General features: G+C 74.7%; 88 protein-coding genes, 1 pseudogene and 2 riboswitches (1 of these 91 cut by a window edge). Of the genes and pseudogenes, 37 read left to right on the top strand and 52 right to left on the bottom strand.

Annotation, left to right across the window (positions count from 1 at the left end):
* Positions 1-206: 206 nt before the first annotated feature.
* On the bottom strand, positions 207-1,322 hold the full coding sequence (locus OP18_RS15510) for a cellulose binding domain-containing protein (protein WP_033359556.1): 1,116 nt from the start codon (positions 1,320-1,322) through the stop codon (positions 207-209).
* Between the two features lie 295 nt (positions 1,323-1,617).
* On the opposite strand from OP18_RS15510, the gene OP18_RS15505 reads away from it, so the two are divergent.
* The 5 genes from OP18_RS15505 (at position 1,618) to OP18_RS15485 (ending at position 8,348) form a co-directional block, all read left to right on the top strand.
* Positions 1,618-3,900 (top strand): glycosyl hydrolase family 18 protein, encoded by a 2,283-nt coding sequence (locus OP18_RS15505; RefSeq protein ID WP_033359555.1) that lies wholly within the window; start codon positions 1,618-1,620, stop codon positions 3,898-3,900.
* Between the two features lie 136 nt (positions 3,901-4,036).
* Positions 4,037-4,564: a hypothetical protein gene (locus OP18_RS15500; RefSeq protein ID WP_033359554.1), complete on the top strand. Its 528-nt coding sequence runs from the start codon at positions 4,037-4,039 to the stop codon at positions 4,562-4,564.
* Positions 4,554-5,879, top strand: coding sequence for an MAB_1171c family putative transporter (locus OP18_RS15495; RefSeq protein ID WP_033359553.1), 1,326 nt, complete (start codon positions 4,554-4,556; stop codon positions 5,877-5,879). Before OP18_RS15500 ends, OP18_RS15495 begins: the two co-directional genes overlap by 11 nt.
* Positions 5,880-5,987: 108 nt before the next feature.
* Complete coding sequence (locus tag OP18_RS15490) at positions 5,988-6,410, top strand: helix-turn-helix domain-containing protein (RefSeq protein ID WP_033359552.1); 423 nt, start codon at positions 5,988-5,990, stop codon at positions 6,408-6,410.
* Between the two features lie 84 nt (positions 6,411-6,494).
* Positions 6,495-8,348 carry a DivIVA domain-containing protein gene (locus tag OP18_RS15485; RefSeq protein WP_156089542.1) on the top strand — a complete coding sequence of 618 codons (1,854 nt, stop codon included), beginning with the start codon at positions 6,495-6,497 and terminating at the stop codon, positions 8,346-8,348.
* Between the two features lie 544 nt (positions 8,349-8,892).
* Here OP18_RS15485 and OP18_RS15480 read toward each other — a convergent pair.
* From OP18_RS15480 to OP18_RS52545, 3 genes are all read right to left on the bottom strand, one after another.
* Positions 8,893-9,846, bottom strand: coding sequence for an ARPP-1 family domain-containing protein (locus OP18_RS15480; RefSeq protein WP_033359551.1), 954 nt, complete (start codon positions 9,844-9,846; stop codon positions 8,893-8,895).
* Positions 9,843-11,174: a hypothetical protein gene (locus OP18_RS57180; RefSeq protein ID WP_052386769.1), complete on the bottom strand. Its 1,332-nt coding sequence runs from the start codon at positions 11,172-11,174 to the stop codon at positions 9,843-9,845. The genes OP18_RS15480 and OP18_RS57180 overlap by 4 nt, the downstream gene beginning before the upstream one ends.
* A gap of 89 nt (positions 11,175-11,263) precedes the next feature.
* A complete protein-coding gene (locus OP18_RS52545; protein ID WP_052386768.1) occupies positions 11,264-12,769 on the bottom strand; it encodes a GGDEF domain-containing protein in 1,506 nt (501 codons plus the stop codon).
* Positions 12,770-12,912: 143 nt separating this feature from the next.
* On the opposite strand from OP18_RS52545, the gene OP18_RS15465 reads away from it, so the two are divergent.
* Complete coding sequence (locus OP18_RS15465) at positions 12,913-14,250, top strand: condensation domain-containing protein (protein WP_033359550.1); 1,338 nt, start codon at positions 12,913-12,915, stop codon at positions 14,248-14,250.
* A 7-nt stretch (positions 14,251-14,257) separates the two neighbouring features.
* On the opposite strand, the gene OP18_RS51205 is transcribed toward OP18_RS15465, so the two are convergent.
* A complete protein-coding gene (locus OP18_RS51205; RefSeq protein WP_156089541.1) occupies positions 14,258-16,111 on the bottom strand; it encodes a DUF6311 domain-containing protein in 1,854 nt (617 codons plus the stop codon).
* 215 nt (positions 16,112-16,326) lie between these two features.
* Between OP18_RS51205 and OP18_RS15455 the strand changes: the two genes are divergently transcribed.
* Positions 16,327-16,980, top strand: a complete 654-nt coding sequence (locus OP18_RS15455) for a methyltransferase domain-containing protein (protein ID WP_052386766.1) — start codon at positions 16,327-16,329, stop codon at positions 16,978-16,980.
* Between the two features lie 144 nt (positions 16,981-17,124).
* Here OP18_RS15455 and OP18_RS15450 read toward each other — a convergent pair whose 3' ends face one another.
* From OP18_RS15450 to OP18_RS52540, 3 genes are read right to left on the bottom strand one after another with little or no spacing between them, the layout of a single operon-like run.
* Positions 17,125-18,465 carry an L-serine ammonia-lyase gene (locus OP18_RS15450; RefSeq protein ID WP_033359655.1) on the bottom strand — a complete coding sequence of 447 codons (1,341 nt, stop codon included), beginning with the start codon at positions 18,463-18,465 and terminating at the stop codon, positions 17,125-17,127.
* 5 nt (positions 18,466-18,470) lie between these two features.
* Entirely contained in the window at positions 18,471-18,626 is a 156-nt protein-coding gene (locus tag OP18_RS57175) for a biotin/lipoyl attachment domain-containing protein (protein WP_245635388.1), read from the bottom strand.
* A 5-nt stretch (positions 18,627-18,631) separates the two neighbouring features.
* A complete protein-coding gene (locus OP18_RS52540; protein WP_052386765.1) occupies positions 18,632-18,946 on the bottom strand; it encodes a glycine cleavage T C-terminal barrel domain-containing protein in 315 nt (104 codons plus the stop codon).
* A gap of 52 nt (positions 18,947-18,998) precedes the next feature.
* Positions 18,999-19,104, bottom strand: a riboswitch (glycine riboswitch).
* Positions 19,105-19,198: riboswitch (glycine riboswitch) on the bottom strand.
* A gap of 211 nt (positions 19,199-19,409) precedes the next feature.
* On the opposite strand from OP18_RS52540, the gene OP18_RS15440 reads away from it, so the two are divergent.
* Together OP18_RS15440 and OP18_RS15435 are read left to right on the top strand one after the other, a co-directional pair.
* Positions 19,410-20,474, top strand: a complete 1,065-nt coding sequence (locus OP18_RS15440; protein ID WP_033359547.1) for a lytic polysaccharide monooxygenase auxiliary activity family 9 protein — start codon at positions 19,410-19,412, stop codon at positions 20,472-20,474.
* Positions 20,475-20,568: 94 nt separating this feature from the next.
* Positions 20,569-21,696 (top strand): amidohydrolase family protein, encoded by a 1,128-nt coding sequence (locus OP18_RS15435; protein ID WP_052386764.1) that lies wholly within the window; start codon positions 20,569-20,571, stop codon positions 21,694-21,696.
* A gap of 104 nt (positions 21,697-21,800) precedes the next feature.
* Here the strand turns inward: OP18_RS15435 and OP18_RS15430 are convergent, their stop codons facing one another.
* Positions 21,801-23,228 (bottom strand): cellulase family glycosylhydrolase, encoded by a 1,428-nt coding sequence (locus OP18_RS15430; protein ID WP_033359546.1) that lies wholly within the window; start codon positions 23,226-23,228, stop codon positions 21,801-21,803.
* A gap of 129 nt (positions 23,229-23,357) precedes the next feature.
* On the opposite strand from OP18_RS15430, the gene OP18_RS15425 reads away from it, so the two are divergent.
* On the top strand, positions 23,358-24,074 hold the full coding sequence (locus tag OP18_RS15425) for an FHA domain-containing protein (protein WP_033359545.1): 717 nt from the start codon (positions 23,358-23,360) through the stop codon (positions 24,072-24,074).
* 189 nt (positions 24,075-24,263) lie between these two features.
* Here OP18_RS15425 and OP18_RS15420 read toward each other — a convergent pair whose 3' ends face one another.
* The gene (locus OP18_RS15420; RefSeq protein ID WP_033359544.1) at positions 24,264-27,875 is read right to left on the bottom strand and encodes a CARDB domain-containing protein; all 3,612 of its coding nucleotides are present in this window, start codon (positions 27,873-27,875) and stop codon (positions 24,264-24,266) included.
* 355 nt (positions 27,876-28,230) lie between these two features.
* Here OP18_RS15420 and OP18_RS60570 point away from each other — a divergent pair, with 355 nt between their 5' ends.
* Entirely contained in the window at positions 28,231-29,445 is a 1,215-nt protein-coding gene (locus OP18_RS60570; protein WP_081970775.1) for a polysaccharide lyase family 7 protein, read from the top strand.
* Positions 29,446-29,508: 63 nt separating this feature from the next.
* On the opposite strand, the gene OP18_RS15410 is transcribed toward OP18_RS60570, so the two are convergent.
* Together OP18_RS15410 and OP18_RS15405 are read right to left on the bottom strand one after the other, a co-directional pair.
* Positions 29,509-32,163, bottom strand: coding sequence for a discoidin domain-containing protein (locus tag OP18_RS15410; RefSeq protein ID WP_033359543.1), 2,655 nt, complete (start codon positions 32,161-32,163; stop codon positions 29,509-29,511).
* 367 nt (positions 32,164-32,530) lie between these two features.
* Positions 32,531-34,780, bottom strand: coding sequence for a GGDEF domain-containing protein (locus OP18_RS15405; RefSeq protein WP_033359542.1), 2,250 nt, complete (start codon positions 34,778-34,780; stop codon positions 32,531-32,533).
* 312 nt (positions 34,781-35,092) lie between these two features.
* Here OP18_RS15405 and OP18_RS60565 point away from each other — a divergent pair, with 312 nt between their 5' ends.
* Positions 35,093-36,508, top strand: coding sequence for an RICIN domain-containing protein (locus OP18_RS60565; protein ID WP_052386763.1), 1,416 nt, complete (start codon positions 35,093-35,095; stop codon positions 36,506-36,508).
* Positions 36,509-36,638: 130 nt separating this feature from the next.
* On the opposite strand, the gene OP18_RS15395 is transcribed toward OP18_RS60565, so the two are convergent.
* Positions 36,639-37,505, bottom strand: a complete 867-nt coding sequence (locus OP18_RS15395; protein WP_033359541.1) for a poly(ethylene terephthalate) hydrolase family protein — start codon at positions 37,503-37,505, stop codon at positions 36,639-36,641.
* Between the two features lie 184 nt (positions 37,506-37,689).
* Between OP18_RS15395 and OP18_RS15390 the strand changes: the two genes are divergently transcribed.
* Positions 37,690-38,736 carry a pectinesterase family protein gene (locus OP18_RS15390; RefSeq protein ID WP_033359540.1) on the top strand — a complete coding sequence of 349 codons (1,047 nt, stop codon included), beginning with the start codon at positions 37,690-37,692 and terminating at the stop codon, positions 38,734-38,736.
* 380 nt (positions 38,737-39,116) lie between these two features.
* On the opposite strand, the gene OP18_RS15385 is transcribed toward OP18_RS15390, so the two are convergent.
* Entirely contained in the window at positions 39,117-40,301 is a 1,185-nt protein-coding gene (locus tag OP18_RS15385; protein ID WP_033359539.1) for a helix-turn-helix domain-containing protein, read from the bottom strand.
* A 66-nt stretch (positions 40,302-40,367) separates the two neighbouring features.
* On the opposite strand from OP18_RS15385, the gene OP18_RS15380 reads away from it, so the two are divergent.
* Together OP18_RS15380 and OP18_RS15375 are read left to right on the top strand one after the other, a co-directional pair.
* Positions 40,368-41,432 (top strand): ferredoxin reductase, encoded by a 1,065-nt coding sequence (locus tag OP18_RS15380; RefSeq protein ID WP_033359538.1) that lies wholly within the window; start codon positions 40,368-40,370, stop codon positions 41,430-41,432.
* Positions 41,433-41,494: 62 nt separating this feature from the next.
* Complete coding sequence (locus OP18_RS15375) at positions 41,495-42,643, top strand: fatty acid desaturase family protein (protein ID WP_081970774.1); 1,149 nt, start codon at positions 41,495-41,497, stop codon at positions 42,641-42,643.
* Positions 42,644-42,646: 3 nt separating this feature from the next.
* On the opposite strand, the gene OP18_RS15370 is transcribed toward OP18_RS15375, so the two are convergent.
* Positions 42,647-42,877 carry a DivIVA domain-containing protein gene (locus tag OP18_RS15370; RefSeq protein ID WP_033359537.1) on the bottom strand — a complete coding sequence of 77 codons (231 nt, stop codon included), beginning with the start codon at positions 42,875-42,877 and terminating at the stop codon, positions 42,647-42,649.
* 50 nt (positions 42,878-42,927) lie between these two features.
* Between OP18_RS15370 and OP18_RS15365 the strand changes: the two genes are divergently transcribed.
* Positions 42,928-43,644, top strand: coding sequence for a polyamine aminopropyltransferase (locus OP18_RS15365; RefSeq protein WP_033359536.1), 717 nt, complete (start codon positions 42,928-42,930; stop codon positions 43,642-43,644).
* A gap of 24 nt (positions 43,645-43,668) precedes the next feature.
* Here OP18_RS15365 and OP18_RS52535 read toward each other — a convergent pair whose 3' ends face one another.
* Positions 43,669-45,648, bottom strand: a complete 1,980-nt coding sequence (locus tag OP18_RS52535; protein WP_052386762.1) for an endo-1,4-beta-xylanase — start codon at positions 45,646-45,648, stop codon at positions 43,669-43,671.
* Between the two features lie 147 nt (positions 45,649-45,795).
* Here OP18_RS52535 and OP18_RS15355 point away from each other — a divergent pair, with 147 nt between their 5' ends.
* Positions 45,796-46,473: a hypothetical protein gene (locus OP18_RS15355; protein ID WP_033359535.1), complete on the top strand. Its 678-nt coding sequence runs from the start codon at positions 45,796-45,798 to the stop codon at positions 46,471-46,473.
* Positions 46,474-46,583: 110 nt separating this feature from the next.
* Here the strand turns inward: OP18_RS15355 and OP18_RS15350 are convergent, their stop codons facing one another.
* The 11 genes from OP18_RS15350 to OP18_RS15300 all read right to left on the bottom strand — a co-directional run bounded on the left by OP18_RS15350 (position 46,584) and on the right by OP18_RS15300 (position 59,189).
* A complete protein-coding gene (locus tag OP18_RS15350) occupies positions 46,584-47,354 on the bottom strand; it encodes an AIM24 family protein (RefSeq protein ID WP_052386784.1) in 771 nt (256 codons plus the stop codon).
* A gap of 10 nt (positions 47,355-47,364) precedes the next feature.
* Entirely contained in the window at positions 47,365-47,991 is a 627-nt protein-coding gene (locus tag OP18_RS15345; RefSeq protein WP_211273554.1) for an AIM24 family protein, read from the bottom strand.
* 62 nt (positions 47,992-48,053) lie between these two features.
* Positions 48,054-49,631, bottom strand: coding sequence for a TerD family protein (locus tag OP18_RS15340; protein WP_033359533.1), 1,578 nt, complete (start codon positions 49,629-49,631; stop codon positions 48,054-48,056).
* An 81-nt stretch (positions 49,632-49,712) separates the two neighbouring features.
* Complete coding sequence (locus OP18_RS15335) at positions 49,713-51,431, bottom strand: TerD family protein (protein WP_033359532.1); 1,719 nt, start codon at positions 51,429-51,431, stop codon at positions 49,713-49,715.
* A gap of 46 nt (positions 51,432-51,477) precedes the next feature.
* Entirely contained in the window at positions 51,478-52,980 is a 1,503-nt protein-coding gene (locus tag OP18_RS60560) for a TerD family protein (RefSeq protein ID WP_033359531.1), read from the bottom strand.
* 29 nt (positions 52,981-53,009) lie between these two features.
* Positions 53,010-53,828, bottom strand: a complete 819-nt coding sequence (locus OP18_RS15325) for an HAD family hydrolase (protein ID WP_033359530.1) — start codon at positions 53,826-53,828, stop codon at positions 53,010-53,012.
* Between the two features lie 118 nt (positions 53,829-53,946).
* Positions 53,947-55,101: a cysteine protease StiP family protein gene (locus OP18_RS59630; RefSeq protein ID WP_052386761.1), complete on the bottom strand. Its 1,155-nt coding sequence runs from the start codon at positions 55,099-55,101 to the stop codon at positions 53,947-53,949.
* Positions 55,098-56,531: a phosphoribosyltransferase family protein gene (locus tag OP18_RS59625; protein ID WP_052386760.1), complete on the bottom strand. Its 1,434-nt coding sequence runs from the start codon at positions 56,529-56,531 to the stop codon at positions 55,098-55,100. The genes OP18_RS59630 and OP18_RS59625 overlap by 4 nt, the downstream gene beginning before the upstream one ends.
* Positions 56,528-57,709, bottom strand: a complete 1,182-nt coding sequence (locus OP18_RS15310) for an HpcH/HpaI aldolase/citrate lyase family protein (protein WP_033359529.1) — start codon at positions 57,707-57,709, stop codon at positions 56,528-56,530. Before OP18_RS15310 ends, OP18_RS59625 begins: the two co-directional genes overlap by 4 nt.
* 305 nt (positions 57,710-58,014) lie before the next feature.
* Complete coding sequence (locus OP18_RS15305; protein WP_033359646.1) at positions 58,015-58,590, bottom strand: TerD family protein; 576 nt, start codon at positions 58,588-58,590, stop codon at positions 58,015-58,017.
* Positions 58,591-58,949: 359 nt separating this feature from the next.
* Entirely contained in the window at positions 58,950-59,189 is a 240-nt protein-coding gene (locus OP18_RS15300; protein ID WP_033359528.1) for a hypothetical protein, read from the bottom strand.
* A gap of 516 nt (positions 59,190-59,705) precedes the next feature.
* On the opposite strand from OP18_RS15300, the gene OP18_RS15295 reads away from it, so the two are divergent.
* Complete coding sequence (locus tag OP18_RS15295) at positions 59,706-60,713, top strand: hypothetical protein (RefSeq protein ID WP_033359527.1); 1,008 nt, start codon at positions 59,706-59,708, stop codon at positions 60,711-60,713.
* 180 nt (positions 60,714-60,893) lie between these two features.
* On the top strand, positions 60,894-63,242 hold the full coding sequence (locus OP18_RS15290; RefSeq protein WP_033359526.1) for a GTPase-associated protein 1-related protein: 2,349 nt from the start codon (positions 60,894-60,896) through the stop codon (positions 63,240-63,242).
* Here OP18_RS15290 and OP18_RS52530 read toward each other — a convergent pair.
* The 4 genes and pseudogenes from OP18_RS52530 to OP18_RS15275 form a co-directional block, all read right to left on the bottom strand.
* Positions 63,133-65,046 carry an Hsp70 family protein gene (locus OP18_RS52530; protein ID WP_052386759.1) on the bottom strand — a complete coding sequence of 638 codons (1,914 nt, stop codon included), beginning with the start codon at positions 65,044-65,046 and terminating at the stop codon, positions 63,133-63,135. The two genes, OP18_RS15290 and OP18_RS52530, sit on opposite strands and share 110 nt — an antisense overlap.
* Positions 65,047-65,162: 116 nt before the next feature.
* Positions 65,163-65,495 (bottom strand): glycosyltransferase, encoded by a 333-nt coding sequence (locus tag OP18_RS59620; protein WP_245635387.1) that lies wholly within the window; start codon positions 65,493-65,495, stop codon positions 65,163-65,165.
* Between the two features lie 410 nt (positions 65,496-65,905).
* Positions 65,906-66,262: pseudogene (locus OP18_RS62545) on the bottom strand (glycosyltransferase); the annotation flags it as partial.
* A 10-nt stretch (positions 66,263-66,272) separates the two neighbouring features.
* The gene (locus tag OP18_RS15275) at positions 66,273-66,530 is read right to left on the bottom strand and encodes a helix-turn-helix domain-containing protein (protein ID WP_389250496.1); all 258 of its coding nucleotides are present in this window, start codon (positions 66,528-66,530) and stop codon (positions 66,273-66,275) included.
* A gap of 529 nt (positions 66,531-67,059) precedes the next feature.
* Between OP18_RS15275 and OP18_RS52525 the strand changes: the two genes are divergently transcribed.
* Positions 67,060-67,920, top strand: coding sequence for a S41 family peptidase (locus OP18_RS52525; protein WP_052386758.1), 861 nt, complete (start codon positions 67,060-67,062; stop codon positions 67,918-67,920).
* Here the strand turns inward: OP18_RS52525 and OP18_RS15265 are convergent.
* The 5 genes from OP18_RS15265 to OP18_RS15245 all read right to left on the bottom strand — a co-directional run bounded on the left by OP18_RS15265 (position 67,917) and on the right by OP18_RS15245 (position 75,337).
* The gene (locus OP18_RS15265; RefSeq protein ID WP_033359524.1) at positions 67,917-69,218 is read right to left on the bottom strand and encodes a glycosyl hydrolase; all 1,302 of its coding nucleotides are present in this window, start codon (positions 69,216-69,218) and stop codon (positions 67,917-67,919) included. The two genes, OP18_RS52525 and OP18_RS15265, sit on opposite strands and share 4 nt — an antisense overlap.
* Positions 69,219-69,379: 161 nt before the next feature.
* Positions 69,380-70,618, bottom strand: coding sequence for an endo-1,4-beta-xylanase (locus tag OP18_RS15260; RefSeq protein WP_033359523.1), 1,239 nt, complete (start codon positions 70,616-70,618; stop codon positions 69,380-69,382).
* 23 nt (positions 70,619-70,641) lie between these two features.
* A complete protein-coding gene (locus OP18_RS15255) occupies positions 70,642-71,613 on the bottom strand; it encodes a polysaccharide deacetylase family protein (protein WP_052386757.1) in 972 nt (323 codons plus the stop codon).
* Between the two features lie 199 nt (positions 71,614-71,812).
* A complete protein-coding gene (locus OP18_RS52520) occupies positions 71,813-73,942 on the bottom strand; it encodes an Hsp70 family protein (protein ID WP_052386756.1) in 2,130 nt (709 codons plus the stop codon).
* 144 nt (positions 73,943-74,086) lie between these two features.
* Positions 74,087-75,337, bottom strand: a complete 1,251-nt coding sequence (locus OP18_RS15245; RefSeq protein WP_033359522.1) for a YncE family protein — start codon at positions 75,335-75,337, stop codon at positions 74,087-74,089.
* A gap of 139 nt (positions 75,338-75,476) precedes the next feature.
* On the opposite strand from OP18_RS15245, the gene OP18_RS59610 reads away from it, so the two are divergent.
* The 3 genes from OP18_RS59610 to OP18_RS15230 are packed head-to-tail and all read left to right on the top strand — an operon-like array spanning position 75,477 to position 78,613.
* Positions 75,477-76,895 (top strand): helix-turn-helix domain-containing protein, encoded by a 1,419-nt coding sequence (locus OP18_RS59610; RefSeq protein WP_043787551.1) that lies wholly within the window; start codon positions 75,477-75,479, stop codon positions 76,893-76,895.
* A 54-nt stretch (positions 76,896-76,949) separates the two neighbouring features.
* Positions 76,950-77,702: a MerR family transcriptional regulator gene (locus OP18_RS15235; protein WP_033359521.1), complete on the top strand. Its 753-nt coding sequence runs from the start codon at positions 76,950-76,952 to the stop codon at positions 77,700-77,702.
* 50 nt (positions 77,703-77,752) lie between these two features.
* The gene (locus OP18_RS15230; protein WP_033359520.1) at positions 77,753-78,613 is read left to right on the top strand and encodes a hypothetical protein; all 861 of its coding nucleotides are present in this window, start codon (positions 77,753-77,755) and stop codon (positions 78,611-78,613) included.
* A gap of 829 nt (positions 78,614-79,442) precedes the next feature.
* Here the strand turns inward: OP18_RS15230 and OP18_RS15225 are convergent.
* Positions 79,443-79,694, bottom strand: coding sequence for a helix-turn-helix domain-containing protein (locus tag OP18_RS15225; protein ID WP_052386755.1), 252 nt, complete (start codon positions 79,692-79,694; stop codon positions 79,443-79,445).
* A complete protein-coding gene (locus tag OP18_RS15220; protein WP_033359519.1) occupies positions 79,694-80,299 on the bottom strand; it encodes a DUF2975 domain-containing protein in 606 nt (201 codons plus the stop codon). The genes OP18_RS15225 and OP18_RS15220 overlap by 1 nt, the downstream gene beginning before the upstream one ends.
* A 152-nt stretch (positions 80,300-80,451) precedes the next feature.
* Between OP18_RS15220 and OP18_RS15215 the strand changes: the two genes are divergently transcribed.
* Positions 80,452-81,273: an SAM-dependent methyltransferase gene (locus OP18_RS15215; protein WP_033359518.1), complete on the top strand. Its 822-nt coding sequence runs from the start codon at positions 80,452-80,454 to the stop codon at positions 81,271-81,273.
* Positions 81,274-81,328: 55 nt separating this feature from the next.
* Here OP18_RS15215 and OP18_RS15210 read toward each other — a convergent pair whose 3' ends face one another.
* The 4 genes from OP18_RS15210 to OP18_RS15195 form a co-directional block, all read right to left on the bottom strand.
* A complete protein-coding gene (locus tag OP18_RS15210) occupies positions 81,329-81,592 on the bottom strand; it encodes a hypothetical protein (RefSeq protein WP_033359517.1) in 264 nt (87 codons plus the stop codon).
* Positions 81,589-82,395: a class I SAM-dependent methyltransferase gene (locus OP18_RS15205; RefSeq protein ID WP_033359516.1), complete on the bottom strand. Its 807-nt coding sequence runs from the start codon at positions 82,393-82,395 to the stop codon at positions 81,589-81,591. Before OP18_RS15205 ends, OP18_RS15210 begins: the two co-directional genes overlap by 4 nt.
* An 80-nt stretch (positions 82,396-82,475) precedes the next feature.
* Positions 82,476-85,577 (bottom strand): ATP-binding protein, encoded by a 3,102-nt coding sequence (locus tag OP18_RS51190; protein ID WP_052386754.1) that lies wholly within the window; start codon positions 85,575-85,577, stop codon positions 82,476-82,478.
* Between the two features lie 314 nt (positions 85,578-85,891).
* On the bottom strand, positions 85,892-87,520 hold the full coding sequence (locus tag OP18_RS15195) for a hypothetical protein (protein WP_033359515.1): 1,629 nt from the start codon (positions 87,518-87,520) through the stop codon (positions 85,892-85,894).
* 144 nt (positions 87,521-87,664) lie between these two features.
* Between OP18_RS15195 and OP18_RS15190 the strand changes: the two genes are divergently transcribed.
* The 5 genes from OP18_RS15190 (at position 87,665) to OP18_RS15165 (ending at position 94,271) form a co-directional block, all read left to right on the top strand.
* Entirely contained in the window at positions 87,665-88,327 is a 663-nt protein-coding gene (locus OP18_RS15190) for a response regulator transcription factor (RefSeq protein WP_033359514.1), read from the top strand.
* Positions 88,324-89,403, top strand: coding sequence for a sensor histidine kinase (locus OP18_RS15185; protein WP_052386753.1), 1,080 nt, complete (start codon positions 88,324-88,326; stop codon positions 89,401-89,403). The genes OP18_RS15190 and OP18_RS15185 overlap by 4 nt, the downstream gene beginning before the upstream one ends.
* 175 nt (positions 89,404-89,578) lie before the next feature.
* A complete protein-coding gene (locus OP18_RS51185) occupies positions 89,579-90,265 on the top strand; it encodes a superoxide dismutase family protein (RefSeq protein WP_081970769.1) in 687 nt (228 codons plus the stop codon).
* Positions 90,262-93,435, top strand: coding sequence for a phosphatidylglycerol lysyltransferase domain-containing protein (locus OP18_RS15170; protein WP_033359513.1), 3,174 nt, complete (start codon positions 90,262-90,264; stop codon positions 93,433-93,435). The genes OP18_RS51185 and OP18_RS15170 overlap by 4 nt, the downstream gene beginning before the upstream one ends.
* Positions 93,432-94,271, top strand: a complete 840-nt coding sequence (locus OP18_RS15165) for a hypothetical protein (protein ID WP_033359512.1) — start codon at positions 93,432-93,434, stop codon at positions 94,269-94,271. Before OP18_RS15170 ends, OP18_RS15165 begins: the two co-directional genes overlap by 4 nt.
* 4 nt (positions 94,272-94,275) lie before the next feature.
* Here the strand turns inward: OP18_RS15165 and OP18_RS15160 are convergent, their stop codons facing one another.
* A complete protein-coding gene (locus tag OP18_RS15160) occupies positions 94,276-95,175 on the bottom strand; it encodes an NAD(P)H-binding protein (RefSeq protein ID WP_033359511.1) in 900 nt (299 codons plus the stop codon).
* A 70-nt stretch (positions 95,176-95,245) separates the two neighbouring features.
* On the opposite strand from OP18_RS15160, the gene OP18_RS15155 reads away from it, so the two are divergent.
* The 3 genes from OP18_RS15155 (at position 95,246) to OP18_RS15145 (ending at position 97,566) form a co-directional block, all read left to right on the top strand.
* Positions 95,246-96,232, top strand: coding sequence for a LysR family transcriptional regulator (locus OP18_RS15155; RefSeq protein WP_081970768.1), 987 nt, complete (start codon positions 95,246-95,248; stop codon positions 96,230-96,232).
* A gap of 97 nt (positions 96,233-96,329) precedes the next feature.
* Positions 96,330-96,941: a DUF4232 domain-containing protein gene (locus OP18_RS15150; RefSeq protein WP_033359510.1), complete on the top strand. Its 612-nt coding sequence runs from the start codon at positions 96,330-96,332 to the stop codon at positions 96,939-96,941.
* Between the two features lie 163 nt (positions 96,942-97,104).
* Complete coding sequence (locus OP18_RS15145; protein WP_033359509.1) at positions 97,105-97,566, top strand: PaaI family thioesterase; 462 nt, start codon at positions 97,105-97,107, stop codon at positions 97,564-97,566.
* 74 nt (positions 97,567-97,640) lie between these two features.
* Here OP18_RS15145 and OP18_RS51180 read toward each other — a convergent pair whose 3' ends face one another.
* Positions 97,641-98,642, bottom strand: coding sequence for a DUF4253 domain-containing protein (locus OP18_RS51180; RefSeq protein WP_043787548.1), 1,002 nt, complete (start codon positions 98,640-98,642; stop codon positions 97,641-97,643).
* 135 nt (positions 98,643-98,777) lie between these two features.
* Here OP18_RS51180 and OP18_RS52515 point away from each other — a divergent pair, with 135 nt between their 5' ends.
* The gene (locus OP18_RS52515) at positions 98,778-99,308 is read left to right on the top strand and encodes a DUF6636 domain-containing protein (RefSeq protein ID WP_052386750.1); all 531 of its coding nucleotides are present in this window, start codon (positions 98,778-98,780) and stop codon (positions 99,306-99,308) included.
* 528 nt (positions 99,309-99,836) lie between these two features.
* On the opposite strand, the gene OP18_RS15130 is transcribed toward OP18_RS52515, so the two are convergent.
* Positions 99,837-101,426 (bottom strand): ADP-ribosyltransferase domain-containing protein, encoded by a 1,590-nt coding sequence (locus OP18_RS15130; protein ID WP_033359508.1) that lies wholly within the window; start codon positions 101,424-101,426, stop codon positions 99,837-99,839.
* Between the two features lie 162 nt (positions 101,427-101,588).
* Between OP18_RS15130 and OP18_RS15125 the strand changes: the two genes are divergently transcribed.
* Positions 101,589-102,263, top strand: coding sequence for a macro domain-containing protein (locus OP18_RS15125; RefSeq protein WP_033359507.1), 675 nt, complete (start codon positions 101,589-101,591; stop codon positions 102,261-102,263).
* Between the two features lie 94 nt (positions 102,264-102,357).
* Here the strand turns inward: OP18_RS15125 and OP18_RS15120 are convergent, their stop codons facing one another.
* A complete protein-coding gene (locus OP18_RS15120; protein ID WP_033359506.1) occupies positions 102,358-104,637 on the bottom strand; it encodes a hypothetical protein in 2,280 nt (759 codons plus the stop codon).
* 298 nt (positions 104,638-104,935) lie between these two features.
* Here OP18_RS15120 and OP18_RS15115 point away from each other — a divergent pair, with 298 nt between their 5' ends.
* Both OP18_RS15115 and OP18_RS15110 read left to right on the top strand, forming a co-directional pair.
* Positions 104,936-105,709 (top strand): phosphatase PAP2 family protein, encoded by a 774-nt coding sequence (locus OP18_RS15115; RefSeq protein WP_052386749.1) that lies wholly within the window; start codon positions 104,936-104,938, stop codon positions 105,707-105,709.
* 29 nt (positions 105,710-105,738) lie between these two features.
* Positions 105,739-106,488, top strand: coding sequence for a phosphatase PAP2 family protein (locus OP18_RS15110; RefSeq protein ID WP_033359505.1), 750 nt, complete (start codon positions 105,739-105,741; stop codon positions 106,486-106,488).
* Between the two features lie 132 nt (positions 106,489-106,620).
* On the opposite strand, the gene OP18_RS15105 is transcribed toward OP18_RS15110, so the two are convergent.
* From OP18_RS15105 to OP18_RS61835, 3 genes are all read right to left on the bottom strand, one after another.
* Complete coding sequence (locus OP18_RS15105) at positions 106,621-107,202, bottom strand: hypothetical protein (RefSeq protein WP_156089537.1); 582 nt, start codon at positions 107,200-107,202, stop codon at positions 106,621-106,623.
* Between the two features lie 436 nt (positions 107,203-107,638).
* Positions 107,639-108,697: a Gfo/Idh/MocA family oxidoreductase gene (locus OP18_RS15100; RefSeq protein ID WP_033359503.1), complete on the bottom strand. Its 1,059-nt coding sequence runs from the start codon at positions 108,695-108,697 to the stop codon at positions 107,639-107,641.
* A gap of 100 nt (positions 108,698-108,797) precedes the next feature.
* Positions 108,798-111,941 carry a DUF4132 domain-containing protein gene (locus OP18_RS61835; protein WP_081970766.1) on the bottom strand — a complete coding sequence of 1,048 codons (3,144 nt, stop codon included), beginning with the start codon at positions 111,939-111,941 and terminating at the stop codon, positions 108,798-108,800.
* 83 nt (positions 111,942-112,024) lie between these two features.
* Here OP18_RS61835 and OP18_RS15090 point away from each other — a divergent pair, with 83 nt between their 5' ends.
* Positions 112,025-112,576 carry a GNAT family N-acetyltransferase gene (locus OP18_RS15090; protein WP_033359630.1) on the top strand — a complete coding sequence of 184 codons (552 nt, stop codon included), beginning with the start codon at positions 112,025-112,027 and terminating at the stop codon, positions 112,574-112,576.
* Between the two features lie 48 nt (positions 112,577-112,624).
* Here OP18_RS15090 and OP18_RS15085 read toward each other — a convergent pair whose 3' ends face one another.
* From OP18_RS15085 to OP18_RS15075, 3 genes are all read right to left on the bottom strand, one after another.
* Positions 112,625-113,662 (bottom strand): TerC family protein, encoded by a 1,038-nt coding sequence (locus OP18_RS15085; RefSeq protein WP_052386747.1) that lies wholly within the window; start codon positions 113,660-113,662, stop codon positions 112,625-112,627.
* 119 nt (positions 113,663-113,781) lie between these two features.
* Positions 113,782-114,981, bottom strand: coding sequence for a PucR family transcriptional regulator (locus tag OP18_RS15080; protein ID WP_052386746.1), 1,200 nt, complete (start codon positions 114,979-114,981; stop codon positions 113,782-113,784).
* Between the two features lie 48 nt (positions 114,982-115,029).
* On the bottom strand, positions 115,030-115,343 hold the 3' end of the coding sequence (locus OP18_RS15075; RefSeq protein ID WP_033359502.1) for a hypothetical protein. Its footprint extends 1,153 nt past the window's final position; 314 of the gene's 1,467 nt are visible here — the last part of the coding sequence; its start codon lies off the right edge, out of view — the gene reads right to left on this strand; it ends in the stop codon at positions 115,030-115,032.

The following is a 115,343-nucleotide window of genomic DNA, read 5'->3' as shown; positions in this document are numbered from 1 at the left end:
AACACGCTACCAGCGCCGCCGCGACCGTCCGTCACCGCCATGCGACTGTCCCGACCGCGGGACGCCCCCGCCCCGCCGCCGGCGCCGGCCCTTCCCGTGAGCCTCACCCCGGCGGGTGACTCCCACCGCGATCGGCCGACGCCGGTGCTCGCGTTCCCGGGCCGGCCGGCGGCGCCGGGGAAGGTGGCGGCGCCGGCCGGGGTGGGTCAGCGGGTGGTGCAGGTGACCGGTGGGGTGCCGGGGGTGCCGGTGCCGATGAAGCCGTACGCGGCGGTGGCGCCGGGGGCGAGGGCGCCGTTCCAGGTGGCGTTGCCGGCGGTCGCGGTGGTGCCGGACTGGGTGACGGTGGCGCCCCAGGACTGGGTGATCTGTTCGCCGGCGGTGTACGTCCAGCGGGCCGTCCAGCCGGTGGTCGGGGCGGAGCCGGTGTTGCGGACGGTGATCTCGCCCTGGAAGCCGCCGGGCCACTGGCCGATGACCGTGTACGTGGCGGCGCAGCCGGGGACGGGGGGCACGCTGTCGGACGGCAGCGCCGACCGGGACGGGGACACCGACGCCGACGGCGACATTGACCGGGACGGGGACGGGGACGCCGACCGGGACGGGGACGCCGACGGGGAGACGCCGTCGAGGGCGCGGACGACGGCCGGCAGCCAGCGGTCGGCGATCTTGCGGTCGCCGGTCGCGTTGGGGTGTACGCCGTCGCCGGTGTCGGTGGCGGTGCTGAAGCCGGTCCACTGGTCGACGACGGTGACCGGGGAGGCGGCGGTGGTGCGGGAGGCGGCCCAGCCGGGGATGGCGGCGTTGAGGGCGACGACCCGCTGGGCGCATTCGGCGCAGCTGGACGGGTTCATGGGGATGATCTGGGCGACCAGGATCCGCATCGCGGGGTTGCTGGCCCGCATCTGGTCGACGAGCTTGCCGTACGCGGCGAGGATCGTGTCGACGGACCGGTTGCTCCACACGTCGTTGGTGCCGAAGTGCATGAGCACGACGTCGGGGTGGGTCGCGGACAGCCAGGCCGGCAACTGGTTCTGGTCGGCGACGGCGGTGACGAGCGCGCCTCCGTGGCCTTCGCCGTCGCCGTCGTAGGGCACGGCGCAGCCCTGCGGCGGCTGGGTGCCGACGAAGTCGATGTTGGTGTGGCCGCCGCTCTGCAGGTCGTTCCACAGCAGCGCCCGCCAGCAGCCCGGGTTGCCGGTGATGGAGTCGCCGAGGGGCATGATGCGCACCGCTGCCGCGGCGGCGGGGCCGGCCGGCAGCGTGAGGAGCAGCGCCGCGCCGACGACGGCGGCGGTGAGGAGCGCGAGGAGGGTCCGCATCCGGGCAGTAGAGCAACGCTGTTCGACGCCGTTCAATGCCCGGGACATTTGCCGCTGGTCCCGGGCGGTCCCGGCGTGAAGCTTTCACACCGGGACCGCCCGGTGAACCGTCAGGACGGGCACGCCTCGACCTCGTGGAGCCGGGCGGGAGTTCGACCCGCGGGTGCCGGGCGCCGACCGGGCCGAACGTGCCGGTGGTGACGTTGCCGCGGGGTGCGGAGGAGCGACATAGATGTCCTTGACTTTCTCGCATGGCGGCGCGGACTATTAGGAAACTTTCCTAAAGGAGGCACGAGTGCACCCCACCAGGCTCTTCGCCGCCGTCCTGCTCGCCGCCACCGCCGCGGTCGCGCTGCCCGGCCCGGCCCACGCCGCCGCGCCGGGGCTCACCGCCGCGTACTCCGCCACGAACTACGGCACCTACTGGGTCGACAAGTACGTGGTCAGCAATCCGACCGCCGCCCCGGTCACCGGCTGGACCCTCGAGTTCGACGTGCCCGCCGGGCTCACCGTCGGCACCGGCTACAACGGCACCGTCACCCGTGCCGGCAACCACGTCACCGTCGTCAACGCGCACTACAACGGCACCGTCGCCGCCGGCGGCACCACCGAGCCGTACAGCTTCTGGTTCATCGCCACCGGCACCGACGCCGAGCCGCTGAACTGCCGGATCAACGGCAACAGGTGCGACGGCGGCGCCGACCGCGCCCCGGGCGCCCCGACCGGCCTCGCCGTCGCCGGCCGCACCACCCGCACGGTCTCCCTCGCCTGGACGGCGGCCGCGCCGGCCGACTTCCCCGTCGCCGGCTACGACGTGTACCGCGGCGGCACCCTCGTCGCCTCGTCCACCACGACCGCGGCGACCGTCGCCGGGCTCAGCCCGCGCACCGCGTACACGTTCACGGTGCGGGCCCGCGACACCCGCGGCAACGTCTCCGCCGACAGCGCCCCGGTCACCGCCACCACGCTCGACCCGGCCGACGACACCACCGCGCCGCCGGCGCCGGGCAACCTGCGCGGCACCGCGAGGACGTCGGTCAGCGTCACCCTCGCCTGGAACGCGGTCACCGACCCCGGCGGGATCGCCGGCTACGACGTGTACCGCGACGGCACCCTCGTCGCCTCGTCCACCACGACCGCGGCGACCGTCACCGGGCTGGCGCCGCTCACGGCATACACGTTCACGGTGCGGGCCCGCGACACGTACGACAACGCCTCCCCCGCCAGCGCCCCGGTCACCGTCACCACCGACGACGCCGTCGGCGCCGGCAGCTACGCCAAGGTCGGCTACTTCGTGCAGTGGGGCATCTACGGCCGGCAGTACTTCGTGAAGAACCTCGACACGTCCGGCGCCGCGGCGAAGCTCACCCACGTCAACTACGCCTTCGCCAACCTCGACCCGGTGAACCTCACCTGCCTGCAGGGCGTCACCCGCGGCACCACCGCCAACCCGCAGGACCCGGACCAGGGCACCGGCGCCGGGGACGCCGACGCCGACTACGCCCGCCCGTTCAGCGCCGCGCAGTCCGTCGACGGCGTCGCCGACACCGGCTGGGAGCCGCTGCGCGGCAACTACCTGCAGCTGCGCAAGCTCAAGGCGAAGCACCCGAACCTGAAGGTGCTCATCTCGATCGGCGGCTGGACCTACTCGAAGTTCTTCTCCGACGCCGCCGCCACCCCGGCGTCCCGGGAGAAGCTGGTGCGCTCCTGCATCGACGTGTACATCAAGGGCAACCTGCCGCTGTACAACGGTGCCGGCGGGCCCGGCAGCGCCGCCGGCATCTTCGACGGCATCGACCTGGACTGGGAGTGGCCCGGGGCCGAGGGCCACGCCGGCAACCACTGGGGCGCGCAGGACAAGGCGAACAACACGCTGCTGCTCGCCGAGTTCCGCCGGCAGCTCGACGCGCTCGGCGCCACCACCGGCAAGCGGTACCTGCTGACCGCGTTCACCCCGGCCGACCCGGCGAAGATCGCGGCCGGCTGGGACATCACGCACGCCGACGGCACGCCGAGCGTCTTCGACTCCCTGGACTTCGCCAACGTGCAGGGCTACGACTTCCACGGCGCCGGCAGCGACAACTCGTGGGAGCCGAACCGCACCGGCCACCAGGGCAACCTGTACGGCGACGCGCAGGACCCGTACCCGTTCACGTTCAGCGTGCAGCGCGCGGTCGCCGCGTACACCGGCGCCGGGGTCAACCCGCGGCAGCTGACCATCGGGTTCGCCTTCTACGGCCGCGGCTGGCAGGGCGTCACCGCCGGCACGACCAACGGCGAGTGGCAGGCCGCGACCGGCGCGGCGCCCGGGCAGTTCGCGGAGGAGGCCGGCACCCGCGGCTACGCGAACCTCCTCGCCATGGTGCCGGGCTGCACCGTGTACCACGACGTGCAGTCGATCGCGACGTCCTGCTACACGGGGCCCGGCGGGCAGTGGTGGACGTTCGACGACACCTGGTCGATCGGGCAGAAGACCGCGTGGCTCAAGCAGCAGCAGCTGCTCGGCGGCATGGTGTGGGAGATGTCCGGCGACACCGCCGGCGGCACCCTGATGAACGCGCTGCACACCGGCCTGTGACCGGCCGCTGACCGGGCCCGGCCCGGTCGGGCCCGGCCCGGCGGGAGGCGGCCACCTCCCGCCGGGCGCACGGGTTCTTGCCGCGGCCGGCCGGGGCATATCGTGGAGCCGGTGTGCCACGAGGGTCGGAGCGGGGATGCGGCTGCGAGAGCTGGAGCGACAGGTCAGGGGGATGCTCGCCGGGCTGGCGGTCCCCGACCCGTTCGACCTGCGGGCGTTCTGCGCGTCCGTCGCCGCCGCCCGCGGGCGTGACCTGCACCTGCACCAGCTGCCGCGGGCCGGGGCCGACGGCACCGCGTGCGGGCTGTGGCTCGCCACCGACCGGGCCGACCACGTCTTCTACGCCGCCGGCACCGGCTGGCTGCACCAGCAGCACATCATCCTGCACGAGGTCGGGCACATCCTGTGCGACCACGTCGCCCCGCCGCCCGAGCCCGAGGACGTGACCGCCCTGCTGCTGCCGGACCTGGACCCGGCGACGGTCGCCCGGGTGCTGCGCCGCTCCTCCTACAGCGCGCCGCAGGAGCAGGTCGCGGAGATGTTCGCGACGATGCTCAACGAGCGGGCGGCCAGCGCCGTGGCCCGCCCGCCCGCCGACCCCGCCCTCGGCAACCTGTACGACGCCCTCGCCGAGCCGTTCCTGGTCGAGCGCCGTGGCCGTTGACGTCCTGGAGATCGTGGTCCTGGTCGCGTTCTGGGCGTTCACGATCTGGCGCTTCGCGACGCCGCAGACGCCGCGCGGCAAGGCCGTCCGGCTCGTCGTGCTGCTGGCGACGCTGTCGTTCACGTTCAACCGGCGGGAGATCTCGTACGCGACGGACACGCTGCTGCACGTGCCGGACATCTCGGTGCCGCTGAAGAACCTGGCGACGGTCGCCGCGTCCGCCGGCATGGTGCACATCGTCGGGCTGCTGTCGCCGGACCCGGCGCGGTGGGCGTGGCTGCGGCGCGCGGCGTACGCGCTGCTGAGCGTGACGGCCGTGGCCATGTGCGTGCTGTTCGTGCTGGCGCCGCGCCGCCCGGCCCGCTACGACTTCGTGTACGAGCACGCCGGCGAGCCTCTCGTCACCGCGTACGCGGTGCTCACCCAGCTCGGGCTCACCGTCGGGCTGGTCTGCGCACTGGTGCTGTTCCGCCCCACCGGGCGGGCGGGCGCGCCCGGGCCGCTGCGCACCGGGCTGTGGCTGCTGAGCGCCGCCGCGGTGGTCGGGCTGCTGTTCATGGCGAACCGGGTCGTCTACCAGGTCAGCCACGCCGCGGGCAGCAGGGCCCTGGACGGCACCGCCGCGCAGGACGTGTCCCGGGCGCTGCTGGCGACGATGCTGCTGCTCTTCGCCGCGGGCGGTGCGCTGCCCGCGCTCGGCGGGCTGCGCCGCTGGACGTCGCGGTACGTGGCGCTGCAGCGGCTGCGGCCGTTGTGGGCGCAGCTGTCCGCGGCCGCGCCGGGCGTCGTGCTCGGCGACCCGCCGGGGCGCCTCGGTGAGCTGTTCGCGCTGCGCAGCGTGGAGTTGCGCCTGTACCGCCGGGTCATCGAGATCCGCGACGCGCAGTGGCTGCTCGCCGGGCGGGCCGGCGACGGCGCCGAGGACGCGGCGGCCCTGCGGGCGGCGGTCCTCGCCCGGCGGCCCGGCGCCGCTGCCACCGCTGACGCCGGCGCAGGCCCGGCGACGCCCGGCACGGGCGCTGCGGGGCCGGTGTCGACCAGCATGGCGTTGTCCGGTGCGGCGTTACCGGGCGCGGATGCGGTGCGCGCGGCGTCCGGCGCGGACGCGGTGGGCGCGGATGCGTCAGGTGCGGCGGCGCACGGGGCGGTCGGCCCGCCGGGCGCCTCCCAGTCGGCCGGCGGGCCCGACGTCGACGCCGAGGTCCGGGCGCTGCTCGGCCTCGCGCGGCGCTACCGCGACGCGGCCGTGCAGGGTGTCGTGGCCACCCCCGTTCACTTCACCGGCCACAACGATCCGACCCGCCCGGGTGGATGACGTCAACTTCAGCTTATGGGGCGACATCGTCCATAAATCTGAGCTTATGATGGAGATTTCCATCGCGGGGGTGCGATTGTCAAGCGTCGCTATGTTGCAGGAGGCCAGGTGACCCTCGCGGAGAAGCTCGACCGGCTGTTCGCCACGGTGCACCCGCCGGGCCGCGGCGAGTACAGCTACGAGGAGGTCGCGGCGGCCATCCGCGAGCGGGGGGTGATGATCTCCCATACGTACATCTGGCAGCTGCGCAAGGGCACCCGGGACAATCCGACCAAACGGCACCTCGAGGCCCTCGCGGAGTTCTTCGGGGTCAACGCCGCGTACTTCCTCGACGACGAGGCCGCCCGCCGCATCGATGAGCAGCTGGAGCTCCTCGCGGCGCTGCGGGACAACGCGGTGCGCACGATGGCGCTGCGCGCCGCCGGGCTGTCGGGTCCGAGCCTGGAGGCCATCCACGGCATGATCGAGCACGCCCGCCGGATCGAGGGCCTTCCGGACGATCCACCACCGGCCGACGTGGTGCGAAACTGACACGCCGGGCGGGGTGTTGGCCCGCGGGCACGCGACGGTAGCGTTGCGCCAGATCGCGCGCGCGATGGTATGGAGGGTTGGCACATGTCCCAGGGCGGAGAGCTGTTGACGGCTCGCGACGATTCCGGCTCGCGGCCGAGCTTCAAGGTCGCGCTGCGCGGCTACGACCAGGGACAGGTCGACCAGTATCTCGCCAAGCGGGACCGGGAGCTGGCCCAGCTGGCCGCGGAGCGCAAGCGCTTCGAGGCGGACCTGCAGGACCTCGACACCCGGCTGCGCTCCATGCAGGCGCAGCGCCAGCAGCTGCAGCAGGAGCTGGCCGAGGTCCGGGACCGGCCCGCGCGGGTCGACAAGGCGTCGTTCCGGCACCTCGGGCCGATGGTCGACGACATCCTCGCGCTCGCCGAGAAGCAGGCCAACCAGATCACCAGCACCACCCAGGAGCGGGCCGCCAAGCACCAGGCCGAGGCGGAGAAGGTCCTCGCCGACGCGCGGGAGCAGGCCGCCAAGACGCTGCAGGACCTCGAGGACGAGCTGGCCAAGCGCCGCGCCGAGGAGCAGCAGGCGTATGAGGAGCGCCGCGCCGCGGCGCAGGCCGAGCTCGCCGAGATCCGGGAGCTGGCGGAGCGGCTGCGGGCCAACAGTGAGGCCGCCCAGCAGCGTGCCGAGCAGGAGGCCGCCCGCATCAACGAGCAGAGCGCCGCGCAGATCAAGCACACCCAGGCGCAGGCGAAGGCGCTGCTGGAGGCCGCCCACCTGAAGATCCAGCAGGAGATCGAGGCGGCCCGCAACCAGACGCAGCAGGAGACGGCCCAGGCGAAGGCCGCCGCCGAGCAGGAGATCGCGGCGGCGAGGACGGCCGCCGAGCAGGAGGTCGCCGCGCACCGCGAGGCGGTCGAGGAGGAGCTGACCCGCCAGCGGGCCACCGTCGACGAGGAGTGCGCGGCGCTGCGGGCCGAGGCCGAGCAGCACGCCGCCGACCTGCGCCGCCGCGCCGACGAGCAGAACGCGACCGCCCAGCACCAGCTGGCATCCGTGCAGCGGGAGATCCAGTCCCGCCGGCAGGCGCTGACCCAGCTGCAGGCCGAGCTGGAGACCACCCAGCAGCGCCTGGCGCAGACCCGCCGTGAGGGCGCGACCGCCGAGCGTGAGGTCGTGCAGTTCCAGCAGCGGCTGAAGGAGACCCGCCAGGACCTGGCGGAGGAGATGGCCCGTCTCGAGGAGGCCCGCTCCGCCGCCGAGTCCTCGGAGCGGCACGCCAAGGAGGTCCGCGCCCGCGTGCAGCGCGAGGCGAAGCGGGTCGCCGACCTCGCCGCCGCCGCCGTCATGGCGGCCGCCGCGGGCGGCGAGACCGGCGAATACGCCAAGATCCCGGTGCGCACCCCGGCCGAGCGCGCCGCCGACCAGCAGCGCCTCGCCGAGCAGCAGCGCCTGGCGGAGGCCGAGCAGCCGGGCCAGCCGCAGGCCGGTCCGGCGCAGCCGGGCCACGCGCTGCCCGGCCAGCCCGTCGCGGGGCAGCCCGTCGCCGGCCAGCCGGTCGCGGGCCGTCCCGTCGCGGTCCACCCGCTGACGGGTCAGCCGGTCGCGATCAACCCGCTGACCGGGCAGCCGCTGTCGGTCCGCCCGGGCGCCGGCCAGCCGGCGACCACCGCCGGCGGCGACGAGCGGGCCGCGGCCGACGACGAGCTCGACGACGACCGCGACGAGCAGGAGCCGGCCGGCGACAGCCGCTCCGGTGAGCACGCCCCGCTCACCGCCGACCACGACCGGCGGGGCGAGGCGGCGCCGCGCAGCCTGTTCGAGCCGCGCACGCCCGCCCGCGGGGCCGACGACGACCGGCCGACCACCGGCAACGGCGGCGGCAACGGCTTCGCCCGCCACTCCTCGGAGTCCGGCATCCCCGCCCAGCGCGACGCGAACGCCAACGCCAACCGCTGACCGGCCACAGCGTCCCTGACCGGCCGCGACGTCCCTGACCGGCCACAGCGTCCCTGACCGGCCGCAGCGTCCCTGAGCCGCGCCGCACCATTGCCCCGCTGATTCGGGCCCGCACGACCTGGCGCACCGCAGCGCCACCGGGTGATGCGGGCCCGGTCGCCTCCACGCGGCCCGGAGCGCGGCAGCGCGCGGGTCCGAGGAGCGCGGCGCACGGCCCAGACAGCATCGCGCGGGCCCAGAGAGCGCCGCGCGGCCCGGAGCGCAGCACCGCGCGGGCCCGGAGAGCGCAGCACCGCGCGGGCCCGGAGAGCGCCGCGCCGTGTCAGACCGCCGGGAAGGCGCGGAAGACGCGGAAGGCGCCACCCCCGCCGGGGTGGCGCCTTCGTGGCGATCGCGGGCCGGGTGGTCAGCGCCCCTCCGGCATAAAAGGCCGCTTGCTGTGCGGCTGTGCCCCGATCTGGAATCGGGGGGCCTGCCGGGCGGGCCTGACGCAGTCCCGCGATGCCTGTGAGTCAACCGGATCCGGCGGGGGCCGGCAACCGGTTTACGCCGCCGCGAACAGCGACGCGTACACCAGCCGCGAACCGTCGGTGACGACCTGCCCGGCGACCGCCGCACCGGTCACGGTGGACAGCCGCAGGTCCAGGTACCGCTCCTCCTCGGTCAGCTCACCGGGCTGCCACGCCGCGCGGGCCAGCCACTCGCCGACCTCGTCGGCGACCCGGCGGCGGCGGCGCTGCAGCGCGGCCCGCACCCCGTCGAGGGTGCCGGCGGCGAACGAGTCGTGCGGGTCGGCGACGTCCGGCCCGGGCGCGGCGAACCAGGCGGCCGGGCCGTAGGCGAAGCAGACCAGCGCCATCCACACCTCGGCGAAGTACACCGGGTCCGGCGCGACCTCCACCCCGACGAGCCGGTCACCGATTCCGAACAGCGCGCCGAGCTGCCCGTCGAGCAGCTCCAGGCGGCTCTGGTACTGGGTCAGCACCGCCCGCTTGCGGGTCAGCACCTGCTCCAGGTGCCCGCGGGCCGGCAGGCCGTGCCGGGCGTTGAAGCCGGCGATGTCGCCCCACAGCTTGCTGTACTGGCTGGTGCCGCGCAGCCGCAGCGCCGCCGCGCGCAGCTCGACCGGCAGGACGAAGAACCACTGGTCCCGCTCGGCGAGGTAGCCGCCCTGGCTCTCCTGGACGCAGCACGCGTCGTCGAAGCGCAGCGTCTGCCCCGCGGCGATGAACGCCGAGCGGCACAGGGCGTGGTTCTGCGCGGCGTCCTGGATGTAGCCGACGTGCAGCGGCACGATCGCCACGCCCGCGGCGGCCGGGTTGGTGAGCTCGACCTGGCCGTACGTGACGACCCGGCTGAGCTTCAGCCCGCTGCGCGGCGGCGCGATTCCCGGGTACGCGGGCCCGAAGACGGGCACCATGGTGAGCGCGCCGGCGCGCTGCGGCGGGCCGAGCCGGTAGCCGGTGGTGTCCACGGCGGCCGGGACTGGCAGGTTCATCGCGGTCCTCCTTCCGAGGTCCGGGCCGGCAGGGTGAGGGCGTGCTCGGCGGCGGCGAGCCGGCGGCGCAGCTCGGCGCCGATCCACGCGCGGGCCGCGGGACCGTCCACATGCGACAGCAGCCACAGCACGAGCGGCGCCAGGTCGTCGGTGTGCCAGAACGTGCGCTGCGGCAGCGCCGGCGCGGGCCGGCGCAGCGTCAGGTCGTCGGCGTGGCCGAACGTCGCCTGGCAGTACACGACCGGCGTGGACACCCCGGCGCCGGGCAGCGCCGCGGCGACCCGCGCGAGGTCGCCCGGGTGGACGTTCTCGTAGCCGTCGGAGGCGACCGCGACGACGTCCGGCGGCACCGGGCCCGACAGCGCGTCCAGGACGGCGGTGGCGAGGTCGGTGGCGCCGCCGGGCCGCCCGGCGACGCCGCCGGCGCGCACCACGACCAGCCGCGCGCAGACCCGGTCCAGGACCCGCCGCAGCGCGGCGACCTGCGACGCGACCGCCCACTCACGCTCGCCGTAGCCGCGCATCGACGCGGAGTCGTCCAGCACCAGCGCGACCGTGCCCTCGTAGCGGGGCAGGCCGGCGACGGCGGCGTCGGTGTACCGGGCGACCGCGGGCAGCAGCTCGCCGGTCGGCCCGCCGCGCAGCAGGTGCACGAGGGTCGCGGCGAGGTCGCCGCGGTTGGTCGCGGTGACGGTCGCCGGGCGCGGCCCGGTCAGGTCGAGGTCGCCGCCGGCCGGTGGGAGCGCGACGAGCGCGGTGCCGTCGTGGTGCCGGTACAGGGCGGGCACCAGCGCGGCGTTCCCGGGCCGCAGCACGGACCGCAGCCGGTCGGGGTGCGGGCGCTCGCCGCGGCGCAGGGCGGCGGCGCAGGCGCGGGCGGTGGCCCGGCCGAGGGCGTGCTCGAGGCAGTCCTGGGCGACGGCGCGGCGGGCCCGGACGAGCTGCGCGGCGTGCGGGTGCTCGAGCAGCACCGTGAGCACGGTCCGGGTGACGTGCCGGTGGTTGGCGCGGCGGCGGCGCACGGCGAGCAGCACCGTGAGCACGTCCGCCGGGGCGAGGCCGAGCGCGAGGACGCGGGTGACCCGGGCGAGGGTGTCGCGGGCGGCGTCGCCGAACCCGGCGCGGGAGGCGAGCAGCAGCTGCAGCAGCACCCGGGCCCGCTGCGGGGCGGGGACCCCGGGGGTGAGCGCGCTCAGCGCGTAGCGCTGCGGGTCGGCGGCGTACGCCTCGGCGTGCACGGCCTCGTCGTCCCAGACCACCGCACCGGCCCGGAGAACCCGCAGGCCGGTGGTGTGCTGCTGGAGATGGCGCGCGAACGGCACGGTCATGGTCTTCCCTCCCCCGGTGTGGTTGCCGTCACTGTCGCACCGGGAAAATCGGTGGATCGAACGCTTTTGCGTGTGCAACCACGGGCCGGCTACCGGGCGGCGACCTCCAGCACGGCCGCGGCGGCCGGGCGCCGGTGGCTCGTGACGCGGCCCTTGCCGTCGGCCTTCGCCTGGTACAGGGCGAGGTCGGCGTCGCGCAGCAGCGCGTCGAGGTCGGTGCCGGGCCCGTGGCCGAGCGCCACCCCGGCGCTGGCGCGGATGCGCAGCGGGGTCCCGGCGACCGTCAGCGGCGCCGCCAGCCGGGCCAGCACCCGGGCGGCGACCTCCTCGGCCGCGCGGGCACCGCCGACGCGTGGCAGCAGCAGCACGAACTCGTCGCCGCCGAGCCGGGCCACGGTGCCGGCACCGCCGACCGCCTCGGTGAGCCGGCCCGCCGCCGCGACCAGCAGCGCGTCGCCGGCGGCGTGCCCGAGCCCGTCGTTGACCTGCTTGAAGCCGTCGAGGTCGAGCAGGACCACGGCGGTCGACCCGTCCGGTGGGGTCGCGGCGAGCTCCTCGGCGGCCAGCCGGGCCAGGTGCGCCCGGTTCGCCAGGCCGGTGAGCGCGTCGTGGTACGCCAGGTGCGCGAGCATCGCCCGCTGCTCGGTGAGGTCCCGCAGCAGCCGCTGGTTGGTGCGGGCGCTCAGCAGCTGGCGCAGCACCACCAGGCAGGCGGTGCCGAGCAGCAGCCACACCTCGGTGGAGCCGAGGGCGCCGTCGCGGGCGTGCAGGACGGCGGCGGTGCCGAACGCGGCGGCGACCGGCACGTACGGCAGCAGCCCCCACCGGCTGGAGCCGTGCTCGGACTCGATGGTGTCCGGCGGCGGCACCGCGGACCGGCTCGCCAGCACGGTGAGGGCGGTGGCGAGGGTGTACCCGCCGCCGACCCCGGCCGCGTAGGCGGGGTTGCCGTGCGCGAGGTTCGCGATGTAGCCGAGGTTGACGACGGTGAACATCAGCATGCTCACCGCCAGCAGCGACAGGGCGTCGTGGCCGCGGGCGAGACTGCGTGACAGCAGCACCACGGCGACCGCGCCGCCGACCAGCTCGAAGGCCGGGAAGACCAGGGCCAGGTAGAACACCCGCGGCTCGACGACGGCGAGGACGTCGCGCAGCACCAGCAGCCACGCGATGAGGAGGAACGCGCCGAACACGACGGTGCCGTCGACGGCGCGGCGCGCCCGCACCGACGGGCTGCCCCGCCCGGGCGTGCACAGCAGCAGCGCGACCGGCGTGAGGGCCACCGCGAGGAGGCTGACGACCTCGGCCCCGGTCGGCTCGGGCCGGACGGCGCCGGTGACGGCGTCGGCGAGGTACAGCAGGTTCGCCACCGACCACAGCGCGGCGGCGACGGCGGCGACCGCCCAGCCGGCCAGCATCCGGCCGCGCGCGCCGCGCGCCTGGTGGAGATGCCCGGCGGCGGCGTACGCCGACAGCAGCACCAGCGGCACCGACGCGGCGACCACCCCGTGCCGCTCGGGCAGGACGGCGACGAGCAGCTGGACGAGCGCCCCGGCGCCCGCCGAGGCCGCCAGCCGGCCGCGAATGTTCGTCACCGCATGCCATCGGCAGCCCCGGCGGGGACCTGAGGACCGTACGGAGCACTGCATATACAGCTTCGCGGCGCCGTCGACATCCGCGCGGCGGTGCACGAGACTCGGGCGCAGGGCGGGCGGGCCGACGACGGGTGGGAGCGGGCATGGTGGTGGCGCAGGCGGCGGCGGACCGGCGGTCGGAGGTCACGTTCAGCGGCGGCCGGGCCGGCGCCGGACCGGCGACCTGGGGACAGCAGGCGATCTGGGACGTGGTGCGCGACCTCGGCACCGACGCGGCCCGGTACAACGTCTCCGGCGGGCTGCCGCTGCCGGAGCCGGTGCCGGCCGACCGGGTCGAGGCCGCGGTGCGGGACCTGGTGCTGCTGCACGAGTCGCTGCGCACCCGGCTGCGCACCACCGACGACGGCCGCGTCGAGCAGGTCGTGCACGCCGCCGGCGGCATCCCCGTGGTGACCCGCCCGGCGACCCCGGACACGGTGACGGAGGCGGCGTACGCGCTGCGCGACGAGCTGCTCGCGGTGCCGTTCGACGCCGAACGGCAGTGGCCGCTGCGGGTCGGTGTCGTGCACGCCGGCGGCGGCGTGCGCTACGTGGTGTTCTTCCTGTCCCACACCGCCTCCGACGGCTGGGGGTTGCGCAACCTCCTCGCCGACTTCGCCGCGCTGCTGCGCGGGCCGCTGCCGGAGCGGGACCTGCTGCAGCCGCTCGAGGAGGCGGCGCTGCAGACGTCGCAGCGGGGCCGCCGCCGCGACGCCGCCGCCCGGCGCTCGTGGCTGGACAAGCTCGGCCGGGGCCCGGCGAGCCTGTTCCCGGCGCGGGCGGGCCGGCCGCCGGCCGCGACGTTCCCCAACGCGGTGCTCAACTCCCCCGCGCTCGGCCTGGCCCTGGACCGGGTCGCGGCGACGATGTCGGTCAGCCCGGCCGCGGTCGTGCTCGCCGCGGCGGCCGCGTCCGCCGCCCGGCTGACCGGCGTCGACGAGGCCGTCTTCCAGGTGGTCGTCAACAACCGGTTCCTGCCCGGGATGACCGGCGGGGTCACCACCATCGCGCAGGAAGGGCTGTTCCACCTCACGGACACCGGCGGCGGCGACTTCCCGGACCTGGTCCGGCGCACGTTCGGCGCGGCGCTGTCCGCGCAGCGGCACGCGTACTACGACAAGCTCGCCCTGGACCGTGCGGTCGCGGCGCTGCCGCACCCCGCCGACCACTCCTGCTTCGTCAACGACCAGCGGGGACTGATGCCGGCGCTGAACTTCGCCGCGCCCGTGCCGGCGCCGCTGCGGGAGGCGCTGGCCCGTACCCGGCTGACGTGGCCGGTGGAGCACGAGCCGCGCCGGGGCGTGTCGTTCGCGCTCGACGCGCAGGACGCGCCCGGCGCGCTGGAGCTGGCGATGACCGCGGACAGCGCGCTCATGCCCCGCGCCGACATGGAGACGTTCCTGTACACGATCGAGGACCTCGTGGTGCGCGCGGCCGGCTGAGAGCCGCCTACCGCTGCACCTTCCACACCCACACGTCGGCGATGTGCTCGCCGGGGCCGAACAGCTGGTCGGCGGTCTGCCGGATGGCGTCGCTGTTGCCGTGGCCGTCGGCGAGGATGACCCGGTCCGCCTTCCAGTAGGCCAGGTCCGCGCGGGCCTGCGCGATCTGCTCCGGGGCGAGGACCGGCACCACCCCGTCGTTGCCGACCTGCCCGAGCAGGCTCCAGGTCGGCGGGTACGTGGGGCCGAACATGGCCCTGTGCTCCGGGTCGTTCGGATCCGGGGCGAGGAAGTACCCGCCGGCGATCTTGAAGTCGATGCGGGCGTCGACGGCCCAGCGCATCGCGTCGAGCCCTTCCCACCAGCCGCCGGGGATGACGACCACGGTCGCCTGCTGCGGCACGTGCTCGCGCCACATGCCGCTGCTGAAGAACACCGGCGGCAGGGGGCGGTCGTTCGCCGGCTGCGGCGTCGGGATGAGCGGCAGCAGCGCCATGGCGAGGGCGGCCGTCCACAGCCAGCGCCCCGCCACCGGCAGCGGCTCGTCGTCCACGTCGACCGGCGGTTCGGAAGCGAACGACCCCTCGTCGAGCGACCGTGCCTCCGGCTCGTCCAGCGCCTTGTCCGTGGCTGCGTCCTCGGCCGCCGGGGCGGACTCGACCGCGGCCGCCTCGCTGACCTGCGGGGCGACGATGAACCGGTCGACGAGGATGGCCAGGAGCACCCCGACGAGCGGGGTGACGACGAGCGCGACCCGGGTCGGCACGACCGAGTCGAACAGCGGCAGGTCGACCAGGAACCGCCACGGGCCGTGCCAGGTGGTCTCCTCGCCCTGGTACCGCACGACCGGGCCGAGCGACAGCAGCGCGAACACGACGGCGGTGACGAACAGCGCCCGGGCGCCCCGGTGCCGCCACAGCGCGACCGCGGCCGCCGGCAGGAGCAGCAGCAGCGGCCAGCCGAAGAACGTGTTCTCCTCGGTCGGGCCGCCGAGCTTCTCGATGCGGGTGACGTCGCCGAGGATCGAGCGGCGGCTGAAGTTCGAGAACGAGGCGAAGTCCGCGCTGAAGCCGTGCACGAAGTCGGGCAGCCCGTGGTACGCCTGCGGGCCGGTGAACTGGTGCCACAGCGGGTACGCCATGACGACCCCGGCGACCAGGGCGGTGACGCCGAGCGCCGGCAGGGCCGCCCGCGCCGCCGGCAGCATCTCGCTCGGCCGCAGGTACACCAGGAGGAACACCAGCAACGCGAACGCCGCCAGGAACAGGACCTCCTCGTTGATGAAGCACTGGTACACCACGAGGCCGGCGAGGACGAGGCCCTTGCGGACCGTGTCGCCGGGCTGGCGCATCCGGAACACCGCCCACAGGATCAGCGGGATCATGAACTGGCCGGCGATGTTGGGGTGCGCGGTCGTCTGCGACACCATCGCCGGGGCGAAGCCGCAGAACAGTGCCCCCAGGTAGGCTGCCGTGCGGGACCGGACGACCTCGCAGCGCAGCAGCATGAAGAACCAGGAGATCGCGGTGCCGGCGGGGGCGATGGTGCTGATGAGCGCGAACGTGACCGGTGCGCCGAACAGCAGGGTCACCGGGGCGAGCGGCAGGGCGAGCCCGAGGATCGACGTGTTGGCCATCAGGTTCACGCCCAGCGGCGCGTTGAGCTGGTCGGTGAAGATCGGGGAGTCACCGTGGGTGAACAGCCGCGCGGCGTGCGTCAGCACCCACTCGAAGAACACCTGGTCCTGGTTGTTGTCGGCGAGCATCCGCTCCTGCGGCGCCGCCCACAGATGCTGGAACAGCACGACGGAGAAGACCACGTAGCTCACGACGACAAGCGCGTTCTTTCCGCCGATTTTCACGGATGAGACCATAGCCGGACGCACGCCCGCGGCGCACGTACTGGCCCTGGAGCATCGACGTCGATAAACTACGCCAATTCCGGATAACATGATCAGATCGTTTGGATCGCCGAGCTACCGAGGAGAACGCCGTGCCGCCTGGAGGCGATCGGGATCGTAGTGCGGAGATCCTCGGTGACCAGCTGATCCAGTCGGAGGTCCTGGAGGGCCTCGCGATGGCGAAGAACCATCGCAAATGGTTCGTCTCGTTCGCCACACCCTATCTCGGTGACGACCCGATCGAGGTCAGCGCCGGCCTCGGCGACTACGCCGCGGAATGGCTCGAGCACGCGCCCCGCATGACGGTCACCGAGGCCGACCCGGACCGGCTGCTCGCGCTCAAGGAGCGGTTCTCCGGCAACCGCGAGGTGGCGATCCGCGAGCTGATGCTGCCCAGCGACGTGACCGCCGAGCACAGCGCCGCCGTGTCCTACAACGTGCTGGAGCACATCGAGGACCACCTGGGCGCGCTGCGCACCATGCGGTCCCTGGTGCGACCCGGCGGCTACGTGGTCATCGTGGTGCCGGCGTTCCCGTTCGCGATGGGTCCGGCCGACATCGCCACCGGGCACGTGCGCCGGTACACCCGCAAGACCATGCGGGAGGTCCTGCTCGCCGCCGACCTGCAGATCGAGCGGCTGCACTACGCCAACTCCCTCGGCCTCATCGGCTACTACGTGTCGACGTGCCTGCTGCGGCAGAAGCCGGGCCCCGGTCTCATGGTGAAGTTCTACGACTCGACGGTCGCGCCGATGACCCGCCTCGCGGAACGGTTCGTCACGCCGCCCTTCGGCCAGTCCGTGATCGCCGTCGCCCGCCGCCCGGCCTGAAAGTTTCGCGCCGCCGCCGGTCCCACCGGGGCCGGCGGCGCCGGGCGGCGGCACGCCACCCGGCGGCGTCACCGGTGACGTTCGGTCACCGGTAGGTCGGGTCCGGGTGGCCGGTCGCCGCCCGCACCGGTGCCGGCGGCCGGGTCAGCATTCGATGACGGTGACGGCGAGGCCGCCGCGGGCCGTCTCCTTGTACTTCACGGACATGTCGCGGCCGGTGTCGCGCATGGTGCGGATCGCCTTGTCGAGGGTGACCTTGTGGCTGCCGTCGCCGTTGAGCGCGAGCCGCGCCGCGTTGATCGCCTTGACGCTGGCGATGGCGTTGCGTTCGATGCACGGGATCTGCACCAGGCCGCCGACCGGGTCGCAGGTGAGGCCGAGGTTGTGCTCGAGGCCGATCTCGGCGGCGTTCTCGACCTGGGCGGGGGTGCCGCCGAGGACCTCGCACAGCCCGGCGGCGGCCATCGCGCACGCCGACCCGACCTCGCCCTGGCAGCCGACCTCCGCGCCGGAGATGGAGGCGTTGCCCTTGATGAGGATGCCGATGGCGGCGGCGGTGAGCAGGAACCGGGCGACGCCGTCGTCGGTGGCCCCGGGCACGAACCGGGTGTAGTAGTGCAGGACGGCGGGGATGATCCCGGCGGCGCCGTTGGTGGGTGCGGTGACGATCCGGCCGCCGGAGGCGTTCTCCTCGTTGACGGCGAGGGCGAAGAGGTTGACCCAGTCCAGGACGCGCAGCGGGTCGCGGGTGCCCTCGTCGGCCTTCAAATCGCGGTACAGGGCGGGGGCGCGGCGGGGCACGCGCAGGCCGCCGGGCAGGACCCCTTCGCGGGCGCAGCCGCGGGCCACGCACGCCTGCATCACCGACCACAGGTGCAGCAGGTGGGCGCGGGTGTCGGCGGCGGGCCGCCAGGCGCGTTCGTTGGCGTACATGACGGCGCTGACCGGCAGGTCCAGGTCGCGGCACAGGGCGAGCAGCTCGCCGCCGGTGCTGAACGGGTGCGGCACGGTGGTGGTGTCCGGCACGATCCCGGTGTCGCCGACGACGAACCCGCCGCCGACGGAGAAGTAGGTGCGTTGCGACACCGGCCGCCCGTCCGGGTCCCAGGCGTGGAAGCGCATGCCGTTGGGGTGCTCGGGCAGGGACCGGCGGCGGTGCAGCACGATGTCGGCGTCGAACGCGACGGTCGCGCCGCCGGCGAGCCGCAGCCGGCCGGCGCGGCGGATCTGCGCGACGCGCTCGTCGGCGGTGTCGGTGTCGACGGTCGCGGGGTCCTCGCCGAGCAGTCCGAGGACGACGGCCTTCGCCGAGCCGTGGCCGTGCCCGGTGGCGCCGAGCGAGCCGAACAGCTCCGCGCGCACCCGGCCGACCCGCTGGCCGTCCAATGTGGACGCGAACCTGCGGGCGGCGCGCATCGGGCCGACGGTGTGCGACGAGGACGGGCCGATGCCGACGGAGTACAGGTCGAACGCGCTCAACGCCACCTGGCTCACCCGGCCGGCGCGGCGTCGAGCAGCCCGGCGGTGACGGTCGCGCCGACGCCGGGCAGCCGCACGTGGACGATGTCGCCGAGCGCGGTGCTGCCCACGACGCCGTCGTGCAGCCACTCGTGGTCGCGGGTGCCGCGCCGCTGTGTCGGGATCATGAGGTTCACCTTTGCCTGGAGTGGAAGGGCGGCGCGACGTCCGTGGCGTCCGGCGACCGCCGGGTGCCGGTGCCGCGGGCCTGGACGGTGAGCGGGGGGCCGGGCGTGGACCGGCAGGTGGGCACGGAGGCCGTCGCGGCGGGGTGGCCGAGCGCCGGCGACGGCGCGCCGCTGGTGACGGCGCCGGCGGCCGCGCCGGTGGGCGAGGCCGAACGGGCCGGCGGCGCGGCGCACCGCGCGGGGCTCGGCGGCATGCGCCGGCCGGCGAGGTCGGTGAAGGTGGCACCCGGCTCGCGGTGCACGTCGGACAGCGGTGTCACGGGAGGCTCCCCTGGGTCCGGGCGCCGTCGCGGACGGCACCCTGGTGGGTGACCTCCCCGCTCTGTCATCGGAACCTGAGAGCTTCACCGCCGGCGGGCAGCCGTGCGGTTTGCACCGTGGGCGCAGGACAGCGATCGTCCTGACTTTCCAGAGTCGCCTGACCGCGGCGGTACCGGTGCCTGAGAGATTCTGGGGAGCGTTGCTCCTTCGGCGCCCCGGGTGGTGACCGGGGACTCTCCCGTCGCGGGTCGTGCAGCGCGATATGTGGTTGTGACTGTGGACCGTAGGACCCGCCCGGCCGACCCGTCAAGGACGCGGCCCCGGCCGTCCACGCCGCGCATTCGTCGCGATCCATGGACAGGTATCATGGACGCGGGAGCCGCACAGCGCCGCGGACAGCCTCTGAGCTGGACCGCAGGCGCCGCCATGCACGCATTTCGCATCGACGTGACGGAGCTCCTTGTGCAACTTTCAGCCCTCGGTAAACGCCTCACCATCGGCGCCACCGCCGTCCTGACCGCCGCCGTGGCGGCGGTCGTGGTCGCCCAGAGCCCGGCCGGCGCGCACGGCTCGGTCACCGACCCGCCGTCGCGTAACTACGGCTGCTGGGCCCGGTGGGGCAGCGATCACCTGAACCCGAACATGGCGCAGACCGACCCGATGTGCGCCCAGGCCTGGCAGGCGAACCCGGACACCATGTGGAACTGGAACGGCCTCTACCGCGAGGGCGTCGCCGGCAACCACCAGGCCGCCATCCCCGACGGCCAGCTCTGCAGCGGCGGGCGCACGCAGAACGGCCGGTACGCGTCGCTGGACACGGTCGGCAACTGGGTCGCCGCGACGAAGCCGAACAACTTCACGCTGACCCTCACCGACGCCGCCCAGCACGGCGCCGACTACCTGCGCATCTACATCACGAAGCAGGGCTTCGACCCGACCACGCAGCCGCTGACGTGGGCGAGCCTCGAGCTGGTCAACACCACCGGGCGGTACGCGCCGGCGGGGCAGTACCAGGCGCAGGTCAACGCCGGTTCGCGGACCGGCCGGCACGTCATCTACACCATCTGGCAGGCCAGCCACCTCGACCAGTCGTACTACCTGTGCAGTGACGTGATCTTCACCGGCGGCACCGGCCCGACGGACAGCGCCTCGGCCAGCGCGTCGCCGAGCCGCAGCACCAGCCCGAGCGCCAGCGCGAGCCCGAGCCGCAGCACCAGCGTGCCGCCCGGCGGCTGCGCGGCGTCCTACGCCAAGACCAGCGAGTGGTCGGGCGGCTTCGGCGCCACCGTCACCGTCACCGCCGGCGCCAACCCGATCAACGGCTGGACCGTGAAGCTGACCTGGGCGAACGGCCAGACGATCACCTCGTACTGGAACGCCACGGTCACCTCGGCCGGCGGCGTCTCGACCGCCACGAACGTCAACTACAACGGCAAGCTCGGCGCCGGGGCGTCCACGACCTTCGGCTTCAACGGCGCCTGGACCGGGACCAACACGGCACCGGCGGTGAGCTGCACCGCCAGCTGACTTGCCCGACACCTCACTTTCAAGATAGCTTTCTCAAAAGCTTTCTTCGGAGGTGTACGTGTCACGCCAGGTTCTTGTCCGTAACGCCCACGTCGTGCCCGGCAGCGGTCCCGAGCTGCCGGGCACCGACGTGCTCTGCACCGACGGCGTCATCACCGCCGTCGCCCCGGGTCTCGAGGCCCGGGCCGCGCCCGGCTGCGAGGTCATCGACGCGACCGGGCTGACCGTGACCGCGGGGTTCGTCGACGCGCACCGCCACGTGTGGCAGGCGCCGCTGCGCGGCACCGGCGCCGACATGGGGCTGCCCCGCTACTTCGCCGAGGTCCTCGGCACCGCGTTGCACGCCATGACCCCCGCCGCCGCGGCCGCGGCGACCCGGCTCGGTGCGGCGCTCGCCCTGGACGCCGGGATCACCACGGTCTTCGACTACAGCAACGCGACCCGCTCCCCCGAGCACACCGACGCGATCGTCGAGGCGTTCGAGGCGTCCGGTATCCGCGCCGTCGTCGGCCACGGCGACCCGTCGGCGACCGCGGACGTGCGACGGCTCGCGGCCCGCACCGGCCGGGTCACCGGCGCCCTGGCGATCCTGGGCCCCGACTACGGCGACTGGGACGAGGCCGTCGCGCAGCTCACGTTCGGCCGCGACCTCGGGCTCACGGTGGCCGCGCACGCCGGCGGCGCCACCGTGCGGCGGCTCCACGACGCCGGCCTGCTCGGCCCGGACCTGCAACTGGTGCACCTGAACGCGGTCACCGCCGGCGACGCGAAGCTGCTCGCCGACACCGGCACCGCGGTGGTGGTGACGCCGACGGTCGAGGCGGTCATGGGGCACGGCGCGTCGGCGTACGGGCGGCTCGCCGACGCCGGCGCCCGCCCCGCGCTCGGCGTCGACGTCGTCATCAACAACCCGCCGGACCTGTTCGAGCCGTTGCGCGACACGCTGCGCACCGCCCGGCTGGCGACCGGCTCGGCGTCGCTGCCGCCGGCCGCGGACCTGCTGCGGGCCGTCACGGCCGACGGTGCGCGGGCCGTCGGTCTCGGCGGCGTCGTCGGTACCGTCGAGGCCGGCAGACGCGCGGATCTGCTCCTGCTCGACGGGCTCGGGCACCTGACGGGCGAGCGGGCCGGGGCGGTCGTGTCGTGCCTGACGGCCACGGACGTGCGCACCGTGCTCGTCGACGGCCGCGTGGTGAAGCGCGACGGGCACCTGGTGGTGTGACGCCGCGGGGGCGGGGCCGGATGACCGGCCCCGCCCCCTTCCTTCGTGGCGGTTTCTCGTGGTGGCTGTTCGGTGCCGGCTGTTTCGTGGGTGGTTCGTCGGCCTCAGAAGTTGTCGGCGGTGCGGATCCGGCCGCGGACCCAGGCGCCGGACTCGCTCAGCGACGAGGAGTTGGTGTAGCTGCCCGCCGCGCAGGTGCCCGGCTTGAACGCGGCGCTGCTCTCGTTCGCGTCCGAGTAGGTCCAGTTCGCGTAGCTGATCTTCTTCGAGTCGAGCAGGTCCAGCCAGGCGGCGCTGCTGGACAGGTCGACGGCGCCGCCGCCGGTCGCGCTGACCGTGCCGAACTCGGTCACGAACAGCGGCAGCCGGCCCGCCGCCCGGGACACCACCGTGCGGTAGTTGTCCTTGTGCGACGCGGCGTAGAAGTGGAACGCGTACATGATGTTCGTCGCGTTCACCGGGCTCGCGACGATCTCGTTCTCGTCGGCGCCGTCGGACACGCCCAGCGACGACCAGCCGCGGGTGCCGACGATGACGACCGCGTCCGGGTCGTTCGCCCGGATGACCGGGATGACCTGCTCCGCGTAGTTCTTGATCTGCTGCCACGTGACGCCGTTGGGCTCGTTGGCGATCTCGTAGATGACGTTCTTCTTGTTCGCGTTGCGCGCCGACACCGCGGCGAAGAACGTCTTGGCCCGGTCGAGGTTGTAGTTCGGGTCGCCCGGGGTCAGGGTGTGGAAGTCGATGATCGCGTACAGGCCCTTGGACTCGGCCAGGTCCACGTACTGGTTCACCTGGTTGGTGAACCCGGCCGGGTTGGTCTCGTAGCCCTGCTCCTGCACGTACATGGCGATCCGCAGCAGATCGGCCTTCCAGTCGTCGGCGAGCGCGGCCACCGACGTGGTGTTGACGCACGAGGCGAACCACTGGATGCCGTGGGTGCTCATCCCGCGCAGCTGGATCGCCTTGTTGTTCTGGTTGCAGAGGTTCACGCCGCACACGTGCAGCTGCCCGTTGGCGGCGAGCGGCGTGCCGCCGCCGGTCGGCGTGGACGGGCTCGTCGACACGCTCGGCGACGTGCTCGGCGTCCGGCTCGGCGTCGGGCTGTTCGTGACCGTCCCCGAGCACGTCACGCCGTTGAGCGTGAACGTCGACGGCGACGGGTTGCTGGCCGTCCACGTGCCGTTGAAGCCGATGCTGGTCGACGCGCCGGTGGCGAGCGCACCGTTGTAGTCGAGGCTGCGCGCGGTGACGGCGCTGCCGCTCTGGCTGTACGTCGCCGACCAGCCCTGCCCGACCCGCTGCCCCGCGTCGGGGAACGTGAAGCCGAGCGTCCAACCGTTCACGGCGTCGCCGAGGTTCGTGATGGTGATGGTGCCGGTGAACCCGCCCGGCCAGGAGTTCGCCGTGTACGTGACCCGGCAGCCGCTCGCGGCGGACGCGTTGACCGCGGGCAGGACGACGATGCCGGTAACTGCGAGGGCGGAGGCGGCGCCCACCGCGAGGAGACCACGTCTGTGCAAGACCTTCATGACCGGCGATCCTGGACGCCCTTTTTTCGTGACGCCAGCGCAAGTCGTGTCCCGGGACACCCCCGGCCCGGTCCTTTTCCCAGCTCAGCTGGGGTGTGACGGGACTGTCGGCACCACGACGCCGATGAAATGTTCATGGGCGCTACCGTTGACCCCGTGAGTGGTTTGCAGCGGTTCGAGAAGCGGCTCGAGGGCCTGGTCGAAGGCGCGTTCGCCAAGGTGTTCAAGGGTGTCGTCCACCCGGTGGAGATCCTCAACGCGATGCAGGGCGAGGCCAACGCCGGCAAGACCGGCCTGCCGGGCGGCCGCGTCCTGGTGCCGAACCGCTACGTGATCGTGCTGTCCCCCGCCGACCACGACCGGCTCGCCCCGTACGCCGCCGCCCTCGCCAAGGAGCTCGCCCAGTCCCAGGCCGAGTACATCGGCGAGCAGGGCTGGGCCGTCTACGGCGACATCCTCGTCGAGGTCGCCCGCGACGAGACCCTGGAGACCGGCCTCTTCCGCGTCGACGCCCAGGTCTACACCGGCGCCGACCAGCGCACCCGCCGCGGCCCCGACAGCGGCGTGCGCCTCGTCACCGACGACGGCCAGACGCACGCCGTCCAGCGCGGCTCCACCGTCATCGGCCGCGGCGAGCAGGCCGACCTGCGCCTCGCCGACACCGGCGCGTCCCGCCAGCACGCCCGCCTCGACTTCGACGGCAACCGGCTCACCCTCACCGACCTCGGCTCGGCGAACGGCTCCCGCGTCAACGGCCAGAAGGTCACCTCCGCCACCGTCAACCCCGGCGACGAGATCGTCATCGGCACGACCCGCCTCTCGGTCCGCGTCGAGCACAGTTCCTGACCTCGGCGCGGCAGGCCGCGGGCCGGCCGGGGGACGCTCACCCCGGACCTCCGATGCACCGCAGGCGGCGCACTTGACGGGTGATTTCGACCCCGGACACGTCACGCGACGCCTGGACGTATCGTGGTCGCCACTCGAGCACCGCGGGCCCGTCAGCACGACGGGCCCGCGGTTGGAGCGGCGGCGGACTCAGCTGCCGGTGATGACGAACGTCGAGCCTGGCTCCTTGACGATGTCGCCGTCGGCGGAGTTGGTGATGGTCACGTTCGTCAGGGTGGCGTTGCCGCGGGCGCCGGCCATGGCGAGGATGCCCGCGCCGTTGTTGGACTTGTCGATGCGGACGCCTGCGATGGCGACGTTCGGCATGTTGCCGCCGCCGTTCTTGAACTGGATGCCGTCGTAGGTGGAGTCGACGATGTCGGTGTCGCGGATGGTGACGCCGACGATGTCCAGCGACGACGGGAACAGGGTGATGGCGCCGAACTCCTGGTCCTCGTTCCAGAACACGCCGCCGCAGCGGTACAGGCCGTTGTTGGCGATGACCGTGGTGCCGCTGAAGGGCTGCGGCGAGTGGTCGGTGGCCAGCATGATGCCGGGGTAGTTCATCGTGTCGGAGACGAGGTTGTTCTCGATGCCGTTGCCGTAGCCGCCGTAGATGGCGATGCCGTTGGCGCGCCACGGCAGCTGGACGGTGTTGTTGGTGAAGTGGTTGTCGTGGGCGATGTCCACCGCGGGGTCCTTGACGCGCGGGTTGGCCCACACGGCGAGGGAGTCGTCGCCGGTGGTGCGGAACGAGGAGTTGAAGACCCGCGAGTTGTGGGTGCCGTTGGAGAAGTTGATGCCGTCGGCGAAGGTGTCGCGGATGCGCATGCCGGTGAACTCCAGGCCGTCGCCCGGGTTCCAGTACGCCGGGGTGTCGCTGTAGTCGCGGCCGACCCAGGCGCCGACGTTGACGTGCTCGATCCAGACGTTGCTGATCTTCGTGTTCTTGCCGAAGCGGCCGTTGAGGCCGTGGCCGCGGTTGGCGCGGTTGGTCGTGCCGCCGAAGATGGCGAGGTCGGAGATCTGCGTGCTGTCGTCGATGTCGAAGCCGACGTTGCCCTCGTGCGGGTGGTTGATGTTGCCGACCACGTTCTGCGGTTCGGTGAGGGTGTAGAGCTGCGTGTGCCACATGCCGGCGCCGCGGATGGTGACGTTGCGGATGCCCTTCTGGTTGTACTGGCCGCGGGTCGGGTCGACGGACAGGATCTTCTGCTCCTGCCGCCATTGGCCGGCCGGGATCCACACGCAGCTGATGACGCCGTTCATGTCGTCGTTGACGGCGCGCTGGATGGCGGCGGTGTCGTCGATGCCGTCGTTGGGCACGGCGCCGTACGTGGTGATCGACGTGCACCCGGCGGGCTGGCTGAGCGCCGGCGCGACCTGCTCCAGGTCGATCAGGTCGATGTAGTAGAACGCCGCGGTGTCGCCGGCGTCGCGCTGCAGCTTGAACTTGGTGCCGGCCGGGTAGGAGCTGGCCAGCAGCGCGTGCGACTCGTCGAACAGGCGGCGGGCGTCGGCCTGCGGCGAGTTCGACAGCGACTCGGTGTCGTCGGTCGTGCCGTACAGCCAGCTGTAGCGCGACGACAGCGTCAGCTTCTGCACGAACACGTTGTTGGCGTAGAGGCTGATCGTGTAGTCGGCGCCGCCGCCGGACGCGGAGTCCGGCACCGAGTTGCGCACGACGATGGAGTTCGCCGCGTTCGTCGAGGTGATCTCGACGTAGTTGCCCTGGCTGTTGAGGCGCACCGAGGCGCGGCCCGAGGACTCGGTGCCGAAGTTGGTGTGCCCGAACGTGCGCAGCGGGTCGGCGGTGACCAGGGTGCCCTGGTACTGGCCGGCCTCGGCCTCGTAGGAGGTGTACGGCACGGCGGCGCCGCGGCCGACCACGATCGCCTGCGAGAAGCTGTTGTTGCTCTCGTTGGTCTCGGTGACCACGCCGGTGGCGTCTGCGGTGGCGGTGATCGTGGCGCCGCCGCTGGTGGCGGTCCAGGTGCCGCTGATCGCGACGGAGACGGTGGCGCCGGCCGCGACGGACGCCGTGGTGCCGTTGAGCGTGGTCCCGCCGACGGTGACCCGGGTGACGGTGGCGACGCCGCTGGCGGTGGTGCCGCGGTTGTTGACGGTGACGGTGAAGCTGACGGCCGCGCCGACCGCCGGGTTCGCCGGGTTCGACGACACGCCGAGCACCTGCAGGTCCGGGCCGGGCGCCTGGGCGACGACCAGCTGCGACGAGGCGGTGAACGCGTTGTTGGACTCGCTCTGCTCCGCGACCGTGTTCGCCGGGTCGACCGTCGCGGACACCGGGTAGCTGCCCATGGCGCGGGTGCCGGCGTTGACGGTGACGGTGGTGGACGCGCCGGCGGCGAGCGCGCCGACCGCGGCGGTGCCGGCGGAGGCCCCGCCGACGTTGACGTTGACCGTGGTGGCCGCGGCGGCGGCGGTACCGGCGTTGCGCACGGTCGCCGACACGGTGACCGGGGTGGTCTCCGTCGGCGCCGCCGGTGACCACGTCAGGGCGGTGACGACGAGGTCCGGGTTGGGCGCGGGGGTGCCGATGACCTGCAGCTCGGCGACCTGGCCGCCGGGGGCGCCGTTGTTGGTGAAGATCTGCAGCTGCACGTCGGCGACCCGGCCGCTGACCGGGATCGTCACGGTGTTCTGGTTGCCCGTCGGGCTGAAGCCGTAGTCGGCGCGGGCCTTGAGGGAGGTGAACCCGGTGGCGGACTGCTCGCGGCCGAGGACCTGGATGGCCTGGGTACGCGGGCCCCACGCGGTGTCGGGGTTGAGCTTGACGACGACGGAGCTCACGTCGGCGTTGGCGCCGAGCTTCACGGTGAGCACGCCGGGGAAGCCGTTGGACTCCCAGTAGGAGCCGACGTTGCCGTCGTTGGCGTTGGTGGCGACGAACGTGAACACCGACGAGTTCGCCTCGACCGCCTTGCCCTGGGCGAGGTTCGTGCCGTTCGGCGGGGTCGTGCCGGTGCGGGTGACGTGGTTGCTCTCCGCCGACAGCGTGCCGGCCGGGTCGCTGGCCTTCACCCAGTACTCGACGGTCGCCGTGTCCGGCTGCGTGTCGGTGTACACCAGGACGTTGCCGCCGACGGTGGCGCGCACGGCGCCGTTGGCGTAGATGGTGTACCCGGCGATGCCGGCCGCCGACGTCGACGCGGTCCAGGTGAGGCGGATCTGCCCGGAGGCCGGCTGGGTGTAGGCGAGGTTCCCCGGCGCGGTCGGCGGCTGGACGGTGCCGGTGGCGCCGTAGATCTCGAGCTCCGACAGCTGCCCGGCGGGCCAGCCGGTGTTCGCGGTGATCGTGACCCGCACGTACCGGACGCTGGCCGCGGTGAAGTTGACGGTGACGACGTTGCCGGAGGACTGGTTGAACAGCCGCCCCGCGGACGGGGACAGGTCGTTGAAGGTGCTGCCGTTGACGCTGCCCTGCACGGCGAGGGTCTGGGTGCGGCTGCCCCAGGTGGTGGGCAGCTTCAGCACCACCTGGTCGACGGCGGTGGCGGCGCCGAGGTCGACCTGGATCCACTGCGGGAAGACGTTGTTGGTGCTCTCCCAGTACGACCCGGCGTTGCCGTCGTTGACGTTGCCGGTGCCGTACGGGCCGTTGGCGCTGCTGGCCTGGACCTGCTTGCCGAGGGCGAGGTTCGGTCCGCCGGCGGCCCGCGCGGCCGCGGGCATCGTGGCGGCGATGACCGCGGTCGCCAGGACCGCGGCGAACAGCCGCCACCTGGACGTTCGTTGACTCATGACGTCTTGGCCTCTCATCGGGGCGAGGGCGCGACACACCGGGCCCGCGGGGCGTGGCCCTGCGGGCATGGCGGCGAGGCGCGCCGGGGGTGTCGGTGCGCCCTGTGTGGGAACTGGATCGGCGGTGGACGGGGACGGCAGCAGGCGGTGGCGGTCGACTGCTACGCGGCTTGCAGAGCGTCATTCGAAATCTTGACTGTTTCTGCAGATTTCTTGCGACGCTGGGCATCCAAGATTTCAGATGGGTGCCGGTTCGTCAACACGCGGCCCACGGAATCGTTGACAACATATCGATAGGGTTGTTTATTGTTAACCACCCTGCCTATTCAAGGCGGGCCCACCCCGAGGACCGCCCATGCCACGACGCCCGACCACGCTCGCCCTCGCCACCGCCACCGCCGCGACCGCCGCCCTGGTCACCGGCGCGCTCGGCGGCACCGCCGCCGGCGCCGCCACCGCCGGCCCCATCACCGGCCTCGCCGGCACATGCGTCGACGTCGCCGGAGCCGACCCGGCCAACGGCACCGCCGTGCAGCTGTACGACTGCAACGGCACCGCCGCGCAGACCTGGACCGTCGACGGCAGCCGGATCCAGGCCCTCGGCAAGTGCCTCGACGTCACCGCCGCGTCCACCGCCAACGGCGCGAAGATCCAGCTGTACGACTGCAACGGCACCGCGGCGCAGCAGTGGACCGCGGCGAACGGGACGCTGGTGAACACCGGCTCCGGCAAGTGCCTCGACGCGACCGGCCAGAGCTCCGCCAACGGCACCCGGCTGCAGATCTGGTCGTGCACCGGCGCGGCCAACCAGGCCTGGACCCTGCCCGGCGGCACGACCCCGCCGACCAGCCCGCCGACGACCCCGCCGGCGGGCGGGCTCGACCCGACGGTCGCGCCCGGCGGCAACTTCGACCTGTCGATCTGGCAGCTGCAGCTGCCGGTCGGCTCGCCGGGCGCGCCGACCACCATCCCGTCCTCGCAGCTGCGCGGGCCGGACGGGTACACGAACCCGGCGTACTTCTTCACCGACAAGACCGACGGCTCGATGACGTTCTGGGCCCCGGAGAAGGGCGTCACCACCCCGAACTCGAACTACGCGCGGTCGGAGCTGCGGGAGATGAACCGCGACGGCAGCGCCGCGGACTGGCGGCTGGCCGGCGCGCACCGCATGAGCGCGACCCTGCGCGTGCCGGGCGTCACGAAGAACGTGTGCGTCGGGCAGGTCCACCTCGGCACCGGCGGGCCGTCGACGAAGCCGCTGCTGGAGCTGTACTACCGGCCCAACGGCGACATCTACCTCGGCACCGAGAACTCCCCCGACGGCGGCCAGACCCTGCACCTCGTCGGCAACGTGCCGCTCGGCGTCAGGTGGTCCTACGTGATCGCCATCTCCGGTGGCAACCGGATCGACCTGACGGTGAACGGCAGCACGACCAGCTACCCGATCCCGTCGTCGTTCAACCAGTACGGCATGTACTTCAAGGCCGGCTCGTACAACCAGTCCTCGTCGGACAGCACCACCAACGGCGCGAAGGTGAAGTTCTACGCCCTGACCGTCTCGCACGGCTGACCGGCGCGGGAACGCGGGGAGGGGCCGGCCCCGAAGGACCGGCCCCTCGTGTTCAGCCCGGGGTCAGGGGTAGCTGACCACGTTGGACGGGGTCACGGCGGACGGCAGGGCCGCGGCGCCGGTGTCGTTGATGACGTGGGTGATCGAGCCCTTGCCCAGCGACACCGTCAGGATGTTGTGGAACTTCACGTTCGGGGTGTTGGGCACCTCGAACGAGTGGTAGGCGGCGATCGACGGGTCCGTGGTGAACACGCAGTAGCTGCCCATGCCCCAGCCCTCGTGGGTGGTGACGGTGTTGGCGACCTTGTAGGCGGCGTAGCCGACGATGCCGTCGTGGCTCCACGCGGCGGCCGACGGCGGGTCGTACGGCAGCTCGTTCTGGAAGAAGATCGTGCGGCCGCCGTTGCCGTTCCACACCACGTTGTACTTGTTGAAGTGCTCGACGAACAGGCCGTAGGCGAGCACGTTCTGGCCGTTGACGATGAGGCCGTTGTCGGACGGGTTGCTGGTCCAGCCGGCACCGTCGCCGTGGTCGGCGCGCCACGCCCAGATGTGGTCGATGATCGTGTTGTTGTTGTTCACGATCAGGGCCGCGCTGGCCTTGGCCGCGCCCGCGCCACCGACGCGCAGGAACACGTCGGAGATCAGGTTCGGGGCGGTCGCGTGGTTGCCGGTGGCGCCGTTCGGCCCGACCTGCAGCAGCGCCGGGGAGTTCGTCGGGCCCGCGTCGAAGAGCAGGCTGGCGATCTTGACCCCGTCGACGTCGCCGACGGCCATCGGCAGGGCGCCGTTGTCCGCGACGATCGTGGCGTAGCCGAGGCCGAGGACCACGGTGCCGGCGCGGTTGATGTTGACGGTGCTGTTCAGGTGGTACACGCCGGGGGTGAAGAGCAGGTTGAGGCCCTGCGCGACGGCGGCGTTGAGGGTCGCGGCCGTGACGCCCGGCTTGGCGACGTAGAACTGGTTGATCGACAGCGAGCTGCCCGGGGTCTGGCCGTTGATCCAGGTGGCGCCGCTGCTGTTGGTGCGCAGCGACGGCACGAACACCCGGTAGGCGCCGGACGCGTCGGTGTACAGGTACGGCTTCTCCTGCGTGATCGGGCTCGTCGGCAGGGTCGTGTACGGCGGGTTCGGGAAGCTGTTCGCCGGGGCGCCCTGCACGCCGGAGAACACCATGTTCCAGACCGAGCCGTTCCAGCTGCCGATGGTGCTGTCCCGGGTGAACCACTGCTGCTGCGAGCAGGGGTTGATGTTGCCGGTGACCCGGGAGTCGGCGATGTAGCCGCCGGAGGCCCAGCCGCAGTTCGGCGACGCGAGGGTCATGCCGCCGTGCACGTCCATGCGGCGGAACGGGGCGGCCTGCGCGACGGCCCACCGGTCGACGCCGGAGACCGGGTAGATGGACAGGTTCTCCGCCGAGCGCCAGAAGTTCTGCGTGGCGTTGCCCTGGAACCAGCCGGCGTCGACGGTGATGTCACCGTTGATCCGCACGTCCTGCGGGTTCTGGCCGAGGCCGTTGATCGAGGTGTAGAACCCGATCTGGGCGTTGAGGCCGTTGTACGTGCCGGGCTTGAACAGGAACTGCACCCGGCCGGGGCCGAACTGCGCGGTCTCCTGCGCGGCGAACACCTGGTCGAGCTTGGCCTGGATGGTCGCGGTGGACTGCGACGGGTCGAACACGACGACGTTCGGGCCGAGGTCGCCGCCGCCCTGGATCGGGCCGGTCGACGTCGACGGGGTGCTCGACGCGGACGGCGAGGTCGACGGGGTGGTCGGGTTCGACGTCGGGCCGGTGCCGGTGCGGACGATGAACTCCCAGACGGAGTAGCCGTAGCCGGTGCCGCGGGCGGTGCCGTACAGCCGCACGTACCGGCCGGAGCCGGCCACGTCGAGGGTCTGGATGCCGCCGGTGCCGCCGGTCACGGTCTTGACCGTGGTGAACGTCGTGCCGTCGTTGGACGTCTGGATCTGGAAGTCCTTGCCGTACGCGGCCTCCCAGTTGATCGTGACCTGGCAGATCGACTGGGTCGAGCCGAGGTCGACGCGCAGCCACTGCGGGTCGCTGAACTGGCTGGACCAGCGGGTGCCGGTGTTGCCGTCGACGGCGAGGCCCGGGCCGTTGGCGCCGGCGTTCTCCGACGAGGAGGCGGTGGCCGGCTTGCCCTGGGCGGCGTTGACGCCGGTGTCGCAGCCGCCGGTGCCGCCGCCGTAGGAGCCGTAGACCTGGAACTCCCACAGCGAGTAGCCGTAGCCGGTGGCGCGGGCGGTGCCGTACATCCGCACGTACCGGCCGGAGCCGGTCACGTCGTAGGTCTGCGTGCCGCCGGTCGCCCCGGTCACCGACTTGATGTCGGTCCAGGTGTTGCCGTCCGGCGAGGTCTGCAGCTTGAACGCCGTCGCGTACGCGGCCTCCCAGTACAGCTTGATCTGCGAGATCGTCGCGGTCTGGCCCAGGTCGACGCGCAGCCACTGCGGGTCGGCGGCCGCCGACGACCAGCGGGTGCCGGTCGTGTTGCCGTCGAACGCGGCCGAGGCGGGGGTGCCGCCGTTCTCGTCGGACGAGGACAGCGCGGTCTTGCCTTGCGAGAGGAGGGTGTCGGCCGCGGCGGCCGTCAGGGTCGTGGTCACCGCGTACGTCGCCAGCATCAGGATGGCGGCGATCGACGCGATGAGCAGATTCCGGCGGCGGCGGTGCGCCGGTCGTGCGGCGGTCAGCATCAATTGCTCCCGGTTTTCAGGGCGGGCGGCAGCCGGCAGCGCCACCGTGGGATCACGGCGGTGCGGTGTCCGGCCATCCGGGGTGTGTGACTCCGGTACCGTGATCGGGCGGCCTCGGAGTCAGGGGTGGGAGAGCGCTCTCCAAGCACGAGCGTTGCCCGATCGGGCGGCCGTGTCAAGAGGTCGCCGGTTCCGGAACCGGTCCGGGCCGCAGTTATTTTTCGATGTGTACGAACAGTGCCGCCACCTGACCTGCGCGAACACCCTCACCGGCGCCCGACGGTCGGCGGAGAGCGCTCTCTGCATGACGGGTGGTGACAAGCCGCCGGACGGGGCGGGTAGACCGCGGTGCGGGTCCTCGCGGGCGTCAGTGGCTGGACAGGCGCAGGTCCTCGAGAGCGCCCGTGGCGGTCACGCCAGGGCCTGAGCCGAGGGTGAAGCCGAGGTCGCGCAGCCGGGCCGCCTGGGCCGGGTCGCGCACGCCGCTGACGACGGTCTGGACGCCGGTGGTCGCGACGAGGCGGACGACGGCGTCGACGAGGGCGGCGCGGCGCGGGCCGGCGTCCCGCAACGGGTAGAGCGCCGCGTCGGTGTCCTGCGGCGGGAAGAGCGCCGCACCGGTGTCCTGCGGCGGGAAGAGGGCGGCGTCGAGCACGAGGCGGGTGAACGGCAGCGTCGCGAGCAGGTCGAGGCGGGCGTGCGCGGTGCCGGTGTGGTCCAGGGCGAGGCCGACGCCGAGGTCGCGCAGCTCCCGCAGAGCCGCGCCGACGGTGGTGTCCTCGCCGGCGAGGGCGGCCGGCACGGCGAGGGTCAGGCAGTGCGGCGCGACCCCGGCCGCGGCGAGGATGCCGGTGACGTCGTGCGGGAAGCCCGGGGCGAGCAGCGCGGAGCGGCCCACCTCGACGGTGAAGGCGCGGCCCGGCGGGGTGGTGCGGCACGCCTCGGTGAGGCACCAGCGCACCAGCGGCATGGACAGGTCGGCGACGTCGACGCACGGCCAGCGGGCGCGCAGGCACCGGTCGACCTCGACGCCGTCGCCGAGCCGGGCGATCGGCTCGCCGGCCAGCTCGACCCGGCCGGCACTGATCGCGGCGCGCAGCTCGTCGGCGCGCTGCGCGGGGGTCGCGAGCAGCCCCGCCAGGTCCGGCGTGTACCGGGCGTGCCGGCCCTTGCCGCGCTGTTTGGCGGCGTACATGGCGATGTCGGCGTGGCGCAGGAGCGACTGCGGGTCGTCGTCGGCGAGCCGGGCCGCCACGCCGACGCTCGCGGTGACGGTGAGCAGGTGCCCGTGGGTGGCGACCGGCGCGGCGAGCTCGGCGAGGATCCGTTCGGCGACCGCACCGGCGGCGTGGTCGCCGGCGCCCGGCAGCAGCACCGCGAACTCGTCGCCGCCGAGCCGGGCGACGAGGTCGCCGGGGCGCACGGCGGTCCGCAGCCGGTGGCCGACCTCGACGAGCAGGCCGTCGCCGACATGGTGGCCGAGGGTGTCGTTGACGGCCTTGAAGTCGTCGAGGTCGACGAGGATCGCGGCGCCGCGGAACGCCTCGTCGAGGGTGTCGTTGAACAGCGCCCGGTTGGGCAGGCCGGTGAGCGCGTCGTGGGTCGCCTGCTCGTGCAGCAGCCGCTGGTGCTCCCGGACGGCGCCGAGCAGCGCGTCGTTGTCGCGGAACGCGAGCAGCTGGCGCAGCAGCACGGCGCCGGTGGCGGCGACCGCGCCGGCGAGGACGGGGCCGTCGCCGCGGTCGGTGACGTGCAGCGCGAAGACGGCGGCGACCGCGAGGTACGGCAGGACGCTGTACGGGCGGCGCCGCTTCGGCGTGACCGGCACCGGCCGCACCCGGCGCAGCTGCACGGCCCCGGCGAGGCCGACCATCGCGCCCTCGAGGGTGGTGATGATGTCGGAGACGCCGGCGAGCCGCGGGTGCTGCAGCACCGGCACCAGCGCCGAGCCGACCGCGCCGAGCAGCACGACACCGGCCAGGGACTGCAACGCGAGCATGTCCACGGCGTCGGTGCCGACGAGGATGAGCTTGACCACGGCGAGGACCGCGAGCAGACACAGCAGGCTGAGCACGAGCAGGCCGAGGGTGCGGGGCAGGTCGCCGCGGGCGTCGGAGATCGGTTCGAGCACGAACTTCCACAGGAACGTCGCGGCGCACAGGAGCACCGTCGCGGCGTCCAGGCCGAGCCGCAGCCAGTCGCCGCGGCTGCGGCGGCGGGTCGGCAGGCGCAGCAGCCCCCACAGCACCAGCAGCAGTGCGACGCTGAGCAGCAGCACGGCGCCGGCGAGGACGGGGCCGGACTTGCGCCCGCCGAGGCTCGCCTCGGTGAGCGGTTTCGTGGCGGGCGCGATGAGCAGCGCGGCGACCCCCATCAGCCGCCAGAAGCGGCGGCCCGCCCGGGTGAGCCGGTCCAGGCGGGACGCCTGGAACAGGAACCAGGAGGCGACGGCGAGCGACAGCGCGCCGGGCAGCCAGCCGATGACCGTGAGCCCGTCGAACCCGGCGGCGCGGAAGACCGCCCAGCCGGCCGCGACGGCGAGCAGGGGCCCGTAGAGCAGCAGCAACCGGCGGGCGCCGCCGGTCAGCGCGCCGTGGTGCCGCTCCGGCTCGTCCAACGCCTGACCTCACCGCCTCGTCGTGTGCCGGTGGAAACCCGGCCGACGTCTTGTTCGGCCGATGTGGTGCCGAGCTGAGCGGTATCGCGTGCGGACAGGGTAGCGCTCCGTCACGGTTCCCGTCGACGCTCCGGCCGCCGATGTATGGCCGGCCGTCCCGGTGGCCTTCGGCGCGGCGGCACGCATCGACGGGCGTGCGCCGGGCGGCGGTGCCCGTGCGCCGCTCGCATTGACCGATGTGATGGTCGGGGCGACACTGGCTGGACCAGGTGACAACGATGTCACCATCCGGCCGCCACCGGGAGTGTGTCCATGAACCATCACGTCCGTCCCCACCGGCTCCTGCTCGCCGCCGCCGCGCTCGTGCTGGCCGCGGCGGGTGCGGCAGCCCCGTCCTCCGCCGCCGTGCCGTCCTCCGCCGCGTCCGGGGCGCTGCCCGCCGACGATCCCGCCCGCGGGCTCGTCTACGGCGGGTTCCGGGCCGGCACCGGCCGCTGCGCCGGCCTCCTCGAGGTCAAGGCGGTGCCCGGCGCCTGCACCCACGGCCCCGACGCCCCGTTCGCCGGCCTCGACGTGGCCAAGCCGGTGCCGCCGCTGACCGGGCTCGCGGTCAACCCGCTCAGCGTCGTCTGTGACGGCGACGGGGTGACCGGCAACCGCGTCCAGGTCCTGTACGTGCGCGGCTCCGGCAACGCCGACCGGTACAACCAGTACCTCGCCTCGATCCGCACCTGGTCCTCCGCCGTCGACGACATCTACAGCGCGTCGGCCGCGCAGACCGGCGGGACCCGGCACATCCGGTTCGTCACCGACGGCGCCTGCCAGATCGCCGTGTCGAACGTGGCGATCGCCAACAGCGCGCTGAGCGACTTCGGCAACTCCGTCAACGCGATCAAGGCGCTCGGGTACAACCGCACCGACCGCAAGTACCTCATGTACGTCGACGCGACCGCGCTGTGCGGCGTCGCGTACGTGTCGCTGGACAGCCAGCCGGGGCAGAGCAACGCCAACAACTCCGGCGCGTCCTACAGCCGGGTCGACTCGGGCTGCTGGTCGGCGGGGCCGGCCGCGCACGAGCTCACCCACGCCATGGGCGCGGTCATGAACACCTCGCCCAACCACACCAACTACGGCCACTGCACCGACGACTACGACATCATGTGCTACAACGACGGCCCCGGCACCGTGGTCCGCATCGTCTGCGGCGACCAGGCCCAGGACAACCGCCTGGACTGCAACAAGGACGACTACTTCCACACGAACCCGCCGGCCGGGTCGTACCTCGCGACGCACTGGAACACCGCCAACAACCGCTTCCTCATCGCCGGCGGCGGGAGCGGCACCGGCGGCCCGATCACCCTGACCGGCCTCGGCAAGTGCGTCGACGTCAACGCCGGCGCGACCGCCAACGGCACGAAGGTGCAGATCTGGTCCTGCAACGGCACCACCGCACAACGGTGGACGCTGCCGGGCGACGGCACCGTCCGCGCCCTCGGCAAGTGCCTCGACGTCAGCGCCAGCGGCACCGCCAACGGCACCAAGGTCCAGCTGTGGGACTGCAACGGCACGGGTGCGCAGCAGTGGACGTACGTCGCGGCCAGCCAGGCGCTGCGCAACCCGCAGTCGGGGCGGTGCCTGGACGACCCGAACAGCAGCACGACCGACGGCACCCAGCTGCAGATCTGGGACTGCAACGGCACCAACGCGCAACGGGTGACGCTGCCGTAGACCGTCTCCGGACCGCGGTTTTGAAGACCCGCCGGGAATGTTTCCCCCCTCCCGGCGGGTCGTCACTCGGACCGTCGGCCCTCACCCTGGTACTTGACGGACAGGATTGTGCGACGGTCCCGCGGCCGGCTCAGCCGGCGTGCGGGCAGGTGTCGCGGTACTCCTGGATCGCCGGACCGGCCGGCTTCGGGCACAGGAACTGCTCGTAGCGGGTGTCGTTGTCGATGAACCGCTTGAGCCAGGAGATGCTGTACTTCGCCACCGTCACGTTGCTGGACGTCGGCGCGGAGTGCGAGGCGTTGTTCAGCTCCAGGTACGCCTTGTCGAGACCGGCCGGCAGGCTGGTGTAGAACGGCTCGGCGTGCGAGGCGACCGGCGCGACGCTGTCGTTCTCGGCGCCGATGATGAGCGTCGGCACCTGCACCGACGACCACGTCTTGGTCGTGTTCCACGGGGTGAGCGGGATGGCCGCCTGCAGCCCCGGGCGGCTGGTGGCCGCGGCGAGGCTGCCGCCGCCGCCCATCGAGTGGCCCATGACGCCGAGCCGGCCCGCGTCGACGCGGGTACGCACGGTACTGCTGGCGGTCAGGTAGTCCAGGGCCGCCAGGAGCTGCCGGCCGCGGCTGGCCGGCTGGTCGAGCGTGGACAGCGTGTCGATGGTGATGATGACGAAGCCCTGCGACGCGAGGCGCGGGCCGAGCCAGGCCACGCTGGACTGCGACGCGGTGTACCCGGGTGAGATCGCGACCGCGCCGAACGTGCCGGCGGTGGTGGTCGTCGGGTAGTAGATGGTGCCGCCGCCGAACCCGGTGACGCCGCTGCGGGCGACGGTGGTCTGCGCGATGGCGAACGGGCCGCGGGTGGCCTCGATCGAGGCGACGGTCGGGGCGGGGCCGCGCTCGTACGGGTTGGCGGCGAGCGCGGGGGTGACCTGGCCGCCGAACGTCACGGCGAGGGCCGTGACGGCGACCAGGGTCAGCCGTTTGAGGCTGGGCATGGCGGGGCTCCCTCAAAGAGGCATCGGTCAATGCCCGTTGAGTGTGGAGCCCTCTTGCTACCGGCGGGTAATCCCGCGGCGGACCGTGACCCGGCGCTATGACGGCCCCGCCGCAGCGCGGACGCCCTTAAGAAAGCGCATTCCTGTCTTGCGCGGGACAGCAAAGGTTTGCAAAGCTCGATGGATGAGCTCCCGCCGCACCTTCCTCACCGCCGCGCTGTGCGCGGCCGCCGCCGGCTCCGGCCTCGCCGGCGCGGCGCCCGCCGCCGCCTGGCCGGGCCCGTACGTGACCGTCGCCGCCGACGGGTCGGGCGACTTCACCGCCGTCCAGGCCGCCGTCGACGCCGTGCCCGCCGGCAACACCGGCCCGTTCACCATCAAGGTCAAGCCCGGCGTCTACCGCGGCCAGGTGATCATCCCCGCCGACAAGCCGCACATCGTGCTGCGCGGCCAGGGCGCCGACCCCACCCAGGTGGTGATCGTCGACGACCGCGCCAACGGCACCCCGAAGCCCGGCGGCGGCACCTGGGGCACCTCGGGCAGCGCCTCGGTCACCATCTCCGGCGACGACTTCTCCGCCCGCAACCTGACCTTCGCCAACGACTTCGACGAGGCCGCCCACCCGGAGATCACCTCCAGGCAGGCGGTCGCCGTGCTCACCCGCGCCGACCGGATCGTCTTCGACAACGTCAGGTTCCTCGGCAACCAGGACACCCTGTACCTCAACAGCCCCGACGCCGCCACGATCAGCCGCGTGTACCTGCGCAAGTGCTACGTCGAGGGCGACGTCGACTTCATCTTCGGCCGCGCCACCGCCGTCTTCGACCGCTGCGAGATCCGCTCGCTGAGCCGCGGCTCCACCACCAACAACGGCTACGTGACCGCCGCCAGCACGTCGATCGCCAACCCGTACGGCTTCCTCATCACCGGCAGCAAGCTCACCAGCGACGCCCCCGCCGGCACCGTCTTCCTGGGCCGCCCATGGCACCCGAGCAACGACCCCGACGCCATCGCCCAGACGGTGATCCGCGACTCGACCATCGGCGCCCACATCGGCCCCGCCCCCTGGACCGACTTCGGCACCTGGCCCTGGCGCGACGCCCGCTACGCCGAGTACCACAACCGCGGCCCCGGCGCGACGGTCACCGCCGACCGCCCCCAGCTCACGGACGACGAGGCAGCGGGCGCCACGATCGACGCGTACCTGACGGGCTGGCACCCGCAACGCTGAGGCCCCAAACGGCCGCCGCCGTTGCGGCTCCGACTCCACCGCCCGGACAACCGGCCCGACTCCACCGCCCGGACACCCCGGCCGCGAATCCACGGCCCGAACAACCCGGCCCCACTCCACGGCCGGGACAACCCGGCCCCGAAGCCACGGCCGGGACAACCCGGCCCGGCTCCACCGCCCGGACAACCCGGCCCCGAATCCACGGCCCGGAGAAACGGAGAAGGCGCCGGCATCCGCAGCCACCCTGTACGAGCGGCCCGGGGGTCGGCGTCCTGCTTCACCTGACCTTACACCGCGCTACCAAACCGCCGAACGACGTCGTCACCTGGCGTGGTCGCCGCTGGCCACCGCGGCGCGAAGCGCCGATCTCAGCGCCGCGATCATACGGTGTCGTCGCCGGTGGCGAGGGCGACCGTCAGCAGCAGCAGCCAGTTCGGGTCGCGGAGGCGGTCGCCGTACAGCTCGCGGAGGCGGGCCACCCGGTAGCGCACGGTCTGCGGGTGGACGAACAGCTCGGCGGCGACCTCGTCGCGGCGGCCCTGGTGCAGCAGCCAGCTGCGCAGGGTCTCGACGAGCTTGCCGACGGTGGAGGCGCGTTCGGCGGCCAGTGGGGCCAGGGCCAGGGCGCGCAGGTCGGCGAGGGCCCGCGGGTCGGCGGAGACGACGAGCTCGACGAGGTGGTCCTCGGTGTCGAGGCTGCCCGCGGCCGGGTGGAGGCGGGCGACCCGCACCGCCCGGTCGAGCGAGTGCCGCGCCAGGGACCAGGGCACGGCGGGGCCGGTGACGGCGTCGTGGCCGGCGAGGAGGCGCAGCAGGTGGCCGCGGGCGGGGCCGTGGGCGTCGGGGACGAGCAGGACGGACGTGTCGCGCAGGTGCTCGACGGTGGTCTGCAGGGTGCGCCGGTCGAGCAGGTCGAGCAGGTCGGCGGGGCGGGCGCCGTCGGGCAGCAGGACCGCGGTGAGGGTCTGCGGCAGCGCCCACTCCGCGGCTTCGGCGGCCGCGGCGACGGCCGGGGCGGGCTCGCCGGTCAGGAGGGCCTGGGCGAGCCGGTCGAGGGCCCTGCGGCGGGCCCGGCCGGAGGTGGCCAGCTCGTCGGAGTGGCCGGTGACGCTGGCCGCGGACAGCTCGTCGATGTACGCGAACGTCAGCTCGGCGAACCGGGCGACCGCCGGGGCCGGCATGCCGGCGGCGACGGTGACCGCGGCGAGCTCGCGCCAGGCGACGCGGGCGCCGACCCGGTACGCGGCGAGCAGCGCGTCGAGGCTGCGCCCGGAGCGGGCCTCACCCCGGCCGAGCGCGTAGGCGCCCTCCATGGAGGCGGCGAGGGGGGCGGAGCCGGCCTGGCGGGAGGCGAGGTTGAGGAAGCCGCCGAGGGCGGCCCGCACGGCGAGGGCGATCTTGGCGCCCATCTCGCCGGTGAGGGCGCCCGCGTACGCGGGGACCTCGGCGACGATGGCGGCGACGGCGTGGCCGGCGACCTCGGGCAGGGCGTGGCGCAGCGACTCGGCGGCACCGGGTGGGAGACGGAACGCACCGAGCGCGCTGGTTTTGTCCTCAGCGAACAAGAGTCGCGCCTCGATTCACACGGGACGGTCATGATTTTATGCTCCAGACTCCATCATGCTGGATGCATGGCCGCTACCCAAGCCCTCCGCGCCGGTGCCTGGCGGGTCGTCGAGCTGCTGACGACGCCGCTGGTGCCCGGTGACTACCTCGACGTGGTCGCGCCGTTGCGCAACCGTGAGGTGCTGCGGGCGAAGGTCGTCGGGGTGCGGCACGAGACGGACCGAGCGGTCACCCTCACCCTGCGTCCGGGGCGCGGCTGGCGGCGGCACCAGCCGGGGCAGTACCTGCGCCTCGGTGTCGACGTGGACGGCGTACGGCTGTGGCGCGCCTACTCCCTCACCAGCTCCCCCGACCGGCGCGACGGCCTGCTGACGGTCACGGTCACCGGGGTCGACGGCGGCGCGGTCAGCGGGCACCTGCTGCGGCGGGCCCGGCCCGGGATGCTGCTGGGCCTGGAGCGTCCCGCCGGTGACTTCACCGTGCCGCCGCGGGCGCCGGCGAAGGCGCTGTTCGTGACGGCCGGCAGCGGGCTCACCCCGATCATGGGCATCCTGCGCGGCACCGCCCTGCGCGACGTGGTGCTCGTGCACTCCGCCCGCTCGGCGCAGGACGTGCTGTTCGCCGGCGAGCTGCGCGACCTGGCCCGCGACGGCCGGATCCGCCTGGTGGAGCGGCACACCGGCAGCGACGGGCGGATCACCCCGGCCGACCTGGTGGCGTTGGTACCGGACATCGCCGAGCGCGACACGTGGGCCTGCGGCCCCAACGACATGCTGGACGAGCTGGCCGCGTACTGGACGGCCGCCGGCCTCGCCGGGCGGCTGCACGTGGAGCGCTTCCGGCCCGCGGTCGTCGCGGCCGGCGACGGCGGGACCGTGACGTTCCTGCGGTCGGGGCCGTCGGTCGAGGCGGGCGGCGGCACGCCGCTGCTGGAGGCGGGCGAGGCCGCGGGGGTGCTCATGCCGTCCGGCTGCCGGATGGGCATCTGCTTCGGCTGCGTGCTGCCGCTGCGCGAGGGCGCCGTGCGCGACCTGCGCGACGGGCGCGTCACCACCGCCACCGCCGGCGACGACGTGCTCGTGCAGACCTGCGTCAACGCCGCGGCCGGCGACTGCCACCTGGACGTCTGACCCGCCCCCGCCGGGAAACACCCCGCGAGCGACACCCCGCCCGATCCACTGGAAGGACCTTCGTGACCGCACTGCAGCGCAAGCCCGTCAACCCGGTCGGCCATCTCACCGCCGAGGACATCGAGGCGATCGGCCGGGAGCTCGACGCCATCCGCGACGAGGTGATCGGCAGCCGGGGTGAACGCGACGCGGCCTACATCCGGCGGGTGATCAAGGTGCAGCGCTGGCTGGAGCTGGGCAGCCGGGGGGTGCTGCTGTTCTCGATCCTGCCGCCCGCGTGGCTGGTCGGCACGGCCGGCCTGTCCGTGGCGAAGATCCTCGAGAACATGGAGATCGGGCACAACGTCATGCACGGCCAGTGGGACTGGATGCGCGACCCGAAGATCCACTCGACGACGTGGGAGTGGGACAACGCCTCGCCGTCGCAGCAGTGGAAGCACTCGCACAACGAGCTGCACCACACGTACACGAACGTGATCGGCCGCGACAACGACCTCGGGTACGGCATCATGCGGGTCGACGAGGACCAGCGCTGGCATCCGGTGCACCTGGGCCAGCCGCTGTGGAACTTCGTCAACGCGTGCTTCTTCGAGTACGGCATCGCCGCGTACGACCTGGAGCTGGGGCGCAACCTGTCGTCGAAGGAGCGCCGGCGCAGCCCGCGGTTCAAGGCCGGGGTCCGGCAGGTGCTGCGCAAGATCGGCCGCCAGGTGGCGAAGGACTACGTGCTGCACCCGCTGCTGTCGGGGCCGTCGTTCCTGCACACGATCGCGGCGAACGCGGTCGCGAACCTGATCCGCAACCTGTGGACGCACTCGGTCATCATGTGCGGGCACTTCCCGAAGGGCGTGGAGACGTTCGAGAAGTCCTCGATCGAGGGTGAGACCCGCGGCGAGTGGTACCTGCGGCAGATGCTCGGCTCGGCCAACATCTCCGGCGGCCGGCTCATGCACGTCATGACCGGCAACCTGTCGTTCCAGATCGAGCACCACCTGTTTCCGGACCTGCCGAGCAACCGGTACCAGGAGATCGCCCCGCGGATCCAGGACCTGTTCCAGCGCTACGGGCTCACCTACACCAGCGGTCCGCTGCCGAAGCAGGTCGCCTCGGCGTGGGCGAAGGTGTTCCGCCTGGCGCTGCCCAACCGCGGCGGCGAGCCGCGCGGCCCGCGGCCGGCCCAGCGCCGGCGCGAGCCGGTCGGCGTCGGCTAGGCCTCACGCCCGGTCGTCGGGGCGGCCCTTGCCGATGCGGCGCAGGTAGTGGTCGACGGCCGCCTTGTCGTAGCCGCGCCAGGTGGCGGAGGGGAAGCTGACGGCGTTCGCGGCGGCGAGGGCCTCGGCCCGCCGGGCCGGGTCGCCGGACGCGAGCGCCGCCGTGGTGCTGGCGACGAAGGCGTCGACGCGGGCCCGGTCGTACCCGCCGAACGTGACGGGAAATTCACTCATGTTCCCAGTCTGCTCCCCGGGTGGCGCGGGCGCCACGGTACGGTGCCCCGATGACCCGGCGGTTCGAAGAGCTCGACTGGCAGCAGACCCCGATCGGCGAGGTCAGCCTCCGCCGCCGGCACGACGTGACCCTGGACGTCGAGGTGTACGAGGTGAAGCTCGGCGACGAGTACCTCATGTCGAGCCTGTTCACGGCCGCCGAGATCGCGCTGGCCCGGCTGGGCCTGGCGCGGCTGCCGGCGGGGCCGCTCGACGTCGTCGTCGGCGGGCTCGGCCTCGGCTACACCGCGCACGCCGCGCTGCAGGACCCGCGGGTGCGGGACCTCGTCGTCGTGGACTACCTGGCGGCCGTCATCGGCTGGCACGAGCGCGGGCTGCTGCCGCTGTCGGCGGCGCTGACCGGCGACCCGCGCTGCCGGCTGGTGCACGGCGACTTCTTCGCCCTCACCGCCGGCGACACCGGCTACGACCCGGCCGCGCCGGGCCGCCGCTTCGACGCGGTCCTGCTCGACATCGACCACTCCCCCGAGCACCTGCTGCACCCGGGCAACGGCGAGCTGTACACCGTGCCCGGGCTGCGCCGCCTCGCCGCCCAGCTGTGCCCGGGCGGGGTGTTCGCGCTGTGGTCGAACGACCCGCCGGACGACGCGTTCACCGCGACCCTCGCCGCGGTGTTCGCCGATGCCCGCGCCGAGGTCGTCACGTTCGACAACCCGTTGCAGCGCCGGCAGTCGGCGAACACCGTCTACGTCGCGCACCTGCCCTGACGGTGCCGGTGCCGGTCGCCGGCGTCAGGTGAGCGCGCAGGTGGTGCCGTTGAGGGTGAACGCGGCCGGGCGGGCGTTGGTGCCGGTGTAGCCGGCGAGGAAGCCGAGGGTGACGGAGGCGCCGGCGGCGACGGTGCCGTTCCAGGTGGCGTTGGCGGCGCTGACCGCCGCGCCGGACTGGGTGAGCGTCGCGCCCCACGCCTGGCTGACCCGCTGGTCGCCGGCGAACGTCCAGCGCAGCGTCCAGCCGTTCACGGCGCTGGGGCCGGTGTTGGTCACCGTGACGGTGCCGACGAACCCGCTGCCCCAGTCGTCCGTCGTGTACCGCACGGCGCAGGCCGTGCCGCTGCCGCCGCTGGGCGACGGCGACACGGACGGCGACCGGGAGGCCGACGGCGACACCGACGCCGAGGCCGAGGCCGACACCGAGGCCGACACCGAGGCCGACGGCGACTGCGACACCGGCGGGCCCTCGGTCTCGATGGTGACGTCGTCGAGGTACAGGTCGCCGGTCGTGTCGGTGGTCTCCAGGTACAGCGACAGCGCCGTCGCGCCCGGCAGGAACAGGTAGTCGCCGCTGAGCCGGGTCCACGTGGTGCCGATCGCGGTGGTGGCGCTGATGTTCTCGTACCGGGTCGCGGTGCCGTTCTGCCGTTGCATGCTCAGCCGGGCGGTGCCGGACCCGGAGGCGGTGCGCGCCCACCCGGTGACCGTGTACAGCTTGCCGGGGGTGAGCAGGTCCAGCACCGGGCGGGTCGGGCCTTGCCAGGTCGCGGTGCGCCCGGAGGACAGGACGCTGCCGGTGCCGGCGTGCGCGACCGTCGTCACGTGCGCGGTGGTCTCGCCGCCGCGGGAGCCCCAGCCGTCGAGGCCGGTCTCGAACGGGTACGCCGCGACCGTCGCCCGGCTCGGCACCGGCGGCGGCGCGGGGACCGTCGCGGTGCCGCCGAGCGCCTCGACCACCGCCGAGTACGCCGGCCGGGCCTGCCACTGCTCGTCGAACAGCAGGGCGGCGCCGTACCCGGGGAAGAACTCGGGGATCCACGAGTCGACCTCGCCGACGCCCCAGGTCGTCACGCCCGTGCAGCCGGCGACGGCGGCGCAGGCACCGACGACGGCCCGGTAGTCGGCGGCCTGCTGGGTGAGCTCGGCGGCGTCGGCGGGCAGCGGGATGCGCACGTCGAGCTCGGTGATCTCGACGCTCAGCCCGAGCGCGGTGAACCGTTCGATGTTCTGCCGCAGCGACGACGGGACCTGCCCGACGATCAGGTGCGCCTGCAGCCCGACGCCGTCGATGGGCACGCCGCGGGCCTGCAGGCGCCGCACCAGGTCGTACAGGCCGGTGCTCTTGGCGTTGACACCCTCGACGTTGTAGTCGTTGACGAACAGTTTCGCGGCCGGGTCGGCGGCGCGGGCCGCGGTCAGCGCGTCGGCGATGTAGTCCTCGCCGAGCCGCGTGTACCAGACCGAGGAGCGCAGCGTGCCGTCCTCGTTGAACGGCTCGTTCACCACGTCCCACTGGGCGACGTCACCGGCGAAGTGCCCGGCGACCCCGGTCACGTGGTCGATGAGCACCTGGCGCTGTTCGGCGGCGGTACGTTCGGCGCTCACCCACGCGGGGAGCTGGTTGTGCCACACGAGGGTGTGCCCGCGCAGCCGCTTGCCGGTGGCCGCGGTGTAGTCGGCGATGGCGTCGGCGGCGGCGAAGTCGAACTGGCCCTGCGCCGGCTCGGTCGCGTCCCACTTGCCCTCGTTGCCCATCGTCACCGAGTTGAACTGGCTGTCCGCGACGTACCGCCACTGGCTGGACGCGAGGCTGTTGACCTCGGCGGCGGTGCCGACGTGGAACCCACGGGCGGTGGCGACCTGGGCGAGGGTCGGCCCGGCCGACGCGGCGAGCGCCGGCAGCACGGCCGCGCCGGCCGCGGCCAGGGCCACCGAGGCGGCGAGGACGCCGGTGATCCGTGCGCGGCGGGCGCGCCACCGCGGTCGTGCGTCGTTCATGCCTGTCGCTCCCAGGGTCCGTCGGTCCGGCGGCGCCCACCAGAGCACGCCCGGCCCGCCACGGACAACCCGCGCCGCGTCCCGGCCCAGGTCGCCGCGGCGCGACGGGTGAAAGGTGCACGGTCGCGGGGGTGGCAAGATCACAGCGTGAGCTGTTATCTGCTGGAGTTCTCGGTCGGGCCGGGCGGTGCCCGGCAGGGCGACGTGCACGCCGCCCGTGACCTGGCCACGCTGCGCGCCTCGTTCGAGCGCCGCTACGACGAGGACCATCTCGCCTACCTGACGCTGTGGTACGGCGCGGTCCTGCACCTGTGGGTGGTGCGGGACGGGGTGCTCGCCGGCGGGTTCGACCTGCACCCGATGCTGCGCACCGGCGACGCCCGGCACGACGCGACGGTCGTCGCGCTGCTGGACTCGCTGCAGGTCGAGCAGCCGTGGGAGCTGTTCGACACGATCACCGACCTCGGCGGGCTCGAGTGCCTGGAGGCGGTCCGCGTCGTCACCCACGCCCTGGACCTGCGGTCCCGCGCCGCGACGGACCCGGCCGCGGCGGCCGAGCTGGAGGCCCTCGAAGCGGCGGTCTCCGACGGGGACGTGCCCCGGGTCCCCGGCCCGCCGTGCCGGCTCGACCTGGACTGGGCCGCGGTCGAGGCCCGGCTGCCCCCGCTGCGGGAGCCGCTGCTGCGCCCGGGCGAGCCGACCACGGTCACCTGGACCGACGCGACCGCACCCCCGCCGGACAGCTACCTGCGCCACACCGACGTGCTGTACCTGGGGTTCAACGACGTCGAAGCCGGCCGGCACGAGCTGGAGGCCGCGTCATAGGGCGGCGGCCGCCGCCGAGACCGGGCAGCCCGACGGCAGGCACGCCGGGGAAACGCGAACGGTCCCGGGTGGCTGGATGCCGCCCGGGACCGTGCCGGAACAGAAGGGCGTCAGCGGCCCATGCCGCCGAAGAAGTTGTTGCCCTGCATGCCGCCCTGGCCGAGGCCGAACCGGCCGGCGAGGTCGGTGCCGGCAAGCGAGTCGTACGGGGGCATGAGCTCGGCCGGCTGGACCACGACGAGGCCCTCGCCGGAGAACTGCATCTGCCAGCTCTCGCCGGTGTTGCCGCGGGGCCGCCACACCGACGAGGACGTGACCGCCGCCTGCATGCTGACCTGCAGGCTCGAGGACCAGGCGATGACCGCGTCGGCGTCGGCGAAGTAGTAGTTGTTGGGCGTGACCCGCATGACCAGCGGCGCGCCGGTCGTGGTGACCGCCACCTTGCCGTTGCCGGTGAGCTCGATGTTGTAGCCGCCGGCGCCGGCGACCTGCACCTGCGAGTCGATGCGGACGATGTCCCACCGCAGCTGGGTCTCGAACGCGAGCACGTTGTTGCCGTCGACGGTGAAGCCGTCGCCGGTCAGGTCCAGGACGTGGATGTCCTGCGCCTGGTTGGCCAGGAACACCGTGCCGCTGCCGGAGACCTTCATCAGGTTCAGGCCTTCGCCGGTGAAGTGCCGGGCGATGTGCGAGCCCCAGCCCTGGTACTGCGCGTCGAAGTTCACCCCGCCCTGGTAGGCGACCATCGCGCCCTTGCGGGCGTAGAACTCGCGCATGCCGCTGGCCTGGCCGAGGGTGGCCTTGAGCATCTTGCCGTTCTGCAGCGTGAAGCGCTCGTTGCTCTGGACTTCCTGGTTGGCCAGGAGGGAACTCTGATACATGTCGGCCTCCTCAGCCACGCACCGAGAACGCGGGGCGCGCGTCCTCGCTCGGCTGCACCATCACGAAACCCTGCCCGGAGAAGCCGAGCTGGAACGACTCGCCGGAGCCGCGGCCGATGAGGCCGCCGAAGCGGGCGGTGCGCTTGGGCTGGATCTGCAGCCCGTCGGTGAAGCCGACGAGCGCGTCGGTGTCCACATAGGTCGGTGCCTCGCGGGTGTCGAGCACGACCGGCGTGCCCTTGCTGGTCAGCGCGACCCAGCCGTGGCCGCGGACGACCACGTTGAACATGCCCATGCCGGACAGCATGCTGACGCCGCGGACCCGCTCGATGTTCCACTGCAGGGTGGCGTCGAACGCGAGGATGTTCTTGCCGTTGACCGACAGGCCCTCGCCGGCGAGCTGCACGACGACGACCTCCTTGCCGTAGTCGGCGAGGTACAGCTCGCCCTGACCGGTGGCGGTCATCAGCGGCACGCCCTCGCCGGTCGCCCAGGAGCGGGCCATCTGGCCCAGCTGCGGCGGGTTCGGGTTGAAGTCGATGAGCCCCTCGTAGGCGATCATCGAGCCGGTGCGGGCCAGCAGGTCCTGACCCGGCCCCATGATGATCTTGGCGATCTTGCTGCCGTGAAGACTCATCCGGTCCCGGACCTGCGTCTGGCCATAGTGTTGGAGCAGCGGACCCTGCACAGCGTCCCCTTTCAGACCTCGTAGGGCTGGACCACGACGAAGTGGCCCTGCATTCCCATGAACTGGAGCGCGACGGACTCGCCGCTGGCGCCGGCGTAGATCTGCCGGGACACCCGGACCTGCGTCGACACCGCGACCCGCATGCCGGCGGTCCAGGCGACGACGGCGTTCATGTCGGCGAACGTCGGGCCCTGGCACTGCAGCGTGACCGGCGTGCCCTTGGTCATGACCACGACCGTGCCCTGGCCGCGCACCTCCAGGTGGAACATGCCACCGCCGGGGATGCCCGGGCTCTCGATCCGCTTGACCTCCGTCTGCAGGGTCGAGTCGAAGGCGAGCACGTTGTTGGCGTTGATGCACAGCGCCTGGCCCTGCAGGTCGACGATGTGCAGGTCGGCGGCGTTCTCGGCGAGGAACACCTCGCCCTGGCCCTTGATGGTCATGAGCTTCAGGCCCTGACCGGTCATCGCGCCCTCGAACATCGCCTTCAGGCCGCCGGAGCCCTTGTACTCGAAGTCGATGTTGCCCTGGTAGGCGACCATCGAGCCGCGCCGCGCGTGGGCGTCCGGGCCGAGGGTGACCTTGACCAGCTTGCCGTTCTGCTTCGTCCAGCGGCCGGCGGTCGGCGCCTCCCGGTACTTCGCCAGGTTGTGCATGACACCGGGCTGGGTCGGCTGCACCTGCGACGGCAGCAGCTCACCCGGGTAGCCGCCGGGCTGCCCCTGGGGCGGGTAGCCGGGCTGCTGCTGGGGGTAGCCGGGCTGCTGCGGCGGGTACCCCGGCTGGCCGCCCTGCGGCGGGTACCCGGGCTGCTGGGGCGGGTAGCCCGGCTGCTGCGGCGGGTAGCCGGGTTGCTGCGGGGGGTACCCGGGCTGCTGCTGCGGCGGGAACTGCTGGGTCGGCGCGGGCGGCGGCGCGAACTGCTGCGTCGGCGCCGGCGGGGGCGCGAACTGCTGCGTCGGCGCCGGCGGCGGCGCGAAACCCTGCTGGGGCGGCGGCCCGCCGGGCGGCGGCGCGAAGCCGGGCGCGGGACCCGCCGGCGCGGCGGCCGGGGCCGGCTCGTCGTCGACGTTGCCGCCGTAGGAGCGGATCAGGTCCGCCAGGCCGCCGGCGAAGCCCTGCCCGACCGCGCCGAAGCGCCAGACGCCCTTGCGGTACAGGTCGCCGATGATGATCGCGCGCTCGGTGCCGAAGTCGGCGCCGGTGAAGCTGTACCGCATGACCTCCTGGCCACCGGCGACGATGCGCAGGTAGCCGGACTGCAGCTGGCTGGCGGTGCCGGAGTTCTCGATCGCGGCGCAGAACGACAGCTTCGCGATCTTCTCCGGGACCGCGGGCAGCGTCGCGCGGAACGAGTCGGTGTCACCGGACTGCGGGCCGAGCTTCTGGATCGAGCCCTCGGGAGACTTCGGCTGGTTGAAGAAGATGAAGTAGTTGTCGTCGACCAGCTTGTCGTCGGCGTCCAGCCCGAAGCAGGAGATGTCCCACGTGATCCCGGGAGCGTTCAACTGAATGCCTACATAGAGATCATCTCCGGTGGTGAAGGACGAAATCGGGCTTTTCTGCCCCCGAGTGAATGTCTGAGACACGTGCTCTCCTCGGTCACAACGACAGCGCGTCTGCGATCAACTTATAGCGGCACCGCACAAACGGGGTACGGCAGTGCCGGATCATTGCCCCTCCGCCTGACGGGCCAGGCGGGCCAGGATCTCCTCGACGGCGGTGCTGCCGGTCGCCACGTCCGGCGTGAACGTCCAGGTCAGCCCCACCCACGGGTCCCCCATGTGGTCGCCGGCCAGCACCGGCAGCCGGGCCATCGACCGCCACACCGCCCCGACGAGCGGGCCGAGCGTCGAGGAGTCCGCCGGGTCGGCGACCATCAGCACGTGCACGCCCGCCTCCGGGCCCTCGTTGAGCAGGTAGTGCAGGTGCGCGACGGAGCGCTCGTCGAAGCCGTACGGGAAGTCGTGCAGCACCAGCAGCCGCCGGCCGCCGTCGATGTTGTCCTGGGGTCCGCCGCCCATCGCGCCGGCCCGCATCGCCATCTGCACCAGGTCGACCCGCTCGACGAGGTGCTCGAGCATCTCGCTGAGCGCCTGCGGGGTCGCCGCGACGGGCATCGTGGACCCGGCGCCGGGCGCGCCGCCGAGGTCGAGCGCGCGGGCCGCGGCGCCGCCGCCGGCGAGGTCGGCGACCGACACGCTGAGCTGGCCCGGCGGGTGCGCGGCGAGGAGCCGGACCACGACGGAGCGGGCCATCGCCACGGCGGCGTCGCGGTCCGCGCCGGTCGAGTCGATCCACAGCGCCCGCAGCAGCGGCAGCCGGAACAGCAGCGGGATGCGCAGCTGCGGCGTCTCCGGCACGTGCACGTCACCGACGCGGATGCCGACCGTCATCGTCTCCGGCAGGCGCCAGTCCCGCCACCGCGGGCTGTCCCACGCCGCGAGGGGCGCCGGCAGGGTCGTCGACAGGCCCTGGAGCTCGGCGACGAGCTGGTCGACGTCGCGGCGGCGGTCGGCCTCGGCGCGGCGCACCAGCTCCTCGTAGCGGCGGTCGGCCTCGGCGCGGGCCGCGGCCGTCTGCGGGGAGTTGCGCAGCCGCGGGTCGTTGAGCAGCTCACCGACCTCGTTGTCGCGGCGCTGCTCGGCGTAGCCGATGGCGGAGCGCAGCGCCGAGGTGGACCGGGCCGCGTCCTGGAAGATCGACCACACCTGCTGGTACAGCCGCTCCTGCGGGGGACCGCCGATCTCCTGCACCGGCTGCTGCGCGGCGGCCGGCGTCCCGGACGGGCCGGGGAAGTGCGGCGAGGAGGTGCCCGGGAAGTGCTGGGACGGGGTGCCCGGGAAGTGCGGCGAGCCGGTGACCGCGGCCGGCTGCGGCTCCTCCTGCTCGACGTCCACCCCGTGCGCGGCGACGAGCTGCGCCAGCCCGCCGGAGTACCCCTGGCCGATCGCCCGGACCTTCCACGCGCCGGCGCGGCGGTACAGCTCCCAGGCGATGACGGCGCGCTCCTCGCTGAGCCCGCCCATGGTGAACGTGCCGAGCTCCGCGCCGGTCTCCTCGACGAGGCGGGCGACCGGCGCGGGGCCCGCGCCGAACGTCATGGTGCGGTCGTCGGGGCTGATCACCGCGATGACCCGGTCGACGTCGGCGGGGACCGCGGTCAGGTCGATCTCGACCCGCTGCGCCCCGCCGGCGCCGCCGGTGAGCCAGGTCAGCCCGGGCGCCGACGGCTGGTTGTAGAAGACGAAGTCACCGTCGGACCGGACGCGTCCCGTCTCGGCGAGCAGCAACGCCGACAGGTCGACCGCGATCGCGGCGTCGACCATGATCCTGAGCCGCTGCGCCGCCAGGGGCGCGTTCTGCCCCTTGACGAAGGCCAGCGTCATGTTTCCCTCCCGATGCCGACGGAACCCGGACTGCTGACTGCCGCGCCTACAGGAAGCGACCCAGCTGCGGGATCATCTCCAGCGGCTGCTTGGCGTTCAGTGGCTCGCCGATCGCCGTCATCTTCCAGCTGTTGCCGTCGCGGTGCAGCTTCGCCATGACCATGCCCGTGCTCGGCGTGCCGCCGGAGAGCGTATAGCGGGTCAGTTCCGCGCGGGTCGTCTCGTCCACCAGCCGACAGAACGCCGCCTCGACCTGGGCGAAGGTGTGCCCCTCGTACGAGGTGACCACGAAGATGATCGTGGTGACGTGGGCGGGCACCCGGTTCAGGTCGACCATGATCGACTCGTCGTCGCCGTCGCCGGCACCGGTTCGGTTGTCGCCGGTGTGCTGGACGGAGCCGTCCTTGCTGCGCAGCTGGTTGAAGAACGCGATGTCGACCGGCTGGTGGTCGGCGAACAGGATCGCCGAGGCGTCCAGGTCGATCTCGACCTCGCGGTTGCCGAACAGGCCGCGCTTCTTCAGCGGGTCCCAGCCCAGGCCCATGCGGACCAGGCTGAGCGACGAGCCGTCCTGCTTGCGCAGCGAGACCCGCTGCCCCTTGCTGAGGTTGACCGGGCCGCCCGGGCCGCCGACCGGCGCGTCCTGCGGCGGGGTGGCGGGCTGCGGCGGCGCCGGCGGCTGCTGGCCGTACCCGGGCGCGGCCGGCGGCTGCTGACCGTAGCCGGGCGCGGCGGGCGGCTGCTGGCCGTACGCGGGCGCGGCCGGGGGCTGCTGGCCGTAACCGGGGGCGGCCGGGGGCTGCTGGCCGTACGGCGGCGGGTTGTGCTGCGGCGTGTTCTGCCCGTACGCCGGCGTCTCCTGCGGGGGCGCCACGTGCGCCGGCGCGGTCTGCGCGGGCATCGTGTACACCGGCGCGGCGGGCGGCTGCGGCGGCGGCGGGGCCATCGGCACGTTGCTGACCGGCGGGGCGGACTGCGGGGCCGGCGGGGCGGACTGCGGCGCGGGCGGGGCGGACTGCGGGGCCGGGGTGGCGGCGGGCGCCGGCGCGTCGTCGACGGACACGCCGTGGTCGCGGACCAGGTCGGCGAGGCCGCCGGCGTAGCCCTGGCCGACGGCCCGGACCTTCCAGTCGGCGCCGCGCCGGTAGATCTCCAGCGCGATCACCATGCTCTCGGTGTCCAGCCCGGTCACCACGTACTGGATGAGCTCGGTGCCGGCCTGGTCGTACACGTGCGCGACCGGCGGCGCGAACTGCCCGAACCGCTGCCCGGTGCCGTCGACGCTGACCACCACGCGGACCTTGTCGACGTCCGCCGGGATCGCCGCGGTGGACACCGCCGCCTCCCACTTGCCGCCGCCGGTGTCGCGCACCGAGACGCCCGGGCCCTGCGGCTGGTTGTAGAAGACGAAGTCGGCGTCGGAGCGCACCTTGCCGGCCGACGTGACCAGCAGCGCGGACAGGTCGGTGGCAACCCCGACCTCGACCACGACGCGCACGTCGTTGGCGGTCAGTGCGGTGTTCTGGCCCTTCACCAGCATGGTGGCCATGCGTTGGTTCCCCTCTTGTCAGATGTCCGTCAAGGCCGACCGTCGCCGGTCTGCGCCACGTACCACTCGAGAATCTCGTCGCCGGCCGCCGCACCCGCGGATGCCGTGGTCAGGCAGTGCGGCGAGGTGAAGCCGGTGAGGTGCAGCTCCCCGTGCGCCGGCCGGATCGCCGCGTGCGCCGCCCGGAGCATGTCGGCGTCCAGCAGGGAGTCCCCGCCGGCGACGACCCGGTCCGCGCCCAGCCGCTCGGCGGCGTGCGCCACCGCGGCGGCCTTGTCCAGGCCGGTGGGCAGAAGATACAGCTTCCGGCCCTGCAACGAGACCCGCCAGCCGTTGATCCGTCCCCAGTCGGCGGCCTCCTCGGCGAACGCCGACAGCCACGGCTCGCGCTGCTTGACCGTGAGGTAGATGAAGAAGTCCTCCACGGCCCGCACGGCGTCGAAGCCGCGCTGCTCGCGCCAGCGCTGCGCCTCCCGCCACACCGTGTCGAACGACGCGCCGCCGGCGGCGAGCCGCTGCCGCACCCGCCGCTCCCAGGCGGCGTCGGACTCGTCGCCGACGAGCAGCCGGGCGCCGTTGCAGACCACCGCGGACGGCGGGCGCTGCCCGGGCAGCCGCAGCCGCCGGTACTGCTCCACGGACCGGGTCGTCGCGGGGATGACCACCCCGGCGCCGGCCAGGTCCGTCCACTGCCGCACGACCGTGGTGGTCATGTACGCGTACACCCGGTCGCCGTCGACGTCGACCGGCACCAGGTCCTCGTCGGCGGGGCGCACCGGCCCGTGCGACATCGCCTTCTCGGAGAAGATCACGGTGCCGTCGAGGTCCGTGGCGACGACCGTGCTCACGCCAGCTCCTCCGCTGCGCTCCGGGCCGCTCACGCCGTCACCTCCGCTGCGCTCCGGCGCCGCCGCGAGCCAACACTGAACCCATGGTTCGCAGCTCCTCCGCTCCGCTCCGGGCCGCTCACTGGTGGACCGCCTCCTGGGACGCGACCGCCACGGGACGCCTGCCGCGGGGGCGGATCAGGCCGACGCACGCGTACGGCAGGTCCTCGACCTCGTCGACGGGCACGCCGACGTCCTCGGCGAGCAGCAGGATGTGCCCGAGGTCGGCGCGGGCGTCGGGACGGATCAGCACCCGCCACGGGGTGCGGCGCAGCAGCACCCGGGTCGTCTCGCCGACGCCGGGTTTGAGCAGGTTGATGTCGTCGAGCCCGTACTCTTCCGCGAGCCGCACCGCGATGCGCCAGCCGCTCCAGTCGGGGGTGCGGTCCGTCGCGGCGAGGGCCGGCCAGTCGGCGGCGACCCGGTCGGCGACCTCGGCGAACCGGGCCGTGACCGCGTCCAGGAACAGCCCGGACACGTCGCCGGGGGCCAGCTCCCGGTAGAACTTGGCGCCGTGGAACTGGCCGGGGCCGATCAGCCGGTCGTTGAGCACGGTGCGCGACACCAGGCCCGACACCGTCGAGTTGAGACAGGCCGACGGGATCAGGAAGTCGTCGCGGGTACCGAAGACCGTGGTGCAACCGCCGGGGTCGGCGAGCACCGCCAGCTCCGGGTCGAAGACCGGCCCGCCGGCCGCGGCGAGGTCGGTGACCGCCTCGCGCAGCTCGCGGCAGATCGCGCCCTTGCCGGTCCAGCCGTCGACGAACATGACGTGCGCCGGGTCGTGGTGGCCGGCCAGGTAGCGCATCGCCACACCGTCGATGCCCCGGCCACGCACGATCGACACCGCGTAGTGCGGCAGGTCGACGCCGTGCGCGAACCGCGCCCAGCGGCGCATGAGGATGCCGACGGGCGTGCCGGCCCGGGCCAGGGACACCAGCACCGGGGTCCGCCGGGCGGCGACGACCAGCTCGGTGACGACGCCGACGGCGTGCGCGACCCGGGCCGCCGACGCGGCGAGCGCCTGGTGGAACAGCTCCAGGTACTCCGCCGTCGGCTGGTACTCCACCGGCAGCGACTCGGCGTAGTGCCCGGCCTTCGCCTGCATCATCGCCTCGCGCTCCTCCGCCGGCGCCTCGAGCGCGACGTGCGACAGGTCGGTGAGCAGCCAGCTCACCTCGTCCGCGGCGTAGGAGGAGAACTGCGGGCCGTGCAGCGGGGGTGGGACGTTCACCGGGTTCCTTCCTGCGGATCCTGTTCGGCCGGCCGGAGGTCCGGGATGACGACGACCGTGACACCCTTGCAGACTCCGCGCAGCGCCGCCACCAGCCCCCCGGTCTCCCAGAGCGCCGGCGTGTCGCCGGTGCGGTCGACGACCAGCACGATGCGGTCGAAGCCGGCCCCGGCGACGTTGTAGACGAACCGTGGCGTGCCGGTGTCGGTGCCGTCGTGCGCGGGGAACGTCAGCCGGGTCCGGATCGCGTACCCGGGCTCGTCCACGGGCAGCACCGGCGACCTCGTCGTCGAGGAGCACCGCACCTCGCCGGGGTGCAGCCGGGTCAGGGCCCGGGCCAGCAGCAGCGGCGCGTACATCAGCTCCTCGCTGCCGAGCACCAGCACCCGGGCGCCGTCCGGCAGCCCCGCCGCGACCTGCCCGGCGACCTGCCCGACCGTCTCCAGCAGCGCGGGGCGGTGCGCGGCGGCGAACCCGTGCCGCCCGCCCTCCGGCAGGCCGGCGGGCCAGCCGGCGTCGAGCCTGGTCACTGGCGCCCGCGTGGTGGCCGCGGCGGGCCGCGGCACGTCCAGCGACGCGACGAGGTCGGCGCTGCGTTCCAGCACGTCGGCGGGCAGCCGCACCTCCCCGGCGGCGAGGGACACCACGTCGACCCGGGTGCCGAGGGCCTCGCCGAGCGCGGCGAAGCGCGGCCGGTCCGCGGCGGTGCGCAGGTCGAGCAGGGCGGCGAGCACGTACCGCTCCCGGGGGCGCACGGCGTGCAGCGCGCGGATCGTCTCCTCCGCGGTGCGGCCCGTGGTCAGCTCGTCGTCGACGAGGACCAGCGGGCCGTCGCGGTCGAGCCAGCCGGGGTCGGCGGGCAGCAGCAGGTGCTCGGTGGCGTGGCTGTGCGCCTCGTCGAACGTGCCCAGCAGCGGCACGCCCGGCACGGACCGGCGGGTGGAGTGCAGGTAGTCGGCGTCGGCGAAGCTGTCGGCGACGACGTGCCCGAGGCAGGTCGCGGTCTCGGCGAAGCCGACCACCAGCGGCGGCCCGCCGGGGAGCTTGACCTCGTCGAACTCCACGGTGTCCCAGTCGCCGGCGGGCGGGTCCTCGGCGCCCAGGACCGCGGCGGCCCGCAGGCCGAGCAGCCGGCCGGCGGCGTAGATCACGTGCGGGCCGGCCGGCACGTGCTTGCCCAGGACCTGCGACACGACCAGGTGGGCGCGGCGCGGGTTGCGCCGCACGGCGAGGCCGGCGAGGTCCGCCACGCGCCGGCCGGCGGCGCCGGTCCCTGCTCCGGTCCCGGTGCCGGTTTCGGTCCCGGTGCCGGCTCCGGTGTCGGTGCCGGCTGCGGTGCCGGCATCGGCTGCGGTCCCGGCGTCGGTGAGCCGGACGCCGAGCCGTTCGGTGACCCAGGTGCCGGACCAGATCGGTGCGCTGCCGTTCAAGCGACGTGCTCCCTGCTGACCGCGGCGTCGAGGAAGTCCACGAAGCCGAGGCCCTCGGCGGCCACCCCGAAGATCCGGGCGCGGACCAGGGTCCGCTCCGCCCAGGACAGGTGCGGCCGCACCTCGTTCATCTTGTTCATGTACACGCTGCGCAGCACCCCGCCGCCGCCGTCGCCGGCGTAGTCCTCGCAGATCGCCTTGGCGTCGCAGTACTCCTCGTGGCTGACGACGCTGAGCGCGTGCACGGCCGCCGCGTGGCTGGGGTGGATCACCGTCTTGCCGACCATACCGTTGGCCTTGTCGAGCATGATCTCGCGGATCAGGCCGTCGAGGGACTGCCGGACGAGCTTCGTGCGCAGCATCGGGTCGTGGTCCTCGAACGGCGTGACCCGCAGCTGCGGCTTCAGCACCCGCTCGCCGCCGGAGAAGTACTCCCACACCGGGCCCGTCACCTCGTACCCCTTGCCGTCGCGGCGGGCCAGCACGTTGACGATGTCGGTCAGGATCGTGGCCACGACGCTGACGTCCCACGCGGTCAGCTCCGCGGTCCGGCGCAGCGCGTAGATGCTGCTCAGGTCGGTCGCGCCGACCCGCACGGCCAGCACACGGTCACGGTTCTGGTCGAGCATGTCACGCACCGCGAGCAGCGTCGACAGCCGGGTCTCCTGGTAGGCGATCTCCGGCGTCTCGAGGACCGGCATCGCGTACAGGGGCAGGCCGCTGCCGTCGGCGACCTCACGGACCGCCTTCAGCCCGGCCAGGCCGGACGCGTCGGGACGGAACTTCGGCAGCACGAACCCGCTGAGGATCCGCAGGTCGTCGCCGAGCCGGTCGGCGAGCCGGTAGATCTGCTCCGGGTTGCGGACCCGGACGAAGACCAGCGGTCCGCCGGTGTCCATGCGGGCCAGCAGGCGCAGCTGGTCGGCGAGGTTGAGCTCCGCCGCGGGGACCTCGCTGTCGCGGATCGAGTCCTCCAGGCAGCCGACCATGCTCATCACGCCCTCGGCGTGGCAGCGCACGATGTCCTCGGCGAGGCGCGGGCGCACCGCCGGCGAGTACAGGGTCGCGCCGAGCGCCATCGCGAGCGTCTCGGGCGGGCTGTCCTGGGAGAAGGCGGTCGGCAGCTGGTGGAACAGCTCGTCGTCCGACACCCCGACCAGGTGGGAGAAGTAGCGCACTCGGTGTCCTTTCTTCTCGGCCCGGGCGGGTAACGGTGTGCTGGTGCGCCGGCGCGACGCGGTGCGCGCGTGGGTGCCGGGTCCGGCCGGCGGTCGTCTGGGTGAGTCCGTGGTTGCGGCTGGTAGCGCTGCCCCCGGTACGGCACCGCGGGCCGTCCGTCCGGCTGGAGGGCGACCCGCGGCGATGGTACTGAAACGAACAAACATGAACCGGATTCAGGTAAGAATCCGGACTTGCGTCCGGGCGGCACCAGTCAACACGGCAAATGCGAAGCGTCACCGCATCCGCCGGTGAACAGTGTGTTTCAGACGTTGATCCCGAAGTCGCGGGCGATGCCCGCGAGGCCGGACGCGTAGCCCTGGCCGACGGCCCGGAACTTCCACTCGCCGCTGTTGCGGTAGAGCTCGCCGAACACCATCGCGGTCTCGGTCGACGCGTCCTCCGACAGGTCGTAGCGCGCGAGCTCGGCGCCGCTGGCCTGGTCGACGACCCGGATGTAGGCGTTGGACACCTGCCCGAAGGACTGTGCGCGGGTCTCGGCGTCGTAGATCGACACGAGGAAGGCGATCTTGGCCACGTCGGCGCCCTGGGCGGCCAGGTCGACGTTGATCTGCTCGTCGTCGCCCTCGCCCTCACCGGTGGTGTTGTCACCGAGGTGCTTGACGGTGCCGTCCGGCGAGGCCAGGTTGTTGAAGAACACGAAGTGCTGGTCTGAGATTGCCTTGCCCGACTCGCCGCAGACGATCGCGCTGGCGTCCAGGTCGAACTCGGCCCCGGTCGTGGTCCGGACATCCCAGCCGAGACCGACGGTGACGGCCGTCAGACCAGGCGCCTGCTTGGTGAGGCTGACGTTGCCGCCCTTGCTGAGGCTGACTCCCACGAACTCCTCCAACTCGGTATGCGGGGGGACCCCCGCTGCTGCACAGGTGGCCCGGACTGCTCCGGACCGTTACGGGCCGCCGTGAAATGTGCCGACCGTCGCGGAAAGCGTCGCAGATCAGCGGAGCCTCTGACGACAGCAGCGATCGGCTGCACCGGAAATTCATGTCGGAGTGTAGTGCTCCGCCCCAAATCACTGATCGACATCCGGACCCGCCGGCCGCCGCCGCGGCCCGGCCGTCAGGCGGATCGCCGCAGGTCAGCACGGCTGCGCCGGATCCGGCGCCCGGTGCCGCGCGGGCGGGGCGGGGCGGCCGCGACCCCGTTGCTGCGAGTTCGCTGTGAACCGCGCGGGACCCGTCAGGGCGTGGCCTGCTCCGGCGCGGGCGGGTGCTCGTCGCCGGTGTCGGGCTCGGGCGTGCCGGGCCGCCAGCCGCTGGCGTTGAGGCGGCGCAGGCGGCGGACCCGCTCGGTCAGGTCCGCGGTGATCTCGTCGGGGCTCTTGCCCTCGTCCATCGCCGTCGACCGCGCGGTGCGCAGCTCACGGTGCAGCAGCTCGGTGATCCGGTCGGCGGGCGGGTCGGCGGGCGGAGTGGCCATGGCGCCTATGCTCCCAGACCCGCGCCCGGACGGCCTCCCGTCGCGGGCAACGGGGTCCGGCCGGAAGAACCGGCCGGGACCGGCCCGGTGGAACTGCGCATCACGGCGACCTCCGCGCTCGGATCCTGGGGCGTGGTTGCACCGCCCGGAAGCACACTGACGGACGGCACCGGAAGATCGGCGCACCACCCGTTGCGCTTTCGCCTGGCGAACCGTCGCCGTCAGATCAAATATATTGGCGCCCGGCAATGCGGTGCGAGGTGCGCCGGCCGCCCCCGGCCGGGGTCGTCCGTTCCCGGTGACAGCGGGCGGACGGCACCTCCGCGGTGTGCCGGATCGACGCCGGTATCAACCGGAAAGGTGACCCGGCTCGGTCTGATCGACCTCCGATTCGCCGGTTCGTGCCGTTCCCTTCGGTATCTGCGATGCGAGACTGACAGGTGCGTTCAAGAAGGCGATTCGGCGCACCATCCGTGCTCGCGTCCCGCGGCTCGACATTGTTGAAGGGGAATCGTCATGCCTCGACGCAGTCCGACGGCGGCCGACGAGGTCCGCGGCCTGGCCAGGGCCGGGACGCTCGCGGCGACCGTCGCCGACGCCGACGAGCCGCGGCGGCGGCGGCTGACCCGCGGCACCTACTCGGTGGTCTACCCGGTGGTCTACACCGGGCTGACGCAGGGGCTCGAGCGGCGGCGGGGGCACCCGGCGTGCGCCGTCTCGGTGCGGCACCTCGCCGACGACTGTCTCGACCGGTTCCACGACGACGTCGAGGCGGTCGTCCATGACGTGGTACGCCGCGCGACCGCCCCGATCGACAACCTCGACGCCTGGATCTGCGGGCTCATCAACTCCGCGACCGTCAACGGGCACCGGCGCCGCCGCGGCGAGATCGGCGCCCTGCAGCGCCCCCGCGCCCCGAAGTGGCTCGTCGACGGGCTCGGCGGCGACCGCTGGCTGGTCCACCTCGCCGTGCAGATGCTCAACTGGGTCGGCAACCCGGTGACCGCGGGGTCGCAGGTGTGGCCGGTCGACAGCTGGGCCGCGCTGCGCTGCCGGTTCACCGGCGACTGGGACACCGGCTCCGACACCGCCGTGCGCGCCGACATCGAGACCGTCCTGCGGGTCATGCGCGCCAAGCGGGAGTGGTACGAGCGGTACGTCGAGGGCCCCCTCGGCCACAAGCACGTGCCGGTGCCCCGCTTCGCGCCGGAGAGCCCGGGCGGCACCCCGCTCGCCCCGGCGCTGAGCCTGGTCGACGCGGGCGAGCGCGACGACCTGTACATGCGCGAGCTGGCACACCTGGCGATGACCGCGATGCGGACCCGCCTGCTCGCCGGCGAGGACCCGCACACCGTGGTCGCCGAGGTGATCGAGGTCGCGTTCGGTGGCGGCGCCGTGCCGGCCCTGGACGGCCGCCCGCAGCTCAGCGACGCCGAGGGCGAGCACGTCGGGCGGCTCCTGCGCGACCGGGACCGCATCTCCCGCATCGCCGTCGCGGTCCTCGCCATCGTCGAGGACCTGTGACCCCAGCCTCAGCGGCTTCGTCGTCGCCGCCCACCGTCGCCCCGTAACAGTGGTGCCGTCGCCAGCGCCCCTTCAGGCGCCCCGTTCGGGCGCCCTGTCCGGGCGCCCCGTGGCGCGCTCCGGCGGACCGGTCCGTCAGAGAGCGCCGAACCACGGGCCGGCCTGGATAGGAGCGACGACATGCACGACGAGGCGCGTCACACGGCGGCGGCCACGGGCACCGGCACCCCCAGGATCGAGACGCGCATCCGCACCGGCGGCCGGCCCGCCCCGCAGCCCCCGGCGGCCCCGGCCGAGCGGACGTTCGTGCGGTACGAGGCCAGGACACCCGACCCGGACCCGTCGCTGCCGGCGTCGTTCGGGCACGTCACGGCCGGCGGCACGTACGCCACGACGGTCGAGCGGCACGCCGGCGACGGCAGCCGCGTCACCCACGGCCTGGTCACCGCCGACCCGGCCGACTACGGCACCCTGCGCCCGGCGCAGCTGTTCGGCGCCCCGTTCTGGTCGCCGGCCGCCGCCGGGGAGCCGACGACCACCCTGACCCCGTCGCTGGTCCGGGAGTGCGTGCTGGCCCACCCCGGCGGCGCTGCGATGCTGCCGGCGCTGGTGGCGGCGCTGCGCCGGGCCGGCCGGCCCGGCGGGCCCGGGGTCGTGCTGATCGGCGCGGACCTCGCCCGGACCGTCGAGTGGCTGGTCGCCGGGACGCTGCTGCTGCCCCGCGCGGACGCCCTGGCGCTCGGGTTCGCCGTCTTCGCCGACCCGGCCACCGCGGCCGTGCCGGTCGTCGGCGTGCACCCGGACGACGCCCCGGACCTGCTGGCCGCCGCCCACGCGGGGCCACCGGCCGCGGCGCTGCCGGACGGCACCGGGCCGGTGCCGTGGGCCGTGTTCGACCTGGCGACCGGGGCGTGCACCGGCGCCGCGCCGACCCGGCACGCCGCCCGCTGGGCCGAGCTGTTCTTCGAACACGACCCGGGCGAGGTCGTCGAGGCCGTCGACGTCGCCGCGGCGTGCGGGCTGGAGCCGGACGCGGCCACCGACCTCGCGCTGGCCGCCGTCCTGCGCCGCGAGCCGGGCCCGGCGCACGCCCTGGCCGTCGCCGGGTGGCTGCGCACCGGCCCCGAGGACCTGCGCGGCCGGTACGCGACCGGCGTCGCGGCCGCGTTCGCGGTGACGGTGACGGACTGGCCGCTGCCGGTCCTGGAGGAGCTGGACGCCGCCGGCGCGGCCGGGCACCTGCCGGGGCGGGCCGCCGAGGTCCGCCTCGCGCTGCTGCGCGCCGAGACCGAGGCCGCCGCGCTGCGCGCCCGGACCGGCGAGCGGGCACCGGCGCCGCTGCCCGCCGGTGAGTGGAGCGCCGCGGACGCGGCCGCCGCCCGGCGGTTCGTCCTCGCCGCCCTGAACGCCGGGCCGGCACCGGCGGGGTTCGAGGCGCTGCTGCGGGTCGCGTCCCGCCACGGGCTGGACGTCCAGCTGTCCGACCTCGCCGACCGGGGACGCGACCTCGTCGAGCACTGGGCCGACCATCCCGGCGCCGGCTACGACCCGGACCGCTGGCCGTGCGGCGACCGCCTCGCGCACGCCCTCATCGGCGAGCTGACCCGGCGCGTCAAGGCCGTGCCGGGGCGGCGCCGCGACGTCGGCGCCGGCTGGTGGCGGTGGCTGCTGCCGCGGCTGGACTCGCTCGAGGCGCCCCTCGCGGAGGTCGTCCTCGCCGGCGCCGTCCAGCACGGCGAGGACCGCGCCGGCTTCGTGGAGGCGCAGCTGACCGCGGCCGCGCACGACCCGGACCGGTTCACCTGGACCGCGGCGGCACTGTACGGCCTCACCCCGCCGACCGTCGCCGAGCTGCGGCTGGTCAAGCGGCTCGCCCCCGCCGGGGTCGTGCTGCCGCCGGCCGTCCTGGACGGGCTCATCCGCCGGCTCGTCGGCGAGGCGCCGCTGACCGAGGAGGACGTCGAGGTCGGGCACCTGCTCGTCGACGCGGGCCTGGTCCCCCGGCACCGCCTGCTGTTCCAGCTGCTCGCCGACGACCGGGTGCTGCACGCCGTGGTGCGGCGGCTGACCACCGGCCCGGCGGCCGGCGACGGCGCGACGGTCGCGCTGCTGCACGAGCTGGAGGAGCTGCCCACCCGCCTGGTCGGCCTCCGCGCCGACCGGGTCGCCGCTGCCCTGGCCGCCAGCGCCCCGCCGCGGGAGCTGCTCGCGGTGCTGCGCCGGCACCCCGGCGTCGTCGAGCACTACGTCGCGCTGCTGCACGGCCTGCTGCGCAAGCCGGGCGACGAGCGGCACGCGGTCGTCGCGTACCACCTGATGCACAACCTCGACAGCCGCGGCCTGCGGCCGGTGCTGACCGCGCCCGTGCTGCGCTGGGTGACCCGCGCCTCGGGCCGCCAGCTGCACCGGGTCGGCGAGCTCATCGCGGCGTTCGGCCCGGCGTGGTCGGCGTCGTGGGAGGGCTACCTGGAGCACGTGCGCGGGCACCGGCGGATGAGCCGGCTGATCCACCCGTTCGGCGGCCACTGACCGCCCGGCCCGCGCCGACGGCGTTGGCGACGGCCAGGGCGCCCAGCAGGACGACCGACAGCCAGAACCCGACGCCGGTGCCGACCATGTCCCCGGCCGTCTTGCCCTCGGGCAGGCGGCTCTGCGCGGCGACCGCGCCGGCGAGCCGGTCGGTGACGATGAGCTGACCGGCGGCGAGGGCCGCCACGGCGAGCCCGGCGAGCGCGGCGTTCGCCGCCCGGCGGCGCCGCTCGTCGGCGAGGCCGCCGGTGACCGCGAGGATCGCGGCGAGCAGCAGCAGCGTGGCCAGGTGCGGCGGCTGCGGGTCGAGCCGGTCGGGGTGCCGCGGGTCGGGCGGGCGCAGCTGTGCGGCGGGCCGGACGTCCGGGGTGCCGCCGAACGCCAGGTCGAACGCGGTGTACCCGGTCGTCCCGCCACGCTGCGCGCGGCCGTAGCCGTCGAGCGGCTCGCACGAGACGGTGGCGAACGGCAGCGCGAAGCACAGCAGCACCAGCAGCACGACGGCCGGGCTGCGCCACCGCCGCCACCGGCGTCGCGGCGCGGTGCGCGGCGCCGCGTCGATCGGACCGGCGGCCGGCGGCGCGGCGGCCGCGGGCGCGGACGCCGGCGGGGGCGCGGCGAGCAGGGCGCCTTCGGCGACGACGGTCTCGGGGCGTTCGACGGCGACGGGCGCGACACCGAGCCGGGTGTGCAGCAGGCCCGCCAGGACCGGCAGCCGGCTGCCGCCGCCGACGAGGAGCACGCCGCCGATGCCGCCGCTGGAGCGGGCGAGGTCCTCGGCGAGGTCGGCGACGGGCGCGAGCAGCGGCGCGGCGACCGACACGAGCTCGTCGCGGGTCAGGTGCGTCCCGGCCGGGCAGCCCGGCACGTGGACGGGCGCGACGGCGATCCGGGACAGGCTCTCCTTCGCGGCCCTGACCTCCTGCCACAGCAGCAGCCGGTCCCGGCGGTCGGCGGCGGTGACCGGGGCGTCGAGACGGTGCCACGCCTCGGGCGCGGCGGCGGACACCACGCCGCCGAGGACACCGACGAGCGCCGCGTCGACGTCGAGGCCGCCGACGTCGAGGCCGCCCTGCGCGACCACCGTGCCGTCGCGGACCACGGCCAGGTCGGTGGTGCCGGCGCCGGCGTCGACGACGAGCAGCGCCGCGCCGGGCGGCAGGGCCCCGGCGGGTCCGGCGGCGGCGTACGCGGCGGCGGCGACCGGCTCGCTCACCAGGTCGACCGGGCCGAGCCCGGCCCGCGTGGCCGCGTCGAGCAGCACCTGCCGCCGCGGCGCCCCCCACCCGGCGGGCACCGTCAGCACCACGGCCGTCCCACCGGCCGTCCCACCGGCCGTCCCACCGGCCGTCCCACCAGCCGTCCCACCGGCCGTCCCACCGGCACGGCCGCCGCCGGCAGGACCGCGGGTTGCACCACCGGCCGTATCACCGGCCGAACCAGCGGCCGAACCAGCGGCCGGGCCGGCGGTGGCCGGGTCCACGGCGGCGGGGCGCAGGCCGGCCCGTTCGGCGACCGCGCTCAGCACCGCGGCGAGCGCGTCGGCCACGGCGACGCCGTGCGCGCCGAGCAGGACGGTGCCGTCGTCGACGCGGCGCTTCGGGTTGGGCTCGTAGGCGGCCGGGTCGGCACGGGCGAGGCGCTCCGCGTCCAGGCCCGCGACCAGGGCGCCGCCGGGTGCGGCGTACACCGCGGACGGCAGCTGCTCCCGCCCGTCGAACAGCACCGGCCGGACCCTGCCGTCCCCGCCCCGCAGCACGGCGACCGTGTTGGAGGTGCCGAGGTCGATGGCGAGCCGGTCCACGGGCGCAGCGTAACCCCTGCCCGGATCGACCGCCTCGACTGCGCGAGACGGCCGCCGCCACGGTCCGCGCCGCCGCCACGGTCCGCGCCGCCGCCGCGGGCGACCGCCGGACGGTGTCACACGGCGGCGGCCAGTCGGGCGGCGACCTCGTCCGGGTGGGGGCGGGCGGCGATGCTCGCCCGGAACCTCGCCGCCGACGTGCGCAGGCCGTAGTCGGACAGCAGCCGGTGCAGCTGGTCCGCGCTGATCGCCGCCGCCGACACCGCCCACCCGGCCCCCGAGCGCTCCACCACCGTGGCGTTGTGCCGGCGGTCGCCGGGGCCGGGGACGACGAGCTGCGGCACGCCGGCGGCGAGGGCGCCGAGGACGGTGCCGGCGCCGCCGTGGTGCACGACGGCGTCGAGGGTCGGCATGAGCGCGTCGAGCGGCACCCAGCCGGCGGTCGACACGTTCGGGGCAGCCGGTCCGGCAGGCCCCGCTCCGGGCGGACGAGCAGGATGTCGGCGTCGACGTCGGCGGCGACCGCGACGACCGCGCGCATGATCCCGCCGCTGCCGGGGCCGGCGACGGTGCTGCGGGACACCGCGATGCGGGGCCGGCCCGGCCGGGCCGGGAACGCCGCCGGCGGCTCCGCCGCGGGGCCGGGCAGGTGCCGCATCGGCAGGCCGGGGCGCTCCCCGACGAGCTCCGGCGGCGCGAGCTGGACGGCGGCGACCGGGTCGGGCAGCGTGTCGACGCGGTGGCGGCGCAGCGCCGGCCCGGCGGTCACGGCGGCGAGGACGGCGCCGTCGAAGAGGTTGTTCTCGTGGCGGACGGCGGGGATGCCGCGCCGGGCGGCGGCGACCGCACCGGCGACCGCGAGGGGCTCGTACACGACGAGGTCGGGGCGGAACCGGTCGGTGAGCGCGGCCACGCCGTCGACGAGCCGCGCGTTGACGGCGCCGAACAGCAGCGCGACGCCGCGGGTGCCGCCGGTGCCGGCGAGCTCGGCGCGGGCGACGAGCGGGTGGCGCAGCATCATCCGCCGCGCGACCCGGGCGAAGGAGAAGCCGGGGGCGACGTCGGCGGTCGGCAGCTTCCTGGTCCGCCCGGCCGTGAGGGCGTCGGCGGCGGTGCCGATGAGGACCTCGTGCCCGGCCCGCCGCAGCGCCTCGGCGAGCGGGACGAGCGGCAGGACGTGGCCCAGCAGCGGCGCGGACACGAACAGCACACGCATGGGACCGACCCTAGTCGATCTCGGTGAGCGGCTCCCGGTTGGCGTGCAGCGCCTCTTCCAGCTGGTCCTCCAGCACGATGATGCGGCACGCCGCCTCGAGCGGGGTGCCGCGGTCGCACAGCTCGCGGGCCCGGATCGCGAGCCGCAGCTGATGCTTGGAATACCGCCGGTGCCCGCCGGGCGAGCGCAGCGGGGTGATGAGCTTCAGCTCCCCGAGCCGGCGGAGGAAGTCGTGCGAGACACCGATGATCGCCGCCGCGCGGCCCATGGTGTACGCGGGAAAGTCGTCGTCGTCCAGCTGCTGTTCGGCCTGCGCCACGTCACCTCCGGGTCGAGGGCCCCGGCGCTCGTGCACCGGGGCCCAGGGTTTTGGGTCTAACACCATCTACCGGCACGTGTGCCGGATTGTCATACCGCGTCCGCAGCGCCGTTCGGCGCCGGGTGCGGGGATCGCATCAGCCAGACCGGAGACCACCTCTCGTGCGATGGGACCTGCGGTGCTCGCCCGACCAAGGTCGACGGCGGGCGATCCAACGGTGTGAAAGCCCTCCCCTTCCTCTCGTCGTCCTGCACTTGCCGAAACGAACGGAGTCGCAGCCAATCGCGCGGCTCTGTCCCTTCGCCCACGGACGGGGCGGCAGCGTCAGCGTGTGTACGCGTCTCTCTCTTGACTCCTGAAACGCTACCTCGACCGATCACGAAAATCTAGGTTCGCCGCACGAGATTTCCTTGGTTCACCCGATGTGGTTCGCGGACGGCGTACACCTGCCGCGGCCACCCTGCCCTACGGTCGGCACATGACCGCAGTCCGTGACGTCACCGGCCGCCTCGCCACCTGGCTGCGGCGGCTCATGCCCGACGGCGACCGGCAGGCCGCGCTCATGACCGAGCTGGCGGCGTTCCGCGACGACGACCGGCCGGTGACCGCCGAGCTGTGCGCGCGGGTCGAGGCCGCCGCCTGGCGGGTGTCGCGGCACGTGGCGCTGATCTTCGAACCGGACGGCACCGGCGCGCCGGACACCGAGGCGCGGCAGTGGCCGCGGCAGGACCCGGCGGCGGTGCGGGCCCGCGCGGGGTCGGTGTCGCAGGCGCGGCGCCTGCCCGACGGCACCGCCCTCATCCGCGTCGACGGGCTGGACGAGGCGGGCCTGGCCGCGCCGTACGTCGATGCCGCGTTCACCCTCGCCCGGGGCGCCCGGCGGCTCGTGCTGGACCTGCGCGCCAACGGCGGCGGCGACCCGGCGACGGTCGCGCTCATCGCCGGGTGGCTGCTCGGCGACGAGGCCGTGCGGCTGTCGGAGGTCGTCGACCGGGACGGCCGCCGGCAGTGGTGGACGGCGGACCGGCCACCGGGCAGCGCGCTGACGCTGGACACCACCGTGCTCGTCGGGCCCGGCACGTTCTCCTCAGGGGAGGCCCTGGCGTACCACCTGCGGGCCCGTGACCGGGTCCTCGTGGTCGGCGAGGCGACGCCCGGCGCGGCGGACCACGTGCTGCCGGTCCGCCTGGCGCCGACCGTCCTGGCGCACGTGCCGCGGGCGTACGTGGTGGACGCCGTGACCGGGACGAACTGGGAGGGCACCGGCGTGGTGCCCCACCGGGTCGTCCCGGTCGACCAGGCGCTGGACGCGGCCCTGTCCGGCAGCTTCCCGGGCTAGGCCGCGCGGTAGGCCTCACCGGCGGGGGTCGGCGTCGTGCCGTCCTTGTACAGCCCGTACGGCAGCGAGTCGCCGACCGCGGGCAGCGAGAACCACGCGTACCGCTCGATCCACGTGGTGGCCTGCAGCTGGGTGGTCGTCGCGGTGATGAACGCGGTGATCTGCGCCGTGGTCGGGTACTTCGGCGTGCCGGTGAAGTTCATCAGGCCGTACTCGGTGACCCAGATCGGCAGGTTGTACCGGTCGTGCACGGCCTTGAGGTAGCCGGCGAACTGCCCGGCCGCGGCGGCGCTGAAGTCGGAGCCGTACCAGTGCAGGGTGATGAAGTCGACCCGCCGGCCCTGCTGCCGGGCGCCGGTCATGAACCGGTCGAGCCAGCCGCCGGGGGTGTTGCCGCCGTACGCGACGGCCGGGCTGCCCAGGCGCATGCCGGTCGACTCCAGCCGCGGCCACAGGCTCAGCGCCTGCTCGACGCTCATGTCGGCCTGCCCGGCGAGGTCCGGCTCGTTGAAGCCGAGCAGCACGGTGCCCTCGCTCTTCGCCTTGGCCAGGGTCGCGTCGGTGACGTTGGCGGCGCCCCAGATCATCGGCACGAACTCCGCGGCGGCGGGCATGCTGTCGTTGCTGGGCGACCAGTTGTAGTACCAGCCGGCGCCGACGTTCGTGACGGCGGCGGACAGGCCGGGGAACTGCCAGGTGCTGACGCCCTTCTTCTTCGCGGCGGGCGGCCCGGTCGGGCTCGCCGGGCCGCTGGTCGGGCCGCTGGTCGGGCCGCTGGTGGGGGTGGCCGCCCCGGGCAGCTTCCAGGCCTGGTTGGCGCCGCCGGTGCAGGCCCAGATCTGCAGCCGGGTGCCGTCGGCGGAGCTGTTGCCGGACGCGTCGAGGCACTTGCCGGAGTTCGGGTTGATCAGCCGGCCGGCGCTCGCGGTCCACTGCTGGGCGCCGGTGCCGTTGCAGGCGTACAGCTGGACCTTCGCCCCGTCGGCGGTGGACGCGGCGGCGACGTCGAGGCACTTGCCGAGGGCGCGGAGGCTGCCGTCGGACTCGACGGTCCACTGCTGCGCGCCGGTGCCGTTGCAGGTGTACAGCTGGACCGCGGTGCCGTTGGCGGAGTTCGCGCCGGCGACGTCGACGCACTTGGCGGCGATGCCGGTGATCGGGCCGGCGGTGGCGGCGGTGGCGTTGGTGAGCCCGAGCACGCCGAGTGCGGCGACCACGGCGACCGACACTGCGATCGCGAGGGTCCGGCGGCGGGGGCGCCTGCGGGCAGGCCGGTGGGCGGGCGGGTCGTACGTCATGCGCTCAAGCTCGCCGATGCGCCACGCGGTCGCAACCTCGCTGCGGCGACTTCATCAAAGTCTAAGACAAACTTGAGAGAGCGCTCTCCGGCCCTGCTTCCAGCGCGGTGCCGGTGCCGCCGGAGCTGCTCCGGCGGCACCGGCACCCCCACCCCCGTCGGTCAGCGGCGCGGCAGCTGGCGCGGCACCTGCGGGATGCGCGGCTGCACCAGCGGCGCACCCGCCGCGGCCAGGTCACCCTGCACGGTCCGCAGCGACTTCTTCGGGTTGTACGCGGCGTCCCACAAGCAGCCGGCACCCTCGGGCGGGTTCTTGAACCAGGTCGGGATCCACGAGTACTTGTCGGTGAAGCCCCACACCGTGAACGACAGGCAGTGCCGGTTGAGCAGGCAGGCCTGCAGCAGCACGTGGTAGTTGTACGCCGCCGCCTGGTCCCGGGCGTTGACGTCGGCGCTGTTGGCGGCCAGGGCCGGGTCGTCGGCGTTCTTCAGCAGGCTCCGCGCGTCGACCTCGGTGAGGGCGACCGCCAGGCCCAGGTCGGTGAAGCGCTGCATCGCGTCGGCGACCTGGAAGACGTCGTAGTTGCCGTACTGGGTGGCCAGGTGCCCCTGGCTGCCGACACCGTCGATCGGCACCCCGTCGGCCCGCAGCCGCTTGACCATGTCGTAGACGAACTGGGTCTTGTCGCCCGGGCCGCCGTCGCCGAACGCCTCGATGTTGTAGTCGTTGTAGAACAGCAGCGCCTTCGGGTCGGCGGCGCGGGCGGTGCGGAACGCCTCGGCGAGGTAGTCGGGGCCGAGCAGGTCGGCGAACTGCTGCTTGAACGACCCGGCGTTGCCGCCGAGGTGGATCGCGCTCGGCGTCTCCCACGGGTCGCTGACGGCCTCGTTGACCACGTCCCACTGCCAGATGCGGCCCTTGAAGTGGGTCACGACGGCGGTGATGTGCTGCTTGAGCAGCGCCCGCAGCTTCGGGCCGTCGATCGAGCCGTCCTGGATGCCGGCGGTGACCCACGCCGGCAGCTGGCTGTGCCAGGCCAGCACGTGGCCGCGCACCAGCTGCCGGTTGCGCACGGCGGCGTCGACCAGCGCGTCGGCCGGCCCCCAGTTGTACGTGCCGCGGGTCGGCTCGAGGCTCTCCCACTTCATCGCGTTCTCGGCGGTGACGGTGGAGAACTGCGTGTCGACCGTCCGCTTGTACGCCGGGTCGCTGGCGTCGCCGTACGCGGCGGGGTCGACGGCGGTGCCGAAGTACAGGCCGTGCCGGGCGGCGAGCGCCCGCAGGGTCTGCTCCTGCGGCTTCGGCGGCCGCGCGTCGTGCGCGGACGCGGCCACGGTGCTGAGCGACGCCACGGCCACGACGGCCAGGACGCTCGCGTTGACCAGTCTGGTGAATCTCATCCGTGCTCCAGTTCTGTGCCGCGTCAGGGGGTGCGGCAGGTGGTGGCGGGTGCGGAGAAGTTGCCGTTGCTGACCATGACCGTGAACCCGAACGTGGTGCTGCCTCCGACGGGGAGGCTGCCGTTGCCGTCGGGGCGCATCGTCATGACGTTGCCGCTGGGGTCCCAGCTGGGGCTGCCGTTCCAGGTGGCGGAGACCCGCTGCCCGGAGCCGACGGTGACGGTGGCGGTCCAGCTGGTGATGGCGGTGCTGCCGGCGCGGATCGTGACCTGGCCGTTGAACCGGTCACCCCGGCGCTGGGTCTGCGCGTAGGTGGCGGTGCAGGTGCTGGTGCCACCGCCGGGCGGCGGGGTCGTCCCACCGCCCGGCGGCGGGGTCGTGGTGCCGTCCGGGGCGACCGCGCGCCCGGTGGCGGTGGAGATCATGCCGGGGCACAGGCCGCGCCCGGCGAGGTCCGCGACGATCCGCGGGATCGCGTCGATCGTCGTGCGGTAGCCGTCGTGCATGAGCATCACGTCGCCGGCCTGCAGGTGCGACGCGGCCCGCACGATCTGGGCGGTGCTGGCGCCGTTCCAGTCCTGCGAGTCGACGCTCCACAGCACCTCGGTGAGGCCGAACCGGGCCGCCACGCCGCGCAGGGTGGCGTTGGTCTCGCCGTACGGCGGCCGGAACAGCTTCGGCGCGGTGCCGGTCGCCTGCTGGATGGCCTGCTGGGTCCGCGAGATCTCCGAGCTCATCTGGGCGCTGCCGAGCTCGGTCAGGTGGGCGTGCGTCCAGCTGTGGTTGCCGGTCCACATGCCGGCGGCCTGCTGTGCGCGCACCAGCGACGGATCGGCCCGCGCCCGCCGGCCGATGTTGAAGAAGGTGGCGCGGGCACCGGCGGCCAGCAGGGCGGACAGCAGCGCGCCGGTGGTGGCCGGGTCGGGGCCGTCGTCGAAGGTCAGGCCGACGTGGCCGGCGGAGCAGTTCGCCGCGTGCGACGGGGTGTCGTTCATCGCGACGGCCGGGACCGGGACGAGCGCGCGGCGGCGATAGCGGCGAGGGGTCGGTGCACGTGCTTCACGAGCCCTCCTGGGTGGGACGGCGGCGGGGGTGCAATGTTGATAACCGCCGATTCCGGGCCCGGGAATCCTTTTCGGAAGCTTTCGAAAGGCCTTGACAGTTATGCGGCGCCCGGCGGCGTGGTCGCGGGCGCTATGCGGCGTCGGCGATGTGCTCGTCGATGAGGGCGATGAGGTCGGTCCAGTCCTCGACGAGCTGCGCCTGGTCGATGCGGGCGAGGCGGCGCTGCGCGGCCCTTCCGGCGGTGGCGTCGTCGAGGTGCCGGCGCAGGACGTCGTCGACCTGGTCGATGGTGGAGTGCTCGCCGAGCATGTCGTCGGCGTCGTCCAGGTCCAGGAACACGACGAGTTGGGCGCACAGGTCGCGGCAGCGGCACACGAAGCTCGGCAGCCACCGCTGCGGCGGCCCGCTCAGGTGCTCGACGAGCAGCTCCAGGTCGAAGCGCCGCTCGTCGGCGCCGTCGTTGCGCACCAGCCACGGCGGGGTCGCCACGAGCCGGTCGGCGGTGTCCCGGGCCGCGTGCCGGGCCAGGGCGAGGGTGTCGGCGAAGACCAGCAGCCGCCCGTCGGCGTCGGCGGGGAACACGTGCTCGACGACGCCGTAGCCGCCGTGCAGCTGCCCGCGCAGCGTCACGCCCCGCCGCCGCGGGGTGGCGAGCTCCAGCAGCTCGACGTTGCCGAGCAGGGTCCCGTCGGGCTGCGGCACCGGCCGCCCGCCGCTCCAGGGCGCCGGCGGCTGCCCGTGCCATGGCGGCGGCTGCTGCGGTACGTGCACCCACGGCTGCTGCGGCGCGGGCCACGGCTGCTGGGGCGGCGGCCGCAGCGGTGCTCCCGCGGCGGGCTGCCGTGGTGCTCCGGCGGCGGGCTGCCGCGGTGCTCCGGCGGCGGGCTGCCGCGGTGCTCCGGCGGCGGGCTGCCGCGGCGCTCCGGCAACGGGCGGCCAGCCGGGCCCCTGCGGCGGGGTCCGCGGCGCGGGTGGCGGGGCGGGCATGGTGCCCGCAGTGTCGCCGCCGCCGGAGATGGGCACCGGGCCGGTCCATCCGGTCGGCGGCTGCCCGTAGGCCGGCGACATCGGCGGGTTCGCCGGCGATCCGGGCGGGGCCGCCGGCGATCCCGGTGCGGCGTAGGGACCGGCGGGCACCGGCGGGCCTGCGGGCACCGGCGGCGGGCCTGCGGGCACCGGTGGCGGGGCGGTGGACGGCAGGCCGGTCACCATGGGGTCGATGCTGCCGGCGGCCACCACCAGCTCCGGCTGGTCGATGATCGTCGGGGCGACGCCGAGGGCGCGGTGCAGCATGGTGGCGACGAGCGGCATGCGGCTGGCGCCGCCGACGAGGATGACGGCGCCGAGGGGGCGCAGCGGCACGGGGCATTCGGCGAGGGCGGCGGCGACGGCGGCGACGGTCCGCTGGATGAGCGGCGCGGCGAGCTGCTCCAGCTCCTCCCGGGTGACGATCTGGTCGGTGTCCAGCAGCGGCAGGTAGATCAGCGCCGAACTGGTCCGCGACAGCATCTCCTTGGCGTTGCGCACGTCGTCCCACAGCTGCCGGCGGGCGGCCCGGTCGGCGACCGTGGCGGGGTTGTCCAGCCGCGCCCACAGCTCGGGTGCGCCGCTGCGCCGGCGCAGCAGGTCGACCACGGCCGCGTCGACGTCCTGGCCGCCGGTCTCGTCGAGCCCGGCGCTGCACAGCACCTCCATCCGGCCCGCGACCCCGTCGGGCGCGTGCCGCACGACGGCGACGTCGAAGGTGCCGGCGCCCAGGTCGTACACGAGAAGGTCGGCGGGGCCCGGACCGTGCCGGCGCAGATGGAACGCCGCGGCCGCGACCGGCTCGGGCACCAGCCGCACCGGCCCGTCCAGCCCTGCGGCCGCGGCCGCGCGCAGGAGGGTGGCGCGGCGGCCGGGCCCCCACGCGGCGGGGTGGCAGATGGTGGCCCCGGTGACCGCGGTCCCGCCGACGCGCCGCGCCTCGGTCACGACCCGCCGCAGCAACGCCCCGAGCAGCGCCTCGACCCGTACCTCCGCGCCGAGCAGCACCGTGCCGTCGTCGATGCGCCGTTTCGGGTTGCCCTCGAACCGTTCGGGCCGCGCCCGGGCCGCGTGCACGGCGTCCCGCCCGACGAGCAGCTCACCGTTGTCGTCGGCGTACACCGCGGACGGCAGCAGCGGCGCCCCGTCGAACAGGACCGGCTCGGGCGGCGCGCCGCCGCGGCGCAGGAACGCCACGGTGCTGGACGTGCCGAGGTCGACGCCGAGCTCCACGCTGACCCCGCCCTCTCCCCGATCCGTCCGACCATCGAAGTCGCGCATCAGGGGCGTGTCAAGCCCGGTCCGCTCCTCGCCGGGCGGGTTCCGCCGCCCGGGTGGCGGGCCCGCCGGGGCAGGGCGGGCCCGCGCGGGCGCGGGTCAGCGGGGGGCGGTCCAGCCGGCCGGGAGGCGGCCGAGGCGGACCCGCTGCGGGTGGTCACCGACGGCGACGCTGGCCACCTTCTGGCCGGTGGCGAAGCTGATCGCGGTGACCCGGTCGGCGCCGGACTCGGAGATGACGCAGTCGCGGCCGTCGGCGCTGACGGTCGCCCAGTACGGCTTGCTCGCCGCGACCAGCGCGCCCGGGGTGAGCGTGGCGCGGTTGACCACCGTGGCGTAGTCGTCCATGGTGCCGGCCACGCAGACCTTGGTGCCGTCGGGGCTCATCGACAGGCCGTGGTGGCGGGAGTCGTTGACCCAGGTGGTGCGGTCCTCGCTGGTGGCCGGGTTCTTCGGCAGCGTCGCGACGCGGGTGACGCGGTCGGCGGCGACGTCGTACTCGACGAGGCCGTTGAAGAACGACACCTGGAAGTACAGGGTCGACTCGTCGGGGGTGAACACGGCCGGGCGCACCGCGTCGGACAGGTCCGACCGGCCGAACGCGTCCAGCCGCGACCGCATGTCGATCACCTTCACGGTCTGGAAGGTGGTGGTGTCGACCACGGTGATGTGCCGGTCGCCCTTCGTCCAGTCCAGCCACGGGTCGTCCAGGGCGGTGTTGACCTCACCGATCGACATGTTCCACAGGTACCGGCCGCCGCCGGTGAAGACGTTCTCGTGCGGCTTGTCGCCGGTGGCGAACGAGCCGACCTGCCGGCCGGTGGCGATGTCGAGCACGTGCACGGTGTTCGACGTGGACGCCGACACCGCGACCCGGGTGCCGTCGGGCGAGACGGCCATGTGGTCGGCGCGGTACCCGGACACGGGGAACCGCCAGCGCAGCGCGCCGGTGCGCAGGTCGATCGAGACCACGTCGGCGAAGCTGGGCCGGGACACGACGAGCGCCGAGCCGTCCGGCGTGGTGTACATGTCGTCGACGAGCTGGTCGTGGCCCTCGCCCGGGCCCTGCTGGACGCCGAGGTAGAACGCGAGCTTGACGGGGTTGAGGTAGATCTCCCAGAGGCGCTGGGTGCGGTCGGGCACGACGTTGATCCGCCCGAGGCCGGTGTACCCGCCGCTGGGCTGGATGACGTCGACGGTGCCGTCCCAGTTGTTGCCGACGAACATCACCTGCTGCAGGGTGGTCGCGGCGGCGGCGGGCACGGCACCGGTGGCGGGGACGGAGGCGATCAGGCCGGCGGCGGCGACCAGACCGGCGACGAGCGTGCGGCGGGCGCGCTTGCGTGTCACGGGGCTCTCCTGACGGCGAAAGCAATGTTACCTTGCGGTAACAGAAAAGCGGGGGTCCACGTTCATCGATAGGTGTCGGGGCGCAACGCCGGGGCGGCGGGTTGTGCGCCGGCCACAACGGCCTTGGGAGGCGGAGCCGATGTCGCTGGTGCCGTTGCTGCGGGACATGGCCGCCGACCCCGGCGTCGTCGACGATCTCGTCGAGGCGGCCCGCGCGTGCTCGGCGGAGGTCGCCCGGCTGCCCGCGGAGGAGAACCGCCGCCACATCGCGGTCCTGCTCGCCGCCGGGCTGGCCGCGTTCGAACGGCTCGCCGACCCCAGCGGGCACGACTTCGCCGAGGCCACCCGCCTCGGCGCGGACCGTGCCGCGCAGGGCGTGCCGCTCAGCGCGCTGCTCAGCGCCGTGCAGGCGGGCCGGACCCGCGCGTTCGAGATCGCCGTCGGTCGGGGCCGCGCCGCCGGCATCCGTGACCAGGTCCTGCTCGAGGCGGCGTTGGAGTTCGACCGGTACGCCGGCGCCCTCGAACGGCACGTCATCGCCGGGTACCGCGCCGCCGAGCTCGAACTGTCCCGCGGCGGCCGCGACGAGCGCACCGCCCTGCTGCGCCGCCTGCTGCTCGGCTCCCCCACCGGCGGCGTCGACGCCCGCGAACTGGCCCGGTTCCGCCTGCATCCCGCCGGCCGGTACCACTGCCTGCTCACCGACGTGTCCGACCCGGCCCGCGCCCGCGCCCTGGAGCAGCACTGGTCCTCCTGCGGCGGCCTGTTCGGCGTCGTCGAGGGCCGCCTCGCCGGCCTCACCGCGCGTCTCCCCGCCCCGGCCGGCAGCCTCACCGCGCGCCCACCCGCACCAGCCGACGGCCACACCGGCCTCACCGCGCGCCTGCCCACACCAGCCGACGGCCGCCGCACCGGCCTCACCGCCCGCCCGTCCACACCGGCCGACGGCCGCCGCACCGGCCTCACCGCCCGCCCGTCCACACCGGCCGACGGCCACACCGGCCTCACGCCGCGCCCACTCGCACCAGGCGACGGCCGCCACGCCGGTCTCAGCGCCCGCCCGTCCACACCGGCCGACGGCCACACCGGTCTCGCGGGGGGCGAGGCGCCGGTCCTCGTCGTGGTCGCCCCGGCCGCGCCGCCCGCGGAGGCCGGCACCGGCTACGCGCTGTGCGTGCCGGCGCTCGCCGCGGCGGCCCGGTTCGGCCGGACGGGGGTGCACGCGGTCGCCGACCTCGCCGGTGAGACCGCCCTGACGCTCCAGCCGCGGCTCGCCGCGCTGCTCGGCGACACGCTGCTGGCCGCGCTGCGCCCCGCCGACGAGTTCCACCGGGAGCTCGCGTCGACCGCGCTGGCGTACCTCGACCACGGCCAGCGCCTCGACCGGACGGCGGTGACGCTGCACGTACACCCGAACACGGTCCGCTACCGGCTGCGGCGCCTGCAGGAGATCACCGGCCTGCCGCCGGCCGACGCGGAGCAGCACCTGACCGTGCTGGAGACCCTGCGTTACTGGTGGGCGCTGCGCACCTGGCTCGACACCCACCCGCCGGCCTGACGGTCCCCGCCGCCGGCTTGACGTTGCCGCAACGTCAACGTTTCTACTGGACGCATGCGCATCGGCGAGCTCGCCGCGCTGGTCGGGGTGTCCACCCGCACCGTGCGGCACTACCACCACCTGGGGCTGCTGCCCGAGCCGGCCAGGCTGGTCAACGGCTACCGCGAGTACCGCCTGCGCGACGCCGTCGTCCTCGCCCGCGTGCGCCGCCTCGCCGAGCTCGGCCTGTCCCTCGACGAGATCCGCGACGTCCTCGCCGACGACCGCGGCCGTGAGCTGCGCGAGGTCCTCGAGGAGCTGGACGCCGACCTGGCCCGCCAGCAGGCCGCCCTCGCCGCCCGCCGCGCCCGCCTCGCGGCCGTGCTGGCCCGCCCCGACCTCGACCCCGACGCGACCGTGTCGCCCGACCTGGCCGCGGTGCTGCGTGACCTGCCGGCCGGCGACTCCGCGTTCGGCGCCCTGGACCGCGAGCTGCTCACCCTCATCGACACCGGCGCCGACGAGGACGCCCGGGCCGGCTTCGCGCAGCTGCTGCGCCCGCTGACCGAGCCCGCCGCCGTGGACCGCGGCCGCGCCCTGTACGCCCGCCTCGACGCCCTCGCCACCGCAGACCCCGCCGACCCCCGGGTCGCCGAGCTCGCCGCGGACCTCGCCGACCACCTCCCCGAAGGCATGGCCACCGCGATGACCACCACCGCCGACGACCCGGCCGGGGCCCGCTGGTGGCAGACGATGGCCCAGGAGCTGTCCCCGGCCCAGACGGAGGTCTTCCGCCGGCTCCTGCTCCTGCTCCGCGACCGCCCGTGACCCGGCGCCCCGCCACCGACGTGCCCGCCACCCACCCTGGAGGACCCGTGATGCTGCGACTTGCCCGCGCCGCGCTGTTCGCCGCCGTCGGGGCGGAGGTGCTCCTGGTGGTGCTGGTGGCGTCGGGGGTGTCGCTGCCCGGTGCCGTCCTGGCCACCGCGGAGACGCTGGCGCTGGCGGTGCTGGGGCTGGAGACGGTGACGGTGCTGCGGCTCTACCGAGCGGCCCGCCGCGACGGCCTGTCCCGCCGCGGCGCCGCCCGCGCCGCCTACGAACGCCTGGTCCCCGTCCAGGTCCGGCGCATCATGGGCTTCGACGTGCGGGGCATGGTGAGCGTGGCCCTGTGGCTGGCCCGCCGCCGCCACGGCGTGCCGCCCGGTGCGGTGCCCGTCCCCTACTTCAGCGCCCAGGCACCGGCCCTGCTCGTCTTCCTCGGCGCGATGGTCGTCGAGCTGTTCGTGGTCGAGGTCGTGCTGCGCTCCCTCGGCGCCCCCGTCGCGGTGCGCACCGTGCTGGTGGTGCTCGACGCGTACGCCATCCTCGTGGCCCTCGCCGTCATCGCCTCGTGCGTGACCCGCCCCCACGTCGTGTCGGCCGCCGAGGTCCGTGTCCGCTCCGGCGCGTTCTTCGACCTGCGCATCCCCCGCGACCGGGTCGCCGCGGTCCGCCGCATCCGCGGCCACGCCGAGCGGGGCACGGTCCGCGTCGCCGACGACGTCCTCACGGTCGCGGTGTCCTCCCAGGCGAACCTGCTGCTGGAGCTGACCGCCCCGGTCACCGCGGTCCGCCCGCTCGGCGCCACCTGCGAGGTGCGGACCGTCCGCTGCTTCGCCGACGACCCGGTCGCCGCGCTGGACGCGTTCACCCGCACCGCGCCCGCCCGGGACGGGGCACCGGAGCGCACCGTCTGACCGCTGCGGCCGTCGGCGGTGTGGCCGGACGGCGACGACCTGCGGTGGCGCGGCGGCCGCAACCGCCGCGGTCGCAGGCTCCGTGACGGCCGCGGGCCCCGCTGCGGCCGGTTGTGCCGCCGCAGCGCCCGCCGGAGCAACCCCCGCAACCGACGCAGCCGCCACAGGCTGACCCGACGCAGCCGCCACAGGCTGACCCGCCACAGTCTTTGCCACCGCAGGCCCCGCAAACGACACGGCCGCCGCCGCGGGCACCACCGTCGCGGACCGCCCCGCCGCCGGCCGGTCCGCCACCACCGCAGGCCCAGCCACCGCAGGCCCAGCCACCGCAGGCCCAGCCACCGCAGGCCCAGCAGCCGCCGCTGCCACCGCCGCAGCCCCCGCAGACCCTGCCCCCGCAGGCCCCGCAGGCCCCGCCGCCGCCGCAAGCCCCGCAGGCCCCGCAGGCCCCGCCGCAGGCCCCGCCACCGCGGCCCCCGCCGCCGCAGGCGTCGCCGGTGCGTGGGCTGCGGCGTGCGTCAGCTCCGCCAGCAGCCTGGCGTTGCGCAGCCGGGCGAGCTTCGCCGCGTGCCGTGCCACGAGCCCGTGCCGGCGGGCCGCCGCGAACTCCGCCTGGGCGCGGGCCCGCTCCGCCCGCCACCGCTGGCGTTCGGCGCGGGCCGCGGCGAACCGTGCGGTCCAGTCGATCGACTCGGACGACGCCACCGCGCCGGAGCCCGGATCGGGTGCGTCCAAAGAGAAATATGGTCGTGGCATGCGCCGCCTCCCCCCGTTGGCGCTGCCCCCTCATTCTCCCGGCCGCCCCCGACCACGTCCAGCGCCATCACCTTCAGCGACCGTCGAGACACGCATCGTTACCGGCGCCGGTGACGGTGAACAGGTCCCCCGGCTGGCAGTCGAGGGCCTCGCACAGGGCGGTCAGCGTGCTGAAGCGGATGGCCCTGGCGTGGCCGTTCTTCAGCACCGAGAGGTTGGCCAGGGTGATGCCGACCCGGCCGGCGAGGTCGGTCAGCGTCATGCCGCGCTCGGCGAGCAGCCGGTCGATGTGCACGTCGACGCGGTGGTCGTCGGCCGGTGGCATCAGATGACCCCGGCGAGCTCGGACTGCAGCGCCCGGCCGCGCTTGATGATCTCGGCGAGGGCGAGGAAGCCGAGGCCGCACAGGCACCAGACGAGCGGCACCTGGGCGCCGGTGTTCGGCGGGTCGGTCACGACGGTCATCGACAGCTCCAGGCCGGCCCACAGCTCGGCGTAGAACGCGGCGAAACTGCCGAGGAACACGACCCAGCCCAGGACGCGCAGCCGGCGCACGTTCGCGGCGGCGAACGGGTCGCCCCGGCGGGCGGCGCGCACCACGAGCAGCAGCATCGCCAGGGTGAACCCGGCCAGCAGGTACCACGGCACGACCTGCACGGCATGCCAGGCCACCTGCGGCACACTGGGGTGGTCGACGAGGACCTGCACGTCGCTGCCCGGGTCGAGCCGGGCGCCGGGCAGCAGCCCGGTCACCGCGTCGGGCGCGATCCGCACGCCGGCGCCGACGGTGACCGTGATCGGGTCGCGCACCGCCATGGCGCGCGCCTCCACCACCGCCACGACGGCGCCCAGGCCGAGCGCCACGTACAGCAGCGACTGCAGCTCCGCCAGGTAGTCCCGGCGGCGCAGCCGGGCCAGCATCCGCTTCATCCGAACCCCCCTTATCGAATTTCGATATACCGATAATCGATAAGAAGCGGCGCCGTGTCAAGCGGGGACGTGGGCGGTGCGGGCGGCCGCTACGATGGGCGTCGCTGCGCCCGTACATCCACCGGATCCTGCGACGCCGGGAGGCTTTCCCCGTGCCGACGAGCGACCTCGACCACCCCCAGCCGGACCCGCGGCTGGACGCCGGCAGCGTGTCCCCGGCCCGCCGGTGGAACTACTGGCTCGGCGGCAAGGACCATTTCCAGGTCGACCGCGAGTCCGGCGACCGGATCGCCGCGGCGTACCCGGCGATCCGCACCGCCGCGCAGGAGGGCCGCGCCTTCCACAACCGCACCATCCGCTTCCTCGCCGGCGAGGCGGGCATCCGGCAGTTCCTGGACATCGGCACCGGCCTGCCCGCCCCGGACAACACGCACGACGTCGCGCAGGCGATCACGCCGCAGGCCCGGGTCGTGTACGTCGACAACGACCCGATGGTCCTCGCCCACGCCCGGGCGCTCATGATCGGCTCCCCGGAGGGGGCGACCAACTACATCGACGCGGACCTCAACGACCCGGCGGCGATCCTCGCCGCGCCGCAGCTGGCCGCCACCCTCGACCTGCGGGAGCCGGTCGCGATCCTGCTGTACGCGGTGTTGCACTTCATCCGCGACGACGCTCACGCCCGCAGGATCGTGCACGACCTGCTGGACGCGGTCCCGGCGGGCAGCTACCTGGTGGCGACGAACTCCACGAAGGACTTCGTGCCGCCGCACATCGCCGGCATGTACGACCAGATGCTCGCGAAGGGTCTCGTGGACGCCTGGCCGCGCGACAGCGCCACGTTCGCGGGCTTCTTCGACAGGGTGCGGCTCGTCGAGCCCGGCGTCGTGCCGATCAGCGAGTGGCGGCCGGTCACCGCCGACCACCCGTCACCGGCCGAGGTGTCGATGTACGGCGCGGTCGGCGTCAAGTAGGCGGCGTCCGCCGCTCACCGGCGCGGCCGTCGTCCGTCAGCGGCGCGGCCGCCGGTCAGCGGCAAACGTCGGCCAGGCGCGGCACACCGTTGCGGACGACGGAGCCGCCGCTGCCGAGCAGCACCGGCGGCAGCGGCAGCGACCGGCCCGCGACCCCGGCGTGCCCCGCGCCGGGGCGGGTGGTGCAGTCGACCGTGACCCGGCACCTCGGCCGCTTCGCCGACGTGTTCGCCCGCTCGCCGTGCACGACCCGGGCCCGCGCCCAGCCGCCCGCGGCCGGGTACCGCAGCCGCCGCCCGCCACCGGCCCGGCCGGTCACCCGCCGGCGGGTTTGCGGATCACCGCCTCCACGTAGTCCATGCGCAGCACGAGGGTACCGTCGGCGGCGACGTTGAACCGGTCGGCGATCGCCGCCATCTCCGCCTTCAGCTCGGCGGCGCGCGCCTCGTCGAGGGCGGCGAGGGTCCTGGTGACCGGCCCGTAGAAGGTGGCGAAGAACTCGGCCTGGTGCGCGGCGGACGGGAACCGCCACAGGAACTCCCGCCGCGGCGCGGAGATCCCGACGGCCGGGCCGAACAGCTCCCGCAGCCGCCCCTCGTCGCCCCACTGCGCCGGCGGACGCAGCCCGGGCGGCGGCGGCACCTGCCGCCCGATGGCCCGGAACAGCTCCGCGACGTAGCTGTCCGGGGTCCAGTTGACCATGCCGATCCGCCCGCCGGGCCGGCACACCCGCAGCAGCTCCGCGGCGGTGCGTTCCTGGTCCGGGGCGAACATGGCGCCGCACGTGGACAGCACCGCGTCGAACGACGCGTCGGGGAACGGCAACGCCTCCGCGTCACCGTCCTGGAACGTGACCTCGAGCCCTTCGGCGTCGGCGCGGCGGCGGGCGCGCTCCAGCAGCGCCGGTACGTAGTCGACGCCGGTGACCTGGCAGAACCGGCGGGCGGCGGCGAGGCTCGCGTTGCCGTTGCCGCAGGCGACGTCGAGGACCTGCTCGCCGGCGCGCAGGTCCGCGGCCTCGCAGAGCAGCTCGGCGGTGAGCAGCAGCCGCGTGCCGACGGCCGCGTAGTCGCCGGAGGCCCACGCGGCCTGCTGGCGTTGCTTGACGGTGACGGTGTCCATGACGGTCCTTCCCTCGCGCTCGAATTCGCTGTGATCGCAAGGTATGACCTGGTCAGGGGCGCGGGGATCGGGATCGGTCCCTAGTTGTGGCCCCTGGGCTCCCCATCTTTGCCCGGTACGAGCCCGAGCCGCACCCCGGCCGCGGCCGCCTGGTGCCGCGAACCGGCGCCGAGCTTCGCCAGCAGCGCCGACACGTGGTGCCCGACGGTCTTCGCCGACAGCGACAGCCGCGCCGCGATCTCGGCGTCGGTGAGCCCCTCGGCGAGCAGCCCGAGCACCTCGACCTGGCGGGCGGTGAGGCCGGCCGGGTTCGCGGCGGTGGCCTTCGTCGGCCCGCGCGGGATCCGCGGGTTGCCGCCGGCCCGCAGCCGCCGCCGGACCCGCTGCGCCGCCTGCCGCGCACCGAGCCCGTCCAGCAGCGCCAGCGCCGCCAGCCCCGCGTCGCCGTCGCCGCCCGCGAGCGCCAGCGCCTCCTGGTACGGGCAGCCGAGCGCCCGCCACGCCGCCGCGGCGGCCCGCCAGTCACCGGTGAGCAGCAGCCGGTACGGCTCGGCCATCACCGCCAGCACGTCCGGCCCGGGCGCGGGCCCGCCGGCCTGCCGCAGCCAGAACGCCAGCTCCCCGGTGAACCAGGGGTGGCCGGCCCGCACGGCCCGCTCGTACTGGGCCCCGGCCTCGGCGGCGATGTCGGCGTCGGCGCCCCGCAGCCACGCGTGCTCCGCCCTGGCCGCCGCGACCTGCGCCGTCCACTGCAGCTCCGCGGTGGCGTACCCGCGCTCGGCCGCCTCCCGCAGCGTCCGCGCCGCGGCCGGGTCGCCGCGCCGGGCCTGCAGCAGCCCGAGCGGCACGAGGGCGTCGACGTACCTGGCGCCGCCGGCGACCCGCTCGGCGAGCGCGTCCAGGGCGTCGCGTTCCGCGCCGGGCCAGTCGCCCTCCTCGAGCCGGATCCTGGCCCGGTGCCCGAGGACGTGCTGGACGTAGCCGGAGAGCTCGTGTGCGCGTACGAACGCCAACGCCCGATCCAGGTCCGCCCGGGCGTGCCGGTGGTCACGCATCTCGGCGCCGATCGTGGCGAGGTTGCACAACGCCCGAGCCGCGTCGTCCTCCAGCCCCGCGGCGACCGCGACGTCGAACGCCTCCCCGAGGTCCGCCCGGCCGCCGGCGTCGCCGCCCAGCAGGCGCGCCGAGCCGATGTTGGCCAGTGCGTGGCTGAGCGTCTCCCGGTCCCCGAGCCGCCGGGCGAGCCCGATCGCCCGGCCGGCCCAGGCGGTGGCGGCCGGCAGCCGGTTGCCGAGCATGTCCAGCTGCGCCTGGTTGCTGTACGCCATGGCGAGCGCCCGCCCCGCCGGCAGCTCCTCGAGGACGGCGACCGCCCGGGCCGCCGCCGCTTCCGCCTCGGGCCGGTTCCCGTCCCACCAGTACAGTCGCGACAGCCTGCGCAGCCCGTCACCGAGCCGCTCGACGTCCCCGGCCGCCTCCCGCGACGCGAGGGCCTCCCGCCCGGCGGCGACGGCCTCGGCGGACAGGCCCGACAGGTAGCACTCGGCGGAGTACCCCTCGAGCAGCTCCGCCCGGTCGGGGATGCCCGCGGCGAGCGGCAGGACGGCCCGGTAGTGCTCGACCGCCTCCCGGTGCGCGGCGACGGCGGCGGCCTGCCGGGCGGCCTCGGGCGCGTACCGGAGCACGGCGGCGGTGTCACCGGCCTCGCGCGCGTGGTGCACGATGCGAGCGACGTCGACGCGCTGGGCGCTTGCCCGGACCGCGGCCATGGTTGCGGGCCGGGCGTCGGCCGGCCGGTGCTCTGCCGCGGTCAGGATCCGCAGGATGCGCCGGTTGAGGTCCCGGCGGGCCATGGCGGACAACTCGTCGACGACGGCGCGCCGCAGCAGCTCGTGCCGGAACCTGACGGTTCCGTCACCCGCGACGAGCAGCCCGGCGGCCATGGCCGCCTCGACCGCCTCCGGCGCCGCACCGTCCAGCAGCCACAACTCGGTCGACGTCGGCACGACCGCGACGAGCCGCACGACGTCCCGCGCACCGGGCGAAAGCCCAGCCAGGCGCGCCATCACCAGGTCCCGGACGGTCACGGGCACCCCGCCGTGCTCGCCGGGTCGACCACTTTCGGACAAATTACCTAAATCGCCGCGAGTCGGACTTTCGTCGTCGCGGTAGTCTCCGCCGTCGCCTCCGCCGCCGCCCTCGCCGTCGCCTCCACTGTCGCCTCCACTGTCGCCTCCGCTGTCGCCTCCGCTGGAGAACCCAGCCGCCAGGACCTCGGTGACGAGCAACGGATTCCCGCCGGTCAACGCCCGCAACCCGCCCGCCGCCCGCCCCGCCCGCCGGGCCAGCTCAGCCACCGCCCGCTCCGACAACGGCTCCGGCCGGACCCGCCGCACCGCATGCGCCGGCAACAGCCCGATGACCGTCCTCAGTGGATGATCCGTGGCCAGCTCGTCGTCGCGGTACGTGACCACCAGCAGCGCCTTCGTCTGCGCGATCCGCCGCCCGAGGAACACCAGCAGGTCCAGCGTCGCCTCGTCGGCCCAGTGCGCGTCCTCCACGACAACGACCGGCGTACGGTCACTGCGCTCCAACTCGTCCAGCAGCGCCGCGAACAGCTGCTCCCGCTGCCCTCCGGCCGCGAGCAGCTGCGCGAGCGCGCCCCCGGTGCGCCGGCCGACGTCGTGCAGCGGCCCGAGCGCCCGCGGGGTCAGCAACGGGTCGCACGCCCCGAACAGAAACCGCGCCCGCTTGCCGTGCCGCTCGCTGAACCGCCGCACGAGCGCCGACTTGCCGATCCCGGCTTCCCCCGCCACGAGCACCACACGCCCCGCCGTCCTCGCCCCGTCCAGCACCGCGGCGAGGTCGTCGAGCAGCGGATCGCGTTCGAGCAGGTCCGTCACAGCGCGACGGTACCGCGCCAGAACCCCCTCCGCCGCCACCGCACCACGGCCCGCCCAGCCACCGGCCCGCCAGCGACCCGACGACACCGCGACACCGCGACACCGCGGCACCGCCACGGCGGCCAGCGGCACCACGGCGGCGGCCAGCGGCACCACCACGGCGGCCAGCGGCACCACGGCGGCGGCCAGCGGCACCACGGCGGCGGCCAGCGGCACCACGGCGGCGACGCGACCGCGGCCGTACGGCGCCCACGGCAGCGGCCCGATCGCGCCCGCCACAGCGGCGCGACATCGCCCGTGACGGTGCCCCGACGGCACCGCGGCACTGACCCGACGGCGGCCCGACGGCCGCCCGCCGCAGCGACCACTGCGACCCGACAGCGCCGCGGCAGTGGCCCGCGGACTCGACGGACCAGCGGACCGCTGTCGGCCGAAGGCGGTACCCCAGCGGCGCCGCCCCGGCACCGGAGAACAGGAACCCGCGCGCTCGCGGATCGGAGAGTCCAGGAGGCGACCCGGCGAGGTGTCGGCTGCTCTACCTGACCGTAGTACACCGTAGGAAATTGATGTTCGAAGCCATCACCACCCGTAGTCTAACCTGCCTCCTGCCCTGCACTTCGCCCCGCCGACGCGGCTTCCGGACGGCGATCATCGTGGGACACCGCCGCCGGCGAGTCGCCCGCACCCGTCCCGGACGTCCGCTCGCGACCCCCCGACGATGCCGGCCCAAGACCCCTGAAGGACGCCGGCTCGCGAGCGCCCAGGCCGGCACCCGCCGGCGCCGAAGGCGAGCGACGAGCACGCAGCCACAGCAGCACGACCGCCGCCGCCGTCGCGGTCCCCCACGCCGCGAACCGTACGGCCGCCGCACCGTCGATCTGGTTGTCGGCCGTCACCAGTGGTGGCAGCCGGTCGACCGAGGTGCCGAGCAGTGTGGCCATGCGGTCCAGGGGCGTGTTGCGCGGGTCTGCCAGCCAGTGGAACCGTTCCAGCGGGTACGCGTCCGACAGCAGCGACATCGTGTACCCGTACAACGCGGCCAGCTGGGCGGCTGCCAGCAGCGGCCAGGACGGCAGGCGTTGCAGGAGGGCGGCGGCGTAGTAGGCGAGCAGCGGCACGGTCACCGACAGCAGGCGGCCGGGTGGGGAGAAGCCGCCGGGCCAGTTCGGGTACGTGGCGATGAGCACCGCGTACGGGACGGCCGTGCCGAGCAGGACGAGGTTCAGGCGGCGGTGGGCGCGGGTGGCGCACAGCAGGATGCCGGCGCCGGACAGGAGCAGGACCGGGAAGTTGGGCAGCAGCCCGAACCGGCCGTCGAAGGTGAGGTACAGCAGGCCGCGCAGCGGTGACTGGCGCAGCAGGCCCTCGCCGAGCGCGTCGGTGCTGCCGGGGGCGGGGCTCAGCGAGTGGTACATGACGGCGTTGAACGCCTCCAGACCGGTGGCGAGCACGGCGACCGGCACCAGCGCCGCGATCAAAGCACCACGAGCACCAAGAGCAGCACCACGAGCACCAAGAGCAGCACCACGAGCACCAGGAGCAGCACCACGAGCATCACGGGAGCGGGGCACGCACAGCACCGCCAGGACCGCGAAGGTCACCGGGAAGATCGCGTACCGGCCGTGCACCCACGGCAGGTAGCCGATCCCGGCGGAGGCGAGGGCCAGCCGCCACACCGCGGGGCGGGCGGTGAGCAGGACCCGAGCGGCGTACACGAGGGCCAGCATGCCGAGGGGCTCGACGAACAGCATCGAGGCGTACACGTACAGCGGTGAGCCGAGCACGAGCAGCCCGGTGGTGAGTCCCGCGTACGGGGTGCGGATGCCGTGCTCGCGTTGCAGGCGGTAGACGTGCACGACGGTGAGGAGGGCCGCGGTGAGGGTCACGAGGTGCGCGCCGGCGCGGCCCCACAGCAGGAACGGCACCGCGAACAGCAGCGGCGCGCCGAGGTTGTGGAACGGCACGGGGCGGCCGTCGACGACGGCGACGTGCGCGTCGATGTCGGCCGGGTAGTACGACCAGTAGTCGCGGTGCTCGTAGACGGGGGTCGGGTCGAACGTGTGGTGTTCGACCATCGCCTGGGCGAGCGCCAGGTAGTGCGGCTCGTCGCCCATCGGCAGGGCGGGCAGGCGGAGGCGCACGGCGGCGGCGAAGACGGCGGCGGCGAGCGTGACGAGCCCGGCGAGGACGGTGCGGTCGGCGCCGGCCTGGTCTTTGATCATGCCGTGGGAGTGTGCCCCGGCCATGGTACGGCCACCGTCAGCGATCTTCTGACCGTCCCTTTACCACCCGCCTGGCATGCTGGTGCGGGCAGCACAAACGCCGTACGACAGCAACAGCAAACGGCACGACAGTTAGGGACCAGCATGCGGGTGCTCGTGGCCGACGACGAGCGGCTCATGGCCGACACGATCGCGGCCGGGCTGCGCCGCCAGGCGATGGCGGTCGACGTCTGCTACGACGGTGACGGCGCCCTGGAGCGGCTCGGGGTGCACCGGTACGACGTCGCCGTCCTGGACCGGGACATGCCTGGCCGTACCGGCGACGAGGTGTGCCGGTGGATGACGGGCGCGAGCCTGGACACGCGGGTGCTGCTGCTGACGGCGGCAGGCGGGATCCGCGACCGGGTCGAGGGGCTCGGGCTCGGCGCCGACGACTACCTGACGAAACCGTTCGCGTTCGCGGAGCTGGTGGCCCGCATCCAGGCGCTGGGCCGGCGCAGCGCGCCCGCGGTCGCGCCGGTCCTGGAGTACCGCGGCCTCGTGCTGGACGTGGGGCGGCACACGGCGGTGCGCGACGGCCGGGTGCTGGGGCTGACGCCGAAGGAGTTCGCGGTGCTGCACGTGCTGCTGCGCGCCGGCGGGCGGGTGGTCAGCGCGGAGGAGCTGCTGGAGCGGGCGTGGGACGAGCACACCGACCCGTTCTCGCACGTGGTGAAGGTGACGGTGATGACGTTGCGCCGCAAGCTCGGCGACCCGCCGGTGATCGCGACGGTGCCGCGCGCCGGGTACCGGATCGGGCCGGCGTGAACGTGCGCACGCCGCGGCGGCGGGTGCTGGTGCTGGTCGCCGGCGCGCTCGGCGCCGGGTACGCGGTGCGGTACGCCGCGGACACGTACACGTTCACGCCGACGACGTTCCGGTTCCTGGCGCTGTTCTGCGACCCGCGGCTGTCGCTGTGCGGGGCGGCGCGGGAGCAGGCGTGGTGGCTGCTGCCGTACGGGTTCGCGGTGCTCGCGGCGCTGGGGCTGCTGCGGTTCGTGGCGCCGCGGCTGGTCACGTGGGCGTTGCGGCCGATGCGGGACCTGGTGCCGGTGATCGGGCAGGTCGGGCCGCAGAACCTCGGGCACCGCATCCGGGCGGGCGGCAGCCGCCGGGACGAGTTCACCGCCCTGTGCCTGGCGGTCGACGACATGATGGACCGCATCGTCGCCGGGTACGAGGGGCAGCGCCGGTTCGCCGCGAACGCGTCCCACGAGCTGCGCACGCCCCTCGCGGTGCAGCGCACGCTGATCGAGGTCGGCATGGGGCAGCCGCTGACCGACGAGCAGTTCACGCTGCTGACGGCGCAGCTGCTGCAGACCAACGAACGCAACGAGCGGCTCGTCGACGGGCTGCTGGTGCTCAGCGAGGCCGACCAGGGGCTCGCGGTGCGGCTGCCGCAGCGGCTCGACGCCGTCGCCGCCGGGGTCGTCGCCGCGCACGAGGCGCGGGCCGCGGCCGCCGGGGTGCGGCTCACGTCGCAGCTGCGCCCGTGCACCGTGCGCGGTGAGGAGGTACTGCTGGAGCGGCTCGTCACGAACCTGGTGCAGAACGCGATCAAGTACAACCACCGCGGCGGCGCCGTGCACGTCACCGTCGGCGGTGGCACGCCCGAGCTGACGGTCGCCAACACCGGGCAGGACGTGCCGCCGCACGCGGTCGCGGAGCTGTTCGAGCCGTTCAAGCGGCTCGCCGCGGACCGGATCGACCACAGCGGCGGCGCCGGGCTCGGCCTCGCCATCGTCCGCTCGATCACCCAGGCGCACGCGGGCACGGTCACCGCCACCGCCCGCCCCGGCGGCGGCCTCCTCGTCGAGGTCCGCCTCCCCACCGAACCGGAGTAGACCACCGCGACCGCCGCACTGCCGCAGCCGGCCGCACCGCCGACGGAAGCCGCACCGCGGGCAACCGACCACCCTGTCCGCCGGGCGACCCCCACACGCCCGCGGAGGGCCGGAAATCGGGTGATGCGGGCACGGCCGCGCCCCGCCTCCCGGCGGCCGGGTCGACGCTGGGCACATGCACCGCGTCACCACGCTCATGCTGCTGCTGCCCGTCGCCCTGGCCGGCGGGTGCACCCCGTCCGCCGGCGGCGCCCAGCCCGCCCCGTCGCCGCGGGTGACGTCCGCGACCGGCACGTTCGCGGCGTACACGCCCGGCGCGACGGCGGTCACCTACGACCAGGGGCTCGTCCCGGCGGGGGCGGTCGCCACGGTCAGCATCGCCCAGACGTCGTCGGACAGCCGGGTCTGGTTCACCGTCGCCGGGCTGCTGCCGAACCGCGGGTACGGCGTCCACCTGCACACGAACCCGTGCGGCGCGACCGGTGAGGCCGCCGGGCCGCACTACCGGCACCGCCACCAGCAGGTCGCGCCGAACCCGCCGTCGCCGCCCACGGTCGCCCCGGGGCCGGTGACGCCGTCGGGGCCGGCCCAGGGGTCGAAGGTGACGCCGCAGGCGTCCGCGGCTCCGGCGGCGTCGGCGTCGGTGCCGGCGGCGAACCCGTCCGACGCGAATCCGCAGAACGAGGTGTGGCTGGACGTCACGACCCGCCCCGACGGCCGGGGGTCGGCGGTCGCCACGCACCCGTGGACGTTCGACCCGCCGCCCCGGTCACTGGTGATCCACGCGGCGCCGACGAAGACCGGGCCGAGTGACGCGGGTGACGCCGGCGCCCGGGTCGCCTGCCTCACCCTGCCCGCATGACGGAGGCCGGCGACGGCCCCGACCACCGACCCACCCCACCCGGCGCGCACCCGCCGGACCCGGACGAAGCACCCGGCGCGGGCGAAGCACCCGGCACGGACGAAGCACCCGGCGCGGGCGAAGCACCCGGCGCGGGCGAAGGACCCGGCGGGCGCGCCCCGGCCGGCCACGCCCACGCACCGGCGCCGGGTGAGGCGCCCGCCGGGCCGCCGGTGCCGGACCGGATCACCGTGCCGGTGCCCGCCGGCGGGCGGGTCCTCGTCTGCGGCGACCTGCACCTCGCGTCCCGCCCGACCGCCGCGTCGAGGCGCCTCGAACAGGACCTCGCCGGGCGGCTCGCCCGGTGGGAGGGGCCCGGCGCGGTCGTGCTCAACGGTGACGTCGTCGAGCTGTGGGGCGAGCCCGGCGGCACCGTCGAGGCCGCCCTCGACGCGCACCCCGCCCTGACCGCGGCGCTGCACGCGTTCGCGGCGCGGCCAGAAAGGCACGTCGTCGTCATCGTCGGCAACCACGACGCGCCCGTCGCGTGGGACGGAGTGTCGGCGGACACGTTCCAGCGGCGGGTCGGCGCCCGGTGCGCGCTCTCCGCGGACCTGCGGCTCGACACGCCCGCGGGTCCGCGGGTCGTGCGGTGCGAGCACGGGCACGCGTTCGACCCGGCCAACGCGCTGCGGGACCCGCGGGAACCGCTCGACTCGCCGCTCGGGCAGCACATCGTGCAGGAGGTCCTGCCGGAGGTGCGGCGCAGCCCGCTGCTCGGCGACGTCGCCGCGCTCGCCGACCCGAACGCGGTCGGGCAGTTCGTGGCGTCGCGGCTGGTGTACCGGCGGCTCGGCGTGCACGCGTGGTGGCTGCTGCTGCCGCTGCTCGTCGCGGTGCTGCTGCGCGTACCGGAGCTGGTGCACCTGCTGTCGGCGGCGGGCCGGCTGCGGTGGCTGCCGCACTGGACGGCCCTCGCGGCGACGGGCCTGATCGTGGAGGCGGCGCTGCTCGTCGCGATCGCGGTCCTGCTGGCGCGGGCGGTGTACACGGCGATGGCCGGCAGCCGGCTCGGGCCGCGCGGCATGCACCTCAACGGCGCGCCGCGGGCCGTGGCGGCGTCGCTGTGCGCGGACGGGCTCGCCGGGTTCGTCACCGGGCACACGCACCAGCCGGAGCTGGCGGCGGTCCCCGGCGGGTTCTACGCCAACAGCGGCTGCGGGGTGCGGTGCGTCGAGTCGCGGCCCGCCCGGTGGTTCCTGCCGCCGGTGTTCACGGCGGTGCTGCGCCGGTCGTGGGTGGAGCTGCACGCCGGCCGGGAGGTGCGGGTGGAGCTGGTGGTCGCCGAGTCGGACTCCGGTGAGACGACCCGCCTGGAGCGGCTCGCGGCGCGCCGGCGGCCCGTGGCCGCGCCGCCGGAGCCGGCGGTGGTCGCGGCGCTGCCGGGCGAGGCGGGGTGGCCGCTGCTGCAGCCGGACCTGGACCGGCGGGCCCGCGACGAGCGGGTCCGCCGGGTCGCCGCGGTCGCGGTCGCCGCCGTCGCGGTGCTGAGCCTGCTGTCGGCGTTGACGACGCCGCTGCGGGGGCGGCTCGCGGCGCTGCTGGCGGTGCTGCCGGTGGAGGTGCCGCAGGCCGCGGCGGCGACGGTCGTGTTCTTCGCCGCGGCGCTGCTGATCCTCGCGTGGGGGTTGCGGCGCGGGCGTCGGCTGGCGTGGACGGCGACGGTGCTGCTGCTGGCGGCGACCGCGGCCCTGCACCTGGTGAAGGGTATCGACGTCGAGGAGGCGGTCCTGGCGGTCCTGGTCGCGGGGTGGCTGCTGCGGCACCGGGCGGCGTTCCCGGCGCGGCCCGACAGCCGGCAGGTGCGGCTGGCGACCCTGGCGCTCGCCGGTGGTGGCGTGTTCGTCGTGGCGGTGTCGGCGGTACTGGCGCTGCTCGCCGGCGCGCGGGACCGCACCGGTGCGGACCGCACCGCGCAGGCCGTGGCAGGGCGGCTCGTCGGGGACCGGGTGACGCCGCTGCCGGCGGCGTCGCCGCTGCTCGCGCCGGTGCTGTACGCGGCCGGGCTGAGCCTGCTGCTGGTCGTCGGGTGGCTGCTGGTGCGGCCGCGGCTGCACCGGCCGCCGAGCGCCGACGAGCACCGCGCGGACCTGGAACGGGCCCGGCGGATCGTGGCCGCGCACGGCGGTGACACGCTCGCGTACTTCGCGTTGCGCGACGACAAGTCGTGGTTCTTCACCGGTGACTGCGTCGTGGCGTACGCGGTGCGCGACGGGGTGTGCCTGGTGTCGCCGGACCCGGTCGGTCCCGCGGAGCAGTGGGCGCAGGCGTGGGCGGGGTTCACCGCGTTCGCCGACCGGCACGGCTGGCCGGTCAGTGTCGTCGGGGCCGGCGCCGGGTGGCTGCCGGTGTACCGGGCGTCGGGGATGCGGCCCGTGTACCTCGGTGACGAGGCGATCGTCGACTGTGGCGCGTTCACCCTCGACGGGCACGCGATGAAGGGGCTGCGGGGCGCGTGCAACCGGGTGCGGCGGGCCGGGTACACGGTGCGGTTCTACGACCCGGCGCGGCTGCCGGACGACGTGGCGGGGCAGCTGCGGCAGCTGTCGACGCAGAGCCGCCGCGGCGACGTCGAACGCGGCTTCTCGATGACGCTGTCGCGGCTGTTCGACCCGCGGGACACGGGGCTGCTGCTGGCGGTCGCGCACGGGCCGGACGGGCGGGCCGGCGGGTTCTGCCACTGGATCCCGGCCGCGGACATCGCCGGCTGGTCCCTGGACGTGATGCGCCGCGGCACCGGCGACGACGTGCCGAACGGGCTCATTGACTTCATCATCGTGGAGACGATCGCGCGGCTGCGGGAGTGGGGTTCGTGGGGCCTGGGGCTGAACTTCGCCGTCATGCGGCAGGTCCTGGCCGGTGAGCGCGGCGAAGGGCGGCTCAGCGACCTGCAGCGGCGGCTGCTGCACCGGTTCTCCGACACGATGCAGATCGAGTCGCTGTGGCGGTTCAACGAGAAGTACCGGCCGCTGTGGCGCCCCCGGTACCTGGTGCTCAGCGGCCTGGGCAACGCGCCGGTGCAGGGGCTCGCGGTCGCCGACGCGGAAGGGGTCGCGGAGCTGCCGGTGATCGGCCGGCTGCTGGGCCGCGCGGAACAGCCGTCCACGGAGCAGCAGGGTCCCGCGTCGTGAGTGCCGCGCCGGGTGTGGCGCTCGCGTTCGCGGCCGCCGGCGCCGTCGGCTACGGCGTGTCGTCGGTGCTGCAGGCCGCCGGCGCGCGGCGCGCCCCCGGGATGCTGCAGACGTTGCGGGCGCCGGCGTACCTCGGCGGGGTCGCCCTCGACCTGCTCGCGTGGCTGGCGTCGCTGGCGGCGTTGCGGACGCTGCCGGTGTACCAGGTGCAGGCGGTCCTCGCCGGGTCCCTCGCCGTGACGGTGGTGACGGCCAGGTTCGCGCTCGGTGCCCGGCTGCGGGGCGGGGACGTGGCCGCGGTCGCGGTGACCGTCGCCGCGCTCGGGGTCCTCGCCGCCGCGTCCGGGCCGCAGGACGCGGCGACGCCGTCGGCGGCGACCCGGGCGGTCCTGGCCGCGGCGGCGGTCCCGGTCGCGGCCGCCGGCTGGGCGGCCACCCGGTGGTGCCGGCCGTCGCTCGCCGGCGCCGTCACCGGCGCCCTGGCGGGGCTCGCGTTCGGCGGTGCCGCGCTGTGCGCCCGCGCCGCGGTCCTGCCGGCGCGCCCGTGGCGGGACCCGGCCGCGGTGGCCGCCGAACCTCTCGCCTGGGCCCTGGCGGTGTTCGGGGTGACGGGGACGCTGCTGTACGCGTACGCCCTCGAACACGGCGGCGTCGGCCCGGTGACGGCGCTGCTGTGGATCGTCGAGGTGCTGGTGCCGTCCGTGGTCGGGGTCGGGCTGCTCGGCGACACGGTGCGGCCCGGCTGGGGCGCCGCCGCGGCGGCCGCGGTCGGGGCGACGGTCGCCGCCGCGGTGGCCCTCGCGCACGCCCCCGCGACCGCCGCCGCGGCCGCCTGAGGGGTCAGCGGGCGGGCGCCTCGACGGCCGGTTTCAGGACCTCCTCGCACCACTGGCGCAGCGTGGTCGGGGTGGTGGCCGCCGGGGTGCGCGGCTCGGCGTTGTCGAGGCCGGCGTCCTTGGCGAGCATCATGTCGAGCATCGCCTGCGCCATCGGCGCCGACGCGCCGCGGGCGAGCACGCCGGCCCGGAACGCGTCGGCGGGGATCCGCTGGTAGCGGACCGGCCGGCCGAGCACCTCCGACATGACGCGGGCCGCGTCGTCGAACGTCACGTCCCGCGGGCCGAGGACCGCGACGCTGTCCACGCCGGTCCAGGTCCGGTCCAGCAGCAGCCGGGCGGCGACGGCGGCGATGTCGCGGGTCGCGCACATGGGGGCGGCGAGGTCACCGGCGAGGGGGCCGTAGAGGACGCCCTGGTCGCGGATGGTGGCCACCTGCCGCAGCAGGTTGTCCATGAACGACGGCAGCGCCAGCGCCCGGTAGTGCACGCCGGCGCCGGCGATCAGGTCGTCCATGGCGAGCGACGCGGTGACGAGGCCGGCGTGGGCGGCCTGCGGGGTGCCGCGGCCGAGCGCGGAGACCCCGACGACCCGCGGCACGCCGTGGCGGCGCAGGGCGGCGCACGCGGGCCGGGTGAAGTCCAGGTACGCGACGTCGGGGCCGGGCGCGGCGAGGTCCGGCGGCACCAGCCAGAACACGGCGTCCGCGCCGTCGAACGCGGCGTCGGTGACGGCCGGGTCGCCGTGGGAGCCTGCCACGACCTCGACCCGGTCGCGGACCTCGGCGGGCAGCCGGGCCGGGTCGCGGACGACGACCCGGACCGGTTCGCGGTGGCCGTCGTCGAGGAGGCGGTGCAGCACCTGGCGGCCGATGGCACCCGTGGGTGTCGTGACAACGATCATGCGGTCGAGTCAACGCGTCACGGCCGGGAACCTGAAGGACCGATCCGGTCCGCATTGATACCGTGGCGATATGAGTGACGTGGAGGTGCGGCAGCTGCGGTACTTCGTCGCCGTCGCCGAGGAGCTGCACTTCGGGCGGGCCGCGGCCCGGCTCGGCATGGCTCAGCCGCCGCTGTCGCGGGCGATCCGGGACCTGGAGCGCCGCCTCGGCGTGCCGCTGCTGCACCGCACCACCCGGCACGTCGCGCTGACCGCCGCCGGTGAGGGGTTCCTCCGCGACGCCCGCACCGCCCTCGACGCGGTCACCGCGGCCGCCGCCCGGGCCCGGCACGCCGGCCGCCCCGCCCCGGCGCTGCGGGTCACGCTGAAGGCCGACTACGACGCCGGGCTGCTGCCCCGGATCCTCGCCGCGTACCAGGCGCACGAGGCGGCACTGCCGGTCGAGGTGCTGCTCGGCGGCCGCGGCGAGCAGGCGCCGGCGCTGCGTGAGGGCCGCGCGGACGTGGCGCTGCTGCAGACCCCGTACGACGACCGCGGCCTCGACCTGGAGCCCCTGCTCACGGAGCCCCGCCTGGTGGCGCTCGCCGCCGGCGACCCCCTCGCCGCGCGGCCCCGGCTGTCCCTGGCCGACCTGGCCGGCCGGGTCCTGCCCGACGGCGCCCCTGCCGACCTCGGCGACACCCGGCCCGCCCGGCCGGCGCCGGCGGATCCGGGCGGGGCGCGGCGGCTGGACCTCGCGCAGATCTTCAACCTCGTCGAGCTGGGCAGCGTCGTGTGGTTCCCGCCGGCGTCGGTCGCCCGGCGGCATCCGCGGCCCGAGATCGCGTACCGCCCGGTCACGGACCTGCCGCCGGCCACCCTCGCCGTGGCGTGGCCGCAGGACTCGCACTCCCCCGCCGTCGCCGCGTTCGTCCGCGCCGCCGTCACCGTCGCCGCGGCCTCGCAACGCGTGCGGGGCCCGGCGGCGGCGCGTCAGGACGCGCCGGCCTCACCGGTGCCCGGGTCCGGGCCCGTCGTCACGGTCGACCTGACCGGCCCGGCCGCGTCGAGGGTGTAGGCGGCGCTGCCGGCCGGCCCGCACCGCGCCCCCGGGCGACCCCGGCGCGACCCCGGCGGGGCACCGGCGCCGGTGCCGGTACGGCATGATCGGGTCGATGCAGGCACGACGGCTCTTGCCCACCCTCGCCTCCGCGCTCGCCGCCGCGGCGGTGCTCACCGGGTGCGGGACGACCCCGGCGCACCCGGACCAGACCGTGGCCAGGCCCGACGTGTCGGCGCCCGACATGGTCCCGGCGACGACCCCGCCGCCGACGACACCGCCCACCTCGGCGGCCCCGTCGCCGCAGTGCCTGGCGCCGGGGGTCACCCTGTCCGTGGGCGAGGTCGACGCGGCGATGGGGCTGCGCGCCGTCGGCATCACCCTGCGCAACTGCGGCGCGGCGACGTACACCGTGCAGGGCTACCCCGACGTCGACGTCCTCGACGCCGACCGCCGGGTCCTCGACGTGACGGTCCTCGACGGCACGTCGAACGTCGCCATGATCGAACGCTACGACGCGCCGCCGAAGCGGGTCACCGTGCGGCCCGGCGGGACCGCGGTCGCCGTCCTCGTCTGGCGCAACCTGACCACGGACGCGGCGACCGTCGCGAAGGGCGCGTACGTGAGCGTCGCCCCGGCCGGCGGGCAGGCCCGGCACGTCCTCGCCCTGGACGTCGACCCGGGCAACACGGGACGGCTCGCGGTGAGCCCATGGACCGCGCCCTGACCGTGTCCTTCGGTGTCCGGCGGCCCTCTTGACGGCGGGCGGCCCTTCGATGCCCGGCGGCCCTCGATGCCCGGCGGTGCGGGCGCCGGGCCGTCAGCCGGCGGTCACGCGCGCGTGACGGGCCGGTGGGCCGGCGGTCACCTCGGTGGGCCACGCTCGGCCGATGGACGCCACCGCGTTGGCCAGGTCCCTGCTGGACCGGGTCCCGGCGCACCGCACCGCCGGTCTCGAGGTCCTGCGCGCCGTGAACGGGGTCGGCGTCGTGGCGGTACCGGCGGCACCCGCCCTCGCCAACGTCATCGGCTCCCTGCACTCCGGCGGCCTCATCACCCTCGTCGACGCGGCCGGCCTCGCCGCGATCATCTCCGCCGCGCCCACCGGCGACGCGTTCCGTGGCACGGTCCCGCTCGGCGCGGCCGCGACCCTGCAGTTCCTCGCGCCGGCGCGCGGGCACCTCGTCGCCACCTGCCGGCTCGACCCCGACGCCCGTGAGGTCCTCGCCGAGGTGTACGTCGGGGTCGCCAGCCGGGCCCGCGTCACCACGACCGCCGAGGTCACCGACGACACCGGCGCCGTCGTGTGCCGGGGCGGCTTCGACTGGAGCATCCGCAGACCGGCCGCCTGATGCGGGTCAGGCTCGCCGTCGGGTACACGCTGCTGTGCTTCGCATGGCCCGCCCGGACCGGCTGTTCGAGTTGGTCAGTCCCACCAGAACCGCCACAGCCGCCGTCCGACGAGGTGCGTGGCGTACTGCAGGAACTGCGCCCCGTCGGGGTCCGCGGCGAACCCGCCGGCCGGCTCCGCCTCGGGGCAGAACCCGAAGTGCTCCACCGCCACCCGCACCGCGTCCCGCAGGGTCACCGGCGGCGCCGCGACACTCAGCAGCAGCGTGCCGCCGCCGACCCCGACCAGCCGGGCCCCGTACCGGTCCTCCCAGCTGCGCACGACGGCCGCGAGCGCCTCGGGCAGGCCGGGCTCACCGTCACTGGGAACCCAGCCCCCGACGGCGAGGGCGTCCGCACCCCGGGCGCACGGGACGAGGGCCAGCTGGACGCCGGGCCCGACGTTCGCCGCGGCGACCAGGTCCCCGGCCGCGTCGATGACGCCATGCTGCTCAACACCGTCGGCGAGGTCCTGCGCCACGGCACCGCCGGTGAAGCCCTGCTCATCGGCGTCGTCGGTGAAGTCCTGCTCGTCGGCGTCGTCGGTGAAGTCCTGCTCCTCGGAGCCCTTGGTGACTCGGCCGGTGACCGCCGCGACCAGGCGGGCCGCGGTCAGGTCGGCGAGCCGGTCGGGGTCGGCCACGCGCGTGCCCGCCGGTGCGCTCCCGGGCCAGGGTGCCGGCAGCCGCCGCCAGTCCTGCCACCACCGGGTGGTGAGCCCCAGCGCCCGCCGGTCGGGCCGGGTCAGGAACCCCACGGCGAACCCCTCCCACGACCGCGTCAGCACCGCCGCCGCGTCGAGCCGGTCGACGGCCGCCGCGTCCGTGGCGAACCAGCCGAACGCGAGCTCTCCCAACCCGTCGAACACCAGCACCGGCCACAACCCGGACCGCCCGTGCGCGGCCCGTAGCCGCCCCCACAGCCGCGCCGGCACCGCCCCGTCCGACACCCAGCACACCGGCCCGCCCGCACCGCCCCGGGCCGCGACGATGTGCCCCTCCGGCAGCGGTACGCCCAGCGCCCCGCCACCCACGAGCACCCCTGGGTCGTCACCGCCCCCGGCGCCGACCGATCCCCTCGCATGCCGGCGCATCCTACGCCCGGCCGGCGGGCGCCACGACGGGCCGGACAGGCGGCAGAGCCCCGATGAACGGTGTCGCGACGCACCTCGTCCATGCGCCACCGCACCACCACCCTCCCGCTGATCCTCGCGGCCGCCGCGCTCGCCCTGTCCGCGTGCGACCCGGCCCCGAAGCCCACCACCGCGGCGCCCGCTCCCCCGTCCCCCGCGGCCCCGGCCGCCCCGGCGTCCGTGACGTCCGTGGCGTCCGCGCCCGTCGTCACCGAGACGAGCGACGTCAAGGACGGCGTCGTGTTCCGCACCCCGTCGGCCAACATCGGCTGCGGCGTCTTCCCCGACAGCGTCCGCTGCACCATCCTCACCAAGACGTGGACCCCACCCCCGGCCCCGGCCGACTGCGACCTCGACTGGGGCAGCAGCCTCGGCCTCGACCCCCAGCACGGCGCCACCCTCGTCCGCGCCGGCGACAGCGCCTTCACCCCCGACGCCAAGGTCATCGCCTACGGCCACGCCCTCCGCGTCGGCACCGTCCTCTGCACCAGCACCGAGACACACCTGCGCTGCGAGAGCGTGACGACGAAGCACGGCTTCACCGTCGCCAAGGAGACCTACACCGTCTTCTGACCCGCCGTCGAGGCCCGCACCGCCGCACGCTGACCGCCGCGGCGGTGCGCCGCCCCGACCGCACGATGGCGCGCCCAGCCCCCGGCGCTTCCGTACAGCATCGAACACAGCGACAGCATCGGACGGCCAACCGCGCTGCGCCCGGACACGGCTCGCACCACCGGCACGCAACCGCGGGCCCGACGACGGCCCACGCCGTCGCCCAGCGCCGCCGCCCGAACAGCCACGCCGCAACCGCTGCCAGGCAACGCCGTCAGTGGCCGCGCCACCGTCAACAGCGCCCGCCCACCACCAACGGCCGCGACACCACCAACGGCCACAACACCGCCAACGCGCGCGACACCGCCAACGGCCGCAACACCGCCAACGCGCGCGACACCACCAACGGCCGCGACACCGCCAACGCGCAACACCGCCAACGCGCGACACCACCAACGGCCGCGACGCCGCCAACGCGCGACACCACCAACGGCCGCGACGCCGCCAGGCCCGGATGGCCCCGAGCAGCACCGGTCCCCCGCCGCCCGGTCAGCTCACCTGGTGCTGCTCCGCCAGCTCCGTCAGCCGCACCGTGCACAGCCCGCCGCGCTCCGTCTTCACGTCGGTGACCTTCAGCTGCGTGCCCGGCGTCAGGATGAACTCCTCCTCCCCGGTGAACGCGGAGAACCGCCGGATCCCCACCGCCCGCTGCGGATGGACCTCGAACAGGGTCCGTTTGCCCCGGCGGCCCAAAAACGCCTCGGCGACGCTGAGCTTCGACGTGCACGACGACACGCCCCACCAGGTGACGGTCTGGCCCGCCGGGTACTGGGCGCGCAGGTCCATCGCCACGCCCCGCCACAACGGCTCGGTGCGCACCGGCAGGCGGGACACGGCGGAGAACAGCAGCCGCAGATACGGCAGGTACGGCACGATCCTGCTCCGGTCGGGGCTGCGCAGCGTGGCGTTGATCTGCCGGTAGAACGCGGACTCGCAGGTGTACAGGTAGAGGGCGGCGACCTCGTCGGCGCTCAGCCCGCCCGCGTCGCCGGACAGGCCGGTGCCGAACTGGTGGGACTGCTCGACGTGCCAGTCGAGGCCGGACAGCACCTTCGCCGCCGGGGCGATCGCCTCGCGGAAGTCCATGAGCGGGGTGTCGAACACGCCGGTGATCGCGGGCAGGGCGAGGCCCTCGTCCTTGACGCTGGCGAGGCGCTCCAGATACAGCTGGTGCAGCTCCATGGTGGAGGCGATGAACGCGGCCATCCGGTCGGCGGTGCCGGCGTCGGTGCGGCCGTCGTCGGCGGGCAGCGTGTTCCAGCCCTTGCTGGGCAGCCAGTCGACCGGCTGCGCGCCGAGCGTGTCGAGGGCCGCGTTGACGGCGGCGAAGTGCTCGTTGTCGCAGAAGATGTCGCCCTGCGCGGCCGGGTTGGCGTGGTCGATGTGCCGGACCCGCACGCCGGGATACTTGCGTTCGAGGCGTTGCACGACGCTCTTGAGGCTGCGCGCGTGCGCGCCCCACCAGGCGAACACGACGCTGCGGTCGGCCTCGTCGGCGTCCTGTTTCGCCTTCAGGATCTCCTCGACGAGCCGCTCGACGACCGGCCGCCAGAACGCGGTGTGCTGGTCGGTGGCCATGGCGCCGTCGCTGCTGGCGGTGAGCGCCGCGTTGAGCAGCAGCACGCCCTGGGTCAGCATCGCCTGGAACCATTCGGGCGGCTGCACCGTGTCGTGCTGCTTGAGCAGCTTGCGGATGTCGGCGATCGGGGTCTTCTTCGGGATGCCGTGCTTCCACATCGCCGCGGCCTTGATGATGCAGCGGATCGACACGGTCTTGCCGAACTGGCTGTCGTCCCAGTCGTGGAACGTGTTGTCGAACATGGCGATGCCGGTGGCGCTCTCCGGCCTCGGATACGGGTTCTGCCCGAAGACGACGACCTTCCACTTGTGCGGCGGGTTGGGCTTCAGCGCCTGGAACGTCAGCTCCCGCACCGGCACGACCCGCGGGCTGCGGCCGGGGCCGATGAACGAGGCCGCGGCGGGCTGCGCCTCGATGACCGGTTTCAGCAGCGGCAGCCACGGCTCACCGCCGCCGCTGAACAGCTCGGCGAGCGCGAGAAGGTCGTCGGTGTCGCTCATGATGGCTCCCAGGGACGGCACGGCGAGGTCCGCCCTCGGCGACCCGCAGGCCCCGAAGGCGCCCGGAGATTAGCACCGACCTCCGACAATTTTTCGGCGGTGAGGGCCCCGGTATCTTCGAGCTCTCCCGCAACCAGACCTTCGTCCACATCGGAGTGAGCCATGACCGCAGATGCACCGAAGCAGCAGCTCAGGGTCGTTCTGAGCGACGTCAACGCCAATGTCGTGCAGGCGTGGCGGTCCGCGTTCGCCGACACGCCGGAGGTGACCATCGTGCAGGGCTCGATCCTCGACCAGCGTGTCGACGCGTGGGTGAGCCCGACCAACTCGCAGGGCCGGATGGACGGCGGCGTCGACGCGGTCGTCAAGCGGCACCTGGGCGCCGGCATCCAGCTGCGGGTGCAGCGCGCCATCCGCGACGGGTTCGCCGGCTCGCTGCCGATCGGCAGTGCGGTGTGTGTACCGTCGGGCGCCGCGGACCCGAGGTATCTCATCTCGACCCCGACGATGACCCAGTCGGTGCAGAACGTGCGGGAGACCCTCAACGTCGCCCTCGCCTGCGCCGCGGCGTTCCAGGCGATCCACCGGCAGAACGAGGCGGAGCCGGGCAGCATCACGTCGGTCGCGCTCGTCGGCATGGGCGCCGCCACGGGCAAGGTGCCGCCGCAGGTGTGCGCCAACCTGATGTGGGCGGGGTACACACTGTTCCACGACTACACGTTCAGCGACTACGACGAGCTGCGGGCGACGGTCACCGCCCAGCTCGGCGACATCGAGCAGCGGCCGGTGCAGCGGGTCCGCATCACCCCGCCGGCCCGCACCGACCGCCGCCGCTGAGCACCCGCGACGGGCCGGGACCGCGGCCCCGGCCCGTCGCGGCGGCAGACGGTCAGCGACAGACCGTCAGCGACAGACCGTCAGCGGCAGCCGGTCAGCGGCAGCCGACGATCCGCACGTCGTCCTCGGCGCGGTAGGCCGTGCCGTCCCGCAGCAGCCCGGTGACGAGCGCGACCGTGGTCGTGCACTGCAGTCCGGCCGCCTGCGTCTGCGCCCGGCAGACCAGGTCCGGCCGGCCGTCGTCGTTGACGTCCTCGCCGCCGGGCGCGCACGACACGACGCTGTCCTCGGTGCCGAGCCGGCCGAAGCGCAGCGACGCCGGGTCGACGCCAGCCGTCGCGTCGAACGTCGCCGTGGACAGCAGCGCGAAGGGCACGACGCCCTCCTTGCCGACGTTGACGGAGCTCGGCAGGCTGCGGGGTTTGACGTCCGCCGGGCCCCACACCGTCACGGTCGTGTCGTTGCCGGTGGTGAGGTCCTCGGCGTGCGGCTCGTCGGCGCGGACCGCGGCCGTGACCGTGACGCCGTGCCGGCCGGCGCTGGTGCAGGTGAGCTGCCACGTGGCGGTGACCGTGCGGACCGTCCCGGCGTCGAGGACGGCCGCGGTCCGCTGTACCGCCGCGGGGACGGCCGTGCAGCCGGGCGCAGGGGCGACCGTGAGCGTGGTGACGGTCGCGACCCCCGGGGCGGGTCCCGCGTTGCGGACGGTGGCGGTGGCGGTACACGAGGACGCGGCCGTCGAGGACTCCCGCTCGGTGCACCGCACGTCCAGCCCGGTCACGGCGAGGTCGACCGGTTCGAAGACCGGCACGGTCGTGGCCGCGGTGCCCGCGCCGTTGTCCGGCCGCGGGTCCTCGACGTGCAGGTGGTCCAGGACGGCGGCGGCGGTCGCGGTCACCGGGTGGAAGCTGCGGCTGGCGCACCGCACCTGCCACGACGACACGACGGTCACCGGCGTGCCCACCTCGAGCGTCAACGGCTGGGTGCCGCTGCCGCCGACGTCGGTCGCGGTGCAGTCCGCCGGGGGATGCAGGCCGAACGTGACGCCGGCGCCGGCCGGGCCGTAGGGGCCGGCGTCGGTGACGACCGCCTCGACGGTGCAGGTGAACACGGTGCCGACGGCGCCGCGGTCCGGGCAGGTGACGGTGGTGCCGTGCAGGGTGACGTCGGCGCGGTCGAAGACGGGGAACACGTGCTCGAAGGCGACGGTGTTGTCGCCCGGGTCGGGATCCTCGACGCCGGTGGTACCGACGGCGAGATGGTCGGTGAAGGTCACCGGGTGGAACGACGGCCGGTCGCACACGAGCCGGACCGGTATGTCGACGGTCACCGACGCGCCCGCGGCCAGGAACCGCGACACCTCGGCGTGCGCGGGTTGCGCCCGGCAGTCCTCGGGGACCGCCACGTCGACGGTGTCGGCGGCGGTCGCGTCGGCGGGGCCGTCGTTGCGCAGCACGGCACGGACGGTGAGGTCCGCGGCGGTGTGCGCGTCGAGGCGGGCCGGCGGGTCCACCAGCCGGAAGTCGGCCTTGACGAGGTCGGCGCGGGTCTCGGCGTTGCCGAAGCGCAAGTGGGCAACCTCGGCGTCGCCGGCGCCGTCGGACACCACGAACGTCTGCCGTGCCGGGGTCGTGGCCGCCCAGCCGTCCTGCGGGAGCTCCTCGGCGGCGTACGTGCCGGGCCCGATCCCGTCCAGCGCCAGGTCGAGCGTGCCGTCGGCGCCGGTGGTGACCCGGGTGACCTCACCGGTGGGCTGGTCGCCGAACGTGCTGCCGAGCCGCTCGATCCGGAACGTCCACCCGGCCAGCCCCGGCTCGCCCGCGTCGCGCGCTCCGTTGCGGTTGCGGTCGTCGAACTTCTCCGCCGTCAGGTGCGGCACCGGTACGCCGGCGGTGGCCGGCGGGTAGAAGAAGTTGCCGCACAGCCGGGCGATGCTGCGCCCGCCGTAGCTGAAGACGCTCAGGTGCAGCGGCCGCTGGCGGAAGCTGGCCAGGATCGGGTGGTGGTGCAGCGTCACGTCCGACGGGCAGGTGCCGCCGACGTGGGTGCCGGCGGGGCAGCCGACCCACTCCTGCGCCGACCCGGACGGGATCGACACGCTGGTGCTGGGCGCGTACCAGAGCCACTGCCGGCTGAAGCCGTGCGCCGCGTACAGCGGCGCGGCGTCCAGCAGCTGCCGGCGGTCCAGGAAGTGTCCGACGCCGGGGTCCACCAGCCACGTGCTGCGGCAGTAGGCGCCGTACGCGTCGGCCATGTCCTGTTCGTCGTCCCACGGCTCGTCGCAGAGGTTCGGCGTCGCCGCGGCGTGCGGCGCGACGGCCACGACGGCGCCGGCGCCGAGCAGCAGCGCCAGGACGACGGCCCGCAGGAGCACGGGTAATCGGAGTCGACGGATCGGTGCGGAGGCCATGCGTCACCGCTTTCGGCAGGCCGGCCGGACGACCTCCGACCGACTACGGAACGTGTCGAACCGACGCTATGGAGTGACCTGGCCGGTGTCCATCGACCGTCGGTACGCGCACCGGCGACACCGACGGCGCCGCTGCGGCCGTTCGGGCGAACCCGCGTGGGTGGCCGGACCCGCGCCCCGGTCCGTCGTGCCGCGGCCGGCGAGGGACCTCGGCACGAGCCGCCACTGTTCTGAACCGCCCCGTCCGGGGTATGCAGGACGGGTGCCGCGCCGACCCGACTCCGAGCTGGGCCTGCGGCTGACCCTGGCCGCGGTCGCGGCGGTCCTGCTGCTCGTGCCGTTCACGGTGCTGGTGCTGCTGGTCGCGACCGCGTGGCCGCCGCTGCTCACCCTCGACGCCGACCTCGCCGCGAGGCTGCACGCCGGCACGTCGGCGAACCCCACGCTCGCCGGCGCCCTGCAGCTGTGGACGGACGTGTTCGGTCCCGGCCCGCTGCGGGTCGCCGTCGGCGCCGCCGCCGGGTGGCTGTGGTGGCGCGGCGCCCGCCGGGTCGCGCTGTGGGCCGTGGTCACCATGGTCGCCGGCGGCCTGCTCGGCGCGGGGCTGAAGCTGCTGCTCGGCCGGGACCGGCCGGAGTTCCTCGACCCGGTGTCGCACGCCGCCGGCTACTCGTTCCCGTCCGGGCACGCCCTCACCGCGGCCCTCGGCGCCGGTGTCCTGCTGCTCATCTTCCTACCGTTCGTCCGCCATGCCGCCGCGGTACGCACCCAGCGCCTCACCCGCTGCGCCCTGGTCGCCGCCGCCCTGATCGTGGCCGTGGTGACGGGGCTGACCAGGATCGCCCTGGGTGTCCACTGGCTCAGCGACGTGGTGGCCGGCTGGACCCTCGGCGCCGCCGTGGTCGCGGCCACCACCGCCGCCTTCGCCACCTGGCGCGGCCAGCCCGCCCGGCGGCCCGCGTCCCGGCCCGCCCACCGGTCCGCGGCGCAGGCCGTCGACGGGGCGTTCGACGAGGCGGCGCACCCCGACGAATAGCGGACGACGGTGTCGGGTACCACGGCCGCATGCACCTCGCCACACTGCTCACCGTCGCCCGCCAGGCCGCCGTCCGGCTCGTCGCTCCGGTGCTCGTCCTCTACGGCGTGCTCGTCGGCCTCGGCCTGCTGGTGACCAGGGTGCTGCCCGATGAGTGGCCGCTGAGCGTCGAGGACGCCGTCAACCGCGGCCTCGAGGCACACCGCACCGGCGCCCGCAACGACCTGTCCCTGGTCTTCAGCACGATCGCCAGCACCCCGGCGATCATCGCGGTCACCGCCGTCGCCGCCGCCGTGCTCTGGTTCGTCCTGCGCCGCTGGCGGGAGCCGCTGTTCCTGATCGCCGCCGTCAGCGCCCAGGCCGCGGTGTTCCTGTTCACCACGCTCGCCATCGACCGGCAGCGTCCCGAGGTCGACCGCATGGACGGTTCCCTGCCCACGTCGAGCTTCCCGTCCGGCCACACCTCCGCCGCCGTCGCCCTCTACTGCGGCCTGGCCGTGCTGCTCGCCCGCACCGCCAGCCGCCCGTCGACCCGCGCCGCCTGGTGGACGCTGCTGCTGCTCGTGCCGATCGGGGTCGCACTGACCCGCATGTACCGCGGCATGCACCACCCCAGCGACGTCACCGCCTCGTTCCTCAACGGGGCGACGTGCCTGTACATCATGGCCCGCGGCATCCTCGACCGCGCCGTGCACTGGGGCCGCCGCCCCACCGGCACCGGCCACGTCCCCAGCCAGCGCACCGAACCGGCGTCGTCCACGTCACCGGCCACCACCTGACCACGCACCGCCGCGCGACGGCCCGGCCACGGCGCCGCCGCGCGGGACTCGGGTGACGGCGCTGTCGGCGGGCGCTCGGTGCCGGCGCCGCCGGCGAGCCGGTGAGGGCTCGGTGACGGCGCCGCCGGTGGGTCAGCGGGACTGGGTGACGGTGCCGTCGGCGGCGATGCGGAGCCCTGCCTGCGGCGCACCACCCGCACAGTCGGCCGTGGCCGGGGCGGCGGTCGCCGGTGCTGTTCCGGTGCGGCCACCCGGGCACACCATCGCCGGCCGGACCTGCACCTCGGCGGCGATCACCAGCGGCGCCCCGGGCGGGGTCGTGACGGTGACCGTGACCGGTTCGGCGGTGAGCTGCGGCACGGGCGCGTACCCGTGCCCGGGACCGGGCCCCGGCAACTGCACCGCCGCGCACGCCGTGTCGGGGTCGGCCGCCGGACCGGACGGGCACGGCATCGCGCTCACCGGCCCCGAGATGTGCACCGGCACGTCCTGCTCGTGGCACCCCCAGCTCCCGCAGACCCGCAGGTGCACCACCGGCACCCGCGGCGCCACCGCCTCGTCGACGTCGATGCCGAACCCCCGCAGCGGCGCCGGCCCGCCCACCTCCCCACCACCACCGGCCGGGCCACCGGGCCCGGCAGAGCCCACGGCCGCACACCCGGCCAGCACGAACCCCAGCATCACCGTCACCGGCACCGCCCGCAGCATCCTCACACCACCTCCGACGCCGCCGCCCGCCCACCGGTTCCCGGCCCCGCCCACCGCGACGACCCGACCCGCGCCCGGCCACCACACCAGCACCACCCCGCCACCGATCCCAGCCCCGCCCACCGCAACGACCCGAGCCCACCGCAACGACCCGACCCGCGCCCGGCCACCACGCCGGCACGGCACCACCCCGCCCACCGCGACGGCACGACCGGCCCACCAGGTCCGACACCGCCCACCGCAACGACCCGACCCGCGCCCGGGCCCACCACGCCGGCACGGCACCACCCCGCCCACCGCGACGGCACGACCGGCCGACCGCGCCGGCACGGGCCGGGCCGACGCCGCACCCGGCAGCGCCGACCTGACGCACATCGCCCTGCCTCCGCGCCGCCGGCAGCGCCCGGTGTGCCGGCGCCGGGTCAGGGTGGCGGTCGTCATCTCAGGTGAGGGTGACCACCTGCCGCTCCTCGGCGGAACGGCGGGCCGCCTCCAGCACCGTCAGGGTCGCCACCGAACCGGCCGGGTCGACCGGCGGCGGCGCACCGTCGCGCAGGGCTGCGACGAGGCCGCTGTAGAAGCGCTGGTACGCGCCGGGTTCCGTCGGCACCGGCTCGTCCTTGCCGTCGACGGTGAGCACGCCGTAGCGGGCGGGGTCGTCCTCGCCCCAGCCGGGGTCGGTGGGGAGCCGGCCGGCGCGCAGGGCGTCCTCCTGCACGTCCATGCCATGTTTCGTGTACGCGCCCCGGTCGCCGAGCACGCGCAGCCTCGGGCCGAGGGACGCGGCGACGGCGCTCATCCACAGGTGCGAGCGGGCGTCGCCGGCGTGGCGCAGGGCCACGAACACGTCGTCGTCGACCTGGATGCCGGCGCGGCGGGTGTGGACCTCGGCGTACACCTCGGTCGCCGGGCCGAGCAGTTGCAGGGCCTGGTCGACGAGGTGGCTGCCGAGGTCGTAGAGGAGGCCGCCGACGTCGGCGGGGTCGGCGCTCTCCCGCCAGCCGCCCTTCGGCACCGGCCGCCACCGCTCGAACCGCGACTCGAACCGCAGCACCCGCCCGAGCGTGCCCTCGTCGACGAGCCGGCGGGCGGTGAGGAAGTCACCGTCCCAGCGCCGGTTCTGGTACACGCTGAGCAGCAGCCCCCGAGCCGCCGCCAGCCGTACAAGGTCGTCACCTTCGGCGGCCGTCGCGGTCAGCGGCTTGTCCACGACGACCGGCAGCCCGGCGTCGAGGGCCGCCCGGGCGAGCGGCGCGTGGGTCCGGTTGGGCGAGGCGACCACGACGACGTCGAGGTCGTCCGCCGACGCCCACAGCCCGTCCGCCGTGTCGAGCAGCACGGCGCCGGGGTGCGCCTCGGCGGCGGCCCGGCGGCGGCCGGGGTCGGCGGTGACGATCGCGCTCAGCCGCAGGCCGGGCGTGGTGCTGATCAGCGGGGCGTGGAACGCCGAGCCGGCCGTGCCGTAGCCGACCAGCCCGACGCGCAGGGAGGTGTCGCTCATGCTGTGCAGTCTCCCCTACCTCGCCGGCACCCGGGACGTGATCCCGCGCGCCGCCGCCCGGCACGGCGCAGACCCGGCGGACGGCACCGCGACAGTGGTGTCATGGCCGCGGCTCCGCGACGAGGGCCAGCAGGTCGCGGACGGTCTCGGAGCAGGTGACAGGGTCGAGCGCGGCGCCGCCGCAGTCAACGTGGACGGCGGTCACGGTCTGCTCGCCGCTGCTGTCGGGCCGCCCGGCGAACACGCCCGGCTCCAGTCCGACCACAATCGTTGCGCCACCCGGCACAGCGCGGGAGACCTCACGGATCCGACCGCCGTCGCCGGGCGCGGCCCGCACCCACCCGCGCCGGTCGAGCAGGAACAGCCGGCGCGGGTCGGCCCTGCACCCCACGAAGCCCGCACCAAAGCCCACACCGGACCCCGCGCCGGACCCCGCGCCGAAGCCCGCACCGGGCACGGCACCCGGCGCGGCATGGTGGACGTCGCGGGCGAGCTGCGGGAACGGGTGGAGGATCTCGTAGTCCGCGAACACCTCGGCCCAGGCCCGCACCGCCGCGGCGCCCAGCGCGGCCGGGTGGGCGACCCCGACCACGGCGTCGCCGGCGAGCGGCACCGGAGTGTCGTCGGCACCGGCGAGGGTGCGGTCCTCGGCGATCCGGAACCCGGTGACGACCGCGGCGTGCGGGCCGGGACCGTCGAACGTGGCCCACACGAGACGGCGGGCGAGCTGCCACAGCAACGGGTGGGCGAGGACACCGTCGCGGAACCCGGCACCCGACCAGCGGCCCCCGGTCACCATCGCCGCCTCCAGCCGGCGGGACTGCTCCGCCGCGATCGTGCGGACCTCCTTGCGTAGCGCGGCGAAGCGGGCGTGCGGCGCCGGGTCGTCGGCGGGGCCGGGTCTGGGCAGGTCGCGGCGGCGGCCGGTGGGGTCCAGGACATACGGCCGCAGCTGCTCGTCGAAGCCCACCGTGAACCGGTGCGGGCCGGCGTCGAGGGTCACGGTGGCGTCGGCGGCCAGGCCCAGGTCGGGCACGAGCCGGTCGGCGAGCTCCTCGGCGCCGAGCCCGGCGGCGGCCGCGGCCTCGGCCGCCCTGCGGGCCGCGTGCTCCCTGAGCCGGGCGCTGCCGTCGCCGGCGAGGCGCACCAGGTGGCGCAGCGCGGCGGGGGTGCCGATCGCGGCGAGCACGTCGGCGCCGAGGCGGGCGTTGGTGGGTTCGCCGGTCGCGGACCAGTCCCGCACGACCGGGGCGAGCCGCGCAGCGGTCGTGTCGTCGCCGAGCAGCCCGAGCGCGGTGAACGCCCACCGGTGCCGTGCGGGCCGCCCCGCCGCCTGCCACGCCTGGAACAGCGCCCAGCCGAACTCGGCGAGCCCCGCCGGGTCGCACGCCGCCCGGACGGCGGTGATGCCGGCATACGGCTCGTCCACAGTGGACATCGCGAGCATCGTGACGACGTGCCGGGCCGCCGCGACAGGAAGCGCCGCGGCGACAGGAGGCACAGCAGCGACAGCAGATACCGCAGCGACAGCAGGTGCGGCTCCGGCGCGCAGGCGCACCGGTGGCAGCAGCGCGGCGCCGGCCCAGTCGGGCACCACCGGGACGCGGGCCGGCAGGACGAGCAGCGGATCGGTGTCGCGCAGGGCCCGGATGCCGTCGAGGGCGGCCGGACCGTAACCCTCCGCAGCAGCCAGGACCTCGACGGCGTGTCCACATCGGACGAGGAAGCGCAGGGCCCGCTCGGCGTCGCGGCGGGCGGTGCCGGGACGGGCAAGGGCCGCCGGGATCAGCGCGGCGGCGGCCGGGCCGGGGTGGCGGCGCAACCACTCCTGGGCGACCGAGCGGCCCTGCTCGGAGCGGGCCAGCCACCCGGCCATCCACCCGGCGACGTCCGGCCCCACCCGGTCGAGGAGCGCGCCGGCACTCGCCGCCGCCCACGAGCCCGTGCCGCGGCCCGCGCCGCGGCCGGGGACGGCGGGCGGGTCGGGGCAGACCAGGCCCGCCACGACGGGCGGGGGCGGCCGGTGCCGGGTCCACGGCGGGTCGGTGAGGACCGCGGGCAGGTCCTCCGGCGCGGCGACGGGGCCCGTCTCGGTCCGCAGCAGCGCCCGGACCCGCGCCGCCGCCGCGGTGCCGAGCTCGGGCAGCAGCCGGGTGGCGCGGGCCGGGTCGGCCCGGACGTGGGCGGCGAGCAGCACGTCGACCGTCTGGTGGGTGGGGGCCTCGGCGAGGCGGCGCAGTGCCCGGTCCGGGAACCGGCGGACCGCGGCGGTCAGGGCCGGCCGCACCCGCCGCTGGCCGGCGCGCTCGGCCAGGGCGTCGAACGCGGTGTCGGTCGGGAACGCGGCGAGGATCTGGGCCGTCCAGCCGACGGCGTCGGCGGGCAGCTCGGCGGTGCGCAGCAGGTGCACGAGGACCGGCTCCAGGTCGGGTCCGACCGCGGCGGCGAGGGTGAGGATGGTCGGCTCGTCCCAGAACAGCCAGTGCGGCGCCACCGCGCGCAGCAGCAGGTCGACGTGGGCGCGGGTGCCGGCGGCCGGCAGCAGGAGCCGGCAGGAGGTCTCGTCGCCGGCGGCGGCGAAGGTGGCGCAGTCCTCGTCGACCCAGCGGGTCTCGGTGGGTGCCAGCAGCGACGCCGTCAACCGGCGCAGCGGGCGCGGGTCGTCGCGCAGGGCGGTGAGGTCGGCGACGACGGCCCGGTGCTCGTCGTCGCCGGCGGCGGCGAGGTGCGCCCGCAGCCGCAGCGCGAGCCGCAGCCAGATGTCGCGCAGGAACGCCTGCCGCGGGCCGCCCGGCACCGCCCACGTGACGAGGTCGGTGGCGCCGGTGCGGCCGGCCGCGGCGTAGAGGCCGGCGAGCTCCGCCACGACCCGCGCGGCCTGCCGCACGCCCGCCGCGGCGACCCACACGTCGACCAGCGAGTCGAACGCCGCCTGCGGCATGGTGGCGCACCGCCGCGGCAACACCGCCACCGCCACCGCCGCACCCAACGGCGAAACGCTCAACGGCAGAGCACCCCACGACAGAGCACCCGACGCCGAGACACCCGACGACACCGGCAAGGACGCGATCGACCCAGGGGTCCGCGGATGCGCGAGCACCACGGGCAACCGGGCGAGCGCCCCGGCCAGCTCCCGGCCCAGATCAGGATCGACCGCCGCCGCCACGGACCGCGCCGGCCCCGGCGCACCGCGCCGCGGCACCACATGCCGCCACCACGCCGACGGCACCACGAAACCGTCCATCAGAAGGCACCCCCAGACCAGCCGACGGCGCCACCATAACCACACCCCCCGACAAAAACCGGGGTCGCTGTAGCGTGACGATCATGTTCAGTGTTCCGCTCACCGAAGACGCGCAGCTGCGCCCGCTGGAGCCGTGGCAGGCCGCGGAGTTCCTCGCCCACATGGACCGGGCCCGGGCCACCGTCGACCCGTGGATCCCGTGGGCCGGGGTCAGCACCGACCTCGCCTCCGCCAGGGCCACCCTGCAGCGGTACGCGGACCTCGCCGCCCGCGACGCCGGCCGCCTGTTCGGCATCTGGCTGGACGGGACGCTGGTCGGCGGCACGATGTTCGTCGCGTTCGACGCCACCGCCGGCAGCTGCGAGATCGGCTGCTGGCTGGAGCCGGCCGGGCAGGGCCGCGGCCTGGTCACCCGGGCCGTGCGGGTGCTCATCGACCACGCGGTGCACACCCGGGGCATCCACCGCGTCGAATGGCGCTGCCGCACCGACAACACGGCCAGCAGCGCCGTGGCCCGCCGGGTCGGCATGCGGCTGGACGGCGTGCTGCGCGAGTCGACGCCGTACCGGGGGGTCCGCCACGACCTGCAGGTGTGGTCGCTGCTCGCACCCGAGGCGCAGCAGCACCGGCCATGAACGAGGGGCGGCGGACCGCACCGGTCCGCCGCCCCCGTCCGAGCTCACCTAGCCGCGATGCTGGTGCGACGAGCGCCCCGCGGGCTCCTCGACGGACGCGCCGTCCTCCAACGGTGCGGCGGCCCCGGACGCCTCGGGGAGCGAAGCGTCGTCCGCAGGCGGGTGGCGCAGGCTCAGCACCACCGACCCCGCCAGCACCACGACGACGACCGCCAGGCTCACCAGCGACGGGATCTCCGGCACCGACGCGCTGATCGTCTTGTGCGCCGCCTGCAGGACCAGCTTCACGCCGATGAAGGCGAGGATGATCGCCAGGCCCTTCGACAGGTACCGGAACTTGTCCAGCATCCCGGCGAGCAGGAAGTACAGCGCCCGCAGGCCGAGGATGGCGAAGGCGTTGGACGAGTAGACGATGAACGTGTCGTCGCTGACCGCGAGGACCGCGGGCACGCTGTCGACGGCGAACACCAGGTCGGCGGCCTCGATCGCGACCACGACGACAAGCATCGGGGTGGCGACCCACTTCATGCCCTGCTTGACGAAGAACTTCGCGCCGGCGTACTCCTGCTGCACCGGCACCACCTTGCGCACCAGGCGCACCGCGATGTTGGTGCTCGGGTCGTAGTCGTCCTCGTCGTCCTTCAGCAGCTTGTACGCGCTCCACAGCAGGATCGCCGCGAAGACGAACAGCACGACGGTGAACTTGCTGATGATCGCCACGCCGGCCGCGATGAAGATCGCCCGGAAGATCAGGGCGCCGATGACGCCGTAGAACAGGGCGCGGTGCTGGTACTGCTTGGGCACCGCGAAGTAGCCGAAGATGAGGGCGAACACGAACAGGTTGTCGACCGACAGGCTCTTCTCCAGCAGCCAGGCGGTGGTGAACTCCACGCCGGCCTCGGCGCCCAGGGTCGCCCAGACGAGGCCGGCGAACGCGAGCGACAGCGCCACCCACACGGCGCTCCACCGGGCGGCCTCGCGGAAGCCGATGACGTGTTCCTTGCGGTGGGCGAAGAGATCGACGGCGAGCATGACGACGACCCCGATGCCGAACGTCGCCCACAGCCAGATCGGCACATCGAGCATGAATGCCTCCAGATAGCAATCGTCTGGGTTCCAGCGTCGCTCGTCGGCATTGGGTCGCGCTGCGTCCGCCACCGGACGTTCGGCCGCGCGTACGTTGCCGGTCGCCGGCAACGTCGCGGTCAGCTCTCGAGGGGTGTCGCGGGCCAGTCGAGCAGTCGCGCGGCCGTGACGGCGGCGTGCAGGGTGAGCCGCTCGGCGGGCTCGGAAGGGTCCCTGCCAGTCAACTCTGCCACGCGGGCGAGCCGGTAGGTGACGGCCCGGACGGACAGGTTGAGCCGGGCGGCGGTCTCCGTGGCGACGCAGCCGGTGGCGTAGTACGCGTCGAGGGTCTCGACGAGGTGGGCGGCGCCGCCGCGGGCCCGGGTGAGCGGGGTGAGGGTGCTGCGGACCAGGTCGTGCACGGCCGGCAGGTCCTGCAGCAGCACCCGGTAGATGGTGAGGTCGCGGGCGTCGGCGACGGGCTGCTCCAGGCCGAGCCGGTCGGCGAGGCCGAGCGCGTAGCGGGCCTCGTCGTGGCTGGTGCGCACGGCGGCGGCGCCGATGCGGGGGCTGCTGACGGCGCCCCGCCACGAGCGCGGGGCGCCGCCGGCGCGGGTCTGGCCGTCCAGCTCGCGCACGACGATGTCGCGGACCGCGTGGACCGCCGACGCGTCGGGCGCGGCGAACACGCACACCAGCTCACCCGAGCGGATGAGCACGAGCGGCTGCGCGTCGCCGTGGCGGCCCTGCAGGGCGCGCTCCAACCGGCCCGGGGCCGCGGCCGTGTCGGGCCCGCCGAAGCCGGCCGGGCGGCGGGCGACCAGCACCGCGACCGGGCCGGTCAGGGTCAGCCCGATGTCGGCGGCCGGGCCGGTCGCCTCGATCGCCTGCTGCCCGCCGGCGAGCAGCGCCTCCAGCACGTCGTGCTTGACGGACTCCTGCAGCCGGATCACGTCGGCACGGGCCAGCTGGAACCCCTCCACGAGCGCGGCGACGCCGTCGTCGGCGGCCCGCAGCACCGCCAGGGCGGCGTCGCGGACACGGTCGGCGTCGCCGGCGGCGACCTGCGGCGCGTCGCGCCACAGCCGCCACGCCGCGGACAGGTACAGGTCGACGAGCGCGCGCAGCGCCACCCCGCGCACCGCGGCCCGGCGCCCCGAGGTCGCGCACGCCTCCAGCTCACGGCGGCGCAGCCGCCGGCCGGCGGCGGTCGCCGCGACGACCGCGGGCAGGAAGCCGCCGAGCAGCTCCGGGTCGACGCCACCGGCGTCGCTGGACGCGGCCGCGGCGATCCTGGAGAGGTCGGGCCCGTCGCCGTCGGCCCGGCGCGCCACCACCATCGCCCACCTCACGTCGCGGGTACGCCCGAACCTTCAGGCTACAAGGCGTCAGCCGCGGGCCGCGCCGATGCCGAGCAGGACGGCGAGGCCGAGGGCGCTGCGCGGCGCGTACGCCTGCCGCCACAGCCCGCCGTGCGCGGCCGCGTACGCCTCCTCCTGCCACGGGTGGGTGCCGGCCGGCCGCGGCACGTGCAGGTCGTGCACGAGCAGCGCGGCCATGAGGGTGTTGCTGGTCGCCGGTTCGAAGATCTCGATGCCGAAGCGGTGGGCGCCCGCGTACGCGGCGGCGAGCAGCCGGTTCTTCAGCACGCTGCGCGTGCGGGTGGCCGGCGCGACGGTGAGCGACACGGTGGCGCCGGCGG

It is taken from the genome of Dactylosporangium aurantiacum (assembly GCF_000716715.1).
GTDB lineage: Bacteria > Actinomycetota > Actinomycetes > Mycobacteriales > Micromonosporaceae > Dactylosporangium > Dactylosporangium aurantiacum.
The sequence above is the reverse complement of the archived record's forward strand: the minus strand, read 5'-3'. Positions and strand labels throughout refer to the sequence as shown.

Excerpts from the sequence above, each read along its gene's own strand:
- OP18_RS57175 (WP_245635388.1), bottom strand. The coding sequence starts at position 18,626 with ATGATCCCGACACAGCGGCGCGGCACCCGCGACCACGAGTGGCTGCAC.
- OP18_RS15390 (WP_033359540.1), top strand. The coding sequence starts at position 37,690 with ATGAGCTCCCGCCGCACCTTCCTCACCGCCGCGCTGTGCGCGGCCGCC.
- OP18_RS15080 (WP_052386746.1), bottom strand. The coding sequence starts at position 114,981 with ATGGTGGTGGCGCGCCGGGCCGACGGCGACGGGCCCGACCTCTCCAGG.
- OP18_RS15130 (WP_033359508.1), bottom strand. The coding sequence starts at position 101,426 with ATGAGCGACACCGACGACCTTCTCGCGCTCGCCGAGCTGTTCAGCGGC.
- OP18_RS15425 (WP_033359545.1), top strand. The coding sequence starts at position 23,358 with ATGTTCATGGGCGCTACCGTTGACCCCGTGAGTGGTTTGCAGCGGTTC.
- OP18_RS15465 (WP_033359550.1), top strand. The coding sequence starts at position 12,913 with ATGGTGGTGGCGCAGGCGGCGGCGGACCGGCGGTCGGAGGTCACGTTC.
- OP18_RS59610 (WP_043787551.1), top strand. The coding sequence starts at position 75,477 with ATGTCGCTGGTGCCGTTGCTGCGGGACATGGCCGCCGACCCCGGCGTC.
- OP18_RS15190 (WP_033359514.1), top strand. The coding sequence starts at position 87,665 with ATGCGGGTGCTCGTGGCCGACGACGAGCGGCTCATGGCCGACACGATC.
- OP18_RS15300 (WP_033359528.1), bottom strand. The coding sequence starts at position 59,189 with ATGGCCACTCCGCCCGCCGACCCGCCCGCCGACCGGATCACCGAGCTG.
- OP18_RS15220 (WP_033359519.1), bottom strand. The coding sequence starts at position 80,299 with ATGAAGCGGATGCTGGCCCGGCTGCGCCGCCGGGACTACCTGGCGGAG.
- OP18_RS15380 (WP_033359538.1), top strand. The coding sequence starts at position 40,368 with ATGGCCGCTACCCAAGCCCTCCGCGCCGGTGCCTGGCGGGTCGTCGAG.
- OP18_RS15500 (WP_033359554.1), top strand. The coding sequence starts at position 4,037 with ATGCGGCTGCGAGAGCTGGAGCGACAGGTCAGGGGGATGCTCGCCGGG.
- OP18_RS15155 (WP_081970768.1), top strand. The coding sequence starts at position 95,246 with ATGAGTGACGTGGAGGTGCGGCAGCTGCGGTACTTCGTCGCCGTCGCC.
- OP18_RS15455 (WP_052386766.1), top strand. The coding sequence starts at position 16,327 with ATGGCGAAGAACCATCGCAAATGGTTCGTCTCGTTCGCCACACCCTAT.
- OP18_RS15145 (WP_033359509.1), top strand. The coding sequence starts at position 97,105 with ATGGACGCCACCGCGTTGGCCAGGTCCCTGCTGGACCGGGTCCCGGCG.
- OP18_RS15205 (WP_033359516.1), bottom strand. The coding sequence starts at position 82,395 with ATGGACACCGTCACCGTCAAGCAACGCCAGCAGGCCGCGTGGGCCTCC.
- OP18_RS61835 (WP_081970766.1), bottom strand. The coding sequence starts at position 111,941 with ATGGACGGTTTCGTGGTGCCGTCGGCGTGGTGGCGGCATGTGGTGCCG.
- OP18_RS15090 (WP_033359630.1), top strand. The coding sequence starts at position 112,025 with ATGTTCAGTGTTCCGCTCACCGAAGACGCGCAGCTGCGCCCGCTGGAG.
- OP18_RS60560 (WP_033359531.1), bottom strand. The coding sequence starts at position 52,980 with ATGGCCACCATGCTGGTGAAGGGCCAGAACACCGCACTGACCGCCAAC.
- OP18_RS51185 (WP_081970769.1), top strand. The coding sequence starts at position 89,579 with ATGCACCGCGTCACCACGCTCATGCTGCTGCTGCCCGTCGCCCTGGCC.
- OP18_RS15110 (WP_033359505.1), top strand. The coding sequence starts at position 105,739 with ATGCACCTCGCCACACTGCTCACCGTCGCCCGCCAGGCCGCCGTCCGG.
- OP18_RS15225 (WP_052386755.1), bottom strand. The coding sequence starts at position 79,694 with ATGCCACCGGCCGACGACCACCGCGTCGACGTGCACATCGACCGGCTG.
- OP18_RS15350 (WP_052386784.1), bottom strand. The coding sequence starts at position 47,354 with ATGTATCAGAGTTCCCTCCTGGCCAACCAGGAAGTCCAGAGCAACGAG.
- OP18_RS15290 (WP_033359526.1), top strand. The coding sequence starts at position 60,894 with ATGCACGACGAGGCGCGTCACACGGCGGCGGCCACGGGCACCGGCACC.
- OP18_RS52535 (WP_052386762.1), bottom strand. The coding sequence starts at position 45,648 with ATGAACGACGCACGACCGCGGTGGCGCGCCCGCCGCGCACGGATCACC.
- OP18_RS60570 (WP_081970775.1), top strand. The coding sequence starts at position 28,231 with ATGCCACGACGCCCGACCACGCTCGCCCTCGCCACCGCCACCGCCGCG.
- OP18_RS15395 (WP_033359541.1), bottom strand. The coding sequence starts at position 37,505 with ATGCCCAGCCTCAAACGGCTGACCCTGGTCGCCGTCACGGCCCTCGCC.
- OP18_RS15255 (WP_052386757.1), bottom strand. The coding sequence starts at position 71,613 with ATGAACGACACCCCGTCGCACGCGGCGAACTGCTCCGCCGGCCACGTC.
- OP18_RS15125 (WP_033359507.1), top strand. The coding sequence starts at position 101,589 with ATGACCGCAGATGCACCGAAGCAGCAGCTCAGGGTCGTTCTGAGCGAC.
- OP18_RS15370 (WP_033359537.1), bottom strand. The coding sequence starts at position 42,877 with ATGAGTGAATTTCCCGTCACGTTCGGCGGGTACGACCGGGCCCGCGTC.
- OP18_RS15085 (WP_052386747.1), bottom strand. The coding sequence starts at position 113,662 with ATGCTCGATGTGCCGATCTGGCTGTGGGCGACGTTCGGCATCGGGGTC.
- OP18_RS52515 (WP_052386750.1), top strand. The coding sequence starts at position 98,778 with ATGCGCCACCGCACCACCACCCTCCCGCTGATCCTCGCGGCCGCCGCG.
- OP18_RS60565 (WP_052386763.1), top strand. The coding sequence starts at position 35,093 with ATGAACCATCACGTCCGTCCCCACCGGCTCCTGCTCGCCGCCGCCGCG.
- OP18_RS15150 (WP_033359510.1), top strand. The coding sequence starts at position 96,330 with ATGCAGGCACGACGGCTCTTGCCCACCCTCGCCTCCGCGCTCGCCGCC.
- OP18_RS15345 (WP_211273554.1), bottom strand. The coding sequence starts at position 47,991 with ATGAGTCTTCACGGCAGCAAGATCGCCAAGATCATCATGGGGCCGGGT.
- OP18_RS15260 (WP_033359523.1), bottom strand. The coding sequence starts at position 70,618 with ATGAGATTCACCAGACTGGTCAACGCGAGCGTCCTGGCCGTCGTGGCC.
- OP18_RS15235 (WP_033359521.1), top strand. The coding sequence starts at position 76,950 with ATGCGCATCGGCGAGCTCGCCGCGCTGGTCGGGGTGTCCACCCGCACC.
- OP18_RS15195 (WP_033359515.1), bottom strand. The coding sequence starts at position 87,520 with ATGATCAAAGACCAGGCCGGCGCCGACCGCACCGTCCTCGCCGGGCTC.
- OP18_RS15510 (WP_033359556.1), bottom strand. The coding sequence starts at position 1,322 with ATGCGGACCCTCCTCGCGCTCCTCACCGCCGCCGTCGTCGGCGCGGCG.
- OP18_RS15295 (WP_033359527.1), top strand. The coding sequence starts at position 59,706 with ATGCCTCGACGCAGTCCGACGGCGGCCGACGAGGTCCGCGGCCTGGCC.
- OP18_RS15160 (WP_033359511.1), bottom strand. The coding sequence starts at position 95,175 with ATGATCGTTGTCACGACACCCACGGGTGCCATCGGCCGCCAGGTGCTG.
- OP18_RS15275 (WP_389250496.1), bottom strand. The coding sequence starts at position 66,530 with ATGGGCCGCGCGGCGGCGATCATCGGTGTCTCGCACGACTTCCTCCGC.
- OP18_RS15420 (WP_033359544.1), bottom strand. The coding sequence starts at position 27,875 with ATGAGTCAACGAACGTCCAGGTGGCGGCTGTTCGCCGCGGTCCTGGCG.
- OP18_RS15230 (WP_033359520.1), top strand. The coding sequence starts at position 77,753 with ATGCTGCGACTTGCCCGCGCCGCGCTGTTCGCCGCCGTCGGGGCGGAG.
- OP18_RS15170 (WP_033359513.1), top strand. The coding sequence starts at position 90,262 with ATGACGGAGGCCGGCGACGGCCCCGACCACCGACCCACCCCACCCGGC.
- OP18_RS15335 (WP_033359532.1), bottom strand. The coding sequence starts at position 51,431 with ATGACGCTGGCCTTCGTCAAGGGGCAGAACGCGCCCCTGGCGGCGCAG.
- OP18_RS15485 (WP_156089542.1), top strand. The coding sequence starts at position 6,495 with ATGTCCCAGGGCGGAGAGCTGTTGACGGCTCGCGACGATTCCGGCTCG.
- OP18_RS15365 (WP_033359536.1), top strand. The coding sequence starts at position 42,928 with ATGACCCGGCGGTTCGAAGAGCTCGACTGGCAGCAGACCCCGATCGGC.
- OP18_RS15100 (WP_033359503.1), bottom strand. The coding sequence starts at position 108,697 with ATGAGCGACACCTCCCTGCGCGTCGGGCTGGTCGGCTACGGCACGGCC.
- OP18_RS15480 (WP_033359551.1), bottom strand. The coding sequence starts at position 9,846 with ATGAACCTGCCAGTCCCGGCCGCCGTGGACACCACCGGCTACCGGCTC.
- OP18_RS15265 (WP_033359524.1), bottom strand. The coding sequence starts at position 69,218 with ATGACGTACGACCCGCCCGCCCACCGGCCTGCCCGCAGGCGCCCCCGC.
- OP18_RS52525 (WP_052386758.1), top strand. The coding sequence starts at position 67,060 with ATGACCGCAGTCCGTGACGTCACCGGCCGCCTCGCCACCTGGCTGCGG.
- OP18_RS15430 (WP_033359546.1), bottom strand. The coding sequence starts at position 23,228 with ATGAAGGTCTTGCACAGACGTGGTCTCCTCGCGGTGGGCGCCGCCTCC.
- OP18_RS15410 (WP_033359543.1), bottom strand. The coding sequence starts at position 32,163 with ATGCTGACCGCCGCACGACCGGCGCACCGCCGCCGCCGGAATCTGCTC.
- OP18_RS57180 (WP_052386769.1), bottom strand. The coding sequence starts at position 11,174 with ATGACCGTGCCGTTCGCGCGCCATCTCCAGCAGCACACCACCGGCCTG.